Below are 100,469 nucleotides of genomic sequence, written 5' to 3' on the forward strand. Positions count from 1 at the left end.
CACCGCCCGGATGCCCGGCCGCATCGTCCCGGATCCGAACGCCCACGGCGACGTCGAGTCCAGTCTGGTCGGGCGCATCGAACCGCCCAAAAACGGCATGCCAGTGCTGGGCGAGACGGTGAAGCGCGGCCAGATCCTGGGCTATGTCACGCCCGCGGTCGGCGTCGTCGACCGCACGCAGGTGCGGCGCGAGGTCGCCCGCCTGACCAACGAGATCCGCATCACCGCCGAAAGCCTGGAAATCCTCAAGCAGTTCTGGTTCGTGCCGTTCCGCGACGGCAAGGTCATGCAGGCGGAATTGCGCCTGGACGGCCTGCGGCGGGAGCGGGCGGCCCTGCTGCCGCTGCTGCAGACGCAGGAGGCGCTGCGATCGGGCATCGACGGCGTCATCAGCGTTTCCAACGCGATCAACGGCCGGGTCGTGCATCCGGGCGAGAAAATCTTCGAGATCGTCAACCCCGACCGGCTGTGGATCGAGGCCATCGCCGCCGACCCCGAGGTGGCGCGCAGCGCGGCGCTCGGCGATCCCGCCATCGCCTCCACGCCGGAGGGTGAGACGCTCGACCTCACCTTCATCGGCAGCGGGCTGGCGTTGCAGCAGCAGTCGGTGCCGTTGATGTTCCGCATCGACAACCCGATCGCCGGCCTGCGCGTCGGACGCCCGGTGACCGTCACGGTGCGCAACAGCGCCAAGGTGCGCCAGGGCATTTCGATCACCCGCGACGCGCTGATCTCGGATTCCAGCGGCGTCGAGCAGGTGTGGGAGATGCTGGCACCCGAAATCTTCATCCCCCATCCGGTCAAGACCGAATCGCTGGATGGACCGAACGTGCTGATCGTCGCCGGCGTCGATCCGGGCGCCCGGATCGTCACCCGCGGCTCCCGCCTGCTGTCGCAGCTCCAATGATCGCGGTGAACGCCGCCGGTACAAAAACGTCCCAACACAGGGAGGACGACATGAACACGCACGCGATGCCCAGCCGGTTCCATCGTGGCTGTCGACGTCTGACGACGGGCTTGGCTCTGGGTCTGGCCCTGGCGGCGGTCCTGTGGATGCCGGCCCCGGCCGGCGCCGCCGATCCGGGCGCCGCGCCGCGGGTCGCCCTGGTGATGGACGGCACCAGCGTGGTGGTGATCGCCAGCCGCCAGGCGCTGTACGCCTTCGTCGACGGCTCCGACGACAACGCTCCCATCGCCGGGGCCGAGGTGACGGTCGAAACCGGGACCGGGACCGGCGCCATGCGCCTGCAGGAGATCACCCCGGGGCTCTACATGTCGGGGCCCTACACGCCGCCGTCCGTGCGCACCCCCCTGACGGTCAGCGTGGCGACCGCGACGGCGACCCTGCGCGGTTCCGCCGAACTGGTCCTGCCGGCAATGCCGGACGTGCCCGCCAGCGGGGGTGCCCGCTGGCTCGGCTGGCTCGGGCTGGTGGTCGCGCTCGGTCTGGCCCTGCTCTGGCACCGGCAGCACGCGATCGCCGCGTGGTGGCGCCCGACCACCCCTGCCACCTGACGGCGGAAGGAACCAGTCGCCGCGATGTTCCAGCTTCTCGTCTCCTTCAGCCTCCGCCAGCGCCCCCTGGTCCTCATCGCCACGCTGCTGATGTCGATCTGGGGGGTGTTCGTCGCGCGCGACCTGCCGATCGACCTGCTGCCCGACCTCCACCCGCCGGTGGTGACCATCGTCACCGAAGCCGAGGGCTACGCGCCGGAGGAGGTCGAACAGCTCATCACCTACCCGATGGAAATGGTGCTGAACGGCATGCCCGGCGTGACCCGGGTGCGCAGTTCGTCCAGCCCCGGCTTTTCGCTGATCTATGTCGAGTTCGAATGGGGCACCGATCCCTACCGCAACCGGCAGTTGGTGACCGAGCGCATCGGCATGGTGCGCGAACGCCTGCCGCAGCGGGCGGTCCCGCATCTGGCGCCGCTGTCGTCGGTGATGGGACTGGCGATGCAGGTCGTGGTGGCCGCCCCCGGTGTCGACCCGATGGACCTGCGCGAGGCGGTCGACTGGATGATCCGGCCGCGCCTGATGGCGGTCGAAGGCGTGTCGCAGGTCTATGTGGTCGGCGGCGAGGTGCGGCAGTTCCGCTTCACCCCGAGCCCCGGCGCCATGCGCACCCTCGACATCACGCTGGCCCAGGTCGAACAGGCGCTGACCGCCTTCGGCGCCAACAGCAGCGGCGGCTTCAACGACCTGAACAACACCGAGTTCATCATCCGCAACGTGGCGCGCAGCCGCAGCCTCGACGACATGCGCAATCTGGTGGTCTCCTTCCGCGAGGGGCGGCCGGTCCTGTTGGGCCAGATCGGCGAGGTCGGCTTCGCCGCGAAGGTCAAGCGCGGCGACGGCAGCTACAACGGCAGCCCCGCGGTGCTGATGGCCGTGCTGAAACACCCGAGCGCCAACAGCGTCCGCCTGTCCGCCGCCGTCGAGGAGATGCTGAAGACGATCGAGCCGTCCCTGCCGAAGGGGATGAGCGCCAGCCAGGTGTCCTACAACCAGGCCGACCTGATCAGCGCGTCGATCGACAATGTGGAGCATGTGCTGCGCGACGCCATCATCATCGTCGCCATCGTGCTGGCGGCCTTCCTGTGGAGCGTGCGGACGACCGCGATCTCGCTGCTGGCCATCCCGATCTCGCTGATCGTGACGCTGATCATCCTCCATCTGCTGGGCACGACCATCAACACGATGACGCTGGGCGGCATCGCCATCGGCATCGGCCAGCTGGTCGATGATTCGGTCGTCTATGTCGAAAACACGCTGCGGCGCCTGGGTGAGAACCGACACCGGCATCGCCCGCTGGAGGTGATCGACGTCATCCTGCGTGCCTCGCAGGAGGTGCGGTCGGGCATCCTCTACGCCACGGCGATCATCCTCCTGGTGTTCCTGCCGCTGTTCGCCATGCCGGGCGAGCAGGGCCGGCTGTTCGGGCCGCTCGGCGTCGCCTACATCGTCTCGATCTTCGCCAGCCTGCTGGTGTCGGTGACGGTGACGCCGGCGCTGTGCGCCTACCTGCTGCCCAACATGAAGCACATCGAGGAGTCGCATGACGGCCGGCTGATCCGCTGGCTGAAGCGGATCAACGGCCGCGGGCTGAACTGGGCGCTGGACAACCCGCGCACCCTGCTGGCCGCCGCCGGGGCGCTGGTGGTGGGCGCGGCGCTGGCCCTGCCGCTGCTGCCCCGCTCCTTCCTGCCGCCCTTCAACGAGGGGACGCTGTACGTCCAGCTGCTGAACCGTCCGGGGATTTCGCTCGCCGAATCGTCCCGCGTCGGTTCGATGGCCGAAAGCATCATCATGCAGGTGCCGGAGGTGGTCAGCGTCGCCCGCCGCACCGGCCGCAACGAGGACGACGAGGACGCCGATCCGGTCAGCAGCAGCGAATTCCCGATTCGCGTGCGGCTGGACGGCCGCAGCCGGGCCGAGGTGATCGACGATCTGCGGACCCGCCTGTCGGTGCTGCCGGTCGACCTGACCGTCACGCAGTTCCTGACCTCGCGCATGGAGGTGGCGCAGAACGGTGTGCGCGGCGCCATCGTCCTGAAGATCTTCGGCGAGGATCTGGGCACGTTGCGCATGCTGGCGAACGGCTTCCGCGACCGCTTCAGCACCATTTCCGGCCTGACCGACCTGCTGGTCGAACAGCAGGTGCAGGTGCCGCAGATCCGCATCAAGATGGATTACGAGCGGGCCAAGCTGTTCGGCGTCACCCCGGCGCAGCTCGCGCAGGCGCTGGAAAGCCTGTCCAACGGCCACACCGTGTCGCAGGTCATCGACGGCGGCAAACGCTTCGACGTGGTCCTGAAGCTGTCCGACGCCGACCGCACCGCCGAGACGCTGGCCCAGATGCGGATGGAAACCCCGGCGGGCTACGTGCCCCTGTCGTCGGTGGCGACCGTGGTCAACGGCTATGGCCCGAACCAGATCATGCGCGAGAGCGGCATGCGCCGCATCGTCGTGACCGCCAACACCGACGGGTCGGACATGGCCGGCATCGTCGCCCAGATGCGCGCCGGCATGGCGGCGACCCCGCTGCCGACCGGCTACACCACCTCGCTGGAGGGCAGCTTCCGCCAGGAGGAGGACAGTCGCATGATCATGGCCGGGCTCAGCGCGATCTCCATGGCGCTGGTGTTCCTGGTGCTGTACCAGCGCTACCGTTCGGCGGTGCTCAGCCTCATCGTCATGGCCAACATCCCGCTGGCGCTGATCGGCTGCGTCGGCGCGCTGCTGCTGTTCGGGCAGGATCTCAGCCTCGCCGCGATGATCGGCTTCATCGCCGTCACCGGCGTCGCCGTCCGCAACGGCGTCTTGAAGATCAGCCACTTCATCAACCTGACTTTGCACGAAAGCGTGCCGCCCGGCCGCGGCCTGATCCTGCGCGGCTGCGAGGAGCGGCTGACGCCGGTCCTGATGACCGCGCTGTCGGCCGGTCTGGCGCTGATCCCGCTGCTGTTCACCTCGGACACGCCCGGCACCGAAATCCTGCACCCGGTCGCCGTGGCGATCTTCGGCGGGCTGATCAGCTCGACGTTGCTCGACACCCTCACCACGCCGGTGCTCTTCCAATGCTTCGGACAGAAGGCGCTGGAACAGCTGCGCGTCGTGGCGGAAGGTGCGCTGGCGACCGAAACCTTCTGACCACAGGCACCACCAGGGCTTGTCCGGCCACGGCCGGACAGCCGATCCAGGGCATCAGGGAGCATCGACGTTCATCATGGAACCGACGTCACTGACCGCGTTGATCGTCGCCGCCTCCATCCTCGGCGGTGTGGCGATGGATATCGGCGTCAACACGCTCCAGAACTGGTACGACACCTTCTATCAGGACGCCTTCTGGAGCAACCGGCAGATCAGCCCGGAGCTGAAGGCACAACTCGCCAAGGAAGAGGCCGAGATCGACCAGTTGATCCGGCAGAGCGATTTCGTAACCGAAGAGAATCCCCCGCAATGAGCTCCCTGCCGAACCACCGGCTGCTTTCCCGCCTGCGGGCCCCGGTTCCCATGGCGGCGTCGGCGGCGCTGGCGGTGGCCCTGCTTGCGGCCACGGTGGCGGTGGCCCAGACCGGCGCGCCGGCGCGCATCGAACCGCTGGACGCGGATTTCGTTGCCGCCAGCCGCACCAACATCCGCCAGCAGCCGTCGCTGAAAGGCGCGCGCGTTGCCCAGATCGACGCCGGCGCCAAGGTGCATGTCACCGGCAAGGTCGCCGACGCGCCGTGGTATCTGGTCGTCCGCGAGGACGGCAAAACCGGCTTCGTCGCCGTCGAGCAACTGCGCGCCCTCCCCGCCCCTCCGCCCGCTCCTCCGGCGGTCGCGGCCGCGCCGTCCGCAGTGCCGGAGATCGACGGCGCGTTGCGCGAGCGGCTGGACCGGATCGAGGCGACCCTGAAGGCGCTGGAACAGCGTCTGCCCGCCGCCAAGGACGTGGAGGCGCTGTCGGCCACCACCAGGGCGTTGATTGAGCGGGAGGAGAAGCGGGCCGCGGCGCCCGCGCCGGCGATGCCCACGGAACCGGGGCTTCTCGACGCGATGGGCAAGCTTCAGGATCAGGTTGCCGCGCAGCTCCGCGAGCAGCGGGCCGAGTTCAGCCGGCTCAGCGACCAGATCGGCTCGGTCGAATCATCGGTGCAACCGCTGATCGACTGGAGCAAGCGCTGGACGAGCGCGGCGGAACCGGCGGCGGAGAACGCCCGCGGCTGGGTGTCGTCCACCTACAGCACCGTCCGCGACTGGACGCTGGGCTGGGTGCCATGGTGGAACGCGGCCCCGCAGCCCGCTCCCGCCCCCGCCGCGGCGCCGCCCAAGGACGGCCCACGGGTGTGAGGCCGGTGCGGCGCCATCCACGCCGTCCGATCACTGGCTTTTGAGTTGGGCGCAGCGGGCGCGCCGCTGCTTCAGGTAGGCAGCGCGCGCCGCTTCATAGTCGCGCAGCTTGATGGCCTTGGCCTCGATGTCGAACTGCCGGGTGGCGGTGATGTCGGCCACCACCTCCACCGACTCGGCGATCACGATGGTCTGGAAACTGGCCCCGGTCCCCGCCAGGGCCCCGGCGGTGGTCCAGAGGATGACGTTCATCAGCACGATGTCGGCCACCGCATCGCGCCCGGTGCGCGGCCCGACGAACGGAAGCACCACATAGCCGTATTCGCCGACGCCGGCCCGACACAGGCTGAGGCCGATGTCGGTGTGGGTCGGGGTGTAGCCCCACTGCGACGCCGTGTCGTAATAGCCCAGCACGCCCACCGTGCTGTTGATGCTGAAACGCTGGGCGGAGCGCAAGGCGTTGCCGAACTCGCCGATCGCCACGCTGCTGACCGCGGTCAACGGCTCGTTGACGACGTTGGCGATGACGTTCTGCAGGCTGCCGGCGGTCGGATCGGGCGGCGCGGGCGGTCCATTCCCGCGAAACCACGCGCCGACGCTGTCCAGCCCGTCATAGACGCGCTGGTTGAACCCGAACATGAAGCGGCTGTAGCCGTCGATGATGCCGCCCGCCTCCGGCGCCGCGGACGCATCGGCTGTCGGCGGCGTCTGGGCGGGAGGCATTTGGGCAGGCGGCGCCTCGGCCGCCGCCGCATCGGCCATGACAGCGGCGGTCAGGACAGCGGCCAGAACGGCGGACCAGCGTGTTCGGGTCATCCGCGAACCCGCATCAGGTCCGCGGTGCCAAGCGGTTCAAGGCGGAGGCGACGGACTCGGCGATCCGGTCGACGGCCTCGTTGGCCGCGACGCGGGCCCGGGCCTCCCCGAGCCAGGCCCGGGCGACGGCCGCAGCCGGCGCGTCGAGGGCCGCCAACTCGCCGATGGCGCCGCGCAAATCGTCATCGGCCAGCCGTGCGCGCACCCGCCCGACGATGGCGTCCGACTGGCTGGGCGGCGTGTCGGCCGAATCGGTGGACCAGCCGGTCAGGTTGACCAGCCAGCCGACCACCGTGTTCCGCTGCTCGACACGGGCGATCCCGTCGACCACGCCGGCGAACTCGCGCCGCAACTGCGATTCCACCAGGATGCCGTTGACCGCGTACGGTTCGATCACCGCCAGCAGCGGTTCGAGTTCGGGCTGCTTCCCGCTCACCGCGCGGACCACCTTCAGCTCCGAATCGAACGGCACCGGGCGGCGAAGCGCCGTCTTCAGCTCCAGCAGCGCCAGCACCCGGGCCTGGGTTTCCAGCGCCGCGAAGGACGCGCCGGTCAGTGCCGCCTTCTCGCCGGCCTTGGCCTGCGTGTCCGCCAGCGTGCTCAGCCGGCGGTCGAGTTCGGCCACCGCCTGCCCCAGCCGTCCGGTCTCGACCTCCTGCCGGGCCTGCCACTCCAGGCCGGCCGGGCGCAGATGCAGGAAGCGGTACAGCGGCGCCGACCAGTAGGGCGCGGTCAGCGACGCGACGAGCGCCGCCACCGACAGGGCGAGCACGGTGCGGTGACCCGTCGGGCGCGCCTGGGCGGTCGGACGGCCACTGTCGACATCGGAATCCGAACCGAGCGGTCCGGAAGACGGCCCCGACTCCACATTGGTTGTCGTCATCGATCACCTCGGCTTTTGCGGTACCACGTTGGTCCCTTTTATACCTCATATGCGCGCCGGCCGCATTGCCGAATGCGCGAGGATTGCGACCTCGCGGCGCCGAATTCTACAGCGTCAGCACCGAAATGACGGCGTGGACCAGCAGGGTCAGCGTGACGCCGATGATGATCGACCGGGCGATCGACGCGTTGATCTCCAGCACCGAATCCTTGCGCCCGCCGCCGATGACGATGGCCGCCGCACCGGCCAGCAGGGCGCTCAGCCCGACCTTCAGCGCGACCCACAGCATGCTCGACGCCGGGTGGTAGCCGTCGGGCAGAAGCTTGCGGAAGAACTGCCCGCGCCACAGCTCGAAATCCTGCTGCGGAAACTGGGCGTGCCAGGTCTGCATCGAGGCCCAGCTCGCCATTCCCAGCGACAGCACCAGCAGCAGCAGCGATCCGATCACCATGTTGACGAGAATGGCGGAGTAGATGTAGCCGCGCGCGGCGATGCGCAGGTTGTCCATCGCCTTGAACTGCGACGACAGCGCCCGGTTGCCGATGTCGGCCGCGATGATGGCGTTGTTGCGGGCGACGAACAGGATGCTGCTGATCAGCGGCACCGCCACCGTTCCCTGGACCAGACCCAGCCCGACCAGCGTTTCGTCGTGCAGCAGGGACTTCAGATAGCCGCCGAACGAGTTGTAATGGAAGCCGAACCACATGGAGACGAAGCCCATGATCAGGGCGCCGGCCCCCATGTAGATCAGCATCAGCGGCGAGACGCACAGCTCCCAGAAATATTCGGCCATGTAGCGGCCGAGCCAGTGAAGGCGGCTGCGCCGGCCGATCGCCTCGGGCCAGGCGTTGCGGCGCGGCGGGCGCGCCGGCTGGTCCGCCGCCCCCGCCGCGGCCGGGCCGCCCGCAGCGCGGTCGAGCTTCAGCAGTTCGGCTTCGATGATGTCGGCGTCGCGCGGCACCTCGACCAGCCGGCGGGCACGGGTGTCGAACAGCAGCACCCGGTCGGCGACCGGCAGCAGATCCTTGACGTGATGCGCCACCACCAGCGCCGGCTTGCCCATGCTGCGCGACAGGTCGCGGATCAGCTCGCCCAGCCGGCGCGCCATCGGCACGTCCAGGCCGGAGTTCGGCTCGTCGAACAGCAGCACCGGGCGGTCGGCCAGCAGCGTGCGGGCGATGGCCAGCCGCTGGCGCTGCCCGCCGCTGCAGGACGCGACGGTCTTGCGCGGATCGATGTCGCCCAGCAGGGCGGTCGCGGCGGCGACCAGGTCGGGTTCAAGCCCGTGCCCGGCATGGTCGGCGGCGATGCGGAGGTTCTCCAGCGCGCTGAGGTCGCTGAACAGCGCGTGGTCCTGGAAGACGATCCCGCCAACCAGGCTGCGTTCGGTGGCAAGGTCGATCGAACGGCCGCCGCAGCCGAGCCGCCCGGTGACCCGCCAGCCGCCGTCCCCGGTGTCGAGCAGCCCGCCCAGCAGCTGCACGATGGTGGATTTGCCGCTGCCGCTCGGCCCCACCAGCAGCACCACCTCGCCGGGGCCGATGCTGAAGCTGGCGTCGCTCACCAGCAGCCCGCCGCTGGGCCGCAGGATGGTCATGCCGGCAATGTCGAGCTGGTACGGCGTCCTGGTCATTGCGGCACGCTGTGCAGGAGGGGGCGCGGAGCGAACTGGTCCAGGCGCAACATGGCTTCGCGCTGCTGCGCGCTCATCAGGATGATCAACTGGCCGCCCTCGCCGGTGAGAAGGCCGCGGAAGGTGTAGGCGGCGATGGCGTTGAGATCGGCGTGCGGATGCACGCCGAACAGCACGTTGGGCGCCAGCCGGCCCAGTTCGCCCACCGGCTTCGCCAGCGGGGTCAGCGAGGCGCTGAGGCGCGGGTCGGTGACTAGACGGCCCAGCACGTCGCGGACCCGCGTGTCGCGCGCCACCGCGTCCATCACGGCGCCGGCGAAGGTCTGCAGGAACGCCTTGGCCTGCCAGCTTTCAAAAAGCCGCTGCGCCGTCTTCTCGAGCACGCCGCGGTCGCGCACCTCGCGCTGGATGGATTCGATGGTCTGGTCGATCGGGCTCAGATCCCAGGGTTTGGAGCGGAACACGTCGACCATCGCGCCCATGTTCGCCCCGATCAGGTCCCAGATCATCGGCTCGACCCGTTTCAGCACGATCCCCTTCAGGTCGCGCCCGATCAGGTCGTGCAGCATGGGTTCGGCACTGCGCAGGAACTCGTCGTAGGCGGCGCGGGTTTCCGGCGCCCGCCAGGCGTCCTCGATCGCCTGACGGCCGATGTCGGTCAGGTCGTTGCGGTAATCGTTGACGAACTCCGGCGACGCCAGCACCGTGTCGATCGCCTCGCGCAGGCCACGGCCGACGGCCTGGACACCCCGCCAAAGCTCCGCCCGCTCCTCGTCCGACGCCAGCAGCCACAGGACGCGGATGTCCGCGTTCAGCAGCACCGCCTCGCTGCTCTGGATCAGCCGGGGGTCGGCGGGATCGAACAGCGTCACGCCGATTTTCCCGTCGGGCCGGCCATGCGCCGTCCCGGCACGCAGGGTCGAGCGGTCGGACCGCATCAGGAAGACCGGCACCGGTTCACCGCCCGGCGCGATGTCGCCCGGATCGCGGACCTGAAAGGTGATGGTCGGCGACGCTCCCCGCGTCGGCACGGTGGCCCAGCCCGCGGCGAGGAACAGGCCGCCCAGCGCAAGGCTTGCGATGACCGACGCCGTCCGGCTGAACAACGCTTTCCCGAAATGCACGAAAGCCGACCCACCGTCTGTTTCTGCCGACGCGGCCGCCCGTTCCGGGCCCGCGCCACGCGTGATATCACCGTGGCAAGCGACACATTGCAAAGACATTCGTCGCCCTGGCCGTCGCCTTGGCCGTCGCCTTGGCCGTCGCCTTGGCCGTCGCCTTGGCCGCAGCAATGGCCGTCACAGTGGCATCGGTGGCCACGAACGCGTAAACTGCGCGGCGGTCGCATCCTCAACCGCCGTTCGGACCTCAGCCATGATGACAACCGCAGGCTTCGTCGTACGGCTGCTGTTTGCGCTGATGCTCGTGTTCGGCATCTACAACCCGTTCGGCTATTCCTACTATCACTGGCTGATGAGCGACTCCGGAGACTGGACGGTGAAGCTGTTCGCCGGGGTGACCATCGCCTTTCTTCTGTTCATCCACATCCAGGCGACGTGGCGGTCGATGAAGCTGATCGGCGTCACGCTGATCGTTCTGCTGGCCGGCAGCCTGGTCTGGGTTCTGGCCGATTACGACGTGATCGACCTTGGTGATCCCACCGTGCGCTCGATGGTGGCGCTGTCCTGCGTCGCGGCCGTGCTGGGCGCCGGCCAGTCCTGGTCGCTGATCCGCTACCGGCTGAGCGGTCAGGTCGATTCGCAGAGCCTCACCTGATGGCACGGAGGTCGACAGCCGGGGCGACCGTCGGGCGTGAACGCCGGGAGGCACCGTGAAGAGCTTCGGGTTTTTCATCCGCGCCCTCAGCTGCTTCCTGCTGCTGTTCGCCACCTGGAATCCGTCGGGCTATTCCTACCTGTCCTGGCTCGACACCGACGACGGCAGCCGGCTGTCGCTGAAACTGGCGGTTGGCGTCCTGCTGCTGGCGACCTACGCCGCCTACGCGCGAATCGCGTGGGTGGCGCTGCGGTGGATCGGCACCCTGACCTGTCTGGCCCTGCTGATCAGCGGCTATCTGGCGATCCGCCATTTCGGCCTGCTCGACCCGAACGCGCCGTTCTGGAACAGCGCGGTGGTGCTGATCTTCTCGTCGGTGGTGCTGTCCGTCGGGGTCTGCTGGTCGCACATCAAACGCCGGATTTCCGGCCAGTCCCACGTGTTGAGTCCCCCGCCCTGAAACGCCGCCGGCTGGTGCCCTGGCGACTGGTGACGACCGGCGCCCCCATCGGGACGAGCGCCTTCGGAATGCGGAAATGGCGCTGGCGATGGAACAGGCCCAGCACGTTGTAGCGGTATTCCTGGATCGCCAGGATCGCCACGGCCAGGACCCAGAAATTGAGCCGGTTGAGCATCCAGAGCAGCAGCAGGGCGGTGTACAGCGTCGTCACCGCCGTCAGCGAGGCGATGATCAGGTCGATGGCGACCGACACCACCGCCGGGCGCCAGTGAAGCGACGCGAATCCGGCCGCCTGCCGGCCGAGGAGCAACGCCAGCGCGATCCCAAGCCCCAGCGTCAGGTTGAGCCGCTGGTCGTCGCGGGCAATGCGGTCGGCCAGAGAGTCCGGCGCCTCCCACAGCCGTTCCACGACGATGGTCCGGAACGTCACGGCGTCGATGTCCCACGGCCCGCCGGACGCGAACAGGCCGTCCAGGCTCAAGGCGCCGCCCGGCAGGGGGGTGGTCGCGATGAAGCAGACGCCGATCAGCACGCCGGCCATCTCGACGACGGCGACGCGCCGGCGGCCATAGACCTCCCAATGCCCCGCGGCATCGACGACCCAGCGGTAGAACAGCAGCGGCGCGATGACGAGCAGCGGCACCAGGGCAAGCGGTCCGCTGGTCGTCAGAAACTCCAGGACGTCCATCGCGCACCGCCCAGCCGGTCATCGGCGGTCCGCAAGGATCGGACCGCCGCGTTCATACGCCACGCAGGCTCCGCGCCGTTCGGCGCGCGCCTGCCGCCGCGGGCGATACCGCCCGGGATCAGACCTCGACCTTCTTGTACCAGCCCTTCGTCGGCAGCAGGCCGGCGCGGCGTGGCTTCCAGCCGTTCTCGATCATGATGCGCTTGACGTGACGACGGGCTTCCTCCTCGCCGATCGCCTCGTTGGAGAAGTCGCGCAGGATCGACGCAGTCTGTTCGAACTGCTTCTTGCTGATCTTGCCCTTCTTGCCGGCATGCTTGTCGAGCACCTGGCGGATCCGCCGGCCGGCCTCGCTCTGGAACACGTAGTCGTTGTCTTCGGCCACCGCGCGAAGCACGCCGCGCGCCTCGTCCAGCGACAGGCCGCAACGCACGACACCGTCCTCCAGGACCCGGCGTTCGGTGTCGCGGTCGATGTATTTGCTTGCCAGTCCGTTGAGCTTCACCAAATCGGCAAACTTGCGACGCGGGTCGTCGAGCGTATCGGCCATTGCAGCTCCGGACAAAAGGACCAAGAAGGCGCACTCCGGGGCGGAGGCGCCGAGACGGGCATAGTCTGCGCATTAAGCGTAAGCACTTAGTAAAAAGTCAAGAATGCACCTGCCCGAATGGGTAGCCTGAATGATGGGGGACGGCCCCGGCGCGGCACCCCCCTATGGACAGGCCACCGCCTCCCGGCCCGCGGACGGCCGTGGCGCCGATTGTATGACCTTCGGTGCCATCGCCTTGTGCCAAACCTACGCCTATGGAATAGTTCGTGTCCTCCGCCGGGCGAGACGCAGGCGCACCACCGCACCACACCGCCGCAACAGGGCGCCACACCCAAGGGTCGACCCAACCGATGCGCTTCATCGCCGTGATCCTGTTTTCGGTGGCGCTTCTGGCGGGGGCGCTGCACCTGGTGCATGTCGAACCCACGGCGGAGGCGCCGACCTTCGCCGGAACCCTGCGGCTGGCCTTCGCCGGCGACCTGACGGGCAGCGGGCGGGAGTCGCTGCGGACGCTGGGCATCCTCGCCTCGGACATCAACGCCACCGGCGGCATCGACGGCCTTCAGCTCGACATCGTGCCGTTCGACGATCACGGCGGCCCGGTGGGCGCCCGCCGTGTCGCCAACCTGATCGCCGAGGACGACAGCATCCTGGCGGTGATCGGCCACACCGCGTCCGCCACCTCGACGGCCGCGGCGCCCATCTACGCCTCCGCCGGCATTCCGGCGGTCAGCCCGTCCGCCACCCATGACGAGTTGACGCGCACCAACCCCTGGTATTTCCGCACCGTCCATTCGGATGGTCTGCAGGCGACCTTCCTCGGCGATTACGCCCTCAAGGCGCTGGCCGCCAGCGGTGTCGCGGTGGTGCGCACGCCGCTGGCGCAGACCACCCCCCTTCCCGGCCTGTTTCGCGCCGCCCTGGCCAAGGACGGGCCGCCGCTGCGGTACGAAACGATGGCCAACCCGGCCGCCCCCAGCTTCACGCGCGAGATCGCGGAACTGACCGAGGCCATCCGGGCCCTGCCCCCCGATCTGGTGATCGTGCTGCTGGCGCGCGAGGAACAGGGGGTGGCGCTGGTCCAGGCGATCCGCGACGCCGGCCTGACCAACCGCATCCTCGGCCCGGACTGGCTGGGGTCCGAACGGTTCGGGCAGGCCCTGGCCCAGCTCCCGCGGGAGCAGCACCATCCCGGTCTCTACACCGGCCGGCTGATGGTGGTGGCGCCCTTCCTGCCGGACATCGCCAGCCGGGAGGCGAACCAGCTCCTCGCCCGCTACGACGAACAGTACGGCCCGCTGCGGAACTGGTCGGCTCTGTACGCGTACGACGCCGGGAGGGTGATCGTCGCCGCCATCCAGCGCGCCGGCCTGTCCAAACGCTGGAGCACGCGGGTGTCGGCGCGGCGCCTGGTGCGCGACCAGCTCGACGCGGTGCGCTCCGCGCTGCACGCCGTCCCGGGGGTCACCGGACCCTTGTATTTCAACGACGACGGCACCCCGGACCGCGCGATGGCCGTCGGGCAGTTCCACAACGGGCTGGTCGCGGCGCTGACCCAGATCCGCTATGGCGGGCCGACGGCCACGGACGGCGGGGATGGCCGGCGCGACGTCCGGACCACCGCCGTCGCCCAGGTCGGCCTGGCCGCCGGGCGCATCAGCGACATCGATCCGGCGCAGCGCACCGCCCGGGTCGAGTTCGACCTGTGGTTCCGTCAGCGCAGCCAGCCCGGCCCGGCCGCCGGCGCGCCGGGTCCGGACGCGTTGACCGACATCGTCTTCATCAACGCCGCCGAACCGGTCGGCCTGGGCGCGCCGGTGGAACAGGGCACCCGCGACGGCGAGGAATACCGGCTGTTCCACGTCTCCGCCCGCTTCCACATGGACGAGCCGGAGGGCCAGTCCCGGCGGACCATCGGCGGCCATCACATCAGCGTGCGTTTCCACCACCGCAACCTTCCCTACGAACGGCTGGTCTATGCGCCCGAACGCGACGGCGGCAGCGACCAGGATCTGGCCAACGCGCTGACCACCCGCAAGATCGCCGGCAGCGACTGGGTGGTGACCGACGCCTCGCTGCGCGCCGACGTCGCCGCCAGCCTGCCGGGCAGCAGCCTGCGCAGCGGGGAACGCCGGGACGGCCGCGAGATGTCGACGATCCGCTTCGACCTCGACATGGCGCCACGCGACCAGGGGCTGCGCCGGCAACTCCACGGCGCGCCGGCGCTGGCCGCCGCGCTGCTGCTGAGCCTGCTGCTGCTCGCCCTGCGCGCCGGCGAACGCTGGACCGAAAGCCGCCACTGGCCGCGGATGATGCTGCTGACCGACACGGTGCTGACCGGCCTCGCCATGCTGGCCGCCGAATCGGCCCTGCTCGATTCGATCGCCCGCTTCGGCACCGACCAGCCGATGGCCATGGTGGTGACGCTGTTCGACGTCCTGTGGTGGCTGGTCCCGGCGATCGTCGTCAACCAGGCGCTTCACCGCTTCATCTGGGACCCCCTGGAGGAATCCAGCGAGCGCGCCATCCCGCAGGTGGTCAAGAGCACCGCCACCCTGCTGATCATGCTGCTGGCGGTGCTGGGCATCATCGCCCACGTCTTCCAGAAGGACCTGACCAGCCTGCTCGCCACCTCCGGCGTGCTGGCGATGATCATCGGCCTGTCGCTGCAAAGCAACCTGTCCAACATCTTCTCCGGCATGGTGCTGAACCTGGAGCGGCCGTTCCGCCGCGGTGACTGGATCAAGGTCGGCGACGCGCCGATGGGGCAGGTCATCGACATCTCCTGGCGCTCGACCAAGATCCAGAGCTTCAACAACTCGGTCATCAGCATCCCCAACGCGCTGGCCGCCGGGGCGCGAATCGAGAACTGCTCCCACCCGAACGGCACCTTCTTCGCGCAGATGCTGCTGCATGTGACGCCGGGCCACGAGCCGGAGCGCATCGTCAACCTGCTGAGCGACGCGATGCGCCTGGTGCGCAGCGTCGACGGGCGCAAGCATCTCGGGCTGGTGTGGGTGAAGTTCAACGGCATCGACGAGTTCGGGATGCGGTTTTTCATCGCGTTCGACCTGACCGACCGCGGCCTGCTGCAATCGCAGGAGCACGCGGTGCTGCTCAGCATTCACGCGGTGCTGAAGCGGGCCGGCATCACGCTGTCGCAGCGTCAGGCCAACATCCGTCTGGTCGACGGCACGACCGACCTGGTCGACCAGCGGCCCGACGCCGCCGTCCTGATCGCGGCGGCCCCGCTGTTCCAGCCGCTGACGCCGGCCGCCCGCGACCGCCTCGCCGCGAACGCCAGACCCCGGCGCTGCCTGCCGGGAGACACGATCTTCGCCCAGGGGCAGCCGGGACGCTCGCTGTTCCTGGTGGCCGAGGGCATCGTCCTGCTCAACACCCCCGGTCCGGAGGGCAAGGACGTCGAGTTGTCGCGCCTCGGCCCGGGGGCGCTGTTCGGCGAGGTGGCGCTGTTGACCGGCGATGTCCGGACGACGACAGCGCGCGCCTGGGGGCCGGTGCTGCTGTATGAGGTGGACGAGGTCCATCTGGCCCAGGTGCTGGGCGAGGACCCCGCCCTGCTCGAGGTGCTGGGCCGGATCGCCAGCGCGCAGTCGCCGGAGATCCGCGGGCAGGAGCTGAACGGCGAGGACGACACCCAGCGCCGCCGCGCCGGCAGCGTGATGTCGCGCATCCGCGGCGCCTTCGGCTTCAACGATGCGGCGGTCGGGCCCTGATCCGGCCGGCGACGCTGTCCGGCGACAGGCGCGCGAACCGCAGGCGGGCGGTGGACGGGTCGAAGGCGCAGCCGACGAACCCCTCGCCCAGCCAGCGCGCCTGCGTCTCGACGTCGGTCGCGTCGACCCAGCGGCATCCCTCCGCCTCGGGCGGCGCATCGGCGGGGGTGATGCGGAACAGGGTGTAGCGCAACCAGCCGTCGAACTTCGGCGCGATCTTGCTGATGGCGAAGCCGGCGGCCAGCATGCTGCGCAGGCTGGCCCAATTGTCGGTGCGCACGGTGACGAAGCCGAACTCCACGGGCGCCTGCGGAAACAGCCGCTCCACCGCCATCACCATCCGCGTCTGCAGGCCATGGCCGCGAAAGGACGGATGGACGATGACCGCGGTCCAATGGGCCACGGCGTCGAGTTCGGCGTCGCGCAGGCCGAAATCATACCCCATCGACTCGGGATCCCGTCCCGGAAACAGCAGGGCAAAGAAGCCGATCAGCCGCTCCCCGGCCCCCTCCCCAGCCAGCACCCCGACGGTGCATCCGCGCGGGCCGAGCATCTCGACGATCTGGGACGGCGTGATCGGGTACATCATGGTGCCGATCGCCGCCGCCTGCAGCGCCGCGATCGCACCGGCGTGGGACGGGTCGAGAAACACGAGGCGGATGTCCTGGGCCGGCCCGCCGTCGTGTCCCGGCAGCCGCGCCCGGCCGATCTCGATCACGCCGCACCGCCGGGGGCGGCCGCCTCGGACGCGGCGCCGCGGCGGTTCAACCACAGCGACATCAGCAGGTGCAGCAGCAGCCCGATCGCCAGCCCGGCGCTGATCAGGGTCGCGCCGGCGGTTCCGGCGACCGCGGCGGCGCTGAACAGCAACGGACCGATGACCTGCCCGAGCTTGCGGGCGTTGAGGTGATAGGACTGGGGAACCGCCAGCCCATGGGTCCCGACCACCGGCAGATGCTCCAGATAGCGCTGCTGCGCCGACAGGCCGAAGCTGTCGCTCAGCCCCAGCAGCAGGATCGCGACGAACGCGCCGGCCAGACTGCCGGTCAGCGCGAAGGCGACCAGCCCGGCGGCCATGACGAGGCCGGAGACCAGAACCGGCCAGGCCGGCGCGATCCGGCTGTTGCGCAAGGCCCGCGACAGGTGCGGCCCCAGATAGACGATGCACAGCCCATACAGCAGGAAGGCCTGCCCGACCGTCGAGGTCGGCTGCCCCAACCCCGACGCGAACAGCGGGAAGTAATAGATCAGGAACATGCTGCAGGCCGAGGTCGGGATCGACACCAGCAGCAGAAAGGCGACGAAGGAGCCGTCCAGCCAGACCGGCCGTCGGGTCGCCGGTCTTCCGGCATTCTCCACCATCGCCACCACCGGATCCTCGGCCTTGCCCGCCGCCTCGGCGGCGCGCGGCAGCAGCAGGAACACCTGCGCCAGCGCCAGCGCCAGCACCGCGCCGGCGATCAGGAACACCATCCGGGTGCCGATCTCGCCGGCCAGCAGGCTGCCGGCGACGGCCCCGCAATTCACCCCGACATACATGCCGGAGAACATTTCGGAATAGGCGCCGGTGTCCGGATCCTGGCGCCGCAGCCAGTCGATCAGCCGGTAGATGCCCATCAGCGCCAGCATCGCCCCGGCACCCGTGGCGCCGCGGGCGACGACGAAGAGCACCGGATGGTCCGCCAGCCCGGAGCCGACCGCGCCCGCCACCGCCAGCAGCAATCCACCCGCCGTCATCATCCGCCAGCCGGCCCGCCGCCCCAGCCAGCCGGCGGCCATGATGGCGAAGGCGCCGCACATCATCTCCGCCGACACCGGTGCCGCCGCCGCCTGCGGAACGGTCAGGCCGAAGAAGCCCTGGTCGAAGCCCTGCATGATGACCGGCACGAAGGACGCCGACAGGAACACCCCGAAATAGAGCGAGAAGGTGAGGAAGCGCATGCCGGCCGTCGTCCGGGTGGTCACCGCCGCGACGTCGGTTCCGGACCGCGTCCGCCGGCTGGCGAACACATGCAGTTCGTACAGGAACATCAGCGAGATGATCAGGATCGTCACGTTGTTGACGACGATGCTCAGGACGTTCTTCTCGATGAAGCTGTTGTCGATGACGATCTTCAGGGACGGCGCCATGTACTCGCGGTCGTTCGCCAGGGGCTTGCCGACCACGACGTCCCCGTCGGCCGCAGCGCCGCCGTAGCCGATCCGGACGGCGTTGCCGGCCTCGTCCGGCAGATCCAGTTCGATCCGCTTGATGTGCGGCACGAACGCGGTGATCTCCTTGAAATAGCCGTCGATGTCGGAGAAGGAGCGGTAGGTCACGCCGCGGCCGACCACCGACGCGAAGTCGGTCGCGATGATGTTCTGGACGATCTCGGTGGTGTTCTCGGCGGTGCGCAGGTAGGCCTCGTTGAAGAAGGCGTAGCCCTTGATGCCGACCGCGACCTGCACCAGCGCCGCGATCACCAGCACCGCGCGGCCGCCACCGCCCTCGGCGTTCCGACGCACCAGGGCGAGCCCGGCGAGCAGCACCAGCGCGACGCCGCCCAGCACCGCGACGAAGATCAGGCTCTGGCGTTCGAAGGACCGCACATAGTCGTCGATGATCGCGTCGGACGCGGCGATGACCAGCGTGCCGATCCAGGCGCCGTCCTCCGCCCCCCGGATGGGCAGGAACAGCTTGTGGGAGCCGCGGTCGGTGTCGTGATAGTGGAAGGAGGGGGCGTGGCTGAATTCCGTCGCCGTCTTGCGCCGCTCGAACCCCGTCAGCGTCGAGCCGATCTGGTCGAGGAAGGCGTAGGTGCCGATGGAGTGAACGACCTGCCCGTCCGGAAGCGCCACGGCGACGCCATTGACCTGCGGCAGATAGCTTTTGAGCTGCCCGAGCGTGCGCTCCATCCCATGGAAGTTGTCGATCGATTTCCCGTACTTGACCGCATACTCGATGCTGCTGACGACCTTGCGTCCGGCGACGCTGAAGGTGGAGAACAGCGCGTCGCTGAAGTCACGCCGGAAGGAGCCGATGTTCACGCCGGTGCTGAACCCGAGCGCGATCACGATCAGGAGGACTGACGGAACGACGGTTGCGAGAAATCTCCCGGCCCTGCTCTTCACGGACGCATTCCTCGATCTGTACCGGCTACTGTTCCGTGCCGATGGTGGTGTAGATGTTGTCGGCGGCCAGCAGCGCGGACATGGCCGGCCGATAGTTCATCTTTGCCGCCACCGCCAGATTCCACGCGATGGTCGGGGTGTCGAAGTAGGTCTGGGGCATGCGGCGCAAGGGCTCGCCGTTGATCAGGCGGGCGATCACCGAGGCACCGAAATGGCCGATGCCTTCGAAATCGGCGCGCGCCACGCTCATCAGGGCACCGCGCTCGACCTCCTCCGGTCCGAGCTGCGAGAAGGTGGGGATGCCGCGATCCTGGAAGATGCGCACCAGCGTGGCGAAGCGATCGAGCGACCAGCGGCCATAGGTGATGTACATGGCGTCGACGCGGGTCGCCAGATCGCTCCACGCGTCGGCCAGATCGGTGTAGTAGCGCTCCACGTCGTCGGGGCCGGCCGGCGCCCGGACATGGTTCGCCACCACCTCGTAGCCCAGCGGCCGCGCCATCGCCTCGACGTCGGTGACCGACGCGATGGCCCGTCCGGCGGACGAATCCTCGAACGCGACGCCCAGGCGCCGGAACCGGAAGGTCTCGTGGAAAATGCGCAACTGGCGCTGAAAGCGCTGCGGATCGACATGCGCCCAGATGTGGTCGTGGCCGGTGTCCTCCACCGAGGCGATGATGCCGGCGGCGACCGCGTTCGTCGTCGAGAAGACCAGGGTCGGAACCTTGTGGCGCTCCACCCCGATCCGCTGACCGGCCAGCGTTCCCATGACGATCATCAGGTCGATGTCGCGGCTGGATTCGAGCCGCTGGAGAATCGGTTCCGCCGGATTGTGGTCGAGGCCACCGTACCACGCGTCGGGCACGAAGCGGATGCGCGCGCCAAGGTCATGATCGGACAGCCAGCGCCACAGAGCCTGGCTGTCGGTCTGCCCGGCCTCGTAGGGCATGCGGGCACCGCCGCGCAGCCAGGTCAGAGCCTCCAGCCCCTGGACGAGGCTGGCGAGCGTCCCGGTGTAGTTGCCGTAGGGCATCGATTCGGCATAGCCGATGCGCCAGACGCGGTCGTCGCCCAGCCGTGGAAGCAGCGCGTTGTCGGAGGACGGCCGCGCCAGCGCCGGCGTCGCCCCCCCTGCCCCGGCCAGGGTCAGCGTCGCTGTCCCGACCAGCATGCTGCGCCGTGTCAACGACATGACGGACGGGGGCATGGTGGACGACGGCATGACGGACAAATCTCCCAGACGCTGCGACGCTCACGTTCAGGCATGACGATAGGGCCGTCCGGGATCGCTGTCACGATCGGCGTACCCCAACCGGTCAAGCTCCTCCCCCTGTCCCACCGGCGGGTCGCCGCCGACATACACGCGCCGGGCGCGCGGCCCCAGCATCAGCACCGCCGAGGGGCGGATGCCGTTCCAGCGGCCGATGTCCTCGACCCGGATGGCATCGGCACCCTGGGCGCCGACCACCACCACCTCGTCGCTCAGCGCGGCCTCGGGAATCGCGGAGATGTCGGCCAGCACCATGCCCATGAAGGCCTCGCCGACCAGCGGGGCACGCTGGCCGCGGATCAGCACGGCGGTGTCCTTGAACCGCAGCAGGAAGGGGGCGTCCGCATAGCCGAGGGAGATCGTCGCCAGCCGCCCGCCGGTCGCCAGCCGCGCGTCGCCGCCATAGCCGACGTCGCCGCCCGGAACCATGTCGGCGATGAAGGCGATGCGCGACACCACCTCCATCACCGGGCGGAAGGGAAAGCGCCGGCCATCCGGCGGGTTCATGCGAATGCCGTACAGCACCGCGCCCAGCCGCACCATGTCGAACGCCGCGTCGCTGGTGTTCAGCAGCCCCGGGCTGGTGATGGCGTGCACCAGCGGCGGCCGCAGGCCGCGCCCCTCGACCCTGGCCAGCAAGGCGCGGAAGTCCGACAGCTCCTGGTCGATCTGCCGGGGATCGTCGCGGTAGGTGCCGATCATCTGCATGAACAGGCCTTCGGCGTGCAGATGCTCGAGCCGGCCGAGGCGCTGCAGCAACCCTTCCGCAAGGTCGTGATCCGCGCCCAGTCCGCCGGCCCGGTCGGCCCTGACCCGGACATGCACCGGCAGACGGCGGCCGGCGGTACCGGCGGCGGCGTCCAAGGCGTGCACCGCGTCGAACGAGGCGACGGCGGCGGTCAGGCCATGCGCGGCGACCAGCGTCGCCTCTTCGGGCAACAGCGGGTTCAGCACCAGGATCGGGATGCGCACGCCGCCGTCCCGCAGCGCCACGCCTTCATCGACGCTGTCGACCGCCAGACCGCAGACACCGAAACGCTCCAACGCCCGTGCGACCGGCAGCGCCCCATGCCCATAGCCGTTGGCCTTCACCACGCCATAGATTTTCGTGCGCTGCGGCAGCAACTTGCGGGCGGCGGCCAAATTCTCCGCGAGCCGATCCAGACGGACCACGGCCCGGCAGGCGCCCTTCACGACAGGTTGAGCACTCAATCCATTGTCCAACGCTGCAATCCACCCCCGCCTCGTGCCAAACGGTACCCGTTCCCCAGGACTTGTCAAATGCTGCTTTAATGTTCGCGATCCCGGTGTCCCGCCGATTGGGTAATCATGGTAAATATATTGTTAATATTCACGCGCCCGCATCCTGTTGCCCTTTGAGACCGCGAGCGGAGCATTGCGTCGGCCAGGCGTCGTCTTGACAGGGGGGCGGTCGGCATTCTCATAATCCGCACGCCGCGCGCAACCGACCACGCGGTCGTCCCTGGGAGCCTCGTCATGACCATCCGTCGGTACGCACCGTTCCTGGCCGCCGCCCTGCTGGCCGTCACCGCACCGTCCTTCGCCGCGACCGACGGCGACATCATCCGCAACGGCGTCGACGTGGACGGCACGCTGGTGCCGCTGCCGGAGGGGGAGTGGAGGCTGGTGTCGCAGACCGTCTCACGGTCGGGCGCGTTGAACAGCCTGACGATGCTGCGGCTGTCCGGGGACACCGTCACGGCCGCCGCGCTGATCCAGACGGCGGGCGCCGGGTCCAGCACCGCGTGGGGCAAGGCACCGGCCTGCGAGCGCCACGACCTGCCGCTGGCGCGCGTGCGCTACGCCTCCGACCATGACGGCTCCTGCGCCTGGACCGCGCTCGTCCGTACGGTGGTCACGAAACACGCACCGGCGGCGGACGGCGCGTTCGACCCGTCATGGCTGGCCGCCGTAGCGACGGCCGAGCGCAACCGATGGCGGATGCCGCCGGCCTGGAGCCTGGTTGGCCTGCGGGTGAGCGACCCGCGCGGCGCCGTCCAGATCCGCTATGCCTTTCCCATCCAGGACGGCCCGGCGCAACCGCCGGACCGGGCCTGGGTCGACGCCGCCTGGGATCGGGTGGAACTCGGCTTCCGCCGCCGCATCGACCGGTCGACCCCGTTGCCGGACTGGCGGGGACCACATCCGGCTTCTGCCGCCACCACCCCGCCGCCCGCGGACACCGACGCCGATTCGCTGCTCGGCCGGGCGGTGTGGAAGACCGTCACCTTCCGGGCGATCGTGACGACGCTCGACTTCTCATCGAACTACATGGCGCTCGGCAACGCCGCATCGGCGGCGGCGCTGTCGGCGTTCGGCTTCGTGATCGGCCCCTTCGTGTATCTCGGCCATGAGATGGCCTGGAGCTATTTCAGCGAAGCGCCGCCTGTCGAGCTGCCGGGATTGGGCATCGAGGTGGCCGGCTGAGACGGCGTCCGGTGCCCGGAGCCCCCCGCGACCCACACCCGGAAGCGGGAGTATTCCGGAACGAAGGAACAGGATCGGCAAGACAAATCCGGGAAACCGCCAGGGCGACCGCCTTTCAAAGGAGAAGCCCTTAAGGGGATTCTCCCATTGTGCGGCCTCCGCGAGTCAGGCATCTTTATGAAAAATGTCCCAGAATGGTTGGGCACATGGGCACCAGATGTCCGGGGGTGACGATGAAGCTGTTTGTCCGTTGCATTGCCAGTGCGGTCGCACTCTTCGCAGGAACCCTTGCCTTAAGCCCCGCATCGGCGGAGACGGTTCTCAACCGTGGAAACGGGGGCGAGCCGGTCACGCTGGATCCGCATTTGACCGACGGACGCGTCGAATCGAACATCTTCCGCGACCTGTTCGAAGGGCTGCTGGTCTATGGACCGGACGGCCGGCTTCTGCCCGGCGTCGCCGAGAGCTGGGACGTGTCGGAGGATGGGCTGACCTACAGCTTCCATCTGCGCGCGAACGCGAAATGGTCGAACGGCGATCCGATCACGGCCGACGACTTCATCTACAGCCTGCGCCGCGCGGTGGCGCCGCACGGCGGTCCGGCGGCGGCCAATCTGCGGTTGATCGAGAAGGCCGACGCCGTCATGGCCGGCACGGCGCCGCCGACCCAGCTGGGGGTGACGGCGACCGATCCGGCCACGCTGCGCATCCGGCTCAGCACTCCGGCCCCCTATTTCCTGGCGCTCCTGAGTTCCGACAACATGGCGCTGCCGGTGCACCGCGCCAGCGTCGAGGCGAACGGCGACCGCTGGACGGAACCCGGCAAGCTGGTGTCCAACGGCGCCTACACGCTGGCCGAATGGCAGCGGGGCAAGCCCCTGGTCGTGACGCGCAACCCGAACTACTACGCCAAGGACAGCGTGTCGATCGACCGTGTCGTCTTCCATCCGGTCGCCGATCCCGATGAGGAGATGAAGCTCTATCGCGCCGGCCTGCTGCACGTCACCAACGAGGTTCCGCAGGAACAGGTGAAGTGGATCTCGCTCAGCCAGCCCAAGGAATTCTGGAACAAGCCGTATCTCGCCACCTACTACTACGCGCTGAACCTGACGGCCGAACCGTTCAAGGGCAACCCCACCCTGCGCAAGGCGCTGTCGCTGGCGATCAACCGGCAGACGATCGTCGAGAAGGTGACGCGGGCGGGGGAAATGCCGGCCTACGGCCTGGTGCCTCCGGTGGTCCCGAACTACCGGCGCCCGCTGCCCGCCTATGTCGCCGAACCGATGGAACGGCGGCTGGAGGACGCCCGGCGGCTGTTCGCCGACGCCGGTTACGGGCCGTCGCAGCCGCTGAAGCTGGAGATCCTGTACAACACCTCGGACAACAACGACGCGATCGCGACGGCGGTCCGGTCCCAATGGGAAACCGCCTTCGGCAAGGGCCTGATCGTCACGACGGTGAGCGTCGACCGGACCGAGTATCTGAAGCGCCGCGCCCGACGCGATTTCCAGGTGGTCCGCGCCGCGTGGATCGGCGACATCGCCGACCCCACGGCCTTCCTCAACCTGATGCTGTCCACCGCGCAGCCGCCGCGCAACGATCCGGGCTATCACAACGCCAAATACGACGCTCTGCTGGCGAAGGCCGCCGCCACCATCGACACGCCGGAGCGCGCGAAGCTGCTGGTCGAGGCCGAGCGCATGATGGTGGACGACGTGCCCGTCCTCCCGATCTACCATTTCGCCACCAAGTCGCTGGTGAGCACGCAGGTGAAGGGCTGGACCTTCAACATCCGTGACGTCCACCCCAGCCGCTTCCTCTCCATCGGGGATCCCACGCCCCCACCATCAACCGCGAACAAAACCGCGGCCGCATTCTGAGGAAGGGAGCGCATCCATGGATTTCGGTTTCCTCACCATTCCGATCTATATGGCGGTCGTCGCGTTCGGATTCGCCGTCTTCACCGACACCCACACGGTGAACATCGAGTATGTCGACGTGCCCGACGCCATCGCGGGCGAAACCGGCTACACCTCGCCGGTCGTGGTGGCGCGGATCGCCGACGAGATGCAGAGCATCGCCCGGCAGGCCAACACCAAGGCCGAGGTCCGCAAGGTGGAACTGCACGAGGACAAGAAGCCGGTCGCCGTGCTCAGCGAGTTCGTCGGCCTGACGCCGCTGGTCCGCGTGGTGCAGGAATCGGCCTCGCTGATTCCGTTCTCCTTCTCCGGCGAGATCGTCATCCACGGCGACGACCTGCAGATGCGGCTGCGCGGGTACGACAGCCATCACCATCAGGTGCAGATCCAGCAGGAGGCGCACCACGACGAGCTGCCGAAACTGATCCGCGCCACGAGCTATGAGGCGATGCGGATCGTCAATCCCTACATCCTCGCCGCCTACCAGTTCCGGCGTGACCGTCTGACCCGCGACTTCACGCCGACGCTGGAGATCATCCATCGCGAGATGGAGAATCACGAAACCGAATACGCGAAGTGGATGCTGAACCTGTGGGGCATGGTGCTGTACCAGCAGGCCGACCGGCAGGGCGCCATCGAAAAGTTCCGCGAGGCCTACGCCATCGACCGCGAGTTCCTCTCGCCGCTGCTGAACTGGGGGGTGGCCGAGGCGCGGATCGGCAACCACACGCACGCCATCGAGCTGTTCAAGGCGGTGACCACCAACCGCGCCGCAGCGTACAACCCGTCCGCCGCGGCGGCGGCCTACAGCGAATGGGGCTTCTCGCTGGCCCTGACCGGGCGCTTCGACGAAGCCTACGAGAAGTTCCAGACCTCGGCCAACACCGACGCGTCCTTCGCCGACGTCTATTCGAGCTGGGCCGAGGTGCTGAGCGTGCAAGGCCACAAGGACGAGGCCGCCAAGATGACGGCCCGCGCCCTGACCCTTGCGCCGACCGAGGTCGTCTACACGGAAAACCTCATCGGCACCGTGCAGAACCTGCCGGCAACCGCTTCCGTTCACTAACCTTGCCGACCGGGAAAGGAGCGTCCAGCGATGCAGCGATCGTCAAGGCTGAGTGCGGCGATTGGCGCGGCCGTCATCGGCCTGACGCTCCTGTTGCCGCCCGCCTCCGAAGCCCTGGCCGCCGGGGGAGGTGCCGGGGGACGTGATCGCTCGCACGCCTCGTCGCACAGCGACCATGGCGCGGAGCGTGTGCTCGCCGCGCGGAAACGCCACACGACGGGCCACGGCGATCAGGGCGGCGATGATCACGGCGGCGGCCACAGCACCACCATTCTTGCCCTGCTGGGCCTCGGTTTCCTGGCTCACCCCGACCTGGCGTCCCTGCTGGGAGGCGGTCATGGCGGGGCCGACGGGCACGGCGCGCCGGCCGCCGGCGCCCACTGAGCAGCGCCACGGCCCCAACACGGCACCGGGGTGGTGTCCGTGTTGGGGCCGTGGCGGGTACGACCTGACGGTTGGGACGCCGACGGTTAGGGCGCGTCGCCGACCGGTCCACCACAGCCGCGCCACAGGGCGGCGGCGCGGACGGCGGACCGCAACGCCATAACCCCGATCAGCGCGCCGGCCACGAACTGGCCGGGCTGCAGTTCACCCTGGACCAGCAGCGCCGCAGCCAGCCCGACGACCAACACCCGGTAGACCGTCTCGCAAAAGCGCATCCCCGCGTCGAACGCGTCGGGATGGCCGAACACGCCACCGCCGAGCCGCCGCTCGCCCTGCCAGGGGCCGGACGCGGCCTCCCGCGGCACCGTCGGGCCGGCCGCGCACAGCGCGATGATCGCCGCCACCGCCGCCACGCCGGCCAGGGCCAACGCGCCGAGCACCGGATGCAGGACTCCAAGCACCAGCAGATGGACCGGAACCCAGCCGGCGTCGATCAGCCACACCCGGTCCAGCCCGGCCACGCGGTGCCCACAAGCCCCCAACCCCGCCGGCAGCAGCCGCGCAAGCGAGCGCGCGCGTTCGAAATCCAGCAGCGCATGGACGGCGAACAGCGCCAGCGCGATCCCCACCAGCAGCAGCAGACGCCCGTCGTCGCCCCTCTGCCACAGGGCGTCCTGCAACGGCCGGACGTAGAGCGGGCTGCCGGCCACCAGCGCGTTGGCAAGCGCCCCGAACAGACCGCCGCGGATCAGGGCGGTGCGGTCGATGGCGGCGGGACGGAGGGGAGACGACACCATGACGGACGCTCGCGATCGGAAAGGGAGGACCGAGGAGGTGGGGCGGGTTCCCGGCTGGGAAACGGTGTCCCGGCCGGCTGGCTGGCCAATGGTCGACAGGCTCATGCGGGCTACGGCCGGCGGGCCGCTCCTTCCTAGGGACCGGCCGGGTCCGGGCGGGCGACATGCGACGCGCGATCGGACGGCCAGAGGTGCCATGGGACGGTCGAGCGCCGCCCCTTGCCCCGCATCATGCGTGGGAAATTTTCCCACATCAAGCGAAAAGGCCATGCCCTTTCGGTGCGCACGCGCTATTGTGATGCCGTCATCACGGCACCGGTTTGCCGTGACCCCAGGCCTGGAGAGCATGGCGCGTGCCGACCCGCAGCCCCGATCCTGACCGTCCATCCGGGACCGGCGCCCCGGCCTCCGCCCCATCCGTCGTACCGCCGCCGATGGTGGTGACGGCGGTGCGCCGGGTGCTGGTGCCGCTGGTGCGGACGCTGATCGGCTTCGGCATCTCGTGGCCGATGCTGGCGAACCTGGTGAAGGCGGTGTATGTCGAGGTGGCGGAGCGCGCGTTCGCGCTCCCCAGGAAGCCGATGACCGACAGCCGCATCACCCTGCTGACCGGCGTCCACCGCAAGGATGTCAGCCAGATCCGCAGCGCACCGGCAGCGGCGCCGGACGTCGTTGCCGCCGCGTCCCCGTCGCTGGGCTCCCAGGTGCTGAGCCGCTGGCTGGCCGACGACGGGTATCGCGACGAGGCCGGCCGCCCGCGGCCGTTGCCCCGCGTCGGCCGGACCGAGGGCGAGGTCAGCTTCGAGACGCTGGTCACCGGGATCAGCCGGGACATCCGGCCCCGCGCGCTGCTCGACGAGCTGCTGCACGCCGGGCTGGTGGCGGAACGGCCGGACGGACGCCTGGAACTGGTCGAGGGCGCCCATGTGCCGCGCGGCGACCTCGACAAGCTGGCCTATTATTACGGCCGCAATCTGGCCGACCATATGGCGGCGGCCGGACACAACCTGACCGGCGCCGAACCGCCCTATCTCGAACGCGCCCTGGCCTATGACGGGCTGAGCGCCGAGTCCGTCCTGGCGCTGCGCCGCGAGGCGGAGCGGGTCGGCATGGACATGCTGCTCCACCTGAACCGCATGGCGATGGAACTGGCGGACCGGGACGAGGAGCGCGACGACGCGCACCACCGCTTCACCGCCGGCCTCTACCTGTACGACGCCGCCGATCCGCCGGCGGCGGCGGGCGGACCGGGCCTCCCGGCCGGGCAGGCTGGCACCGCGCCCGCCCCCGGAGACGCCAACGCCGGAAATGCCAACGCCGGAAGTGATGGAGCGGCCCCACCGTGACCCTCCTCTTCCGCGCCCTGACCCTGTCGTTGGTGCTGGTGGCCGCCGGTTGCGGAGGCACGCCAGAGCCGGGCCTTGCCGACCGCGGCATCGGCGGCACCGGCATCGCGGTCACCGACCGTGGCATCGGCGGCACCGGCATCGTCGGCACCGTCACCGCCTTCGGCAGCGTGTGGGTGAACGGGCTCCGGGTCGCCCTGCCGCCGGCCACGGCGGTGCGGATCGAGGGCCGGACGGCCGACGCCGACGCCGTCCGGATCGGGCACATGGTCGCCATGACCGCCGCACCCACCGGGCCGACCGGGCTGACCGCGCAGACGATCGACGTCCGCTTCGCGGTGGCCGGTCCGGTCGAGGAGGCCGACGGCAACGGCGGAATCGTCCTGGGCCAGCGGGTCGACACCGCCACGGCCGAACAGCGGCACATCCTCCACCCCGGCGCCTGGGTTGCCGTGTCGGGCCTGCGCCGACCGGACGGACGGATCGACGCCAGCCGCGTCGACCCCTGGGAGCCGGCGCAGGGCTGGCTGCTGCGCGGCCGCGTCGACGCCGTCACCCCCACCACCCTGGTCGTGGCGGGGCGGACGCTGTGGCGCAGCCGCAGCCTCGACCGGCCCCTGCCGGCGGTCGGCACCACGGTCCGGGTGGCCGGTTCGGCCGCGGGGGAACCGTCGGCGCTGTCGGTGGCACCGGACCCCTTCAACCCCTTCGGGACGACCGTCGGCGCCCTGTCGGTCGAAACCTACGTCGACGGCGGCGGTCAGACGCAGGCGCTGGGCCCCACCGTCGAAACGTCGGGCGACAGCGCCGCCTCCACCCGCGTGGTGATCGACAGCGTCGTCACGCCGGGGGGCGGGCTGGGCCACAGCCGGGCCTACAGCGCCCCCGGCCTCGGCGGCCGAGCGGTCCCCGGCGCCGATCCGTCGGCGCGGGCCGCCAGTCTGGCCCGCCAGGGCAATCCGGCCGGCGGGCCGCCGGGACCGGACGCGCCCGGACAAGGGATGCGCGGCCCGCCCGGTGGCGAGGGGCCGGCAATCGATGGGCACACCTGGGACGCCCCCGGCAACGCCCCGGCCAATGGTGAGCGGCGCGAGGGCGCCGCCGCCACGCCGCCTGCCGCGCCGTCCCCGCCCGGCGCCGCGTCGGCCGACAGCTCCGCCCGCGCCGCGGAGAGCAACCCGGCCGCCACCCCCCAGGGCGGCCCCCAGGGCAGCCCACCGGGCGGCTCGTTCGGCCGCGACAGCGGCGCCCGGGACACACGCGGGGGACCGGCGGGAGGGCCGCCGGGCGGCCGACCCGGTGGTGGCCCGGGTGGCGGTGGTGGTCCGGGCGGTGGTCCGGGCGGCCCGGGTGGTCCGCCGGGCGGTGGGCGCCCGGGGCGCGACGGCTGAACGCGCGCCGGGTTGCCGCCCTCCGGGCCAAAGGTTTGCACAGGGCCTCTTAAGGCTTTGGAGACGCTTGGAGACGGAGAGTCCGGCCGTCTTTCATTTGCGCACGAATCGTCATGAGCCACCGACCCCCGACCCTGAAGCGGCGGCTGACCATCGGCCTGTTCGGCCTGTGCGTCGCCCCGATCCTGGCGCTGTGCCTGTACGCCAACGGCGTCGTCAGCCGGTACGCGCATGACAACGCCGGCATCGATCTGCAGAATTCGAGCGGCCGGATCGCGCGGCAACTCGATCTCGGCCTGTACGAGCGCTGGCGCAGCATCGCCCTGGTCGCCACGCTGATCAACGCGCAGGGCGCGCTGACGCAGGCCGACGCGTTCCGACTCCAGATCGAGGCGTTGCAGCGCGACTTCCCGATCTACGCCTGGATCGGCATCGCCGACACCGGCGGGCGCGTGCTGGTCAGCACCAAGCGCATCCTGGAGCAGGCCGACGTGTCGGCCCGGCCGTGGTTCCGCGCCGGCATCCAGGCCCCCTTTGCCGGCGACGTGCACGAGGCGGTGATGCTGGCGCAGAAGCTTCCCCCCAACGCGAACGGCGAGCCGTTGCGCTTCGTCGACATCGCCATGCCCCTGGTCCGCGGCGACGGCGTGCCGATGGGAACGCTCGGCGCGCATCTGAGCTGGTCCTGGGTCGAAGAGGTCACCCGCTCGGTCCTTGATCAGAACGGCCGCCCGTCTGCCGGCACCGACGCGATGGTCCTCAGCCGCGACGGCCTCGTCCTGATGGGGCCGGCGGGGCTTCAGGGCACGGTGGTCGACCTCGCCAGCGTGCGCGCCGGGCGGCAGGGCGTCGCCGCAAGTCAGGTGGAGGCGTGGCCGGACGGCGGGGAGTACGTCACCGCGGTCGTGCCGACCCGCGGCGAGGGCGACTATCACGGCATCGGCTGGCTGGTGCTGGTCCGCCAGCCGGCCGACCTCGCGCTGTCGGCGGTGTCGGACCTGCGCCACCGCATCCTCCTGGCCGGGCTGGCGGCGGCGCTGCTGGCTTGCGCCGTGGGCTGGACGCTGGCGGGGCGGATCACCCGGCCGCTGGACGCCATCACCCGCGCCGCCGAACGCCTGGGTCACGGCGACCTCTCCGCACCAGTGCCGCCGACGCGCGCCTTCGCCGAGGCGGTGACGCTGTCGGCCGGGCTGGTCCGCATCGCCGCGGCCCTCGCCGCCCACCGTGAGACCGCGGAGCGCGACACGGTCGACGAGCCGGTGCGCTGAACGGGCGGGCCGCCGCCCACCCCGGCCGGGGCCTCAGCGCGCCATGCGGGCGCGCAGCCCGTTCAGGATCTTCTCGACGCTGACCGACGGCGCTGCCGCGCTGTAGCGGCCGGAATGGAGCTTGCGGGTCAGCCGCTCGCGCGTCGCCTCGTCCTCGACGAAGCGCAGGGACATCGTCCCCTCGCCCTGGCCGACCAGGGTTGCCGGCATCTCCCCGACCCCGTCCACCTCGACGACGAGGTCGCCGCCGATGGAAAGCCCGTCGAGCGAGCCCCAGACGCGCAGGCCGCCGGCGGAGATGTCGAGCGCGCGCATCCGCTGGCTCCGCCCGGTGGCGCCGACCCGCACCTCCTCGTCCGTCCAGAACCGTTCGTCCTGGCGGAAGCGCGGCAACTCCACGCAGACCATCATCGCCAGCCCGAGCGTGACGAGGTTGTAGAAGCTCCAGAACAGCACGATCAGCTTGCCGTCGCCGGCCCCGCCATCCGCCGCGTAGTCGGACAGCATGGCGTGGATCATCCCACCGGCGGTCAGGGCGGCCAGCACGCCGAAACGGCGCATCATGCTCCACTGGACGGTGACACGGTCGCGCTGCCCGCCCTTCGCCGTGACCTTGAAGGCGTGACCCTTGGGCTTGAGCAGGCCGACGGTGACGGCGCGCAGGATCTCGAACATCGTCAGCATCTGGCTGACATCCTGCAGCAGCGGCACCATCTGGCCGCGGGTGGTCCAGTTGAAGGCGATCAGCACCGCGGCGTAGTAGGGCACGAAATAGGCGATCACGTCGGGCGCGGTGGCGTTCACGACGCTGATGCCGAACCACCAGTACAGGATCGGCGCCAGGAAGCAGCCCAGGCGGAACGGGAAGGTCGTCGCCCAATAGAGGAAGGAGTCGAGCAGGCCCACCCGGTCCATGACACTGAGGGAACTGCGCGAGAACGGCCCGGTCGGCCCCCGGACGATCTGGACCAGGCCAAGGCACCAGCGGCCGCGCTGGGTCACATACTCCTTGAGCCCCTCCGGCGCCAGCCCGTCGCTCAGATGTTCGTTGAGGTAGACGGTGCGCCAGCCCTTCTCCTTCAGCCGGACGGTGACCAGGAAATCCTCCGTCACGCTGTCGGTGGGAAAACCGCCGATCGCCCGCAGGCCCTCCCACCGCATCATCGAGGAGGTGCCGCAGCAGAAGGCGATCCCCCAGGCGTCGCGCGACGCCATCAAATGGTCGAAGAAGAAACGCTGCTCGTCGGGATAGGCGTGGCCGATCCGCAGATTGGCCTGGATCGGGTCGGGGTTGAAGAAATGCTGCGGGGTCTGGACCAGCCCGACCGAACGGTCGTGGAACAGCGCCAGGGCGCGGGTGACGAAATCGGGGTGCGGCACGAAATCGGCGTCGAGCACCATGACGAAGTCCGGCTGGCGGTCGAGGTCGCCCAGCCGCGCCAGGGCGTGGTTGATGTTGCCGGCCTTGGCGTGGCTGTTGTCGGGCCGGCGCAGGTACCGGCAGCCCTTGCGCCCGCACAGCGCCGCCAGCCAGTCGCGCTTGCCGTCGTCGAGCACCCAGACGCGCAGGCGCGGGTGATCCATGCCGAGCGCGCCGACGATGGTGCGGGCGAGGATCGCCTCCTCCTCGTTGTAGGTGGCGATCAGCACGTCGACCTGCGGCGGTTCCCCCTCCCGCCACCAGCCGGCGTGGGCGTCGGCCTCCGGACTGCGGTCGACGGTCCGCGACAGCATGATGAAGGCGAGCGTGGCGCTGATCGTGGTGCCGGCCTCCAGAAGCCCGAAGGCCCAGGCGCTGAGCACCTCGGCGTCGAGCGCCAGCGGCGGGATCGACACGGCGAAGCGCCACGCCATGTAGCGCCAGCCGAGCAGGATGCACAGCCCGAACAGGACCGAGCGCACCCGGACGTCGCCACGGTCGAGGAACGGCAGGAGGGCGAGCGCCGCGCCGCACAGCAGCAGGGCGGGCGCAAAGCTGGCCTCGAAGGGGGAAAAGACCATCACGACAGCCCAAGCCAGGAGCCGAGGCCTTGCAGCAGCTGGCGCGGCGTGCCGGAGAACACCATCTTGCCGGTGCGGCCGACGGAGCAGCCGACCTCGGCGTCCTTCAGCAGGTCGGGCACGGCCACCGCCACGTCGAAGCGCTTCAGATGGTCCGGTCCCGGCGCGATGGCGAGGTTCTGGTAGACGGTCGCCGCCCCCGACCCGGCAAGGCGGATGACCTGCCCGTCGAAGGACCGGCTGGTGCCGGACAGGCGGAAGCGCGCCGGGTCGCCGACCTTCAGGCGGTTGTAGTCGCTTTCGCTGACGCTGGCCGTGACGACGACGGTGGAGCAGTCGAGAAGGCGCAGCAGATCCTGCCCCTTGCGGGCGTATTCGCCACTGCCGGCCGGCGCCTCCCAGATCGGCCCGTCGACCGGCGAGGTCAGGAAGGCGTCGCGCAGCCGCGCGACACGCTGCTGCTCGACGGCGATCTGCTCCCGGATCCGGGTCAGGCGCTGGGCGTGCCCGTCCAGTTCCGTCCTCATCTCGGCCAGGCGCAGGTCCAGTTCCTGCGCCCGCTGGCTGGAATAGGGCGTGTCGTTGTAGGAATCGCCGAGGAACATGCCGGCCGCCGCGGCCTCCAGTTCGATCCGCAGGGCCTCCAGCCGGGCGTTGGCGCCGCGGATGGTCTGGGCGTTGACCTCCTGCGCCGCCTGCGCCCGGTCGAGCACGGCGATCGACTGGACGCCCCGGTCGCGCAGTTCCTCCGCCCGCCTGAGTTCCGCCGCCGACATCACCATCTGCGCCTTGGCGCCGGAGAGCAGGGACTGCTGCTCCTCGATGCGGGACCGCAGTTGGCGGACCCGGGCCTCGCGGTAGCCGTCGGTCCGCTTCGCCAGCGCCTCGCGGCTGGCGGCGAGGCTGACCATCTGGCCGCGCACGCGCTGGATGTCGGTTTCCAGGGCCGACGCGGTGTGACCGAGGTCGAGCAGCCGCGCCTCGTCCGCCCGCTCGTCCCTCAGGGCGCCGAGCGGCTGGCCGGCAAGGACGCGCTCGCCGATGGAGCGCGGCTGCAGCGAGAGCAGGCCGTCGATCGGGGCACGCACGATGGCGACCCTGGCGTTGACCACGGCGTCGGAGCTGACCACGGCCACGCCCTCGTTCAGGACGATGGCGCCGGCGAGCCCAGCAAGCGAGAGCCCGACAGCCAATTTTATGATTTTGCGCACAGTAATACAGCCCCGACAGACCCAGTGTCGCCGGCCATTTTTGTTCGGAAACGTCAACAAAGCGTTTCCAGAATAACCACACGCCCGATCTTGACTTCGGCAGCCCCGCCAATCGGCAAGTATTGTCGCCGAGACATTTTCCGGCTGGATCAGCGCGCCTTCGTCGGATCGCCATATTGGGGCGCCTGCCCGGTGGTCGGCGCGGGGATGCCGAACCGCCCGGCCAGTTGGCGGAGCGCGTCGCGGTCCTTCTGGATGCTCAGGAGGCTGATGATGGCGTAGGTGGCGAGTTCGCGATCCGGCGTGTTGGAGGCTTCGGTCTGGTAGAGGTCGACCATGCGGTCGTGCAGGCGCAACTGCGCCTCGACATACGCCTTGGCGAAGGCCTCGCCGCTCGCCCCCGACAGCGAGGCGACCAGTTCCCGCGCCGAACCGTCCCGGCTGTTCGCCGGGTTGGTCACCGCCCCGGCGGCGCCCGACGCGTCGGTCCGCTCGGCCTTCAGCCGATCGTCGGGCGGCAGGTCGCGCCGCTCGGCCAAGCCCTTCAGATGTTGGGCGAGCGCCGCGTGCGTGCCCGCGATCCCGGTCATCACCGCCTTCGTCGCGTCGTCGGGCGCCTTGTCGGCGAGGCGTCCAAGGGCGATCTGGTCCTGGCTGGCCGCCAGCGCGTCCTTAAGGAACAGCGCGTCCTCCACCGGGATGGACTGGCCCGGCTGCGGCGGAACCCGCGGCGTCGGGTCGGGCCGCAGGTTGGCCTGCGACCATGCCGGTGCGGACAGCGTGGCGAGGCCCAGCAGGGCGAGGGCGGCGATCTTGCGCATGATGGCTCCTGTTCCTTGAGCGTTCAGCCGGTCAATTGGCGGTAGATGGCGGGAAGCGCCATCGGCAGGCGTGCGACATGCGGGAAGATGGCGTAGGCGCCGGGGCCGAAGATGTAGGGCAGGTAATCGCGCCCCTTCTCGTCGACCGTGACGCCGAACAGCTTCAATCCCGCCCGGCGCGCCTCCTGGACCGCCACCCGCGTGTCCTCGATGGCGTAGCGGCCTTCATAATGGTCGGTGTCGTTCGGCTTGCCGTCGGTGAGGACGAGCAGCAGCCGATGGCTGTGCGGACGGTCCTGCAGGCAGGCCGTCGCGTGGCGCAGGGCGGCCCCCATCCGCGTGTAGCTGCCGGGCTTGAGCGCCCGGATGCGGCGCACGGTCCGGGCGTCCAGACGCTCCTCGAAGCCCTTCACGGTGCGCAGATCCACCCGGTGGCGCCGATGCGAGGTGAAGGTGAGGATGGCGTGCTCGTCACCGCAGGCGGCCAGCCCATGGGTCAGCGCCAGCAGCGCCTCCTTCTCGACGTCGAGCACGCGCCGCTCCTCGATGAAGCTGTCGGTGGACAGCGACACGTCGACCAGCACGCACACCGACAGGTCGCGGGCGACGGTGCGCACCGCGGTGAAGACCCGCTCCGAGCCGACGCCGCCGGCACGCCGGTCGGCGATCGAGCGGACCAGGGCGGACAGGTCGAGGTCGTCGCCGTCGGGCTGGCCGGTCATCACCTGCCGGCGTGGCCGCATCGCCTCGAACTGGCGGCGCACCAGACGGATGCGGCGCATCGCGTCGTCGTCCGGCCGCCAGTCCTCGCCCTCCAGCGCGGCGGGCGCGACGATGACCCGGCAGTGGTTGGGCAAATAGCGGCGGCGCTTCCAATCCCACTCCGGGTAGGTGAGGTCGGCGCGGAGCGGTTCGGCATCGGCCTCGCCGGCCGGCAGGTCGAGATCGAGCTTGAGCCGGGTCGACGCCTTGCGGTCATGCTGGCCGAGCGTGATCTCGTCCAGGTCCTCGGCGGCCTTCTTCGCGCTCTCCTCGTCGTCGTCCTCGACCTTGCGGCTGAGATTGACCATCTCGGCCAGCCCGAGGATCTTCTCGAAGCGGTTCAGCATCAGCGGGTCTTCGCGACGGGTCTGGTCGCTGTCGCGGCGCGACGCCTTGCGGCGCTTGCCGTCGGCCTCGGCCGCGCCGCCACCCGGTTCGGCGCTGTCGGCGGGCGCCACCCCCGGCCGCGGCCGGGACAACTCGCCCCACAGGGGAACCGGCAGGAAGGTCCGGTAGCCCTGCGCCGCGTGGAAGCGGTCGAGCGGGGCCGCCGCGTCGCCGACGGCGGTCCACAGGGCGGGATCGGCGACGGCGTCGGCCCCGAGCAGCGCGCCGATGAGCGTCTCGACCGCCGCCTCCTGCCCGGTCAGGCGGCGCTTCGGCCGGACCAGGCGCAACGCGTCGCAGAGCCTGCGGTGCAGCGGCCGCAGGCCGGGCCACGCCGCCAGGGCGCGGTCGGTCGCCAGCCGGGCGGCGCGCAGGCGGGCCAGATCGGCTTGAAACGGGTCGGGCGGCACCGGTGCGGGTTCCGCGACGGGCGACGCCGCGAAGAAGGCGGCCAGCCATTCATAGAGCGCCGCGTTGAGGAGCGGGTCGGGGAACAGGTCGATGCGGTCCGGCAGTTGGAGGACGACGCCGTCGTAGCGGGCGCTCTCCAGCGTCTCGGTGCCGAGCCCGAGCCGTTGCTTCAGCCCAAGGCGGTGCTCCGAGGCCTCCGCCGCGGCCCCGGCGATGCGGACGGCACCCGGGCCGCCGAGCGCCCGGAACAGGACGCCCAGGCGGGTGCGCACGCCGTCCAGCCGGACCGCGGCGGCGGGGTGGCGCGGGTAGGACGCGGCGTTGCCGACAAGGCGGTGCCACAACGCGCCGACCAGTTCCTCGGGTTCCCAGACCGACGCCATGGCTCCCTCAGCCCAACGTGAAGTCGGCGGTCCTGAGCAGAGCCGCCTTCACCTCCGGGTCGTCGGTCAGCGGCTCGATCATGGACGCCAGGATGGCCTCGTCGCGCGACAGGCCGGAGCGGATCAATGCGGCGCAGTAGACCAGCAGGCGGGTCGACACGCCCTCCTCCAGATCCTGCCCCTTCAGCGCGCGCAACGCGTTGCCGAGCCGCACCAGGGGAGCGACGCGGTCGTGGTCCAGCCCGCTCTCCTGCGCGACGATCGCCGTCTCGACCTCCGGCTCCGGGAAGCCGAACTCGATGGCGACGAAGCGTTGGCGCGTGCTGGGTTTCAGCGACTTGAGGATGTTCTGGTAGCCGGGGTTGTAGGAGACGACCAGCATGAAGTCCGGCGGCGCTTCCAGCGTCTCGCCGGTGCGCTCCAGCGGCAGGATGCGGCGGTCGTCGGTCAGCGGGTGCAGCACGACGGTGACGTCCTTGCGCGCCTCCACCACCTCGTCGAGGTAGCAGATGGCGCCCTCGCGCACCGCGCGGGTCAGCGGGCCGTCGGTCCACACCGTGTCGCCGCCCTTCAGCAGATAACGCCCGGTCAGGTCGGCGGCGGTCAGGTCGTCGTGGCAGGACACGGTGTAGAGCGGCCGCCCGAGCTTGGCCGCCATATGGGCGACGAAGCGGGTCTTGCCGCAGCCGGTCGGCCCCTTCAGCAGCAGCGGCAGGCGATGGTCGTACGCGTGCTCGAACAGCGCGCACTCGTCACCGATCGGCTGGTAGAAGGGCAGCGACGCAACGTCGCTGTCGGCGGTACGGTCGATGTCGGCGGGCACGGCAGCCAGGGTGGCGGCGCTGCGGATCATGGCGGTTCTCCGGAAAGACGGACGGCCCCCCGCCCAAGGGACAGGGCGGGGGGCCGCAGGGGGAGCTTACTCGGCGGCCTGGAGGCCACCGGCGATGGCGACCGGACGTTCCTCGCGGGCCGGACCGAACACGGCGTAGAGGAAGACCAGCATGCCGACCACCACGGCGGCACCGCCGCCCAGGCGCAGCCAGTAGAACATGGCGATCTGCTCCTGCACCTCCATGTAGCCCATGCCCATCACGCGCTGCAGGTGGGTCTGCACGATGCCGGCGGCGGTGAGCGCGAAGGTCATGAAGGCCATGCCGCCGCTCATCAGCCAGAAGCTCCAGATGTTGAGGGTCTGGTTGTAGGGCTGCCGACCGCGCAGGTAGGGCATCGCGTAGGTGATGATGGCCAGGTTGATCATCGCATAGGCGCCGTAGAAGGCGAGGTGCCCGTGCGCCGCCGTCACCTGGGTGCCGTGGGTGTAGTAGTTGATCGGGGCCAGCGTGTGCAGGAAGCCCCACAGCCCGGCGCCGAAGAAGGCGAACACCGCGCAGCCCAGCGACCACAGCATCGCCGCCCGGTTCGGATGGCGCCGGCCGCTCCGCCACACCATCATGAAGGCGAAGACGACCATGGTGAAGAAGGGAGCGACTTCCAGCGTCGAGAACAGCGAACCGATCCACTGCCAGTAGCCGGGCGTGCCGATCCAGTAATAATGGTGGCCGGTGCCGAGGATGCCGCTGAACAGCGCCAGACCGACGATGGCGTACAGCCACTTCTCGACGACCTCACGATCGACGCCGGTCATCTTGATCATCAGGAAGGCAAGGATCGAGGCCAGCACCAGTTCCCACACGCCTTCGACCCACAGATGGACGACGTACCACCAGTACATCTTGTCCAGAGACAGGTTGGCCGGGTTGTAGAAGGAGAACAGGAAGAAGACCGCGATGCCCCACATGCCCACCAGCAGGATGTTGGTGATGACCGTGCGGCGGCCCTTCAGCACCGTCAGCGTGATGTTGTAGAGGAACATCAGCGCGACGACAACGATGGCGGCCTTGATCCACAGCGGCTGTTCCAGGAACTCCCGCCCTTCATGGATGCGGAAGACGTAGCCGACGACCGCGGCCAGCGCGCCGAAGACGAACAGGCCAAGCTGGACCAGCGCCAGTTTCGGACTGTGCAGCTCGGTTTCCGCCTCTTCCGGGATCAGGTAATAGGCGGCGCCGAAGAAGCCGATCAACAGCCAGACGATCAGGGCGTTGGTGTGGATCATGCGGATGATGTTGAACGGCAACAGCTCCGACAGGGTGTTGGGCAGCACGTAGACGACGCCGGCCAGCAACCCGACCAGCAACTGCACCCCGAACAGCCCCATGGCCGCCGCGAAGTAATAGAGAGCAACTTTTTGCGATTCGTACTTCATGACGAAATTCTCCTCAGCCCGACAGCTTGGGCGGCCAGTTCTGGGTGTTGATCCGGCTGGTCCATTCCAGGAAGGCGGCGAGATCCTCGACCTCCTTCTCGGAGAGATTGAACTGCGGCATCTGGCGCCGCCCCTCGATCCCCGACGGCTGCGCCGCCATCCAGGACTTCAGCGCCAGGACAGCGCCTTCCTTGTCCTTGTCACCGCCGTAGCGCAGCCACACATTGCCGAGTTCGGGGGCGAAATAGGCGCCCTCGCCCAGCAGCGTGTGGCAGTTGATGCAGGAATTCTTCTCCCACACATGCTTGCCGCGGGCGACGGCGTCGGTGAGCGTCGATTTGTCGGTGCTGGTGTTGACGATGTAATTGTGGCTGAGCGCCGTCAACGCGACGAATGTCGCGAAGAAGAACAGCGATCCGCCGTAGAAGATGTTGCGCGCGGCCGCCTTGGTGAAGCGTTCGGTCATCGCTCGGGATCCCTGGAAATCTCGAAGGTCGTTTCGAGGGGGGGTCGGTTCAGGAGGCGTTGGGGGCGCGGCGTCGGAGCCGGGCCTGAAGGCCGGACGCCGGGTGCCGCGGCGTCGTCCGCCATGGGTCGGACGAATAATTGACCGTGGAAGGAGGGCATTCCTTGACCACGGTCAAGCCGCCCCGACCGCCCCCGTCCTATCCTGCGGCCTTGGCGATGATGCGTCTGCAACGATGAGGAACGGACCGTGACGACCATGGACGTGACCACCCGGGAGATCGGGCCCGCCGTCGGGGAGCCGCCGAGCGGCCTCGACGCGCTGCCCGGCAACCTGATGATGTGGATCCTGATCTTCAGCGAGATGGCGGTGTTCGGCGCCGCCTTCGTGGGGCTGGCGATCGCGCGGGCGCTCGACCCGGTGACCTTCGCCGCCGGTCAGGCCCACCTGAATGGGACGCTGGGCGCCGTCAACACGATGGTGCTGGTGACCAGCGGCTATCTGGCCGCGCGCGGCGTCGCCGCCGGACGGCGCGGCGCGGTGCGGCAGGCGCGCTGGACCATGGTGGCGGCCGCCGGCATCGGGTCGATCTTCCTGGCGGTCAAGGCGACGGAATACGCCGCGACGCTGGGCGCCGGTTTGACGATCGACAGCAACAGCTTCTTCGCGCTCTATTTCCTGCTGACCGGCTTCCACGCCCTGCATGTGGTGCTGGGGATCGTCATCCTGCTGCTGGTCAGCCGGTCCGGCCGCGACACGCTGGTGGAGAATCTGGAGACCGGGGCCGCTTTCTGGCACATGGTCGATCTGGTCTGGGTCATCCTCTACCCGCTCATCTATCTGATCCGGTGAGGAGGCATCCGATGAAGACCCTGATCACGAGGACCTTGGGCAAGGGGATCGACCGGCTCACCCTGTCGTGGCTCCTGCTGCTGGCGCTGACGACCCTCACGCTGCTGTTCGCCCGCCATGGTGCCGCGGGGGCCGGTCCGGGGATCGCCGGGACCGCGCTGCTGCTGGCCCTGGCGGTGGCGAAGGGGCGGGAAATCCTGCTGCATTACCTGGAGCTGAGCCACGCCGGCCCCGGCTGGCGGGTGTTGCTGACCGGCTATCTGGTGGTGCTGTGCGGCGCCATCCTGCTGATCACCGCCGCCGGAACGCTGGGCTGGGTCGGGCCGGCGGGAAGCCTGCCGGGTGTTGCGCCATGACCGAGGCGAAGCTGGGGCTGATCATGACCGCGGTCGCGGTGGTTGGCGTCGCCGTGGCGCTGCACCGCCAGCGGGCGCTGAGCCGTGGCGGGCTGATGGCCGTCATCGGCGCCACCGCCGCCGTGTTCGCCGCGATGTTCTTCACGCAATAGCCTGCGGCGTGCGGGAGGTGCGACCGTCGCGCCTCCCATATCTTCGGTATTGTGGCGCAAGCTCCACCGTCGGTATCCTCAGCCGGTTTACCGACCAGCAGCATCGCAGCAGAGCCGAGGGCGCCCGACCGTGCCAACGCACACCGCAAAGACGCCGGCCGCACCCGTCCAGGCCGGACCATCAACGACGACCACGGCGACGACCATGGCGCCGGACCGCCGGATCCGGGTCATGCTGGTGGAGGACGACGCGCCGATCCGCGAGCGGATGGCGGCGATCCTGCGCGGCGCCGACGCGCTGGACCTGGTCGCCATCGCCGCGACGCTGGAACAGGCGCGCGAGCTGTGCGCGGTCCATGTCCCGACGGTGCTGGTCACCGACCTGAAGCTGCCCGACGGCAGCGGCCTCGACCTGATCCGCGACGTCCGCCGGCTGTTCCCGGCGATGGAGATCATGGTCGTCTCGGTGCTGGGGGACGAGCGCAGCGTGCTGGCCGCCATCGAGGCCGGGGCCGCCGGCTACATCCTGAAGGACTCGACCTCGGTCGATCTGGTCGGCTCGGTGCTCGACCTCGTCGCCGGGCTGTCGCCGATCTCGACCTCGATCGCCCGGACCATCGTCCGCCGGGTCCAGGGCACCCCGCCCGCCGCCAACGAACCGCCGCCGCCCGCCCTGACCGAGCGCGAGATCGACATCCTCTGGGGCATCGCCAAGGGCTTCACCTACGGCGACATCGCCGAACGGCTGGGCATCTCGCGCAACACGGTGATGACCCACATCAAGAACATCTACCGCAAGCTGGAGGTCAATTCGCGCGGCGAGGCGGTGTTCGCCGCCATCAACCACAAGATCATCAGCATAGGCGGCTGATTGGCCGCCATCCTGTCCTCCGCCGGCCAGCCGGCCGCGGCGCCGGCCAAAAAACATCCAGCCGACCGGCTGTGGTACGCGGTGCTGGCGGTGTCGCTCAGCGTGCCGGTGCTGGTCGCGCTGCTGATCTTCCGCCCGGTCCACCTGCCGCCGGCCGTGGTCCCGCTGTTCCTGCAGCAGGCGCTGCTGGCGGTGCCGGCGGCGGACGGCGCGGCGCCGGGCGACACGCCGGGGTGGCGTCCGGTGCTGCTGCCCTACCGTTGCCAGCCCGCCGACACGCCGAAGGACGACAGCCTGAACCGCTGCGCCGCAACCTTCCGGATCATCCATCGCCACGAGGTGGGTGATGAACAGGCCGGCGGCGGCCAGCTCCACTCGCTCTACATCCCGGCCTTCCAGGGCAGCCTGGCGGTGACGCTGAACGGCGTCGCGCTCGCCAGCAGCCTGTGGCATCAGTCGGCGGTGCAGATCTACTCCGTCGTGCCGATGCTGCTGCCCCTGCCGAGCCCGCTGCTGCACCCGGGCGACAACGTCATCGAGATTTCCCTGGCCCGGCGGCAGGGGATCGTCAACGGCTTCCTCGACCGCATCGCCATCGGCCCCGACACGCTGTTGAGGCCGGAGTATGACCGCCGTTTCTTCCTGGCCTCCACCCTGCCGCGGATGCTCGACGGCTGGCAGATCGCCATGGGCCTGTCGATGCTGGTGATCTGGCTGGCCCGCCCGAAGGAGCAGATCTTCCTGGCCTTCGGCGGCGTGCTGCTCTGCCACGCGCTGTCGTCGGCGCCGGCGATCCTGGGGGCTTCGGCGAACGAGACGCTTCTGCGCAGCGCCATCATGGCGCGGCTGATGGCCGGCAGCTTCATTCTGCCGATCTCCTGGCTGCTGGTGGGACAGCGGCCGTGGGTTCCGCTGTGGGTGTTCGTGCTGTTGCCGCTGGGACTGGTGTCCAGCTACCTCACCCTGCCCTTCGACCTGCACAACCGGCTTCTGTCGTTCGTGATCGTCCCGCTGATCCTGGGGATGATGATGACGGCGCTGGTCGTGGTGGTGCGCGCGGCGCTGACCCGACGCGATCTTGCGGCAACGCTGCTGGCTGGATCGGCGGCGGCGGCGGCGCTGCTGGCGGTTCACGACGCCCTGGTCGTGAACGACCTGCTGGGGGAGAACAGCCGGCTGCTGAGCGTCTACGCCAGCGTCTGCATCATGGCGACCGCCAGCGCGGTGCTGATCTGGCGGTTCGCCCGCACCATGAACGCGCTGGACCGCTTCGGCCTGCGGATGAAGGCGGAGGTCGCGGCGGCGGAGGAGGCGTTGCGCCTCAGCTTCGCCCGCGAGCAGGCGCAGACCCGCAACGCCATCCTGCAGGTGGAGCGCGTGCGGCTGATGAGCGACCTGCACGACGGCATCGCCGGACAACTGGTGTCCATCCTCGCCCTGTGCGAGTTGCGCGACAGCGGGTCCGACCCGGTGGCGCTGGCGGTGCGCGGCGCGCTGGCCGACCTGCGGCTGGTCGTCGCCTCGCTGGAGGATTCGGGCGACGACCTCGGCGTCATGCTGGCGATGTTCCGCGAGCGGATCGAACCGCAACTGGCGGCGCTGGGCATGCGGCTGACCTGGAGCATGGCGCCCCTGCCCGAGATCGCCGGGCTGCATCCGGGGGCGACGTTGAACATCTTCCGCATCCTGCAGGAGGCGGCGATCAACGCCGCCCGCCACAGCGGGTCGCCGGTGCTGGCGGTGAAGGCCGGGCCGTCGCCGCTGCCGGGTGGCGGCGCAAGGCTGACCGTGCAGGATCAGGGACACGGTGGGGTTGCACCCCGGCCCGGCAGCTACGGGCTGGCCAACATGCGGCGGCGGGCCGAAACGCTGGGCGCGACGCTGACCATCGACTCCGGCCCCGGCGGGACCACGGTCACCCTGGACCTGCCGACGCACCTGCCCTGAGACGGCGGGGCTCCCCCGGCCGGTGGGCGTGGAACCGTCTATTCCTCACACATTCGTGGGATGCCGCCGGCGAGCGGTCGCGGGTAGGTTCGTTTCGTACGGCGTGCTGGAACGCTGCGCGCCGCGAGACCGATTCGTTCCATCGGCCACCTGGAGGGCATCCATGGGAGCCTACAGCCACAGCCGGGACATCGCCCCGGCGCGGGCGCTCGACAGCAGCCATCGCCATTTGCAGTTGCGGGTTCCGGTGGCGCTGCATGGCACGCCGGACCGACGGCCCCGCGGCTGGCCCCTGCCCTACGCCGCGGTGCCGCCCACCGATCACCCGAACCGGCCCGATCCGGAACGGCGCCTGCGCGTCGGCTATGTCTGCGCCGATTTCCGCGCGCATCCGCTCGCCTGCTTCGCCGAACCGGTGCTGGCGGCGCACGACCGCGGCCGCTTCGAGGTCTACGGCTACGCCACCGGCCCTTTCACCGACGCGGTGACGCAGCGGCTGGCCGGCTTGGCCGACCATTGGCGCGAGGTCCATGGCATGACCCACGACGCGGTGGAGCGGCGCATCCGCCAGGACGGCATCGACATCCTGGTCGACATCGGTGGCCATGCGCTGGAAAGCGGGCGGCCGGTGTTCGCCCGCCGGCCGGCGCCGATCCAGGTGTCGTGGCTGGGGGCGCCGGACTCGGCGACGCCGTCGGCCATGGACCTGACCATCACCGATGGCGTGCTTTGCCCGGCCGGCGGCGACGGGCACGCCGGGACCGGGACCCTGCGGCTGCCGCGCGGTTTCCACTGCTACCACCCCCCGGAGGATGCCCCGGCGCTGACACCGCCGCCATGCGCGGCCAACGGCGCCGTCACCTTCGGCGCCTTCCTCCCCGCGGCGGCGATCGGACCTGCCGTGGTGGCGGCCTGGGCCGAGATCCTGCACCGGGTGCCGGGATCGCGGCTGCGGCTGCTGGCGGACGACATGGTCGGCCGGGGTGACAGCGACCGCTTCCGGAGCATGTTCGCCGGTGCCGGCATCGGCGCCGGACGGATCGACCGGCTGCCGCGCGGCGCGACGGTGGCGGACCGCCTGCGGGACTTCAACACGGTGGACATCGCGCTGGACAGCTTCCCCTACAACGGCACCGCGACCTGCGAGGCGCTGTGGATGGGGGTGCCGGTGGTGACGCTGGCCGGCGACCGGCCGGCCGGCCGGCTGTCCGCCAGCATCCTGCGTCAGGTCGGGTTGGACGAGTTCGTCGCCCGCGACATCGGCGACTATGTCGACCTCGCCTGCATCGTCGCCGCCGACCGCGACCTGGGCTGCCTGCGCGCCGACCTGCGCCGCCGCATCGCCGCCTCGACCCTGGGCGACGCCGCCGCCTTCACCCATGACCTGGAGGACGGCCTGCGCAGGGCGTGGCGGGACTGGTGCGCGGCGGCCTGATGCGTCAGCCCCCGGCTGTCCCGCCGCGCTGGACCAGGCTGTCCATCTCCTTCGCCCAGCCGCTGTAGTTGCGGTGGTAGTCGGCGAGCGCCGGGTCGTCGCGGGTGCGTTCGGCCAGCGCGTGGAACAGCGGTGCCTGCCCGGCGGCGATGGCGGCCGCGTCCGGGCGGCGGGTGGCGGTCAGGAAGGACGACAGGCTGGTGACCAGATTGCCGCCGGTCGGCTTCGCCGCCAGCTTCGCCAGCTCATCGGCGATCCAGGGCCGGTATTTCAGCAGGTAATCGGCATAGGTCCGCATCGTCGGCGCCTGTTCCAGCAGGGCGGCGCGCTCGGCGTTGAAGTCGGCCGGATCGAGGATGGCGTGGTCGCGGTAGACCTCCGGTGCGGCGGCCGAGCTGTCGCACAGCCAGCCCTTGCGCGGAATCAGCAGGTCGGCCTGATCGCGTTCCTCGCGGTAGGGGTAGAACGGCATGCTGCGGCAGCGCGACGGCTTGTCGGCGTGGATGCCGCAGAGCTGGTCGGGCTGCAATTCCGGGCAGGGATAGGACGGCGGCAGATAGGCGGTCGGCACGATCAGCACCGCCACCGTCTTGCGGGTGGGCAGCCGCAGGGTCGCCCCCAGCCGGGTGGCCAGCTCGTAGGAGCGGGCGTTGGTGCGCACCGGCGTCCACACCATCGCCAGCGGAAAGCGCCCGGCGTGGGCGACCGCATCGGCCAGGGTCAGCGGCAGCCAACCGTGGCAGCATTTGCCGCAGGCCGTGCAGGCGAAGCGGGCGGCCATGGCGATCCTCCGGAGGCTGTCGGGCGCCGCTGCGGGTCAGCGCCCGCAGCAGGCCTTGTGTTTGCGCCCCGATCCGCAGGGGCAAGGGTCGTTGCGGCCGATCTTCACCACCCGGCGCGGCGGATCCTTAGGGTTCACCACGCCGTCGACATAGAGCCACCACCCATCGTCCCGGCGGAAATTCGCGCGCTCGTGATGGCGCAGGTCCTCGCCGTCACGGCGGAACAGCAGGGAGAATTCCACGCTGCCGACGTCGCCGTCCTCCTGCGCCCTGATGACGGTCAGGCCCTTCCATTCGCACTCCTCGGCGACCCGCTCGGCCTCGGCCCGGTTGAAGTCGGCGCGGAGTTCCGGGGCGTGGCTGCGCTCGATGTGGTCGAGGTCGCGGCGCACGAAGGCGGTGTAGCGCGACCGCATCAGCGCCTCGGCGGTCGGCGCTGGCTCCCCGGCCAGGATGGGGCCGCAGCACTGGTCGAACGGACGGGTTGAGCCGCAGGGGCAAGCGGACATCGAAGACATTCCTTCCGGCACGAGACCGGTGGGACGGGTTGGACGCCCCACCGCAACGCCCCACCGTGGGGCCGGCCGCACTGTGCGGCGGCAAATCTTAACGCCGCCTGAACGGAACGGTTCCGGCGCCGGTCGTGGGCCGCCCCGCCGTGCCGCCTGCGGCGATCCGCCGATGCCCGGCCTCCCGCCCCGGTTGACCATTGCCGGCCGCGGCTGTCAAATGCGCGCGGACGGCCGGGCTTGAGGAGGATGGCATGGATCGGAATGGTGCGGGGATGACCGATCGGCCGCCGGAGCGCCCGGATCGCGCGTCGATCGCGTCGCATGTGTTCGGCCGCCTGTTCCTCGGCCGCGCATCCCTCGGCCGCCGCGGCGGCGGCCCGACGGCGACGCTGCCGACCGTCCGCTCCATCCTGCTGCGTCTGGCCGGCGTCGCGCTGTTCCTCGCCCTGCTGATCGGCGGCGTCGCCTTCCTGATCGAGGTCGAGATCGCCGACGAACGGGTGTCGGACCTGGCGAAGCGCGAATCCGCCGCCTTCCTGACCGACACGCGGGCGGCCCTATCGGCCGGGGCCGCGAACACCCAGCTGGACGATCTGCTGCACCGCTTCATGAGCAGCCGCGACGACGCCCGCACCGCCGGCCGCGACGGGCGGTTCATCGTCACCGAACTCTACGACGCCGGCCGTGCCAAGACGGCGGAGTATGTGGCGCCCGACGCCGAATGGGCCGAACAGCGGCTGTCGGCCAACCGCCACGGCTTCCCGCCGGTGGGGGATTTCCAGTACGACCGCTTCACGCTCGACGGCCGCATCTTCATCCAGACGATGGAACCGCTGGTGGATGGCGACGGCACGCTGCTCGGCTATTTCGAGAGCGTCTTCCAACTGTCGACCGAGCGGTCGCGCGAGATCCTGCTCGACACCATGACGGTGGTCGGCGTGTCCTCCCTGTCGGTGCTGGGAACGGCGCTGGTGCTGCTGCCGATCTTCGGCGCCTTCAACCGCGGTGTTCTGCGGCTGTCGCGCGGCCTGCTGGACGCCAACATCGACACGCTGACGGTGCTGGGCAGCGCCATCGCCAAGCGCGACAGCGACACCAACGCCCACAATTACCGGGTGACCATCCTGGCCATCCGGCTGGCCGAGGCGATGGAGCTGGAAGAGGACGCCATCCGCCGGCTGGTCAAGGGCGCCTTCCTGCACGACGTCGGCAAGATCGCCATCCCCGACCGCATCCTGCTGAAGCCCGGCAAGCTGGACGCCGACGAATTCTCCGTGATGAAGACCCACGTCGCCCATGGGCTGGACATCGTCGCGTCCTCGGTCTGGCTGACCGACGCGGCCGATGTGGTCGGCGGTCATCACGAGAAGTTCGACGGCTCCGGCTATCCGGTCGGGCTGGCCGGCGAGACGATTCCGGTCACCGCCCGCATCTTCGCCGTCGCCGACGTGTTCGACGCCCTGACCTCCCGCCGCCCCTACAAGGAGCCGATGTCCTTCGCCGTCGCCATGGACATTCTGCGTGCCGGTTCGGGCGGCCATTTCGACCCGGTGGTGCTGGCCCGCTTCACCGCCATCGCCGAAGGCCTGCACGCCCGACTGACCGCGCTGGGCGACGACGGCGTCGAGACCGAATTGCGCGGGCTGGTCGGCCGCTATTTCCAGTTGGCCTGACGGTGCGCCGTCACTGCCCGGCCGGCTGGATCCCGCGCAGGAACAGGTCGACCGCCTTGGCCACGAAGGCGTCGCGCTCCGCCTCCGTCGGCACCGGGCACAGGCCCAACTCCCGGGCGCAGTGGGCGCCGCCCTTCATCGTGGCCAGGAACTGGTTGGCGGCAAAGGCCGGGTCGTCGGTCACGATCAGGCCATGCTGCGCCATCCGCTCGAACAGCGCGGCGAGGGCGGCGATCGCCTTTTCCGGACCGGCCTGGAAGAACAGGCGGGCCACCTCCGGCATCCGCGCCGCCTCGCCGACCACCGACTGGTGGACGCGGATCGCCGGCTCCGACCAGATCAGGTCGATGAAGCGCGTTCCGATCCCGACCAGGACGTCGCGCACCGGAACACCGTCGAACATCTCCGGCCGGAACCGCATGCCGTACCGGTCGCATTCGGCCGAGATCACCGCGGTGTAGAGTTCTTCCTTGGACGGAAAGCGGGTGTAGAGCGTGGTCTTGGAAACCCGCGCCCGCTGCGCCACGAGGTCCATCGAGGCCGCGGCGTAGCCCAGTTCCAGAAAGACGTCGCGCGCGGCGAACAGGATCTGCTCGGCCTTGGCGTCGGGGGGAAGGGCCGGGTTGGAAAACTCGTGGTCCGTTGACTGCACTGAACTGTACCGTTCACTCTTGACGTGGTCCGATCGACGGAGTAGGACGGTAGCAGTACGATACAGTCCAGTCCAGTGGGGAGACGTGGTATGATCCGGCGTGGGACGGGGCGGTCGGCGCCCTCCATCATGGCAACGGCCGGCGCGTTGGCGCTGGCCGGCCTGCTCACCGGAACGCTCAGCGGCTGCAAGGAAACCCACTCCGCCGCCGCGGCGCTGGAGCCGGACGCCCGGCCGGTCCGCGTCGCCACGGTGGCGCTGGAACCCTTGGCCGACAGCGTGCGCTACCCGGCGGTGATCCGCCCGAAGGTGGAGGCCGACGTCGGCTTCCGCGTCGGCGGCAAGGTCACCGCCCGGCTGGTGGAGGTCGGGACCCGCATCGAACCCGGCATGCCGCTGGCCCGGCTCGACCCCACCGACCTGCAGCTGCAGATCCGGGCGTCGCAGGCGCAGCTCGCCTCCGCCCAGGCTGACGCGACCAACGCCCGCAGCGATTTCCAGCGCTACGCCACGCTGCGCCAGGGCGAGTGGACGACCCGCCAGGAATACGACCGCCGCAAGACCGCGCTCGACAAGGCCGACTCCAAGGTGCACGAGGTCGAGGCGCAGTTGCGCGTGCTGAACAACTCGGCGCAATACGCCACGCTGGTGGCCGACGAGGCCGGCATCGTCACCGCGACGCTGATCGAGCCGGGCCAGGTGGTGGCGCAGGGCCAGACGGCGCTGCGCGTCGCCCGGCTGGGCGCGGTGGACGCCGTCGCCAACATCCCCGAACAGCAGGTGGCCGCCCTGCCCCGCCACCGCCTGTCGGTGGAGCTGTGGTCGCACCCCGGCCAGAGCATCGCCGGCACCCTGCGCGAGCTGTCGCCGAGCGCCGATCCCAACACCCGCACCTTCCAGGCCAAGATCGAGCTGGTCGACCCGCCGCCGTCGGTGCAGCTCGGCATGACCGCCACCGTGACCGCCGCCTCGGCCAAGGCCGGCGCGGTCGCCCGCCTGCCGCTGTCGGCGCTGACGCAGCGCGACGCGGCGCCGGCGGTCTGGGTGCTGTCGGCGCCGGACGACCGGCTGGAGTTGCGGCCGGTCACCATCGCCGCCTACGCCGGGGATCTGGCGCTGGTCGGCGGCGGGCTGAAGGACGGCGAGCGCGTCGTCACCGCCGGGGTCCACAAGCTCGACGCCGGCCAGAAGGTCCGCGTCTGGACGGAGCCGCAGCGATGAACCACTCCCGCGTCAACCTGTCGGCCTGGGCGTTGTCGCATCGCACGCTCGTGCTGTTCATGATGCTCGCCAGCGTGCTGGCCGGCGCGCTGGCCTACAAGAACCTGGGCCGGGCGGAGGATCCGTCCTTCACCTTCAAGGTGATGGTGGTCCGCACCCAATGGCCGGGCGCCACCGCGCGCGAGGTCGAGCAGTTCGTCACCGACCGCATCGAAAAGACGCTGGAGGCGGTGCCCTATTACGACGTCGCCCGCAGCTATTCCAAGCCCGGTGAGTCGGTCGTCTTTGTCCAGTTGAAGGACTACACCCCGCCGAAGATGGTGCCGGATCTGTGGTACCAGGTCCGCAAGAAGATCGGCGACGTCAAGGGCACCCTGCCCGACGGCGTGAACGGCCCCTATTTCAACGACGAGTTCGGCGACGTCTATTCCGGCATCTACGCCTTCATGGGCGAGGATTTCACCCCGGCCCAGTTGAAGAAGGTGGCTGAGCAGACCCGCGCCCGCCTGCTGAAGCTGCCCGGCGTCGAGAAGATCGACCTGATCGCGCCGCAGGAAGAGCGCGTCTATGTCGAGATCAACAGCCAGCGGCTCGCCAGCTTCGGGCTGCCGGTGGACAGCGTCATCCAGGCCCTGCAGCGCGAGAACGCCGTCGCCGCCGCCGGCGACGTCGACACCGGGTCGCAGCGCGTCTATGTCCGCGTCGATCTCGGGGTGGACACCGCCGCCGCCGTCCGCGCCATCCCGGTTGAAAGCGGCGGCCGGCTGCTGACCATCGGCGACGTGGCGGAGATCAAGCGCGGCTACGTCGAGCCGCGGCGCTACACCCTGCGCTACAACGGCCGCGACGCCATCGGGCTGGGCGTCGTCATGGCCAAGGGCGGCAACGTGCTGAAACTGGGCGGGCAACTCGACGCCGCCATGGAGAAGGTCAAGGCCGAACTGCCGGCCGGGCTGGAGGTGGCGCAGATCGCCGACCAGCCCAAGGTGGTCGAGCATTCGGTCGGCGAGTTCACCGAATCGCTGGTGGAGGCGCTGGGCATCGTCATCCTGGTCAGCCTGATCAGCCTGGGCTGGCGCACCGGCATCGTGGTGGCGCTGGCGGTGCCGCTGGTGCTGGCGATGACGCTGGTGGCGATGCAGATCCTGCACATCGATTTGCAGCGCATCTCGCTGGGCGCCCTGATCATCGCGCTGGGCCTGCTGGTCGACGACGCCATCATCGCGGTGGAGATGATGGTGGTGAAGATGGAACAGGGCTGGGACCGGCTGAAGGCCGGCGCCTTCGCCTACACCTCCACCGCCTTTCCGATGCTGAGCGGCACCATTGTGACCGCCGCCGGCTTCGTGCCGGTCGGCTTCGCCGCGTCGGCCGCCGGCGAATACACCAACTCGATCTTCTGGGTGGTGGCGCTGTCGCTGCTGCTGTCCTGGATCGTCGCGGTGGTCTTCACCCCCTATCTCGGCTGGCTGCTGCTGCCCAAGCCCAAGCATGTGGTGCCTGACGGGCACGAGCTGGACATCTACGACACCCGCGCCTACCGCATCCTGCGCGGCATGATCGAGGCCTGCGTGCGGGCGCGCTGGGCCACCATCGCCGTGACGCTGGCGGCCTTCGTCACCGCGCTGGTCGGCTTCGGCCATGTCCAGCAGCAGTTCTTCCCCTCCGCCAGCCGGCCGGAGCTGCTGATCGACGTCCGTCTGGCCGAAGGCTCCTCCTTCGCGGCGACCGCCGCCGAGGTCAAGCGGATGGAAGCGGTGCTGGCCAAGGACCCGGACGTCGATTACTGGGTCGCCTACACCGGCGGCGGCTCGCCCCGCTTCTACCTGCCGCTCGACCAGCAGTTGGAGACCGCCAACTTCGCCCAGTTCATGGTGATGACCAAGGGGCTGGAGGAGCGCGAACGCTTCATGCAGCGGCTGGAGCCGACGCTGGAATCCGACTTCCCCGCCGCCCGCGTCCGCATCAGCCGGCTGGAGAACGGCCCGCCGGTCGGCTACCCGGTGCAGTTCCGCATCACCGGCGAGGATCCGGCGACCATCCGCAAGATCGCCTACAAGGTGCGCGACTCCATGCGCGCCCACCCCAACACCGCCAACGTCCATCTCGACTGGGACGAGCTGGCCAAGCGCGTCCGGCTGGAGGTGGACAACGCCAAGGCCCGGGCGCTCGGCGTGTCGAAGCAGGATTTGTCCAACGCCCTGCAACTGCTGCTGAACGGCATGACCGTCACCCAGTACCGCGAGGGGACGGAGCTGATCGGCGTCACCCTGCGCACCACGCCGGACGAGCGGATGGACCTGTCGCGGCTGGGCGAGCTGAGCGTCCGCACCGGCCGCGGCACCGCCGTGCCGCTGAGCCAGGTCGCCACCGTCCGCTACGAGTTGGAGGAACCGGTGCTGTGGCGGCGGGCGCGCGAGACGACGATGACGGTCAAGGGCGACGTCACCGGCGGCCTGCAGGCCCCCGTGGTCAGCACCCAGCTGAACACCGAGCTGAACGCGCTGCGCGCCACCCTGCCCGACGGCTACGCCATCACCATGGGCGGCGCCATCGAGGAAAGCGCCAAGGGCCAGGACTCGATCAACGCCATGATGCCGGTGATGCTGCTGATCATGATCACCACGCTGATGCTGCAATTGCAGAGCTTCTCGCGGGTGTTCCTGGTGCTGCTGACCGCGCCCCTGGGGCTGATCGGCGTCACCGCCTCGCTGCTGCTGTTCAACCTGCCCTTCGGCTTCGTCGCCATGCTGGGCGTCATCGCGCTGGCCGGCATCATCATGCGCAACTCGGTCATCCTGGTCGACCAGATCGAGCAGGACATCCGCAGCGGCCGATCGCGCTGGGACAGCATCGTCGAGGCGACGGTCCGCCGTGCCCGCCCGATCGCGCTGACCGCCGCCGCCGCCATCCTCGCCATGATCCCGCTGACGCAGAGCGTCTTCTGGGGCCCGATGGCGGTCGCCATCATGGGCGGTCTGGCCGGCGCCACGGTGCTGACGATCTTCTTCCTGCCGGCGCTCTACGCCGCGTGGTTCCGCGTGCCGCGGCCCGAGGTGGAAACGGCGGACGAGGATGGGATGGACGGCGCCGTGCCCAAGCCGGCGATGGGGGACTGAGAGGGAAAAGCGTTTTTCTTGAGCTTGGCCGCGGCAGCTTGACCGCGGTCAAGGGTGGCGGGACCGGGTGATGCGACGGTGACACCACAATCGATCTCCCGATTGCATCACCATGGGGGTGATGATTTTTCTCCCGTTTTTGCCTCGACGCGCCCGGTCCCCCGCCGGGCGCTCTTTTTTTGCCGGAACCTGCGGGTGGCCCGCATGTTGGCCTCGCTGTGGAAGGCTCTCCGGGATCGGATCCGAGCCCACGGAGCCATGCCCGAGCACAAGGCTGCCCACCGACCACCGGCGGCAGCGGGAGGCGACCATGGCCAATGTCAATCAACAGCGCCAGCGCATGGTGGACACGCAGATCGCACGGCGCGGCATCCGCAACGAGGCGGTGCTGGCCGCCATGCGCGCCGTCCCGCGCGAACGGTTCGTCGCTGCCGACATGGCGGAGTTCGCCTATGCGGACTCGCCGCTGCCGATCCCCGAAGGGCAGACGATCTCCCAGCCCGCCATCGTCGCCGCCATGATCGACGCCGCCGAGGTCGGACCCGGCGACCGCGTCCTGGAGGTCGGCACCGGGTCCGGCTATGCCGCGGCGGTCATCGCCCAGATCGTCGGCCACGATGCCGGGCATGTGTTCACCATCGAGCGGCATTCCGCGCTCGCCCAATCGGCGACCAGCCGGCTGCGGGAACTCGGCTACGGCAACGTCACGGTCCGCGTCGGCGACGGCACCGTCGGCTGGGCGGAGGAGGCGCCGTTCGACGCGATCCTGGTGTCCGCCGGCGGCCCGGACGTGCCGCCGGCGCTGAAGGACCAGCTTGCCGTCGGCGGCCGGCTGGTGATCCCGGTCGGGGCGGAGCATGAACAGACGCTGCTGAAGATCGTCCGCCGCAGCGGGACCGCGTACGACCGCGAGGAGCGCGGCCGGGTCGCCTTCGTGCCGCTGATCGGCGCCCAGGGCTGGGCGGAGGACGGCACCCGTCCGTCCGGCAACCTCAATCCTGACCACACGCCTGGGCCCACCCGGCGGACGGTGCCGACGATGATCGCCGCCGCCGCGGAGCCGTTGCCCGACCCCGACGATCCGGCCTTCGGCCGGTTCTTCGACCGCTGGGGCGACCGCCGCGTGGTGCTGCTGGGCGAGGCGAGCCACGGCACGTCGGAGTTCTACCGCGCCCGCGCCGCCATCACGAAACGGCTGGTCGAGCGGCACGGCTTCACCATCGTCGCGGTGGAGGCCGACTGGCCGGACGCCGCGGCGGTGGACCGCCATGTCCGCGACCGCGGCGCCCGCAACGGCGTGGCGGACGAGCCGCCCTTCCAGCGCTTCCCCACCTGGATGTGGCGCAACACCGACGTCGCCGCCTTCGTGGACTGGCTGCACGACCACAACCGGGGCGTCGCCGCGCCGGACCGGCGGACCGGCTTCTACGGCCTCGACCTCTACAACATGGGCGGATCGATCGCCGCGGTGCTCGACTATCTCGACCGGGTCGATCCGGAGGCCGCGGCGGTGGCGCGCGAGCGCTACGGCTGCCTGACGCCCTGGCAGAAGGATCCCTCGACCTACGGCCGTGCCGCCCTGACGCAGGGCTTCCGGCGCTGCGAGGCGGCGGTGATCGACCAGTGCCGGGCGCTGCTGGAGAAACGGCTGGACTATGCGGGCAAGGACGGCGACCGCTTCCTGGACGCCACGCAGAACGCCCGCCTGATCGCCACGGCCGAGCGCTATTACCGGATCATGTATTACGGCGGCGCCGAAAGCTGGAACCTGCGCGACACCCACATGTTCGAAACGCTCACCGCCCTGCTGGATGCCAAGGGGCCGCAGGCCAGGGCGGTGGTCTGGGCGCACAACTCGCACATCGGCGACGCCCGCCAGACCGACATGGGCATCACCCGCGGCGAGCTGAACATCGGCCAGCTCTGCCGGGAGCGCTTCGGCGACGCGGCCGCGCTGATCGGCTTCGGCACCCACAGCGGCACGGTCGCGGCGGCGACCGACTGGGGCGAGGCGATGGAGGTGAAGCGGGTCCGGCCGTCGCGTCCCGACAGCTATGAACGGCTGTGCCACGAGTCCGGGGTGCCGCGCTTCCTGCTCGACCTGCGCGCCGAGCGCAACGAGGCGGTGCGGCGCTGCCTGCTGCCGTCCCGGCTCGAGCGCTTCATCGGCGTCATCTACCGGCCCGACACCGAGCTGCGGAGCCATTATTCCGAAGCCAGCCTGCCGCAGCAGTTCGACGCCTATGTCTGGTTCGACGAAACACGGGCGGTGACGCCGCTCGGTCCGGAGCACGCGCGCAGCGGCGTGCCCGACACCTACCCGTTCGGCGTCTGATCCCGCTGGTCCTGCTCCGGCCGGCTCGGCAGCGCCGCCACCGCCTGCGGCAGCGCGTTGCGCATGATGTCGATGAAGCGGCGCAGCCGTGCCGGGTAGAAGCGCGCCGGCGGGTAGACGATGTGGACCGGCAGCGGTGGCGCCCGCCACTGCGGCGCCAGATGCAGCAGCCGGCCGGCCTCCAACTCCTCGTTCATCGCCCAGGCGGAGGCGACGGCGACGCCCACCCCCAGCACCGCGGCGTTGCGCAGGGCGTAAAGCCCGTCGGTCGACAGCCGCGGCCGGATCGGCACGCGCACCATCTCCCCGGTGACGGCGTGGGTCAGCCGGATCTCGGTCCGGTAGAAGGTGTGCATCGCCAGCCAGGGGAGCCGTTGCAGCTCCGCCGGCTCGGTCGGCAGCGGCGCACCGTCGAGCAGCGACGGCGCCGCCACCACGATGCGCGGCACCTCCGCCAGGCGCAGCGCCACCACCGAGGGGTCGCTGACCTCGCCGACCTGGATGGCGCAGTCGATGCCTTCGGCGGTGAAGTCTGGCGTGCGGTCCTCCAGCCGCCATTCCACCGCCATGCGGGGGTAGCGTTTCAGATAGTCGACCAACGGCCCGACCAGTTGGTGCTGGCCCAGGGCGTGCGGCACCATCACCCGCAGCAGGCCGGCGGGCTCGTCGCTCGCCCCGCGCACCTCGCTTTCGAAGCTTTGCCAGCCGGCGATCAGCTCCTTGGCGCGCTCGTAGCAGCGGGCGCCATCGTCGGTCAGCGTCATCGCGTGGGTGGAGCGTTGCAGCAGCCGCACCCCCAGCGACCGCTCCAGCGCCTGGAGCCGGCGGCTGATCGTCGGCTGGGTGCTGCCGAGTTGCGCCGCGGCGGCCGAGAGGGTCCCCGCCTCGACGATGCGGACGAAGGTTTCCAGCAGGGCAACGCGGTCGGCGGTCGCGCTGCTGGTGTGCAGGTCGGTCTTCATACGCGTTACGTATAACACTAGTACGGGGCAGCCGGCTACCGATGCCCGAACCTTGTGGCCATACTCCGCCCCACGGTTCACACAGGGGCTTCCCACCATGTCCTGCATTGAAGAGTCCACCATTCAGCCGACGCATGACGCTCTGCGTATCGCCGCGCCGGCCGGCGTCAACCCTCCGGTCCTGCTGCTGGCCACCGGCGCCGGCATGGCTGCGGCGTCGCTCTATTACAGCCAGCCCATGCTTGCCATGCTGGGCGGCGACCTGCAGGCCACCGACCAGTCCGTCGGGCTGGTGCCGACGCTGACCCAGTTGGGCTACGCGCTGGGCCTGCTGCTGATGGCGCCGCTGGGCGACCGCTGGGACCGCCGCCGCATCATCGTGACGAAGGCGGTGGTGCTGAGCGCGGCGCTGCTACTGGCCGGGGTGGCGCCGTCGGTCGGGCTGCTGCTCGCCGCCAGCCTCCTGCTTGGGCTGGCCGCCACGCTGGCGCAGGACATCGTGCCGGCCGCCGCCACCCTGGCCCCGGCGGAACAGCGCGGCCGGATGGTGGGGACGGTGATGACGGGCCTGCTGCTCGGCATCCTGCTGTCGCGCGTGGTCAGCGGCGTGGTGGCCGAGCAATTCGGCTGGCGCGCGATGTTCATGGCCGCGTCCGCCGGCATCGCCCTGCTGGCCGCGGCGCTGTGGCGTGGCCTGCCGCGCTTCACACCGACGACGCAACTGTCCTATGGCGCGCTGATGGGCTCGCTGGTGTTGCTGACCGCGCGGCATCCGGCGCTGCGCCGCGCCGCGCTGGCGCAGGGGTTGCTGTCGATGGGGTTCAGCGCCTTCTGGTCGACGCTGGCCGTCATGCTGCACGGCGCGCCCTTCAACCTGGGGCCGGCCGCCGCCGGTGCCTTTGGTCTGGCCGGGGCCGCGGGTGCGCTCGCCGCGCCGCTGGCCGGCCGCATCGCCGACCGCCGCGGGCCGCAACTGGTGACACGCCTGGGCGCCGGCCTTGCCGTGATCTCCTTCGCGGCGATGGCGCTCTCCCCGCTGTTTCCGGCTCAGGGGCGGCTGTGGCTCCTGCTGGGCAGCGCGGTCGGGTTCGACCTGGGCATCCAGGCCGCGCTGATCGCCCACCAGACCATCATCTACAGCCTCGACCCCGAAGCCCGCGGCCGGCTGAACGCGGTGCTGATGACGACGATGTTCATCGGCATGGCCCTGGGCGCGGCGCTGGGCAGCCAAGCGCTGGGACTCTTCGGGTGGATGGGCGTCACCGTCTTAGCCACCGCCACGGCCGCCACCGCGCTGGTCGTCCGGCTGTGGCCGGGGGCACGGAAAGCCTGACGCCATCCACGCTCTCCACCGGGGCGCGATCATCGGGCTGTCGTGACCGGCGTCGCGACGGCCCGTCGGCGCATCGAAAAAGTGTCTCACTATATGGACAATTGAGAAACTATTTGACGTTATCGGCGTCGCGACCTAGCATTCTCCACAGGTTGACCGGCCATGCGCATGGTCGACCGGACGATTTCCAGGAATTGGCGATGAACAGCACCCGAGAGGCCCCGCACGCGGCTCCCGTTCTGATCGGGCTGGACTGGGGCACGTCGAGCCTGCGCGGCTTCCTGATGGACGGCCGCGCCAACATCCTGGCGGAGCGGGCAACCGCGCACGGGATTCAGAACCTGCCCCTGCCCGGCGCCGCCGGGTTCGAGCGCGCCTTCGCCGACCTGTGCGGCGACTGGCTGGCCACCAACCCCAGCCTGCCGGTGGTGGCCGGCGGCATGGTCGGCAGCGCCCAGGGCTGGGTGGAGGCACCGTATGTGACCACCCCGGCCGACGCGCTGACCCTCGCCAACCGCGCGGCGTCGGTGGACAGCGCCGACGGCCGGCGCATCCTGATCGCCCCCGGTGTGCTGCACGACCCGGCCGGCGGCACGCCCGACGTGATGCGCGGCGAGGAGATCCAGATCGCCGGCGCGCTGGCGGAAAACCCCACCTGGGCGGCGCGGGCCTGCGTGGCGATGCCCGGCACCCATTCCAAATGGGTGCGCATCGCCGACGGCCGCATCGCCGGCTTCTCCACCTACATGACCGGGGAGCTGTTCGCCGTGCTGCGGACCCACTCCATCCTCGGCCGGCTGATGCCGGAGGGGGCGGAGGCGACGCCCGACCAGGAGGCTGCGGCCTTCGAGGCCGGCGTCCGCGCAGCCTCCACCGCCGGGCCGGGCGACCTGCCCCACCAGCTGTTCGCCACCCGCACGCTGGGTCTGACCCGCCGCCTGCCCGCGGAAAGCCTGAAACATTATCTGTCCGGCCTGCTGATCGGGCACGAGCTGGTGTCCGGACTCGCCAGGTTGCGGGCGGAGCCGGCGGGCACGCCGCTGCTGCTGATCGGCGACAGCGGGCTGTGCGGACGCTACGCCCGCGCGCTGGCTGTGTTGGGGGTTGCGCCCACCGCACAGCTCGGCAACACCGCGCCGCGCGGGCTTTTCCAATTCGCCGCCGCGGCCGGCCTGCTGCCCGCGGCCTGACCGCCTTCGCTGGTTCCGCGCCTCCATTGCCCAGGCCCATTGTTCAGGCCCATTGTTCAGGCCCATTGTTCAGGATTGCCCCCGATGACCGTTCCGATGTCCGATTTGGCCACCCGCCTCGACGCCGCCTTCGCCGCGCTGCCGCTGGTCGCCATCCTGCGCGGCCTGACCCCGGCGGAAGCCGAACCGGCGGCCGATGCGCTCTATAACGCCGGGTTCCGGCTGATCGAGGTCCCGCTGAACTCGCCCGACCCGTTCGACAGCATCGCCGCGATCCGCCGGCGCCTGCCCGCGGACGCGCTGGTCGGCGCCGGGACCGTGCTGGCGGTGGCCGACGTCGAGCGGCTGGCGGGCATGGGCGCCGATCTGGTGGTGATGCCGCACGCAGACACCGCGGTGATCCGCGCCGCGAAAGCCGCCGGCATGGCCTGCGTGCCGGGCGTTGCCACCGCGACCGAGGCTTTCGCCGCCCTGGCCGCCGGCGCCGACGCGCTGAAGCTGTTCCCGGCGGAGCTGATCACCCCGACCATCCTGAAGGCGATGCGCGCGGTTGTGCCGCCGTCGGTGCGGCTGCTGCCGGTCGGCGGCATCACGCCGGACACCATGGCCCCCTACCGCGCGGCCGGCGCCGCCGGCTTCGGCCTCGGCTCCGCCCTCTACAGCCCAGGCCTCCCGGTGGCGGACCTGGCAACCCGCGCCGAACGTTTCCGTCAGGCCTGGGCCGCCTGACACCGCGGTGACGCTGTGGGTGAAGGGTCGCTGGAGCGGAACACCTTAGGAGGCGAGCACTTCTGCTCGGGGATACTGGATCGCTGCCTCACTGGCATCGAGATCAAGTCCGGGCTTCAATGAGGCCCGAGCACTTCTGCTCGGGAGTACCCGATCTGGCGGAGGCGGGGCGCATCACGGTGGAGATGGTGCTTCAATGAGGCCCGAGCACTTCTGCTCGGGAGTACGCGGGAAAGTCAAGGCGGAGCTTTCGGATGTCGGTGAGCTTCAATGAGGCCCGAGCACTTCTGCTCGGGAGTACCAGGGAGACAAGCCGTGAGCGCCACCCGTCAGCCTGGTACGCTTCAATGAGGCCCGAGCACTTCTGCTCGGGAGTACGAGGCTTTCGTCCTCGCCTACCTGTCGAACGGCCGGCTTCAATGAGGCCCGAGCACTTCTGCTCGGGAATACAGCACCATGGACGCGACGGTCACCGTGGATACCGCCGCGGCTTCAATGAGGCCCGAGCACTTCTGCTCGGGAATACAACCGGGCAGCTCGGAGCGCACGGTCTTGATGTCCTGGCTTCAATGAGGCCCGAGCACTTCTGCTCGGGAATACCGACGCCGCCGTGTGTTCGTTGTCGCGTGTCCTCTGGCTTCATTGAGGCCCGAGCACTTCTGCTCGGGAATACTCGGGGAAGGTCATATCGTGGTAACGGGTGAGCCATGTGCTTCAATGAGGCCCGAGCACTTCTGCTCGGGAATACTGTCGGCTACAGCAACCGCCTGACCTTCACGGACATGGCTTCAATGAGGCCCGAGCACTTCTGCTCGGGAATACCTGCAACGCATCTGACCCGCAGCAGGATGGAATATGCAGCCCGCTTCAATGAGGCCCGAGCACTTCTGCTCGGGAATACTGGAGGCGCCCAGGGCAATGTCGCGGGCTGCCTCCGCGCTTCAATGAGGCCTGAGCACTTCTGCTCGGGAATACAGCGCGGCGGGAGGGCTGAGACATGCCGTCGCTACGGCTTCAATGAGGCCTGAGCACTTCTGCTCGGGAATACTTCACCGTGCAGACGGCGGCGAGCTGCTCGCCTTCGCCGTCGCTTCAATGAGGCCTGAGCACTTCTGCTCGGGAATACCCAGGGTCATGCCGGAGTCCGACACCAGCCGGCGCTGGCTTCAATGAGGCCTGAGCACTTCTGCTCGGGAATACGCCGTGGTTCGTGCTGGCCGATGTTTGCGCAGTTCTCGGGCTTCAATGAGGCCTGAGCACTTCTGCTCGGGAATACAGTCTACCCCCTAACCATCTGAACCACGACAGAAAATCGCCCCGTTTGCGAGCGGTGCCCGGATCTGACGGGTTGGTCAGGAATCTTGATCCCTCTTCGTTCTGAACGATGTCAAAGATCCCAGAAAAATCAATGGCCTCGCTTTTGCGAGCGGTGCCGGGGTTTTTGTGTGCACAGGACCGCTCGCATCGGCGGGCGGTGGTGGGAGAATAGCATGGGCCAAGCCGATCGCGCCACCGCGCGGGAGCGGGGGGTGAGGTTCCCGATCGGTGGGGGCTTTTCGCGCGCCGACCGGAAAATTGGGCACGACAAGTGCGCGCCCGTCCTGTTGTCGAGGAATACAACGGGAGAGCGACATCATGGCCACGCAGATTCCCTTGTCGGAGGACAGCAGCGCGATCGATCTTGCGCTGGACGCGTTGCGCAACGACCACACGCACGAGATCGCGCCCGACCTCGCCTACCGCCGGCTCGGCATCGTCAATGTGGTGTTCCAGGGCGCTGCCGGTGCGGGGGACCGTGGCTGGGTGCTGATCGACACCGGGCTGATCGGCACCAAGGGCTTCATCAAAAGTGCGGCCGCCGAACGCTTCGGCCGCGACGCCCGTCCGGCCGCCATCGTCATGACCCACGGCCATTTCGACCATGTCGGCGCGCTGGAGGATCTGGCGGAGGAATGGGACGCCCCGGTCTACGCCCACCCACTGGAACACCCCTATCTGAACGGCCAAGCCGCCTACCCGCCCGGCGACCCGTCGGTCGGCGGCGGGGCGATGGCGGCGCTGGCCCGCTTCTACCCGCGCAAGCCGGTGGATGTCGGATCGCGGCTGCGCCGGTTGCCCGACGACGGCACCGTGCCGGAGATGCCCGGTTGGCGCTGGGTCCACACGCCGGGACACAGCGTCGGGCATGTGTCGTTCTGGCGGGAGCAGGACCGCGCGATGATCGTCGGCGACGCCTTCGTCACCACCGGTCAGGAATCGGCCTACGCCGTCGCCGTCCAGCGGGCGGAAATGCATGGCCCGCCGATGTACTTCACCGTCGAATGGGACAAGGCGCGGGACTCGGTCGCCCGGCTGGCGGCGCTGGAGCCGGAGCTGGTGGTGACCGGCCATGGCGAACCGATGCGCGGGGCGGAGATGCGGGCGGCGCTGCACCGGCTGGCCGACGAGTTCGACCGCATCGCGGTGCCGCGGCGCGGCATCTACCTGGAACACCCGGCGCGGGCGGAAGACCGCAGCGCCTATTGCCGGCCGGAGGGGTGAGACACAAAAGCCCCCGCCGGATCGCTCCGGCGGGGGCTTTGTCAGAGAACGATGCCCGTCAGGCTTACGCCGCGACGACGACCTTGTCCGCGACTTCCTGGAAGGTCGGGATCTGGTCGAAGTTCATGTAACGGTAGACCTCGCCGGCCTTCTCGTTCAAGACGCCGACCTGGGCCAGATACTCTTCCTTGGTCGGGATCTTGCCCAGCAGCGCCGCCACGGCGGCCAGCTCGGCCGAGGACAGGTAGACGCGGGTGTCGATGCCCAGACGGTTCGGGAAGTTGCGGGTCGAGGTCGACACCGCGGTCGAACCCTTGCGGACCTGCGCCTGGTTGCCCATGCACAAGCTGCAGCCGGGCATCTCCATGCGGGCGCCGGCCTTGCCGAGGGTGGCGTAATAGCCCTCCTCGCTCAGCATCATCGCGTCCATCTTGGTCGGCGGCGCGATCCACAGGCGGGTCGGGATGTCCGACTTGCCGTTCAGGATCTTACCGGCGGCGCGGAAATGGCCGATGTTGGTCATGCAGGAGCCGATGAAGACCTCGTCGATCTTGTCGCCGGCAACCTCCGACAGCGTCTTCACGTCGTCCGGGTCGTTCGGGCAGGCCAGGATCGGCTCGTGGATGTCGGCCAGGTCGATGTCGATCACTGCGGCGTACTCGGCGTCGGCGTCCGGCGTCAGCAGCTGCGGGTTGGCGAGCCACGCCTCCATCGCGTTGATGCGGCGCTCCAGCGTGCGGGCGTCGGCGTAGCCGTTGGCGATCATCCACTTCATCAGGGTGACGTTGGACGTCATGTACTCGATGATCGGCTCTTTGCTGAGCTGCACGGTGCAGCCCGCCGCCGACCGCTCGGCCGAGGCATCGGACAGCTCGAACGCCTGCTCCACCTTCAGGTCGGGCAGACCCTGGATTTCCAGGATGCGGCCGGAGAAGATGTTCTTCTTGCCCTTCTTCTCGACCGTCAGCAGGCCGGCCTTGATCGCGTAGAGCGGGATGGCGTTGACGAGGTCACGCAGGGTGACGCCCGGCTGCATCGTGCCCTTGAAGCGGACCAGCACCGATTCCGGCATGTCCAGCGGCATGACGCCGGTGGCGGCGGCGAAGGCGACCAGGCCGGAACCGGCCGGGAAGCTGATGCCGATCGGGAAGCGGGTGTGGCTGTCGCCGCCGGTGCCGACGGTGTCGGGCAGCAGCAGGCGGTTCAGCCAGGAGTGGATGACGCCGTCGCCCGGACGCAGGGCGACGCCGCCGCGGGTCGAGATGAAGTCCGGCAGCTCGTGGTGGGTCTTGACGTCGACCAGCTTCGGATAGGCCGCGGTGTGGCAGAAGGACTGCATCACCAGATCGGCCGAGAAGCCGAGGCAGGCCAGATCCTTCAGCTCGTCGCGGGTCATCGGGCCGGTGGTGTCCTGGCTGCCGACCGTGGTCATCTTCGGTTCGCAGTAGGTGCCCGGACGCACGCCCTTGCCTTCCGGCAGGCCACAGGCGCGGCCGACCATCTTCTGGGCGAGGCTGAAGCCCTTGCCGGTGTCGACCGGGGCCGCCGGCTGGCGGAACAGGGTCGAGGCCGGCAGGCCCAGCGCCTCGCGGGCACGGGCGGTCAGGCCGCGGCCGATGATCAGCGGGATGCGGCCGCCGGCGCGGACCTCGTCGAAGACCACGTCGGACTTGACCGTGAACTCCGAGATCACCTCGCCGTTCTTCAGCGCCTTGCCCTCATAGGGGCGCAGCTCGATCACGTCGCCCATGTCCATCTTGCCGACATCCAGCTCGATCGGCAGGGCGCCGGCGTCTTCCATGGTGTTGTAGAAGATCGGGGCGATCTTGGTGCCGAGGCAGACGCCGCCGAACCGCTTGTTCGGGACGAACGGGATGTCCTCGCCGGTGAACCACAGCACCGAGTTGGTGGCGGACTTGCGCGAGGAGCCGGTGCCGACCACGTCGCCGACATAGGCAATCAGGTTGCCCTTCTTCTTCAGCTCGTCGAGCTGGCGGGTCGGGCCGCGCTGGCCCGGCTCGTCCGCCTCGATGCCCGGACGCGGGTTCTTCAGCATGGCCAGCGCGTGCAGCGGGATGTCCGGGCGCGACCAGGCGTCCGGGGCCGGCGACAGGTCGTCGGTGTTGGTCTCGCCCGTCACCTTGAAGACGGTCAGCGTCATCGACGCCGGGACTTCCGGACGCGAGGTGAACCACTCCGCATCGGCCCAGGACTGGATCACCGCCTTGGCGTTGGCGTTGCCGTTGTCGGCCAGTTCCTTGACGTCGTGGAAGAAGTCGAAGACCAGCAGCGTCTTCTTCAGCCCTTCGGCCGCGGTGGCGCCGCACTCGGCGTCGCCCAGCAGGTCGATCAGCGGCTGGACGTTGAAGCCGCCGAGCATGGTGCCCAGCAGTTCGGTCGCCTTGACCTTGGAGATCAGCGGGCTGCTGTCGGTGCCCTTGGCGACGGCGGCCAGGAAGCCGGCCTTGACGCGGGCGGCGTCATCGACGCCGGCCGGAACGCGGTGGGTGATCAGATCGAGGAGGAACGCCTCTTCGCCCGCCGGCGGAGCCTTCAGCAGGTCGATCAGCTCCGCCGTCTGCTTGGCGGTCAGGGGCAGAGCCGGGATTCCGAGGGCGGCGCGTTCGGCCGCGTGCTGGCGGTAGGCTTCGAGCACGGCAGGGTTCCTCATAAATGAAAGGCCGGCCCTTGGATGGGAACCGTGAGACGGCCCGCTTGAACTCAGGACGGGTTTATATCCCCGCTCAAGTGAAAGAGCAAGGGGGCGCCCGGCTTTCCCGCATGGATCAGGATGAAGTGGCCACGGTTTCGATACTGGTATTACCTGTGCTTGGTATGACCACTTCGATGCCGGCGCTTTATTTCACTGAGGCGGCCTGTTCGGCGGTCAACAGGACGATGCCGTCCTCGTCGGCGAACAGAACGTCGCCGGGTTGGACCAGGGCGCCCGGCAACTCCACGGCGATGTCGACCAGCCCCTGGTCGCGGCGGGTGGAGGCGCGCGGCGTGGCGGCCAGCGCCTTGATGCCGAGCGGCAGCGTCGCCAGCTCCGCCACGTCGCGGACGCAGCCCCAGATGACCACGCCGGCCCAGCCGTTCTTGACCGCCGACGCCGCGATCATGTCACCCATCAGGGCGCAGCGCAGGCTGCCGGCGCCGTCCACCACCAGGACGCGGCCGGCGCCGGGGGTGGCCAGCAGTTCCTTGACGCGCGAGTTGTCCTCGACGCACTTGACGGTGACGACCGGCCCGGAAAAGCGGGTCACGGCGCCGAAATCCCGGAAACCGGGCAGCACGAAGCGGGCGGCGTCCTTGAACCGGTCGAACAGGTCGCAGGTGGGGACGAAATTGGTGTCAGCGGTCATCGGGGCGGCTCCGCAGCTTGGACGTCGCAAAGGATGGCGTGATGGCGACGTCTTGCGCCAAAGCCGTGCCCGAGGCAAGGGCCGCGGCGGCCCCGCATCCGGCGTCGGCGATCATGCCGCAGGGATGTGACAGGGGATTTGCACGAAAGCTCAGTCGGCGGGCGGGCCGGACACCCTATATTGAGGATCATATCAGGAACAGAGTGTGAGCAATGAGGGCTTATCCCATGAGGATGCGGAACTTGGCAACGCGGCCGTCGGCCGTGGACCTCGCCCGGACGGCCGGGGTGCGCGCGGCGGGCGCCGGGGTGCTGGCGGTGCTGCTGGCCGGATGCGGCGCGATCCCGACGCCGCAGGTCGCCCGGCCGGACCCGGCGGTCCTGTCGGCGCTGGAGCGGGCCAGTTCGAACGAGTGCAACCCGTCGGTGGCGTCGGTGCTGACCGGGTCGGGGGTGCAGGCCCCGCAGATTCGCAGCGTGGCCTACGGTCTCTACCGCGACGAGATCCGCGACCGCATCGTCCGCTACGACGCCTGGATCGGGCTGACGAACCAGCCGGGCGCCATCGTCGTCACCGTCGACGACGATTGCCGGCCGATCCAGATCTACGCGCGCGGCGGGGCCCGGTTGCCCGACGCCGCGCGGTAAGGCGCCGGCTTCTCAGGCGAGGCGGGGCGGTGGCGGGGCGGGACCGGCGGCGGCCGGCAGCGTGACCGTCACCGCCAAACCGCCATGGGGCGCCAGCGCCGCGCCGACCCGGCCGCCGTGCGATTCGATGGCGCGGCGGGCGATGGCGAGGCCGAGGCCGAAGCCGGCCACGGCGGTGGTGGCCGTCATCGCGCCGTCGAGCCGGAGGAACGGCTCGAAGATCTTGTCGAGCATCTCCTCCGGCACGCCGGGGCCATGGTCCACCACCGACACGCACAGCCGGTCGCCGACGCCGGCCGCGTCGGCAATCACGGCGGCGGTCACGTCGACCCCGGTGCCTTCGGCGGTGAACTTGACCGCGTTGCGGATGATGTTCTCGAAGGCGCGGCACAGCACCTCGGCGGCGACGGTGCAGACGAACTGCCCCTGGGCGGTGAAGCGCACGGCGCGGCCGCAGGCTTCCGCCTCGAAGGCGGCGTCCTCGGCGATGGCACCCAGCAGTTCGATCAGGTCGACCCGCTCACGGGCGATCACCCCGGCGCCGACCTCCAGCCGGGCGAGCGTCAGCAGTTCGCCCACCATGGAGTCCAGCCGCTCGGCCTCGCGGTCGATGCGGTCGACCATGGCGGCGGTCTTGGCCGGGCTCTGTCGCAGCAGCCCGATGGCCGCCTGCATCCGCGTCAGGGGGGAGCGCAGCTCGTGCGAGATGTCGTGCAGCAGGCGCTGCCGTCCCTCCACCAGCCGCTGGAGCCGGTCGGCCATGCGGTCGAAATCGGAGCCGAGATCGACGATCTCGTCGCGCCGGCTGCCCATGCGGTGGCGGACGCGGGTGGAGAAATCACCGCGCGCCACCGCGTGCAGCGCCCAGCTCAACTGCCGCAGCGGGCGCGACAGGTACCAGGCCAGCAGGCTGCTGAACAGCAACGCCACCAGCCCGCCCGACACCAGCGGCACGGCGAAGGGCGGCCCGGGATCCCCGGTATCGACAACGTCGACGCCGGTCGCCAGCGTGTAGAGGCGCCCATCGGCCGCCTCGACCCGGCGGCGCGTGCCGCCTTGCCCGAGCGCCGATGGCGGTCCGACGAGGCGTCGGCCGTCCTCCGCCACCAGGGCAACGGCGGGAGCGGACGGATCGGCGTTCCAGCCGGCGATGGCGACGACCGCGGCGTCGGTCCCCGACCGCGCCAGCAGCCCTTCCGCCGTCGCCAGCAGGGTGGCGGTGCGGGCCGCCGCCATGCTGGCCGGCAAGTCGCGGTCGCCGGTGAGATGCAGGTAGGACACGCCGCCGACGAAGGACAGCATCATCGCCAGCCACAGCCACGCGAACAGTTTCCAGAACAGCCGTCCCATCGACAGCCGGCGCAGGATCCGCCTGGACATGATTTGTGGGGACATGATCAGTCCGCCACCAGCTGATAGCCCATGCCACGCACCGTCTGGATCCAGGACCGCCCGTCGTCCCGCACGCCCAGCTTCTGCCGGATGCTGCTGATGTGGACGTCGATGCGACGGTCGAAGGGGCTCAGCGGCCGGCCGAGCGCGCGCTGCGACAGCTCCTGCTTGCTGATCAGGCGGCCGGCGTCGCGGGCCAGCGCCTCCAGCAGGTTGAACTCCGTCCCGGTCAGGTCGAGCGGCCGGCCGTCCAGCGTGGCGGAGCGGTTGCCCGGGCACAGCAGCAGCGGCCCGGCCTGCACCGTCGCGGTTGCGGACGACGCCGCCGGCTGCGGGTCGGTGCGGCGCAGGATGGCGCGCAGGCGGGCCACCAGTTCGCCCGGCGTGCAGGGCTTCGGCACGTAGTCGTCGGCGCCGAGGTCGAGGCCGGTGATGCGGTCGATGTTGTCGCCGCGCGCGGTCAGCATCAGCACCGGGATGCGGCTGGACTGGCGGATGCGGCGCAGCGTCTCGATCCCGCTCAGCCGCGGCATCATCACGTCCAGCACGACGATGGAGAAGGCGCCGCTCAGCGCGGCCACCACCCCCTCTTCACCGTTGTGGACGGCGTGGCCCGCGAAATTCTCCTGCGCCAGATACTCCACGAGCATGGCGGTGAGTTCGACGTCGTCGTCCACGAGCAAGACCTTGATCATGCCGCACAGTCGATCCGGCGCCGCCGGGCTGTCAACGGCGAAACACCCTGAAATGCCCCGATTTTGGCGGGTTTTACCCAACTTTACGCTCACTTAACCCCGGTTGACACGGCGGGGGGCTATACCGGGGCCGGTTGATCTCCTTCGATTGGACGCAGGCTCGGCATGGCCTCTGCTTTTCGTTTCGTGGTGGCGCTGGCGTCGGGGCTTGGCCTGACGGCCTGCGCGGTGGGGCCGGACTACCACCCGCCCTGGCCGGTGGCGCCGCCGTCCTGGTCGGCGCCCCTGCCGCACGGTGGCAGCACGGCGACGCTGGTCGGCTGGTGGGACCGCTTCCATGACCCGGTGCTGACCGACCTGCTGCGCGCCGCCGAAGCGGGCAGCCCGTCGCTGGCCCAGGCCTGGGCCAACATCCGCAAGGCGCGCGCCACGCTGGCGAGCGACCAGGCCGCCCGGCTGCCCAGCGTCACCGGCGGCGGATCGGCCCAGCGGAGCAGGCAGTCGGCGCTGGGCGGCGTCGCCACCGGCAACACGCTGTCGGGCAGCCTCGACGCCTCGTGGGAGGTCGACCTGTTCGGCAAGCTGCGGCGCACCTCCGAAGCGGCCGGGGCGCGGGTGGAGGCGCGGACCGACGACTGGCATGACGCCCGCGTCTCGCTGGCGGCGGAGGTCGCCGACGACTATGTCCAGTTCCGCGCCTGCCGCCTGCTGGCCCGCGCCTACGCCGACGAGGCGGCTTCGCAGGGCGGGACCGCGCGGGCGACCGCGACGTCGGTCCGCGCCGGCTTCACCTCCACCGTCAACGGCGCGCTGGCCGAGGCGAGCGCCGCCAGCCTGCGCGCCAGCGCGACCGCCCAGCAGGCGGAGTGCGACGTGCTGGTCAAGGCGTTGGTGGCGCTGACCGGCCTCGACGAACCGGCGCTGCGCGGCCGGCTGCAACAGGCGCCGGCCGAGCTGCCGCAGCCGGTCGGCTTCGCCGTCGACCATGTTCCGGCCGCCCTGCTGGCCCAGCGCCCCGATCTGGCCTCGCTGGAGCGCGAACTGGCGGCGGCCAGCGCCGAGATCGGCGTCGCCGAGGCCGACCGCTACCCCAGCCTGTCCTTCAGCGGCGAGATCGCGCGGTCCGGCGTGGCGCTGGGCAGCCTGATGACGACGTGGCTGGTCGGCTCGTCGCTGACGGCGCCGCTGTTCGACGCCGGCAAGCGCGCCGCCACCGCCGACAGCGCCAGGGCCAGTTACGACTATCGGCTGGCCGCCTACCGCGACGGCGTCCGCACCGCGATCAAGGAGGTCGAGCAGGCGCTGGTCCGGCTCGACGCCGCCGCCCGGCGGACCGACGACAGCCGGACCGCGGCGGAGGGCTATCGCAGCTATTTCGAAGCGATCGACCGCAACTGGCGGGCCGGCGGCGCCAGCCTGCTCGACCGCGAGGAGGCGCTGCGCAACGCGCTGAACGCCGAGATCACGCTGATCACCGTCCAGCGCGACCGGATCGAATACTGGATCGCCCTCTACAAGGCGCTGGGCGGCGGCTGGCAGGCCGGGACCCCGGCCACCCCGCCGGCGCACTCATCCGACACCAAGGCTGGAGACGCATCGTGACGTCCTTTTCCCGGGCCGGGATGGCCGTTGCCGGCCTCGGCGCCGTCTTTCTCGCCGCGACGGCCGGCCTGACCCTGCTGTCCGACACCTCGCCGTCCGACGCCTCGGCCACGCCGGCCGCGGCATCGCCGGTCGAGCGCGGCAGCGTGCTGACCGTCACCGTCACCACCCCGCAGACGCTCGACTGGCCGCAGAGCCTGCCGGCCAGCGGCGCGTTGGCGGCGTGGCAGGAGGCGGTGATCGGGGCCGAGACCGGCAATCTGCGCGTCACCGACCTGTTCGCCGACGTCGGGTCGGCCGTCACCCGCGGGCAGGAGCTGGCGCGGCTGGCGCAGGACAGCGTGCAGGCCGACATCCGCAAGCAGGAGGCCACGGTGGCCCAGGCCAGGGCGAGCCTCGCCCAGGCCCAGGCCAACGCCAAGCGCGCCCGGCTGGTCAAGGGCAGCGGCGCCCTGTCGGAGCAGCAGGTCACCGAATACCTGATCGCCGAGGACACGGCGAAGGCCAGCCTCGCCGCCGCCCAGGCCGATCTGGACAGCAGCCGGATCACACTGGCCCGCACCAGCATCCGCGCGGTCGACGACGGTGTGGTCACCGCCCGCTCCGCCACGCTGGGCAACGTGGTGTCGGCCGGGACTGAGCTGTTCCGCCTCCAGCGCCAGGGCCGGGTGGAGTGGCAGGCCGAGCTGGACGCCCGGCAGTTGCCGCAGATCCGCGCGGGCCAGAGCGCCCGTGTGACCCTGCCCGACGGCCGTCCGGTCGACGGCACGGTGCGCCAACCCGGCCCCAGCCTGAACGCCAACACCGGCCGCGGCATCGTCTATGTCGGCCTGAGCGCCGGCAGCGGCGCGCTGGCCGGCGGCTTCGCCAGCGGCGAGATCGAGCTGGGCGACCGGCCGGCGCTGACCGTGCCGCAGTCGGCGGTGGTGCTGCGCGACGGCCGCTCGCTGGTCTTCACCATCGGCGCCGACGACCGGGTGACCCGCCGCATCGTCGCCACCGGGCGGCGGCGCGACGACCGGGTGGAGATCCTGTCCGGCCTGCCGGCCGACGCGCGGGTGGTGGAGACCGGCGGCGCCTTCCTGTCCGACGGGGCCCCGGTCACGGTCGCCCCGATCCCATCATCCGCCCGGCCCCCCGCCCAGGCGGCGCAGGGGCCGACCGACACCGCCAGCCTGCCGCCGGAGATCCGCCGATGAACGTGTCCGCCTGGTCGATCCGCAACCCGGTTCCGGCGCTGCTGCTGTTCATCCTGCTGACCCTGCTCGGCCTGATCGGCTTCGACCGGCTGGGCATCCAGCAGTTCCCCGACATGGACCTGCCCACCGTCACCATCAGCGCCTCGCTGGAAGGCGCCGCCCCGGCCCAGCTTGAGACCGAGGTGGCGCGCAAGATCGAGGACAAGCTCGCCTCGCTCGGCCGGGTGGAGCACATCACCACCACCATCACCGACGGCGCCGTCTCCATCAACGTGTCCTTCGACATCGACAAGAACGGCGAGGAGGCGCTGAACGAGGTGCGCAACGCGGTGGACGGTGCCAAGGCCGACCTGCCCGCCAGCATGGCCTCGCCCAGCGTGTCGAAGGTGACGGCGGAAACCCGCGCGCTGCTGACCTACACCGTCCGCTCCGACCAGCTCGACGAACAGGACTTGTCCTGGTTCGTCGACAACGACGTCACCAAGGCGGCGCTGTCGGCCAAGGGCGTGGCCGGCGTCACCCGCATCGGCGGCATCGACCGCGAGGTGCATGTCGATCTCGACCCGACGCTGATGGCCGGGCTGGGGGTGAGCGCGTCGAACGTCTCGACCGCCGTGAAATCGGTGCAGGCCGACAGCTCCGGCGGCCAGGGCGAGGTCGGCGGCAAGCGCCAGTCGCTGCGCACGCTGGGCGCCGTCGGCACGGTGGAGGAGGTCGCCGCCATCACCGTGCCGCTGACCGACGGGCGCCGGGTCCGGCTCGACCAGGTGGCGCGGGTGACCGACACCCACGCCGACCGCAGCACGCGGGCCTTCCTGGACGGCCAACCGGTCATCGCCTTCCAGATCACCCGGACCAAGGGCTTCTCCGACGTCGGCGTCGCCGAGGCGGCGCGCAAGGCGCTGTCGGCCTTCGCCACCGCCCACCCGGAGGTGACGATGGACGAGGCCAGCACCACCGTCACCCCGATCGTCGAGAACTACCGGGGCTCCCTGCATCTGCTGCTGGAGGGGGCGGTGCTGGCGGTGGTGGTGGTCTGGTGGTTCCTGCGCGACTGGCGGGCCACGGTGATCTCCGCGGTGGCGCTGCCGCTGTCGATCATCCCGGCCTTCGGCGCCATGCAGCTGCTGGGCTTCAGCCTGAACACCATCTCGCTGCTGGCCTTGGCGCTGGTGGTCGGCATCCTGGTCGACGACGCCATCGTCGAGGTGGAGAACATCGCCCGCCACATGCGGCTGGGCAAATCCGCCCGCTCCGCCGCGATGGAGGCGGCGGACGAGATCGGGCTGGCGGTGATCGCCACCACCTTCACCCTGGTGGCGGTGTTCCTGCCCACCGCCTTCATGGGCGGAATCCCCGGCAAAATCTTCCGCCAGTTCGGCATCACCGCGGCGGTGGCGGTGCTGGCCTCGCTGCTGGTCGCCCGGCTGCTGACGCCGATGATGGCCGCGCAGTTCATGAGGACCAGCCCGGAGGAGGAGCGCGACGGCCGGCTGATGCTGGCCTATCTGGCGACGGTGCGCGCCTGCCTGCGCCACCCCTGGCGCACGGCGGCGGTGGCCGTGGCCTTCTTCGCGCTGTCGCTCGGTCTGGTGCCGCTGCTGCCCACCGGCTTCATGCCGGCGCAGGACGACGCCCAGAGCCAGGTGACGCTGACCCTGCCGCCGGACGCCACGCTGGACGACACCACGGCGCTGGCCGTACGCGCCGACGCCCTGCTGCGCCGGGTGCCGGAGGTGACGGGGGTGTTCACCGCGGTCGGCACCGCGACGATGGGCGGCGGCATGGACGCCACCACCACGACCAGCCCGCGCACCGCCTCCCTGACGGTGCAGCTGTCGCCGCGGTCGGAGCGCCACCGCGCCCAGTCGGCGGTGGAGGCGGAGATGCGCGGCCTGCTGCGGCAGCTGCCCGGCGCCCGCGTCGAGGTCGGACGCGGCGGCAACGGCGAGCAGTTGCCGATCACCCTGGCCAGCGACGATCCGGTGGCGCTGGAACAGGCGGCCGCCGCGGTGGAGGCCGACCTGCGCACCCTGAAGGGCATCGGCAACGTCACCTCCGGCGCGGCGCTGCAACGGCCGGAGATCCAGATCCGGCCGGATTTCGCCCGCGCCGCGGCGCTCGGCGTCACCTCGCAGGATCTGGCGGACGCGGTGCGGATGGCGACCTACGGCGACTATTCCACCGCGATCCCCAAGCTGAACCTGCCGCAGCGCCAGATCGCCGTCCGCGTGCGGATGGATCCGGCGGTGCGCGCGGACCTGGACTGGCTGGGCCAGTTGCGGGTGAAGGGCGGCGGCGGGATGGTGGCGCTCGGCTCCGTCGCCGGCATCGGCTTCGGCAGCGGTCCGTCGCAGGTCGACCGCATCGACCGCTCGCGCAACGTCTCGCTGACCGTCGAGCTGGGCGGCCGATCGCTCGGCGAGGTGATGCGCGAGGCCAAGCAACTGCCGGCGATGCGGGCGCTGCCCGCCTCGGTCCATCTGGTCGAACAGGGCGAACTGGAGCGGATGAGCGAGCTGTTCAACGGCTTCGGCACCGCCATGGGCATCGGCGTCTTCTGCATCTACGCCGTGCTGGTGCTGCTGTTCCATGAGTTCCTGCAGCCGGCGACCATCCTCGCCGCCCTGCCGCTGTCGGTCGGGGGTGCGCTGTTCGCGCTGCTGGCGGCGGGGATGAGCTTTTCCATGCCGACCGTCATCGGGCTGCTGATGCTGATGGGCATCGTCACCAAGAACTCGATCCTGCTGGTCGAATACGCGGTGATGGCGCGGCGCGACCAGGGGATGGACCGGGTTTCGGCGCTGATCGACGCCTGCCACAAGCGTGCCCGCCCGATCCTGATGACGACCATCGCCATGGGCGCCGGCATGATGCCGATCGCGCTGGGAATGGGCGCCGACCCCAGCTTCCGCCAGCCGATGGCGGTGGTGGTGATCGGCGGCCTGCTGACCTCCACCTTCCTCAGCCTGCTGGTGATCCCGGCGCTGTTCCTGCTGGTCGACGACCTGTCGCGCCGGGTCGCCGGCTGGTTCGTGGCGGACCGGGTGGTGGAAGGCTGACCCGGCCGGACCGACACCCGTCCGTCATGCTATCAAGCGTAAAGCCTGACGCATCAGGCTTTACGCTCGCCCTCAATCGGCGGGCGCGGCCGTCCGGCCGCTTGCCTTCGCAGGCATGGGCCTGCGGGGCCGCCGTCGCGGCCCTTACCGTCGAGCGTAAGTCAGAACTTACGCTCGACGGTATCACTTGGCGGACAGGCGGGTGTCGAGCGCCCGGTCCTGGCGCTTCATCCGTTCCTGCAGGGCGTCTCCTTTCCGCAGCGCCACCGCGATTGACAGGATGTCGCCGAGGACGAGGTGGGCGATGCGCACGGTCATCGGCGAGTGGATGTCGAAGTCGTCGGCGATGTCGGCCACCAGGCTGACGTTGGCAAGCTCGGCCAGCGGCGAGCCGGAGCGCGTCAGCGCCACCACGTCGGCCCCGGCGTTGCGGGCGTTGCGCACCGCGTCCAGGATATCGCGGGTGCGGCCGGTGCTGGACACCGCCACCACCGCGTCGCCCGGCGCCAGCATCAGGGCCGAGGCGAAATAGACATGGCTGTCGCTGTAGGCGACCGTCGGCATGCCCAGCCGGAAGAACTTGCGCTGGATGTCCTCCGCCACCGTGCCGGAGTTGCCAGAGCCGTAGAACTCGATCCGCCGCGCCGCCGCCAGCAGGTCGGCCGCACGGTCGACGGCGTCGGCCGGCAGGGTGTTGCGCACCTGCATCAGCGTGGCGATGGTGCGGTCGAACAGCTTGCCGGCCAGCACCGCGCCCGGCACCTCGTCGCCCGGTTCGCCGACCGACAGGTCCTGGTGCAGGAACGGCATGCCGCCGGCGATGTCCTGCGCCAGCTTGATCTTGAACTCGCGGAAGCCGCGGCAGCCGAGCGCCGAGCAGAAGCGCGCCACCGTCGGCTCGCTCACCCCGGCCCGGTCGGCCAGTTCGGCCATCGACAGGTTGATGACGTCGCCCGGATGGGCCATGGCATAGTCGGCCAGCTTGCGTTCCGACGGCCGGATCTGGTCGCGGACCGCCGCGATTCTCGCCAGCATGGGGGCTGTCTCCCTTCTGATTGTGCAGGACCCTAGCACATGTAGCAAAACTACATATAGAGCGCTACGAACGACCGAATCCGTCGCCCGTCCTTCGCCTCTCTTTCCGAGGCTTTCCAACCTTCTGCGGCTTGCCCTGCGACAAAATGGCAAGCCCGTCCGCCTTGTGGCCGGGCCCGTGCGAGAGTATGTAGTAAAACTACAGAGCGGGCGCAAACCCCGGCTTCGAACACGTCAAACACCGGCCGGCGCCTGCTCTGAGAATCTGATGTGTATCAACGAATTCGGGCGCCGATGCGCCTATGGTTCCAACAAATCCGCTCGTCGCGGACCCACACGACCGCCGACACGGCCACTGACCGCGCCGACGTCTATTCCCTGAGGAGACATCATGGACACCCTGCTGATGGACGGACTTGCCCAGGCCCCGGAGCAGCAGTCCGTCGCCGAACCCTGGCGCGCTTTCGCACCAGGCGTCTGGCGCCGCTCGGTCGACGTCCGCGATTTCATTCAGCGCAACCTGACCCCCTATGAAGGGGACGCCAGCTTCGTCGCCGGCCCCACCGCCCGCACCACCGCGCTGTTTGCCAAGGTCAGCGACCTGCTGAAGCAGGAACGTGCCGCCAAGGGCGGCGTGCTCGACGCCGACACCGAGCGTTTCGCGTCGATCACCGCGCACGCCCCGGGCTACATCGACCGGGAGCTGGAAGTGATCGTCGGTCTGCAGACCGACAAGCCGCTGAAGCGCGCCATCATGCCGTTCGGCGGCTGGCGCATGGTCAAGACCGGTCTGGAGGCCTACGGTTACACCCCCTCGCCCAAGCTGGAAGAGGTGTTCCCGAGCCTGCGCAAGACGCACAATGACGGCGTCTTCGACGTCTACACCCCGGAGATGCTGCGCTGCCGCAAGTCGGGCGTCATCACCGGTCTGCCCGACGCCTACGGCCGCGGCCGCATCATCGGCGATTACCGCCGGCTGGCGCTGTACGGCGCCGACTTCCTGATCAAGGACAAGAAGGCCCAGCTGACCTCGCTGGAAGTCAGCCGCATCGACGAGGACATCCTCCGCCTGCGCGAGGAGATCTCCGAGCAGATCCGCGCGCTGAAGGAGCTGGTCACGATGGCCGCCTCCTACGGCGCCGACGTCAAGCGCCCGGCCGCCACCGCCCGCGAAGCGGTGCAGTGGACCTACCTCGCCTATCTGGCGGCGGTGAAGGAGGCCAACGGCGCGGCGATGTCGATCGGCCGCGTGTCCAGCTTCCTCGACATCTACATCGAGCGCGACCTGCGCGCCGGCGTCCTGACCGAGGCCGAGGCGCAGGAGCTGATCGACCAGTTCGTCATCAAGCTGCGCCTGGTGCGTTTCCTGCGCACGCCGGAATACGACCAGCTGTTCTCGGGCGATCCGACCTGGGTGACCGAGTGCCTGGGCGGCATGGGGCTGGATGGCCGCACGCTGGTGACCAAGAACAACTTCCGCATGCTGCAGACCCTGCACAACCTGGGTCCGGCGCCGGAACCGAACCTGACCGTGCTGTGGTCGGAAAAGCTGCCGGAAGGCTTCAAGCGTTTCTGCGCCGCCACCTCGATCAAGACCTGCTCGGTCCAGTACGAGAACGACGACCTGATGCGCGCCTATTGGGGCGACGACTACGGCATCGCCTGCTGCGTGTCGGCGATGCGCATCGGCAAGCAGATGCAGTTCTTCGGCGCCCGCGCCAATCTGGCCAAGACGCTGATGTACGCCATCAACGGCGGCAAGGACGAAGTGTCGGGCGACCAGATCGGCCCGGCCTACGCCCCGATCACCGGCGACGTTCTGGACTATGACGAGGTCATGGCCCGCTTCGAGCCGATGATGGAGTGGCTGGCCAAGGTCTACATGAACGCCCTGAACGCCATTCACTACATGCACGACAAGTACATGTACGAGCGGCTGGAAATGGCGCTGCACGACCGCGACATCCTGCGCACCATGGCCTGCGGCATCGCCGGCCTGAGCGTGGTGGCCGACAGCCTGTCGGCGATCAAGCACGCCAAGGTGAAGGTGATCCGCGACGCAAAGGGCCTCGCCACCGACTTCGAGATCGAGGGCGACTATCCGGCCTTCGGCAACAACGATGCGCGGGTCGACGACATCGCGATCTGGGCGGTCGAGCGTTTCATGACGGCGCTGCGCAAGCAGAAGGCCTACCGCAACGCGATGCCGACCCAGTCGGTGCTGACCATCACGTCGAACGTGGTGTACGGCAAGAAGACCGGCAACACGCCGGACGGCCGCAAGGCCGGCCAGCCCTTCGCGCCGGGTGCCAACCCGATGCACGGGCGGGACAAGAAGGGTGCGGTCGCCTCGATGGCGAGCGTGGCGAAGCTGCCCTACGCGCACGCGCAGGACGGCATCAGCTACACCTTCACCATCGTCCCCGGCGCGCTCGGCCACACCGAGGACGAGCGGGTGGACAATCTGGTCGGCATGCTGGACGGCTATGCCGCGCAGGGTGGCCACCACATCAACGTCAACGTGTTCGACCGCGCGACGCTGCTCCACGCCATGGACCATCCGGAGCTGTACCCGCAGCTGACCATCCGGGTGTCGGGCTACGCCGTGAACTTCATCAAGCTGACGCGCGAGCAGCAGCTCGACGTCATCTCCCGCACCTTCCACGACAGACACTGAGCGATGAGCACCACACCCCTGACCCGTCCCGGCGCCGTTTCCGGCTGGGTCCATTCGGTCGAGACCGGCGGCACCGTCGACGGGCCAGGGGTGCGCTTCGTGCTGTTCCTGGCCGGCTGCCCACTGCGTTGCCTGTACTGCCACAACCCCGATACCCTTCACATGCATGACGGAACGCCGACGTTGTCGACGGCCGTCGTGGACGAGATCGGCGGTTATGCGGAGTTCCTGAAACGGGCGCGCGGCGGAATCACGATCAGCGGCGGTGAGCCGCTGGTCCAGCCGGAGTTCTGCGCGGCGGTGTTCCGCGGTGCCAAGGCGATGGGCCTGCACACCGCGCTGGACACCTCCGGTTTTCTCGGCAAGCACGCCGACGACCTTCTGCTGGAAGACGTCGACCTCGTGCTGCTGGACATCAAGGCGTTCAAGGAAAGCACCTACCGCCGGGTCACCGGCGTTCCGTTGCGCCCGACGCTGGAATTCGCCGAACGACTGTCCGTGATGAAGAAGCCGATCTGGCTGCGCTACGTTCTGGTGCCGGGACTGACCGACGATCTTGCGGAAATCCGCGACCTCGCCGGATTCGCCGCCGGGCTGGGCGTGGTGGAGCGGGTCGATGTCCTGCCCTTTCACAAGATGGGCGAACACAAATGGAAGGCGCTGGGCCGGCGCTACATGCTGTCGAACACGCCGGAGCCCTCGGCCGAACTGACCGGCCGGGTCCGCGACATCTTCCGCGCTGAGGGGCTGCGGACCGCCTGAGACAACGCGCGATCAGCCACCGGCGAAAAGCCGGGCCGGCAACGGCGCGAGCAAGGAATTACCCCGATGAACATGGACAGCAACGACGTGCCCGGCTGGAGCCAGCCGACGCCGCAGAGCCTCGACGCGCTGATGCCCGACGCCATTGCGCTCGCCGCCGAAAATCTGGGCGTCAAGAAGGCCCATTACGACACCCCCACCCTGTTCGCCCTGGCGGTTCTCGCCGGTGCCTTCATCGCCTTCGGCGGCCTGTTCGCGACCATCGCGATGTCGGGGGCCGAAGGCATGCTGCCCTACGGCCTGACCCGGCTGCTGGGCGGGCTGGTCTTCTCGCTCGGCCTGATCCTGGTGATCGTCGGCGGTGCGCAGCTGTTCACCGGCGACGCGCTGATGGTGATGGCCTGGGCCAGCGGCCGGCTGCACGCCCGCGAGATGCTGCGGGTGTGGACCACCGTGTGGCTCGGCAACTTCGTCGGCGCCGCCGGCACCGCGCTGCTGGTGTTCCTGTCCGGCCAATACACCTTCGGCCATGGCGCGGTCGGCGCCTCGGCGCTGTATTTCGCGGTGTCCAAGAGTTCACTGCCGACCGACCAGGCCTTCTTCCTGGGCATCCTGTGCAACGTGCTGGTCTGCCTGGCCGTGTGGCTGGCGCTGGGCGCGCGCAGCGTCGGTGACAAGATCCTGGCGATCACCTTCCCGGTCGCCGCCTTCGTCGCCGCCGGCTTCGAGCACTGCGTCGCCAACATGTACTTCGTCCCGCTCGGCCTGCTGATCGAATGGGGCGCGCCGGACAGCTTCTGGCACGACCTCGGCCGGTCGGCCCCGACGATCCCGGTCGGCCATTATCTGGTCAACCTCGGCGCCGTGACGATCGGCAACTGGATCGGCGGAGCGGTCATGGTCGGCGCCGTCTACTGGTTCATCTACCGGCGCCCCAAGCTCAAGCTGCACTGATCGGCTTTCGAGCGGCGCCCACACCGAACATTTCCCCGAAACATCCCAAAACACGGGACATCTCTTCCCATGAGCGCCATCACCGAAATCCATGCCCGCGAGATTCTCGACAGCCGCGGCAACCCGACCGTCGAGGTCGACGTGACCCTGGACAGCGGCGCCTTCGGCCGCGCCGCGGTGCCGTCGGGCGCGTCCACCGGCGCCCACGAGGCTGTCGAACTGCGCGACGGCGACAAGGCCCGCTTCGGCGGCAAGGGCGTGCTGAAGGCCGTCCAGTCGGTCAACGGCGAACTGTCCAAGGCCCTGGTCGGCATGGACGCCGCCGACCAGCGCGTCCTCGACATGACGATGATCGAGATCGACGGCACCGAGAACAAGGGCCGCCTGGGGGCGAACGCCATCCTGGGCGTGTCGCTGGCGGTGGCGCGCGCCGCCGCCGAGGACGCCGGCCTGCCGCTGTACCGCTATGTCGGCGGCGCCTTCGCCTCGCTGCTGCCGGTGCCGATGATGAACATCATCAACGGCGGCGCCCACGCCGACAACCCGATCGACATCCAGGAGTTCATGATCATGCCGGTCGGCGCCGAAACCGGCGCCGAGGCGATCCGCATGGGCTCCGAGATCTTCCAGTCGCTCAAGAAGAAGCTGAAGGACGCCGGCCACAACACCAACGTCGGCGACGAGGGCGGCTTCGCCCCCAACCTGGGCTCGACCGACGACGCGCTCGGCTTCGTCATGAAGGCGATCGAGGCCGCCGGCTACAAGCCGGGCGACGACGTCATGCTGGCGATCGACGCCGCCTCCACCGAGTTCTTCAAGAACGGCAAGTACGAGCTGGCCGGCGAAGGCAAGTCGCTGAGCCCCGAGCAGATGGTCGCCTACTGGACCGACCTGGTCGGCCGCTACCCGATCATCTCGGTCGAGGACGGCATGGCCGAGGACGATTGGGAGGGCTGGAAGGCGCTGACCGACGCCATCGGCTCCAAGGTGCAGCTGGTCGGCGACGACCTGTTCGTCACCAACCCCAAGCGCCTGTCCCAGGGCATCCAGAAGGGCATCGCCAACTCGATCCTGGTGAAGGTCAACCAGATCGGCACGCTGTCGGAGACGCTGGAAGCGGTCGACATGGCGCACAAGGCCGGCTACACCGCCGTTCTGTCGCACCGCTCGGGCGAGACCGAGGACAGCACGATCGCCGACCTGGCGGTCGCCACCAACTGCGGCCAGATCAAGACCGGCTCGCTGAGCCGTTCGGACCGCCTTGCCAAGTACAACCAGCTGATCCGCATCGAGGAACAGCTCGGCGTCGCCGCCCGCTTCGCCGGCCGCGGCATCCTGAAGGCCTGATCGTTTTCGGGTAAGAAAAAGCCCCTCTCCGGTCCGCCGGAGAGGGGCTTTTTTCTTTATGCGATCATTCGCCGGACAGCGCGCCGATCATCTTGCGGACGGCGGTCATCTGGAAGCCGCCCTTGCGGGCGAAGTCGTAGCCGGTGTAGCCGAACCAGTCCCAGCACGCCTTGGGGTTGGAGGTCGGCTTGGCTGCGCCATCGATCTGCGGGTACAGCACGACGATGTTGTTGACGTCGGCCCAGCGGTTGTAGCCGGCGTTCACCGCGAAATGATCGCCGATCAGGTTCGACGCCATCTGGCAGCCGTGGAAGGCGACGTGGATGCGGCAGGTCTGCCGCCCGCCCTCGCAGGCCTCCGGCACGTAGATGTAGCCGGTCTTGGCCATCCCGGTCCGGCTGGTGTCGCCGACGAACGGGCGCTGGTCGAACAGAACCGGCGAACGGGCGGCGGTGGGGGCATTCGGCTTTTTCGCGTCGGCGTAGAAGAACTGGACGATGGCGCCGGCCTGATCATACTGGCAGTTGTTGATGTATTCGCTCTTCTCCCCTTCCTGGGGGATGAAGTTGCAGGCGGCGCCATAGCCGTCGGTGATGTAGGCGTGGGCCGCCTGCGGGTTCTTCACATAGGCGAAGTTGGCGTCGGTCACCCCCAGCGCCTTGTAGAACAGCTCGGTGGCGTCGGTGACCGGGCGCTTGACCGTCACGTCGTTGTCGCCGCTGAACAGGTAGATGCGCGACTGCGCCAGATTGGCCAGCGGGTCGATGTCCTTGGACTTTTCGCGCGCCTTGGCGTTGGCGACCAGATCGCCGACGCTGGGAGCGCCCATCGATACGTCCATGCAGCGCTTCAGCGCCACCACCGCCGGGGCAAGGCCGCCGGGCGACACCTCCGCGCAGTCATAGGGGCCACCGGCGACGATGCCGGCGCCCTTGACGAGGCTGGAGTAAGCGATCTGGAACTGGCCGGCCATGTAGGCGCCGGACGAGATGCCGGACACCGTCGTCTGCGACGGGTCGATCTTCAGCCTCATCGTCGACAGCGACAGCTCGGCGGCGCCGGCCGCCGGGGCCCCCAGCGCCAGCAGGGCGGCCGCGGCCAGGGCCGGCAGCGCCGTTTTGGCCAGGGTCGTTGTGGCGAGCGTGGTTTCGATGGTGGTGTTCGTCATGGGGGTCACCTCTGCCCTGCCAGAATTATCAACATCGCGTGGACCGGCGCGCGGACAGCTGCGGGGACAGCACGACCAGAGTGCTGTTGCCAGAGCGCTGTTGGTCGCCCACCGGTTGTGGCCGTCTATGCTTCATCCCCGCCATACACAGCGGAACGTAGCAAGGCAATCGTCGATGTCGATAAAAAAGGGAAGAGAGGCGCCAAGGATCGCCCGGACAGACGAAAGGCCGGCGGAGCGGACGCCCCACCGGCCTTTCGTCGTCTCAATCGCCGGGGCGCCCGAGGACTCAGGCGCGCAGGTAGCCCAGCACGTTTTCCGGCGAGGATTCGCCGTAGGGGTCGCCGTTCTCGCCCGCGTCGTTGATGCCCGGCTCCTCGAACCACTTCTCGACCACGCCGTCCTTCACGACCATGGCGTAGCGCCAGGAGCGGTAGCCGAAGCCGACATGGTCCTTGTTGATCAGCATGCCCATGCGGCGGGTGAAATGGCCCGACCCGTCGGGGATCAGCTTGACCTTGTTCAGGTTCAGGCTCTTGCCCCACTGGAACATGACAAAGGCGTCGTTGACGCTGATGCAGTAGACCTCGTCGATGCCCAGCGCCTTGAACTCGTCGTGGAGACGTTCGAAGGCCGGGCACTGCTCGTTCGAGCAGGTCGGGGTGAAGGCGCCGGGCAGCGAGAACACCACCACGCGCTTGCCCTTGAACAGATCGTCGCTGGACACGTCCTGCCAGCGGAACGGATTGGGCCCGCCGACGCTCTCGTCACGCACGCGGGTCTTGAACACCACCGAGGGGACCTTGCGCCCTTCCATCGTCGTCTCCGAATGTCGTTTGCGCGAAACCGGGTACCGCCGCGTGGCGACGGCCCTTCACCGCAGTGCCGGGAACGATAGCGGTTCCGCCCCGCCGCTCCAACCGCCTATTGGTCATGCGCCGTTCCGCCCGGCTTTCCGCGGCGAACCACCGCAAAACCTGCGCAAGAGCTGCGCAAAAGTGGTGGCATCCGGTGGCATTCCTGTGACGTCACCCGATCTTAACACCGCGTTTACCAAGTTAGCGTCATCTGAACTCGCCTGCATCCAGTGGGCACTGCGCCAAACGGTGACAATTGGAGGGCTGTTCATGCCTGTTTCGAACAAGACCAAAAACATGCACAAGACCGGTGGTCTCAAGCCGGAATCATCCTTTAACCGCCGTTATTTTTCCAGGATACTTGTTAGTACATTTATTTTCAGCGCTACCATCAACGCGCTGATGCTGGCAATGCCGATCTATTCGCTTCAGGTGTTCAGCCGGGCCATCCCGTCCGGCAATTACGACACGCTGGCCATGCTGACCATCATCGTGGTGATGGCGCTGAGCCTGAGCGCGCTGCTGGAAATGCTGCGCTCCCGCCTGCTGGCCCGCGCCGGCAACGCGCTGGAGGTGAAGTGGCGCCGCCGGCTGACCGCCGACGCGCTGGACGCCGCCGGCCGCGGCCGTCCGGACAACGGCCCGCTCGCCGACCTGATGGAGCTGAAGGGCGCCTTCTCGCGTCCGTCGCTGCCGGCCCTGATGGATCTGCCCTGGGCGCCGCTGTACGTCGTCGGCATCTATGTGATCCACCCGATGCTGGCGCTGCTGCTGGTCGTGTCGATGGCGATCATGGCGGTGATGGGCTGGATCGGCCACGCCGCCGTCCGCGAGGTCAACGACGAGAGCAAGCTGCCGGCCAGCCGCGCCCAGAAGCTGTTCGAGGCGCTGGCGTCCAAGTCCGACACCGTGCGCGGCCTGCGCATGGGCGGCTCGGCCCTGGACAGCGTCAACCGCGACTTCCTGACCGCCAGCGCGCTGCAGGGCCAGGGCTATGAGCGCAGCGCCGCCATCGGCGCCGCCACCAAGTGGGTGCGCATGGTCCTGCAGATCGCCGTCACCGCCGTCGGCGCCTGGCTGGTGATCGAGCAGCACCTGTCCTTCGGCGGCATGATCGCCACCTCGATGCTGGTCGGCCGCGGCCTCGCCCCGATCGAGCAGACCGCCGGCGCCTGGGGTGCCCTGCAGCGCTCCGCCCAGGCCGTCCGCCGCCTGCTGCCGCTGCTGAAGCGCCTGTCGCGCGAGCCGGAGCGGCCCTCCGTCCCGGTGGAGAGCGAGCGCCTGACCGTCGAGAACCTGCTGTTCGTCTCCCCCCGCGACCAGAAGCCGATCCTGCGCAGCGTCACCTTCACGGTGGAGCCGGGCGAGACCATCTGCGTCGCCGGTCCCAACCGGTCCGGCAAGTCGGTGCTGGCGCGCCTGTTGGCCGGCGTCGCCATCCCGTCGGCCGGCACCGTGCGGCTGGGCGGCCTGTCGATCGCCACCCTGACGCCGGAAACCGCCGACCAGGGCATCGGCTACCTGCCGCAGCAGGTCGACCTGCTGCCGGGCAGCATCGCCGACAACATCGCCCGCTTCGCCTCCGCCACCCGCGAGCAGGTCGAGGCCGCCGCCAAGGCCGCCGGCATCCACGAGTGGATCGAAAGCCTGCCCGCCGGCTATGAGACCGAGGTCACCGACCCGCTGTGCCCGATCACCGGCGCCTCGGCCCGCCAGATCGGCCTTGCCCGCGCCGCCTTCGGCCAGCCGCCGCTGCTGGTGCTGGACGAACCGACCGCCGGCCTGGACGAGCTGGGGATGAAGGCGGTCCGCGCCTTCGTGATGGAATGCCGGAGCCGCGGCGCCACCGTCATCGTCCTGACCCACTCGCCCGTCTTCGTCGACCTGTCCGACCGCACCTACGTGCTGAAGAACGGCATGGCGATGGAACTGCCGCGCCAGGACCAGCAGTCCCAGCAGGGCGCCGCCAACCTCGCCCGTCTGCGCAACCTCGGCCCGTCCCAGACCGGCCATGCATCCGGTCCCTCCGCGGCGACGGCGGGGGCCGCCGGCTGAGGCCGGCCGCAAGCCCCCCGCCACGCGACGACGCCCGACCCGGACTGGACTGAGCCAAGGAACACCCCATGACCACGCTGACCACGACCTTCCCGACCCCGCTGCAAGCCGACCACGCGACCCACCCGCCGGAATCCAACCAGCACGGCAAGCCGACGCGGATGGCGGCGACGATCACCTCGATCCACGCGCTGCGGGCGACGATGCCGGAAACCGGCGTGCGCAACCTGCTGCTGAGCGGCTTCGTAGTCCTGGCGGTCGGGTTCGGCGGCATGACCGGCTGGGCGGCGCTGGCGCCGCTGCACAGCGCGATCAGCGCGTCGGGCTCGCTGGCCCCGGAAACCGGCCGCAAGGTGGTGAAGAACACCGAGGGCGGCGTCATCAGCGAAATCCTGGTCAATGAAGGCGACCGGGTCAGCGCCGGCCAGGTCATGATGCGGCTGGACAGCACCGAGGCGCAGACCCGGCTGGACATGCTGAACGCCTCGTGGCTCGACACGCTGGCGCTGGAGGCCCGCCTGTCGGCCGAGCTGTTCGAGAAGCCGGCGATCGAATGGCCGGCGCAGCTCGCCGACCGCCGCGCCTCCGAGCCGGCCGTCGACAACGCCATGCGCAACCAGGAAAAGCTGTTCCAGGTCCGCCACGCCCAGCTCGAAACCGAAGCCAAGCTGACCCAGGACCGCATCGCCACGCTGGGCGACGAGGTGCGCAGCATGGAACAGCAGCGCGCCTTCCTGGCCCGTGAGATCAAGCTGTCGGACGAGGACATCCAGATCACCCAGGGCCTGCTGGACCGCGGCAACTCCACCCGCACCAAGCTGGTCGCGGCGCAGAAGGAGAACGCCCAGCTCCACGCCCAGGACCATGAGCTGGAAGCCCGCATGTCCCAGTCGCGCCAGCAGGCGGTCGACGCCCAGGGCGATCTGGTGCGCCGCCGCAGCGACTTCCGCGAGAAGGTGCTGATGGAGTTCGAGAAGGCCCGCGGCGACATCCAGAAGCTGGTCGACCAGACCCGCGACGCCAAGAACCGGCTGGACAACCGCACCATCAAGGCTCCGGACGCCGGCAACGTCGTGATGTACGGCCACCCGGCGGTCGGCGGCTCGATCACCGCCAACGAGCCGGTGCTGGACATCGTCCCCGACGACAAGGCGCTGCTGGCCGAGGTCCGCATCCAGCCGAAGGACATCAAGTCGATGGCCGTCGACCTGCCGGTGAAGGTGCAGCTGACCGCCTACGACACCCGCGTCGTCGGCACCATCGACGGCACCGTGTCCTACGTGTCGGCCGACCGCCTGACCGACAACGCCACCCGCCAGGAGTATTACCTCGCCCGCATCCGTCTGAAGGACGGCGACGCCCACGAGGTCGGCAAGCTGAAGATCAAGGCCGGCATGCCGGTGGAGGCCCGCATCGTGCTGTCGCCCCGCACCCCGCTGGACTATCTGATCCAGCCGCTGCGCCAGTCCTACGTGAAGGCCTTCATCCAGGAGTGATGCCTAGCAGGAGCAATCGCGGCCGTGATGCCGTGACGTGAGAAAAAGCCCCTCCTCCAACCGGAGCGAGGGGCTTTTCTCTGGGGTCAGCTCCGGCCGGGCTGGAGGTTCGGCTTCGGCGGGACGGCCATCGGGGTCGGCAGCGGCTCCGGCATCGGGATCGCCTCGGTCTCCGTCTTGGTGCGTCGCGATGCCGCACGGTCCTGCGCCAGCCGGTCCATCGCCTGCTCGCGCTGCGCCTCGGTCGTGAGGTTGGTCGGGCGCGGCGGCACGGTGCCCAGATTCGGGTAGCCGGTGCGCTCGCCGGTCATGGCGCGGATGGGCGACGCCGCCTCGTTGACCGGCGAGTCCGCGCCGGTCACGGCGCCGTAGAGGCCGGTGTCCAGCACCCGGTCGCTGCACGCCGACAGCCCGACAACCAACGGCGCGAGAATCATCGGCACAAATACGATCGCGGCGCCGACCGTCCGCTTCCCCGCCGCGATGCCCTGTCCGGCCGCCGCCATGTTCCGTCCCCGTCGCTGGTCGCCACGCCGCACTTGTGCGACAATGCGCGAAATGAAATGTTCACACCCACGGTGTATGAGAGGTCCCGGGTTTTCCCGCACTGCACAAGAGGGCCGAACCGCTGCATGTTACCGACCGCATCGCCGGCAGCCACATGTCGGTTCCACCCTCTCGACCGTTCCACCGCATGCCTGTATAGCCGCCCGCCCGCACCGCCCAAAGCCTAAACTCGCGGACACCGCCAACCGGTGACGCGACACACGCCCAGAGAAGAAGGACCGTGCTCATGGCCGAGACCAAGGCCCCCCCTCAGGCTTCCACCCCGGCGTCTGCCGCGATCCCGGACGTCAAGCTCCCCGACCCCGTCGAAATGTCGCGGGCGATGACCCGCATCGCCGAACAGAGCCAGCGGCTGGTGTCGGAGTTCCTGGCGCGTCAGGCCGCCGACGGCGCCGGGCCGAAGAGCCCCGACCCGATGGGCGTCGGCCATGCCTTCCTGGAAATGACGACCCGCATGATGGCCGACCCGGCCAAGCTGATGCAGGCGCAGATGACGCTGTGGCAGGACTACCTGACCCTGTGGCAGCGCACCACCCAGCGCTTCTTCGGCCAGGAGTCGCAGCCGGTCATCGCTCCAGCGAAGGACGACCGCCGCTTCAAGGACTCGGCCTGGGACGAGAACACGCTGTTCGACTTCATCAAGCAGTCCTACCTGCTGAGCGCGCGGTGGATGCAGTCGACCGTGAACCAGGTCGACGGGCTGGACGACCACACCGCCAAGAAGGTCGATTTCTACACCCGCCAGTTCGTCGACGCGATGGCGCCCTCCAACTTCGTCATGACGAACCCGGAGGTGCTGCGCGCGACGATCGAGAGCGGCGGCGAGAACCTGGTCAAGGGGCTGGAGCATCTGCTGAAGGACCTGGAGCGCGGCAAGGGCGAGCTGCGCATCTCCATGACCGACTATGACGCCTTCCAGCTCGGCAAGAACATCGCGGTCACCCCGGGCAAGGTCGTCTACCAGACCAGCCTGATGCAGCTGATCCAGTACACGCCGACCACGCCGGACGTGAACAAGCGGCCGCTGATGATCGTGCCGCCGTGGATCAACAAGTTCTACATCCTCGACCTGCGCGAGAAGAACAGCTTCATCAAGTGGGCGGTCGACCAGGGCCACACCGTCTTCGTCCTGTCCTGGGTCAACCCGGACGAGACGCTGGCGGCCAAGGGCTTCGAGGACTACATGGTCGAAGGCCCGCTGGCCGCGCTCGACGCCATCGAGAAGGCGACCGGCGAGAAGGACGTCAACGCCATCGGCTACTGCCTGGGCGGCACGCTGCTGGCCTCGACGCTCGCCTACATGGCGGCCAAGAAGGACGACCGCATCAAGTCGGCGACCTTCTTCACCACCATGCTGGACTTCACCGAGGCCGGCGAGCTGTCGATCTTCATCGACGAGGAGCAGCTGACCTTCATCGAAGGGCAGATGGCCGAGCAGGGCTATCTCGACGGCGCCAAGATGGCGACCACCTTCAACATGCTGCGCGCCAACGACCTGATCTGGTCGTTCGTGGTCAACAACTACCTGCTGGGCAAGGATCCCTTCCCCTTCGACCTGCTGTACTGGAACAGCGACAGCACCCGCATGCCGGCGGCGATGCACAGCTTCTATCTGCGCAACATGTACCAGAAGAACATGCTGGCGCAGCCGGGCGCGGTGTCGCTGAAGGGCGTGCCGATCGACCTCGGCAAGGTGAAGGTCCCGTCGCTGTTCCTGTCGGCGCGCGAAGACCACATCGCCCCGTGGAAGAGCACCTTCAGCGGTGCCCAGCTGTTCAGCGGTCCGGTCAAGTTCGTGCTGGGGGCGTCGGGCCACATCGCCGGCGTCGTCAACCCGCCGGCGGCCAACAAGTACTGCTACTGGACCAGCGAGAAGCTGGCCAAGACCTCCGACGAGTGGCTGGAGAAGGCAACCCAGACCCCCGGCTCCTGGTGGCCGGAATGGAACAAGTGGGTCGGCCAGTTCGCCAACGGCAAGGTTCCCGCCCGCCAGCCGGGCGACGGCGCCCTGCCGGCGATCGAGGACGCGCCGGGCTCCTACGTCAAGGTCAAGAACGACTGATCCTCAGCCGCCCTGACAGCCCCTCTCCCCTGGTGGGAGGGGGGTGGGGGCCTATGGATCGGCCTTCGCTTTTTGACGAAATGCTGTGGTGATTGGCAAGATTTACACGGATGACACGGATTACACGGTTTTTTAAGCTTGGCGGCGCCCCAAGTCTTCTCAAAACTCGACGATTGGATGACGCCACATCCGTGAAATCCGTGTTTACATCCGTTCAATCCGTGTAAATCTTGCCCGCCCACCTCCGCCCCGGCCAAGGATCCGCCGCCCGGTGGGAGGGGTTTCTTTCTCCAATCCAATCCGATAGTGTTACGCACGCGCACGTTAAGGGTTTGTTTGCCCTTTTCACGCCACCTAAGGCTCGCGCACATTCGCACGCCTCGGGGATCCGCCGTCCATGCCATCCGACGCCCAGACCGCAACGATGGGAGCCGCCGCGGCACCGATGGCGAACGCCGAACCGGTCAAGCTCGCCGAACGCTACGAGATCCAGCCCGGCGCCCCGTTGCCGGCGCTGAACGCGGTTGGCGGCAACGCCTTCACCGCCAAGGCGCTGCGCGAGAAGCGGATCGAGCCCTTCGCCATCATCGCCCACGCCGCGGTGCTGCCGCGGATGGACATCTGCGCCACCGTCGGCAGCCTCGACAACGCCACGCACATGCGGCTGCTGGACTGGGGGCTGGTGGACTGGCCGCAGGACCGCGGCCGCCGTTTCTGCCTGGTGTTCGAAAAGCCGGGCGGCAAGCGGCTGATGGGGTCGCTGGCCGAGACGCTCGACCCGATGCCGGAGGACCAGCTCACCCGCCAGATCGTCCACCCGCTGGTGGCGGCGCTGAAGGAGCTGTCGAGCCGCGGCGTCGTCCATGGCGCCATCCGCCCGACCAACCTGTTCTACCGCGACCTCGCGTCGGGCGGGCTGATGCTGGGCGACTGCGTGTCGACCCAGCCCGGCTACGCCCAGCCGGTGCTGCTGGAGACGATCGAACGCGGCATGGCCAACCCGGCCGGGCGCGGCACCGGCACGGTCGCCGACGACCTCTATTCGCTGGGCGTCACCCTGCTGATCCTGGCGCTGGGCCGCAACCCGCTGTCGGGGCTGGACGACGACGCGGTGCTGCAGGCGAAGATGGATCGCGGCTCCTACCCCGCCCTGGTGCAGCAGAACCGCCTGCCGCTGGCGATCAACGAGGTGGTGCGCGGCCTGCTGGTCGACGACCCGAAGCAGCGCTGGACGCTGAACGACCTCGATCTGTGGGTGGCGGGCCGCCGGCTCAGCCCGAAGCAGCCGCAGATCTCGCGCCGGGCGGCGCGGCCGCTGGAGTTCCAGGGGTCGGAATACTGGCATTGCCGCACGCTGGCCCGCGCCTTCTCGCGCCACGCCCCGGCAGCGGCCTCGGTGATCGAGAGCGGCGAGTTGGACAAGTGGCTGCGCCGGTCGATGGGCGACGACGTCCGGGCCGAGGCGGTGAACAACGCCATCCAGACCGCCTCCAGCGGCAAGGGCGGCAGCCAGGGCGACCGGCTGGTCGCCCGCGTCTGCATCGCGCTCGACCCCAACGCGCCGATCCGCTACCGCGGCCGGGCGATGATGCCCGACGGCATCGCCACCATGCTGGCCGACGCCTTCATGCGCAGCGAATCGCCGCAAGCGGTGGCCGAGGTGGTCGCCAACCAGTTGCCGATGTTCTGGGTCAGCGTCCAGACCGACTTCAGGCCGGAGTTCGTGCCGCTGGTGCAGAGCTTCGACCAGCTGCGCGGTTTCCTCGACCGCGCCAGCCACGGGCTGGGGGTGGAGCGGGTGCTGTACGAGATGAACCCGACCATGCCCTGCATGAGCGCCCTGGTGGTCAAGCAGTTGCCGACCACCCCGGCGGAGCTGCTGCGCGCGCTCGACTGGCTGGCGGCGGGGGGCGAGCGGCACAAGGACCCGATCGACCGCCAGGTCGCCTCCTTCCTGGCCGCCCGCCACAAGCGCGGCGACGAGCTGCTGTACACCCAGCTCGGCAGCGGGGTGGAGCCGATGCGCCGCGTCGTCGCCATGCTGACCATCCTGTCGGACATCCAGGCCCGCACCGGGGTCGACGGGCTGACCCACCTCGCCGCCTGGGTGGTGGCGCTGCTCGACCCCGCCTTCCGCCGCTTCCACAACCGGCCGCAGCAGCAGGAGGTGCGCAAGATGGCCGACGCCGCCGCGCACAACGGCCGCCTGACCGAGCTGCTGAAGGTGGTCGACGACCCCGACGCCCTGCGCCGCGACCGGCTGGCGTTCGAGGCGGCGCAGATCGCCTACCGCGAGGCCGACGCGGAGATGGACAAGGTCCGCCACACCATCGCCGACCGCAACAGCATCATCGAGACGTCCGGACGGCAGGTCGCCGCCATCGTGTCCAGCCTGCTGTCGACCGTCCTGGTCGCCGGCATCATCCTGTTCTTCGCCTTCTGACCGGGCAGCGGGGGTATCGTCATGGCGCGTAGGAAGAAGAAAAAGGGCGGAACCCTGACGCTGGTCCTGCTGATCGTCCCGGCGGCGCTGATCGTGCTGCCGACGACGATCCTGTTCGGCGTCGGCATGATCCCGACCATCGTCGCCTACATCATCGACCGCGACCCCGACAAATCGGCGCCGATCACCGTCGGCGGCCTGAATTTCTGCGGCTGCATGCCCTTCGCCATCGATTTGTGGAAGCACCAGCACACGATCACCGCCGCGGCGAAGGTGTTCGCCGATCCGCTGTCGTGGCTGGTGATGTACAGCGCCGCCGCCGTCGGCTGGGGCATCTATTACGGCGTGCCGCCGCTGGTCGCCGGGCTGGAGGTGACCCGCGCCGAAAAGCGGGTCGAGGTGCTGAAGCAGAAGAAGGTCGCCCTGGTCCAGGAATGGGGCCCGGACGTCGCCGGCGACACCTTCGACCAGTCCGGCGGCTTCGAGCCGGGAGCGGAGCCGGACGCCATCTGATCCGGCTCCGGCAACGGCCGACGATGCCCGCATTCCGTCCACACCGCCGGTTCGGCATGGGCGGAATGGCCGGCGGTCAGGCCGGCCAGCGGTGGACGAAGCCGGCCTCGCGCTCCAGCCGGCGGCCGAGCCGGACCAGCCGGGCCTCCTCGCCCGGGCGGGCGATCAACTGCACGCCGAAGGGCGGATCGCCGGCGGTCCCGCCGCCGACCGGCAGGGTCAGCACCGGGAAGCCGATCAGCGTCACGATGGCGGTCACCCCGAGATAGTCGAGGATGGTCTCGACCGGGCGGCCGTCGATGGCCATGACCTCGCCGTCCGCGTTCGGCCAGGGCAGCACGCCGCAGGCCGGCGCGGCCAGCACGTCGATCTCCTCGAACAGCGCGACGAAGCGCCGGTACAGCGCGGTGCGCGCCGCCTGCGCCTCCAGATAGGCGTCGGCGGTGATGCCGGCCCCGGCCTCGATGTTCCAGCGCACGGTGTCGGTCAGCCGCGCGCCATGTTCGGCCAGCAGCGGGCCGTAGGCGTGGCGGGTCTGCGCGGCGCGCAGCGTGCGGAAGGTCGCCATGGCGTCGCCGCAGTCGGGATGGCGCCGCGCCACCGGGCCGGCGGCGCGCTCCAGCCGCTCCACCGCCGCGTCGAACCGGGCGCGCACCGCCTGCGACACGGTGGCCGCACCGAAATCCGCCGTGGCGCCGAGCCGGGACACCGAGCCGTCGTCGCGGTCGCCGAACAGCGAGGTCGGGTCACGCAAATCCGCCCCGGCCATTGCGCCCAGCAGCAGCGCGCAATCCGCCGTGTCGCGCGCCAGCACGCCGTGGGTGGCCAGCGTGTCCCAGCCGAGCCGGCGCCCCGGCGCCGGGATCAGCCCCGGCGTCGGCCGGATCGAGGCGACGCCGCAGAAGCTCGCCGGCACCCGCACCGAACCGCCGAAGTCGGTGCCGTGCGCCAGCGGCGCCATGCCCACCGCGACCGCCACCGCCGATCCACCGCTCGACCCGCCGGAGGTCAGCACCGGGTCGAACGGGTTGCGCGTCGGCCCGGCCAGCCGGTTCTGGCAGACCGCGCCCATGCCGAACTCCGGCGTGTTGGTCTTGCCGATGACGATGCCGCCCGCCGCCTCGATCCGCGCCACCGCGAGGTCGTTGGCCACCGGGACATGGTCGGCGTAGAGCGCCGATCCATAGGTGGTGCGCACCCCCGCGGTGTCGGTCAGATCCTTCACCGCCACCGGCACGCCGTGCAGCGGCCCCAGCGGGGCGGGCGCCGCGTCCAGCGCGTCGGCCCGGGCCAGCGCCGTGTCGGCGGCCACCGTGAGAAAAGCCGACAGCGCCGGGTCGGTCGCGGCGATGCGGTCAAGATGCGCCTGCACCGCCTCACGCGCCGACAGCTCCCGCCGCGCCAGCTTGGCGGCGAGCCCGGCGGCGCTGTCGCGCCACACGGCGCCCGTCTGCTCATTCATGCGTCAAACCCCTTCCGTGACGAGAAATGCGGCAAATGCCTCGATGCGGCGCCCAGAACGGCGCCACAACCCCACGCGCGCTGCGTCGCGGACATGCATGAAACACAGCTATCATACTGACAAACAACGGTGAACCATGAAACGGCATACCGTTTGCTAAACAGGAGGCACAGGACAGTAACCCGAAACGGACGGTGCAGCCATGACCAGCGCCTCGCCCACCACCGCAGCGGCCGCCCCCGCCGGACCATCCACCGGCCCATCCCAGGGGCGGACGCTGCTGCTCGACGGGATCACGCAACGCTACGGCGCCTCGGTCGCCGTGAACGACGTGACGCTCGACATCCGGGGTGGGGAGCTGGTGGCGCTGCTGGGGCCGTCCGGCTGCGGGAAGACGACGCTGCTGCGCATCATCGCCGGCTTCCTGGCCCAGACGAAGGGGCATGTGATCGTCGGCGGCGAGACGATGGACGGGCTGCCGCCCAACCGCCGCTCGGTCGGCATCGTCTTCCAGAACTACGCGCTGTTCCCGCACATGACGGTGGCGGAGAACGTCGCCTACGGGCTGGACGCGCGCGGCGTCGACCGCGCGACCCAGCGGCGCGAGGCGCAGCGCATGCTGGATCTGGTGAAGCTCGGCCACCTCGGCGACCGCACCCCGCGCCAGATGTCGGGCGGCCAGCAGCAGCGCGTCGCGCTGGCCCGCGCGCTGGCGGTCAACCCGTCGATCCTGCTGCTCGATGAGCCCTTCGCCGCGCTCGACAAGAATCTGCGGCTCGACATGCAGATCGAGGTCAAGCGCATCCAGCGCCTGTCCGGCATCACCACCATCCTGGTCACCCACGACCAGGAGGAGGCGCTGTCGATGGCCGACCGCGTCGCCGTGCTGAGCCAGGGCCGGCTGGAGCAGTTCTCGCCACCGACCGACGTCTACGACGCGCCCGAAAGCCTGTTCGTCAACAGCTTCGTCGGCTCCGCCAACCGGCTGGGCGGCGTGCTGGAGGCGGCCGACCGCAGCGGCGGACGGGTGCGGTTGGACGTCGGCGGCGTCATCGAAACCCGCGCGCCGCGGGGCGACGTCGGCCCCGGCGACCGCGTCACCGTCTGCCTGCGGCCCGAGCATCTGCGCGTCGATCCCGGCGCGGCCGCTGGCGATGGGGCCGGCGAGGCGCTGAACGGCGTGGTCGAGATGGGCCTGCCGCTGGGCGCCACCATCGTCCACGAAATCCGCGTCGGCGACGGGTCGGCCGTGAAGGTGGCCGAATCGCGTTTCGAGCGCGCGTCGGTCCTCGCCCCCGGCACGCCGGTGCGCCTCGCCCCGCTGGCGCCGCGCCTCGCCTCGGTCTTTGCCGCCGCCTGAGTTTTTCCAATTCCGCCAGCCCTCCCCCGACCCTGCAGGAGTGAACGATGCTGTTGACCCGCCGCAACCTGATGCAGACCGCGCTGACGCTGGGCGCCATGCACGCCTTCCCCGGCCTGACCTGGGCGCAGGCCCGCCCGCTGGTCTTCGCCACCTTCACCGGCAGTTGGGAGGAGGCGCACAAGGCCGTGCTGGTCCCCGCCTTCCGCAAGGCGACCGGCAACGCCGACATGGTGCTCGACCCGATGCTGTCGGTCGACCAGATCGCCAAGGTGACGGCGGCGAAGAACAACCCGCCGATCGACGTCATGCTGCATGATCCGGGGCCCGCCCTGCAGGCGGTGGCGCAGGGGCTGGTCGAGCCCTATCCGGTCGAAAAGAGCGCTTATTACAAGGACCTGATCCCGGCAGCGCAGGAACCGACCGGCCCGGCGCCCTTCTTCCAGGTGGTCGGTCTGACCTACAACCCGGAGACGGTGAAGACGCCGCCGACCAGCTGGGCCGATTTGTGGAAGCCGGAGTTCAAGGGCCGCGTCGGCATCACCAACCTGAACTCGACGCTCGGCACCGGCTTCATGGTCGAGCTTGCCAAGATGCATGGCGGGTCGGAGAGCAACATCGACCCGGCCTTCAAGGCGATCGAGGCACTGCGCCCCAGCCTCGCCGCCGTCGCCGCCAACCCGGGGCAGTTGGCGACGCTGTTCCAGCAGGGCCAGATCGACATTTCGCCCGGCAACTTCAACGCCATCCAGATCCTGAAGGCGCGCGGCGTGCCGGTGGAGTTCGTCGCCCCGAAGGAAGGCGCCATCGCCTTCAAGACGACGATCCACATCGTCAAGAACTCCCCCAACAAGGAGCTGGCCTTCAAGCTGATCGAAGCCGCCCTGTCGCCGGAGGTCCAGGCGACGCTGATGGAGGAGCCGTACCTGATCGTGCCGACCAACACCAAGGTCGCCATGAAGGGCGAGATCGCCAAGGCGCTGGCCAAGGACCACGCCGAGATCGCCAGCAAGTTCGTGTTCCAGGACTGGGCAAAGATCAACGAGCAGCGCGCCGCCTGGATCGAACGCTTCAACCGCGAAATCCGGGTGTGATGTTTCCCCTCTCCCGGGACGGGAGAGGGCTTTACGACAGGAGACGACCACGCCATGGCCGCGACGACGCTGCGTTCCGTCACCACCTACGATCTGAAGCTCGCGGCACCGTTGGCGCTGGGCTTCCTCGTCTTCTTCGTGACGCCGCTGGTCATCCTGCTGGCGCTCAGCTTCCAGGCCGATCCGCAGGGCAGCCGGTACGGCCTGACCCAGTACGTCCATTTCCTGGCCGACCGCTTCAGCCTGGGCGTGCTGGGGTCCACCCTGTGGCTGGGGGTCAAGGTCACCGCGCTGACGCTGCTGCTGGGTTATCCGGTGGCGTGGCTGCACCAGCGGGCGCCGGGCTGGGGCAAGGGCGTCATCATGCTGCTGGTGCTGCTGCCGCTGCTGACCAGCGTGGTGGTGCGCACCTTCGCCTGGGTCGTCATCCTCGGGCGGCAGGGCATCATCAACGCCGCGCTCGGCGGGTTGGGGCTGATCGACGCGCCGCTGAAGCTGCTCTACACCGACAGCGGCGTCGTCATGGCGCTGGCGCAGGTGCAGATGCCGCTGATGGTGCTGCCGCTGATCACCGCGCTCAGCCGGATCGACCCCAATCTGGCCGACGCCTCGTCGGTGCTGGGGGCCGGGCATTGGCGGACCTTCCGCAAGGTCACGCTGCCGCTGTCGCTGCCGGGGATCATCGCCGGCTGCCTGCTGACCTACGCCGCCGCCATCACCGCCTTCATCACCCAGAGCCTGATCGGCGGCGGGCAGATGCTGTTCATGCCGATGTACATCTACCAGCAGGCCTCGACCCTGCAGAACTGGCCGTTCGCCGCCGCGATCTCCATCATCTTCCTGGCCGCGGTGCTGGTGGTGGTGTCGGTCTTCACCGTGCTGGGCCGCCTGTCGCGCGGCTACACCAACGCCTGACCGGAAGGGAGCCGCCATCGTGAGCAACCGCCGCATCGACCTCGACGCGCTCAGCTTCCGCGTCGTCATGACCGGCATCGCCCTGCTGGCGCTGGTGCTGCTGGCGGCGCCGACCGTCGTCGTGGTCTGGGTGTCCTTCACCAACGGCTATTCGCTGAAATTCCCGCCGCCCGGCTATTCGACCCGCTGGTATGTCGAGCTGTGGAACGCTTGGCAGCTGCAGTTCGCCATGATGAACAGCCTGAAGGTCGCCGCCTGGGCGACCGGCCTGTCGGTGCTGCTGGGGGTCGCCGCCTCGCTCGGAATCGCGCGGTCGGAAAAGCTGACCGCCCGCGTGCTGGACAGCCTGTTCCTGTCGCCGCTGGTGCTGCCGGCGCTGGCCTTCGGGCTGTCGTCGCTGATGTTCTTCTCGCTGGTCGGCCTGCCGGTGTCGCCGCTGACGCTGATCATCGGCCACACCGTGGTGTCGGTGCCCTATGTGGTGCGCAACAGCGTGGCGTCGCTGGCGCAGTTGAACCCGTCGCTGCTGGAGGCGTCGGCCAGCCTGGGGGCCTCGCGGCTCTACAGCTTCCGCCGGGTGACGCTGCCGCTGATCCGGCCGGGCATCATGGCCGGCGGCTTCATCGCCTTCATGGCGTCCTTCGACAATGTGCCGGTGTCGCTGTTCCTGCGCGACGCCGCCACCGACATGCTGCCGATCCGGATGTGGCAGGACCTGGAAGGCAAGCTGGACGTCACCGTCGCCGCGCTGTCGGGCGTGCTGATCGTCGTCACCATCGCCCTGATGCTGGTGATGGAGCGGGTCGCCGGGCTGTCCAAACGCCTGACCTGAGAAGGTTGACCCGAGCGCCGTCAGACACCCAGAAACAGCGATACGCCGAAGGGCGTGAACTTCAGGGGCAGATGCAGATGCCGATCCAGATCGGTCACCACGAAGCGGAAGGGCAGGATGTCCAGGAAACCGGTCTGCGCCTCCGGGTATCCGGCAGCGCGCAGCCAGTCGCCGATGTGGAACAGCGCCTCGTGCGGGCCCGGCGCGATGCCCTCCCCGCGCACCGTCGGGTGGTCGAGCTGGCCGTTGGCGCCCAGCCGCCCCGACGCCAGCAGTCGCCGTTCGGGGGTCAACGCGTGAAGCTCCACCAGCAACCCTTCGGCGGCGACGCCGCGCGCCACGTCCACGCCGTGTATCGAAATGCCGCCCGCCATGCCCGTATCCCCGCCTTAAGGTGTCCGCCATGGTAGCCGAGGCGATCCACGCCCCGCCAGCCCTGCCTCCAGCCCTGCCGGCGCTGCGCCCGGCGCTGGTGGCGATGACCGGCCTGCAGGCGCTGGTGGCGCTCGGCCTGTTCGCGCCGGGGGTGCTGGCGCCGCGCATGGGGATCGACCCGGCCGGGCTGGGGCTGTTCTCCACCACCGGCTTCGTGGTGGGCACGGCGGCGTCGCTCTATGGCGGGGTGCTGGCCGGACGGCTGGGCGCCTTCCGCGTCGCCTCGCTGTGCGCGGCGGCGGTGGCGGTCGCCATGCTGTGCGCGATGATGGGCGGCGGGGCGGTGGCGCTGCTGGCCGCCGGGGTCGCCATCGGCGTCGCCTGCGGGCCGGAGACGCCGGCCAGCGCCGCCATCCTCGGCCGGCTGGCGCGCGAGGCCGACCGGCCGCTGGTCTTTTCGGTCCGCCAGACCGGCAACCAGTTCGGCGCCATGGCCGGGTCGCTCGCCTTGCCGGTGCTGGCGGCGGCGGTCGACCCGCGCGCCGGCTACGCCGTCATCGCCGCGCTGGCGCTGGCCGGCATCCTGGTCTTCGAGCGGATGCGCCGGGCCTACGACCCGCTGACCCGCTCCGCCGGCCGGGCGTTCGGGCTGGGCGCGGCGTGGCGGCTGGTGCGCGACGACGCGGCGCTGCGGCGGCTGGCGGTGGCGTCGGCGCCCTACGCCGCCAGCCAGTTGGCGCTGAACGGCTTCTTCGTGGTTTTTGCGGTGACCGAACTGGGCCTCGGCCATGTCGCCGCCGGGGTGGCGCTGGCGGTGGGCCAGGGCGGCGGGCTGGTCGGGCGGCTCGGCTGGGGCGTGGTCGCCAGCCGCTGGGTGGCGCCGCGCCGGCTGGTCGCGTGGCTCGGGCTCGGCATGGCGGCGGCGTCCGCCTTCGTCGCGCTGGCCGGGGCCGCCCTGCCCTTCCCCGCCCTGCTGGTCGCCACCTTCCTGATCGGCCTGACCGCCAGTGGCTGGAACGGCGTGTTCCTGGCCGAGGTCGCCCGGCTCGCCCCGCCCGACCGCATCGGCGAGGCGACCGGCGCGGTGATGGTCGGCGGCTATGTCGGGCTGATCGCCGGGCCGGTCCTGCTGATCGCCGCCAGTTGGGCGTTCGGTGGGCTGGCCGCCGGCTACCTGCTGTTCGCCGCGCTGGCGGCGCTGGCCGGCTTCGGCCTGTTGGGAGAGCGCGGATGAGCGCCGTCACCTCCGCCCGGGCCATCGCCCGCGCCGTGAACGCCGGCACCCGCAGCGCCCGCGCCGAGGCCGAAGCCTGCCTCGCCCGCATCGCCGCCGGAAACCCGGCGCTGAACGCCATCGTCGCCGTCCATCACGACGCGGCGCTGGCGCAGGCCGACGCCGTCGACCGCCGCGTCGCCGCCGGGGAGACGCTGCCGCTGGCCGGGATTCCGGTCGCCGTCAAGGACACCATCTGGGTCGCCGGTCGGCGCGTCACCCAGGGTTCCCGCCTGTTCGCCGATTTCGTCGCCCCCGCCGACGCCATCGCGGTGGAGCGCCTGCGCCAGGCCGGCGCGGTGCTGGTCGGCATGGCCAACAGCTCCGAATTCGCCTGCAAGGGGGTCACCACCAACCCGCTGTTCGGCCCCACCCGCCACCCGCTCGACCCGGCTCTGACACCGGGCGGCTCCAGCGGCGGCCCGGCGGTGGCGGTGGCCGGCGGGCTGGTGCCGCTGGCGCTCGGCACCGACGCCGGCGGGTCGAGCCGCCGCCCGCCGGCC

Annotated in this window: 80 protein-coding genes and 1 CRISPR repeat array (1 of these 81 running past the window's edge); of the genes, 48 read left to right on the forward strand and 32 right to left on the reverse strand. The window is 69.8% G+C overall.

Features of this window, described 5'->3' with window-relative positions; translation table 11 throughout:
- From TSO352_RS31620 to TSO352_RS31640, 5 genes are all read left to right on the forward strand, one after another.
- Positions 1 to 907, forward strand: the 3' portion of a protein-coding gene (locus TSO352_RS31620) for an efflux RND transporter periplasmic adaptor subunit (RefSeq protein ID WP_247872568.1). 662 nt of this gene lie to the left of the window's left edge; the window shows 907 of its 1,569 coding nt (coding positions 663-1,569); its start codon lies off the left edge, out of view; it ends in the stop codon at positions 905 to 907.
- A gap of 50 nt (positions 908 to 957) precedes the next feature.
- Positions 958 to 1,515: a hypothetical protein gene (locus TSO352_RS31625; protein WP_146210826.1), complete on the forward strand. Its 558-nt coding sequence runs from the start codon at positions 958 to 960 to the stop codon at positions 1,513 to 1,515.
- 24 nt (positions 1,516 to 1,539) lie between these two features.
- Complete coding sequence (locus TSO352_RS31630) at positions 1,540 to 4,653, forward strand: efflux RND transporter permease subunit (RefSeq protein ID WP_109111244.1); 3,114 nt, start codon at positions 1,540 to 1,542, stop codon at positions 4,651 to 4,653.
- 76 nt (positions 4,654 to 4,729) lie between these two features.
- Positions 4,730 to 4,966: a hypothetical protein gene (locus TSO352_RS31635; protein ID WP_109111245.1), complete on the forward strand. Its 237-nt coding sequence runs from the start codon at positions 4,730 to 4,732 to the stop codon at positions 4,964 to 4,966.
- Positions 4,963 to 5,838 (forward strand): SH3 domain-containing protein, encoded by an 876-nt coding sequence (locus TSO352_RS31640; RefSeq protein WP_109111246.1) that lies wholly within the window; start codon positions 4,963 to 4,965, stop codon positions 5,836 to 5,838. The genes TSO352_RS31635 and TSO352_RS31640 overlap by 4 nt, the downstream gene beginning before the upstream one ends.
- A 30-nt stretch (positions 5,839 to 5,868) precedes the next feature.
- On the opposite strand, the gene TSO352_RS31645 is transcribed toward TSO352_RS31640, so the two are convergent.
- The 4 genes from TSO352_RS31645 to TSO352_RS31660 all read right to left on the reverse strand — a co-directional run bounded on the left by TSO352_RS31645 (position 5,869) and on the right by TSO352_RS31660 (position 10,276).
- The gene (locus TSO352_RS31645) at positions 5,869 to 6,654 is read right to left on the reverse strand and encodes an MlaA family lipoprotein (protein ID WP_247872569.1); all 786 of its coding nucleotides are present in this window, start codon (positions 6,652 to 6,654) and stop codon (positions 5,869 to 5,871) included.
- A 13-nt stretch (positions 6,655 to 6,667) separates the two neighbouring features.
- A complete protein-coding gene (locus TSO352_RS31650) occupies positions 6,668 to 7,537 on the reverse strand; it encodes a hypothetical protein (RefSeq protein ID WP_247872570.1) in 870 nt (289 codons plus the stop codon).
- A gap of 106 nt (positions 7,538 to 7,643) precedes the next feature.
- The gene (locus TSO352_RS31655) at positions 7,644 to 9,170 is read right to left on the reverse strand and encodes an ATP-binding cassette domain-containing protein (protein ID WP_109111247.1); all 1,527 of its coding nucleotides are present in this window, start codon (positions 9,168 to 9,170) and stop codon (positions 7,644 to 7,646) included.
- The gene (locus tag TSO352_RS31660; protein WP_247872571.1) at positions 9,167 to 10,276 is read right to left on the reverse strand and encodes a hypothetical protein; all 1,110 of its coding nucleotides are present in this window, start codon (positions 10,274 to 10,276) and stop codon (positions 9,167 to 9,169) included. Before TSO352_RS31660 ends, TSO352_RS31655 begins: the two co-directional genes overlap by 4 nt.
- 268 nt (positions 10,277 to 10,544) lie before the next feature.
- Here TSO352_RS31660 and TSO352_RS31665 point away from each other — a divergent pair, with 268 nt between their 5' ends.
- Both TSO352_RS31665 and TSO352_RS31670 read left to right on the forward strand, forming a co-directional pair.
- Complete coding sequence (locus TSO352_RS31665) at positions 10,545 to 10,946, forward strand: DUF6524 family protein (RefSeq protein ID WP_109111249.1); 402 nt, start codon at positions 10,545 to 10,547, stop codon at positions 10,944 to 10,946.
- Positions 10,947 to 11,001: 55 nt separating this feature from the next.
- Complete coding sequence (locus tag TSO352_RS31670; RefSeq protein ID WP_109111250.1) at positions 11,002 to 11,406, forward strand: DUF6524 family protein; 405 nt, start codon at positions 11,002 to 11,004, stop codon at positions 11,404 to 11,406.
- On the opposite strand, the gene TSO352_RS31675 is transcribed toward TSO352_RS31670, so the two are convergent.
- Positions 11,357 to 12,094, reverse strand: coding sequence for a hypothetical protein (locus tag TSO352_RS31675; RefSeq protein ID WP_109111251.1), 738 nt, complete (start codon positions 12,092 to 12,094; stop codon positions 11,357 to 11,359). The genes TSO352_RS31670 and TSO352_RS31675 overlap by 50 nt on opposite strands.
- Positions 12,095 to 12,212: 118 nt before the next feature.
- Entirely contained in the window at positions 12,213 to 12,644 is a 432-nt protein-coding gene (locus TSO352_RS31680; protein ID WP_109111252.1) for a hypothetical protein, read from the reverse strand.
- Positions 12,645 to 12,994: 350 nt separating this feature from the next.
- Between TSO352_RS31680 and TSO352_RS31685 the strand changes: the two genes are divergently transcribed.
- The gene (locus tag TSO352_RS31685; protein ID WP_109111253.1) at positions 12,995 to 16,381 is read left to right on the forward strand and encodes an ABC transporter substrate-binding protein; all 3,387 of its coding nucleotides are present in this window, start codon (positions 12,995 to 12,997) and stop codon (positions 16,379 to 16,381) included.
- Here TSO352_RS31685 and TSO352_RS31690 read toward each other — a convergent pair.
- From TSO352_RS31690 to alr, 4 genes are read right to left on the reverse strand one after another with little or no spacing between them, the layout of a single operon-like run.
- Complete coding sequence (locus tag TSO352_RS31690) at positions 16,356 to 17,099, reverse strand: GNAT family N-acetyltransferase (RefSeq protein WP_146210827.1); 744 nt, start codon at positions 17,097 to 17,099, stop codon at positions 16,356 to 16,358. The two genes, TSO352_RS31685 and TSO352_RS31690, sit on opposite strands and share 26 nt — an antisense overlap.
- On the reverse strand, positions 17,096 to 19,492 hold the full coding sequence (locus TSO352_RS31695; protein ID WP_109111255.1) for an MFS transporter: 2,397 nt from the start codon (positions 19,490 to 19,492) through the stop codon (positions 17,096 to 17,098). Before TSO352_RS31695 ends, TSO352_RS31690 begins: the two co-directional genes overlap by 4 nt.
- A gap of 25 nt (positions 19,493 to 19,517) precedes the next feature.
- Positions 19,518 to 20,714 (reverse strand): ABC transporter substrate binding protein, encoded by a 1,197-nt coding sequence (locus TSO352_RS31700; protein WP_247872572.1) that lies wholly within the window; start codon positions 20,712 to 20,714, stop codon positions 19,518 to 19,520.
- Positions 20,715 to 20,750: 36 nt separating this feature from the next.
- A complete protein-coding gene (alr, locus tag TSO352_RS31705) occupies positions 20,751 to 21,974 on the reverse strand; it encodes an alanine racemase (protein ID WP_109111256.1) in 1,224 nt (407 codons plus the stop codon).
- A 285-nt stretch (positions 21,975 to 22,259) separates the two neighbouring features.
- Between alr and TSO352_RS31710 the strand changes: the two genes are divergently transcribed.
- The 4 genes from TSO352_RS31710 to TSO352_RS31725 all read left to right on the forward strand — a co-directional run bounded on the left by TSO352_RS31710 (position 22,260) and on the right by TSO352_RS31725 (position 26,579).
- The gene (locus tag TSO352_RS31710; RefSeq protein WP_109111257.1) at positions 22,260 to 23,210 is read left to right on the forward strand and encodes a DUF2061 domain-containing protein; all 951 of its coding nucleotides are present in this window, start codon (positions 22,260 to 22,262) and stop codon (positions 23,208 to 23,210) included.
- Positions 23,211 to 23,575: 365 nt separating this feature from the next.
- Positions 23,576 to 25,090, forward strand: coding sequence for a peptide ABC transporter substrate-binding protein (locus tag TSO352_RS31715; RefSeq protein WP_247872573.1), 1,515 nt, complete (start codon positions 23,576 to 23,578; stop codon positions 25,088 to 25,090).
- Between the two features lie 16 nt (positions 25,091 to 25,106).
- On the forward strand, positions 25,107 to 26,195 hold the full coding sequence (locus TSO352_RS31720; protein WP_109111258.1) for a tetratricopeptide repeat protein: 1,089 nt from the start codon (positions 25,107 to 25,109) through the stop codon (positions 26,193 to 26,195).
- Positions 26,196 to 26,225: 30 nt separating this feature from the next.
- Positions 26,226 to 26,579 (forward strand): hypothetical protein, encoded by a 354-nt coding sequence (locus TSO352_RS31725; RefSeq protein ID WP_109111259.1) that lies wholly within the window; start codon positions 26,226 to 26,228, stop codon positions 26,577 to 26,579.
- A gap of 86 nt (positions 26,580 to 26,665) precedes the next feature.
- On the opposite strand, the gene TSO352_RS31730 is transcribed toward TSO352_RS31725, so the two are convergent.
- Positions 26,666 to 27,376: a hypothetical protein gene (locus tag TSO352_RS31730; RefSeq protein WP_109111260.1), complete on the reverse strand. Its 711-nt coding sequence runs from the start codon at positions 27,374 to 27,376 to the stop codon at positions 26,666 to 26,668.
- A 353-nt stretch (positions 27,377 to 27,729) separates the two neighbouring features.
- On the opposite strand from TSO352_RS31730, the gene TSO352_RS31735 reads away from it, so the two are divergent.
- The 3 genes from TSO352_RS31735 (at position 27,730) to TSO352_RS31745 (ending at position 31,384) form a co-directional block, all read left to right on the forward strand.
- Positions 27,730 to 28,722 (forward strand): DUF6502 family protein, encoded by a 993-nt coding sequence (locus TSO352_RS31735; RefSeq protein ID WP_199231797.1) that lies wholly within the window; start codon positions 27,730 to 27,732, stop codon positions 28,720 to 28,722.
- Positions 28,719 to 30,113, forward strand: coding sequence for a DUF5666 domain-containing protein (locus tag TSO352_RS31740; protein WP_109111261.1), 1,395 nt, complete (start codon positions 28,719 to 28,721; stop codon positions 30,111 to 30,113). The genes TSO352_RS31735 and TSO352_RS31740 overlap by 4 nt, the downstream gene beginning before the upstream one ends.
- 113 nt (positions 30,114 to 30,226) lie before the next feature.
- Positions 30,227 to 31,384, forward strand: a complete 1,158-nt coding sequence (locus TSO352_RS31745) for a HAMP domain-containing protein (RefSeq protein WP_247872574.1) — start codon at positions 30,227 to 30,229, stop codon at positions 31,382 to 31,384.
- A gap of 33 nt (positions 31,385 to 31,417) precedes the next feature.
- Here TSO352_RS31745 and TSO352_RS31750 read toward each other — a convergent pair whose 3' ends face one another.
- The 7 genes from TSO352_RS31750 to TSO352_RS31780 form a co-directional block, all read right to left on the reverse strand.
- Positions 31,418 to 33,385 carry a glycosyltransferase gene (locus TSO352_RS31750; protein ID WP_109111262.1) on the reverse strand — a complete coding sequence of 656 codons (1,968 nt, stop codon included), beginning with the start codon at positions 33,383 to 33,385 and terminating at the stop codon, positions 31,418 to 31,420.
- Positions 33,385 to 34,578 carry an HlyD family efflux transporter periplasmic adaptor subunit gene (locus TSO352_RS31755; RefSeq protein WP_247872575.1) on the reverse strand — a complete coding sequence of 398 codons (1,194 nt, stop codon included), beginning with the start codon at positions 34,576 to 34,578 and terminating at the stop codon, positions 33,385 to 33,387. Before TSO352_RS31755 ends, TSO352_RS31750 begins: the two co-directional genes overlap by 1 nt.
- Positions 34,579 to 34,745: 167 nt before the next feature.
- The gene (locus tag TSO352_RS31760) at positions 34,746 to 35,417 is read right to left on the reverse strand and encodes a DUF4142 domain-containing protein (protein ID WP_109111264.1); all 672 of its coding nucleotides are present in this window, start codon (positions 35,415 to 35,417) and stop codon (positions 34,746 to 34,748) included.
- Positions 35,418 to 35,440: 23 nt separating this feature from the next.
- Complete coding sequence (locus TSO352_RS31765) at positions 35,441 to 37,360, reverse strand: VWA domain-containing protein (RefSeq protein WP_109111265.1); 1,920 nt, start codon at positions 37,358 to 37,360, stop codon at positions 35,441 to 35,443.
- A 7-nt stretch (positions 37,361 to 37,367) separates the two neighbouring features.
- On the reverse strand, positions 37,368 to 38,213 hold the full coding sequence (locus TSO352_RS31770; RefSeq protein ID WP_109111266.1) for an AAA family ATPase: 846 nt from the start codon (positions 38,211 to 38,213) through the stop codon (positions 37,368 to 37,370).
- Positions 38,214 to 38,279: 66 nt separating this feature from the next.
- Positions 38,280 to 39,629 (reverse strand): cbb3-type cytochrome c oxidase subunit I, encoded by a 1,350-nt coding sequence (locus TSO352_RS31775; protein WP_109111267.1) that lies wholly within the window; start codon positions 39,627 to 39,629, stop codon positions 38,280 to 38,282.
- A 13-nt stretch (positions 39,630 to 39,642) separates the two neighbouring features.
- Positions 39,643 to 40,095 carry a cytochrome c gene (locus TSO352_RS31780; protein ID WP_109111268.1) on the reverse strand — a complete coding sequence of 151 codons (453 nt, stop codon included), beginning with the start codon at positions 40,093 to 40,095 and terminating at the stop codon, positions 39,643 to 39,645.
- A gap of 258 nt (positions 40,096 to 40,353) precedes the next feature.
- Here TSO352_RS31780 and TSO352_RS31785 point away from each other — a divergent pair, with 258 nt between their 5' ends.
- From TSO352_RS31785 to TSO352_RS31805, 6 genes are all read left to right on the forward strand, one after another.
- Positions 40,354 to 40,947 (forward strand): cytochrome c oxidase subunit 3 family protein, encoded by a 594-nt coding sequence (locus TSO352_RS31785; protein WP_109111269.1) that lies wholly within the window; start codon positions 40,354 to 40,356, stop codon positions 40,945 to 40,947.
- Between the two features lie 11 nt (positions 40,948 to 40,958).
- On the forward strand, positions 40,959 to 41,303 hold the full coding sequence (locus TSO352_RS31790) for a cytochrome C oxidase subunit IV family protein (protein ID WP_109111270.1): 345 nt from the start codon (positions 40,959 to 40,961) through the stop codon (positions 41,301 to 41,303).
- Positions 41,300 to 41,455 carry a hypothetical protein gene (locus TSO352_RS33700; protein ID WP_199231798.1) on the forward strand — a complete coding sequence of 52 codons (156 nt, stop codon included), beginning with the start codon at positions 41,300 to 41,302 and terminating at the stop codon, positions 41,453 to 41,455. The genes TSO352_RS31790 and TSO352_RS33700 overlap by 4 nt, the downstream gene beginning before the upstream one ends.
- 205 nt (positions 41,456 to 41,660) lie before the next feature.
- The gene (locus tag TSO352_RS31795) at positions 41,661 to 42,326 is read left to right on the forward strand and encodes a response regulator transcription factor (RefSeq protein ID WP_247872576.1); all 666 of its coding nucleotides are present in this window, start codon (positions 41,661 to 41,663) and stop codon (positions 42,324 to 42,326) included.
- The gene (locus TSO352_RS31800) at positions 42,327 to 44,273 is read left to right on the forward strand and encodes an ATP-binding protein (protein ID WP_109111271.1); all 1,947 of its coding nucleotides are present in this window, start codon (positions 42,327 to 42,329) and stop codon (positions 44,271 to 44,273) included. It abuts the gene before it with no gap.
- A 163-nt stretch (positions 44,274 to 44,436) separates the two neighbouring features.
- On the forward strand, positions 44,437 to 45,708 hold the full coding sequence (locus TSO352_RS31805; RefSeq protein WP_109111272.1) for a hypothetical protein: 1,272 nt from the start codon (positions 44,437 to 44,439) through the stop codon (positions 45,706 to 45,708).
- 4 nt (positions 45,709 to 45,712) lie between these two features.
- On the opposite strand, the gene TSO352_RS31810 is transcribed toward TSO352_RS31805, so the two are convergent.
- Positions 45,713 to 46,489 (reverse strand): YkgJ family cysteine cluster protein, encoded by a 777-nt coding sequence (locus tag TSO352_RS31810; RefSeq protein ID WP_109111273.1) that lies wholly within the window; start codon positions 46,487 to 46,489, stop codon positions 45,713 to 45,715.
- 36 nt (positions 46,490 to 46,525) lie between these two features.
- On the reverse strand, positions 46,526 to 46,999 hold the full coding sequence (locus tag TSO352_RS31815; RefSeq protein ID WP_109111274.1) for a YchJ family metal-binding protein: 474 nt from the start codon (positions 46,997 to 46,999) through the stop codon (positions 46,526 to 46,528).
- A 254-nt stretch (positions 47,000 to 47,253) separates the two neighbouring features.
- Between TSO352_RS31815 and TSO352_RS31820 the strand changes: the two genes are divergently transcribed.
- Positions 47,254 to 48,675, forward strand: a complete 1,422-nt coding sequence (locus TSO352_RS31820; protein WP_247872577.1) for an HD-GYP domain-containing protein — start codon at positions 47,254 to 47,256, stop codon at positions 48,673 to 48,675.
- A 10-nt stretch (positions 48,676 to 48,685) separates the two neighbouring features.
- Here the strand turns inward: TSO352_RS31820 and TSO352_RS31825 are convergent, their stop codons facing one another.
- The gene (locus tag TSO352_RS31825) at positions 48,686 to 49,327 is read right to left on the reverse strand and encodes a TetR/AcrR family transcriptional regulator (protein WP_247872578.1); all 642 of its coding nucleotides are present in this window, start codon (positions 49,325 to 49,327) and stop codon (positions 48,686 to 48,688) included.
- 129 nt (positions 49,328 to 49,456) lie between these two features.
- On the opposite strand from TSO352_RS31825, the gene TSO352_RS31830 reads away from it, so the two are divergent.
- The 3 genes from TSO352_RS31830 (at position 49,457) to TSO352_RS31840 (ending at position 56,002) form a co-directional block, all read left to right on the forward strand.
- Positions 49,457 to 50,548, forward strand: a complete 1,092-nt coding sequence (locus TSO352_RS31830; RefSeq protein WP_247872579.1) for an efflux RND transporter periplasmic adaptor subunit — start codon at positions 49,457 to 49,459, stop codon at positions 50,546 to 50,548.
- Complete coding sequence (locus tag TSO352_RS31835; RefSeq protein WP_109111277.1) at positions 50,545 to 53,667, forward strand: efflux RND transporter permease subunit; 3,123 nt, start codon at positions 50,545 to 50,547, stop codon at positions 53,665 to 53,667. Before TSO352_RS31830 ends, TSO352_RS31835 begins: the two co-directional genes overlap by 4 nt.
- 310 nt (positions 53,668 to 53,977) lie before the next feature.
- Positions 53,978 to 56,002, forward strand: a complete 2,025-nt coding sequence (locus tag TSO352_RS31840) for a protein-L-isoaspartate(D-aspartate) O-methyltransferase (RefSeq protein ID WP_109111278.1) — start codon at positions 53,978 to 53,980, stop codon at positions 56,000 to 56,002.
- Here TSO352_RS31840 and TSO352_RS31845 read toward each other — a convergent pair.
- Positions 55,984 to 56,964, reverse strand: a complete 981-nt coding sequence (locus tag TSO352_RS31845; protein WP_247872580.1) for a LysR family transcriptional regulator — start codon at positions 56,962 to 56,964, stop codon at positions 55,984 to 55,986. The genes TSO352_RS31840 and TSO352_RS31845 overlap by 19 nt on opposite strands.
- 97 nt (positions 56,965 to 57,061) lie before the next feature.
- Between TSO352_RS31845 and TSO352_RS31850 the strand changes: the two genes are divergently transcribed.
- The 4 genes from TSO352_RS31850 to TSO352_RS31865 all read left to right on the forward strand — a co-directional run bounded on the left by TSO352_RS31850 (position 57,062) and on the right by TSO352_RS31865 (position 62,757).
- Positions 57,062 to 58,297 (forward strand): MFS transporter, encoded by a 1,236-nt coding sequence (locus tag TSO352_RS31850; RefSeq protein ID WP_109111279.1) that lies wholly within the window; start codon positions 57,062 to 57,064, stop codon positions 58,295 to 58,297.
- A 200-nt stretch (positions 58,298 to 58,497) separates the two neighbouring features.
- Positions 58,498 to 59,487 (forward strand): 2-dehydro-3-deoxygalactonokinase, encoded by a 990-nt coding sequence (locus TSO352_RS31855; RefSeq protein ID WP_109111280.1) that lies wholly within the window; start codon positions 58,498 to 58,500, stop codon positions 59,485 to 59,487.
- Positions 59,488 to 59,571: 84 nt separating this feature from the next.
- Positions 59,572 to 60,216 (forward strand): 2-dehydro-3-deoxy-6-phosphogalactonate aldolase, encoded by a 645-nt coding sequence (locus TSO352_RS31860; protein ID WP_247872581.1) that lies wholly within the window; start codon positions 59,572 to 59,574, stop codon positions 60,214 to 60,216.
- Positions 60,217 to 60,329: 113 nt separating this feature from the next.
- A CRISPR array of direct repeats spans positions 60,330 to 61,492; the repeat unit is 33 nt; unit sequence GCTTCAATGAGGCCCGAGCACTTCTGCTCGGGA.
- A 359-nt stretch (positions 61,493 to 61,851) separates the two neighbouring features.
- Complete coding sequence (locus TSO352_RS31865; RefSeq protein ID WP_109111281.1) at positions 61,852 to 62,757, forward strand: MBL fold metallo-hydrolase; 906 nt, start codon at positions 61,852 to 61,854, stop codon at positions 62,755 to 62,757.
- A 64-nt stretch (positions 62,758 to 62,821) separates the two neighbouring features.
- On the opposite strand, the gene acnB is transcribed toward TSO352_RS31865, so the two are convergent.
- Together acnB and rraA are read right to left on the reverse strand one after the other, a co-directional pair.
- On the reverse strand, positions 62,822 to 65,413 hold the full coding sequence (acnB, locus tag TSO352_RS31870; RefSeq protein ID WP_109111282.1) for a bifunctional aconitate hydratase 2/2-methylisocitrate dehydratase: 2,592 nt from the start codon (positions 65,411 to 65,413) through the stop codon (positions 62,822 to 62,824).
- Positions 65,414 to 65,615: 202 nt separating this feature from the next.
- The gene (gene rraA, locus TSO352_RS31875) at positions 65,616 to 66,122 is read right to left on the reverse strand and encodes a ribonuclease E activity regulator RraA (RefSeq protein WP_109111283.1); all 507 of its coding nucleotides are present in this window, start codon (positions 66,120 to 66,122) and stop codon (positions 65,616 to 65,618) included.
- 242 nt (positions 66,123 to 66,364) lie between these two features.
- Between rraA and TSO352_RS31880 the strand changes: the two genes are divergently transcribed.
- Complete coding sequence (locus tag TSO352_RS31880) at positions 66,365 to 66,769, forward strand: hypothetical protein (RefSeq protein WP_247872582.1); 405 nt, start codon at positions 66,365 to 66,367, stop codon at positions 66,767 to 66,769.
- A 12-nt stretch (positions 66,770 to 66,781) separates the two neighbouring features.
- On the opposite strand, the gene TSO352_RS31885 is transcribed toward TSO352_RS31880, so the two are convergent.
- Both TSO352_RS31885 and TSO352_RS31890 read right to left on the reverse strand, forming a co-directional pair.
- Complete coding sequence (locus tag TSO352_RS31885) at positions 66,782 to 68,164, reverse strand: ATP-binding protein (RefSeq protein WP_199231799.1); 1,383 nt, start codon at positions 68,162 to 68,164, stop codon at positions 66,782 to 66,784.
- 2 nt (positions 68,165 to 68,166) lie between these two features.
- Positions 68,167 to 68,856 (reverse strand): response regulator, encoded by a 690-nt coding sequence (locus TSO352_RS31890; RefSeq protein ID WP_109111285.1) that lies wholly within the window; start codon positions 68,854 to 68,856, stop codon positions 68,167 to 68,169.
- Positions 68,857 to 69,021: 165 nt separating this feature from the next.
- Here TSO352_RS31890 and TSO352_RS31895 point away from each other — a divergent pair, with 165 nt between their 5' ends.
- Genes TSO352_RS31895 through TSO352_RS31905 form a run of 3 tightly spaced genes read left to right on the forward strand, consistent with a single transcriptional unit; the run spans position 69,022 to position 74,719 of the window.
- A complete protein-coding gene (locus TSO352_RS31895) occupies positions 69,022 to 70,458 on the forward strand; it encodes an efflux transporter outer membrane subunit (protein ID WP_109111286.1) in 1,437 nt (478 codons plus the stop codon).
- Positions 70,455 to 71,657, forward strand: a complete 1,203-nt coding sequence (locus TSO352_RS34180) for an efflux RND transporter periplasmic adaptor subunit (protein WP_247872583.1) — start codon at positions 70,455 to 70,457, stop codon at positions 71,655 to 71,657. Before TSO352_RS31895 ends, TSO352_RS34180 begins: the two co-directional genes overlap by 4 nt.
- Positions 71,654 to 74,719, forward strand: a complete 3,066-nt coding sequence (locus TSO352_RS31905) for an efflux RND transporter permease subunit (RefSeq protein ID WP_109111288.1) — start codon at positions 71,654 to 71,656, stop codon at positions 74,717 to 74,719. Before TSO352_RS34180 ends, TSO352_RS31905 begins: the two co-directional genes overlap by 4 nt.
- 183 nt (positions 74,720 to 74,902) lie before the next feature.
- On the opposite strand, the gene TSO352_RS31910 is transcribed toward TSO352_RS31905, so the two are convergent.
- A complete protein-coding gene (locus tag TSO352_RS31910; RefSeq protein WP_109111289.1) occupies positions 74,903 to 75,754 on the reverse strand; it encodes a MurR/RpiR family transcriptional regulator in 852 nt (283 codons plus the stop codon).
- A gap of 391 nt (positions 75,755 to 76,145) precedes the next feature.
- Here TSO352_RS31910 and pflB point away from each other — a divergent pair, with 391 nt between their 5' ends.
- The 4 genes from pflB (at position 76,146) to eno (ending at position 81,494) form a co-directional block, all read left to right on the forward strand.
- Entirely contained in the window at positions 76,146 to 78,431 is a 2,286-nt protein-coding gene (gene pflB / locus TSO352_RS31915) for a formate C-acetyltransferase (RefSeq protein WP_109111290.1), read from the forward strand.
- 3 nt (positions 78,432 to 78,434) lie between these two features.
- Positions 78,435 to 79,193, forward strand: a complete 759-nt coding sequence (gene pflA, locus TSO352_RS31920) for a pyruvate formate-lyase-activating protein (protein WP_109111291.1) — start codon at positions 78,435 to 78,437, stop codon at positions 79,191 to 79,193.
- A gap of 66 nt (positions 79,194 to 79,259) precedes the next feature.
- Positions 79,260 to 80,147: a formate/nitrite transporter family protein gene (locus TSO352_RS31925; RefSeq protein WP_109111292.1), complete on the forward strand. Its 888-nt coding sequence runs from the start codon at positions 79,260 to 79,262 to the stop codon at positions 80,145 to 80,147.
- 69 nt (positions 80,148 to 80,216) lie between these two features.
- Complete coding sequence (gene eno / locus TSO352_RS31930) at positions 80,217 to 81,494, forward strand: phosphopyruvate hydratase (RefSeq protein ID WP_109111293.1); 1,278 nt, start codon at positions 80,217 to 80,219, stop codon at positions 81,492 to 81,494.
- A 64-nt stretch (positions 81,495 to 81,558) separates the two neighbouring features.
- Here eno and TSO352_RS31935 read toward each other — a convergent pair whose 3' ends face one another.
- The gene (locus TSO352_RS31935) at positions 81,559 to 82,662 is read right to left on the reverse strand and encodes a plasmid partitioning protein (protein ID WP_109111294.1); all 1,104 of its coding nucleotides are present in this window, start codon (positions 82,660 to 82,662) and stop codon (positions 81,559 to 81,561) included.
- A 289-nt stretch (positions 82,663 to 82,951) separates the two neighbouring features.
- Positions 82,952 to 83,479 (reverse strand): peroxiredoxin, encoded by a 528-nt coding sequence (locus TSO352_RS31940; RefSeq protein WP_109111295.1) that lies wholly within the window; start codon positions 83,477 to 83,479, stop codon positions 82,952 to 82,954.
- Between the two features lie 451 nt (positions 83,480 to 83,930).
- On the opposite strand from TSO352_RS31940, the gene TSO352_RS31945 reads away from it, so the two are divergent.
- Complete coding sequence (locus tag TSO352_RS31945) at positions 83,931 to 85,574, forward strand: ATP-binding cassette domain-containing protein (RefSeq protein ID WP_247872584.1); 1,644 nt, start codon at positions 83,931 to 83,933, stop codon at positions 85,572 to 85,574.
- 68 nt (positions 85,575 to 85,642) lie between these two features.
- Positions 85,643 to 87,070 (forward strand): HlyD family type I secretion periplasmic adaptor subunit, encoded by a 1,428-nt coding sequence (locus TSO352_RS31950; RefSeq protein WP_109111297.1) that lies wholly within the window; start codon positions 85,643 to 85,645, stop codon positions 87,068 to 87,070.
- An 86-nt stretch (positions 87,071 to 87,156) separates the two neighbouring features.
- On the opposite strand, the gene TSO352_RS31955 is transcribed toward TSO352_RS31950, so the two are convergent.
- The gene (locus TSO352_RS31955; RefSeq protein ID WP_109111298.1) at positions 87,157 to 87,576 is read right to left on the reverse strand and encodes a hypothetical protein; all 420 of its coding nucleotides are present in this window, start codon (positions 87,574 to 87,576) and stop codon (positions 87,157 to 87,159) included.
- Positions 87,577 to 87,863: 287 nt separating this feature from the next.
- Here TSO352_RS31955 and phaC point away from each other — a divergent pair, with 287 nt between their 5' ends.
- The 3 genes from phaC (at position 87,864) to TSO352_RS31970 (ending at position 92,655) form a co-directional block, all read left to right on the forward strand.
- Complete coding sequence (gene phaC, locus TSO352_RS31960) at positions 87,864 to 89,699, forward strand: class I poly(R)-hydroxyalkanoic acid synthase (RefSeq protein ID WP_109111299.1); 1,836 nt, start codon at positions 87,864 to 87,866, stop codon at positions 89,697 to 89,699.
- Positions 89,700 to 90,096: 397 nt separating this feature from the next.
- Positions 90,097 to 92,142 carry a serine/threonine protein kinase gene (locus tag TSO352_RS31965; RefSeq protein ID WP_247872585.1) on the forward strand — a complete coding sequence of 682 codons (2,046 nt, stop codon included), beginning with the start codon at positions 90,097 to 90,099 and terminating at the stop codon, positions 92,140 to 92,142.
- A gap of 21 nt (positions 92,143 to 92,163) precedes the next feature.
- Entirely contained in the window at positions 92,164 to 92,655 is a 492-nt protein-coding gene (locus tag TSO352_RS31970; RefSeq protein ID WP_109111300.1) for a hypothetical protein, read from the forward strand.
- A 76-nt stretch (positions 92,656 to 92,731) separates the two neighbouring features.
- Here TSO352_RS31970 and TSO352_RS31975 read toward each other — a convergent pair whose 3' ends face one another.
- Positions 92,732 to 94,117 (reverse strand): amidase, encoded by a 1,386-nt coding sequence (locus tag TSO352_RS31975; protein WP_109111301.1) that lies wholly within the window; start codon positions 94,115 to 94,117, stop codon positions 92,732 to 92,734.
- Between the two features lie 202 nt (positions 94,118 to 94,319).
- Between TSO352_RS31975 and TSO352_RS31980 the strand changes: the two genes are divergently transcribed.
- From TSO352_RS31980 to TSO352_RS31995, 4 genes are read left to right on the forward strand one after another with little or no spacing between them, the layout of a single operon-like run.
- Positions 94,320 to 95,477 (forward strand): ABC transporter ATP-binding protein, encoded by a 1,158-nt coding sequence (locus TSO352_RS31980; protein ID WP_109111302.1) that lies wholly within the window; start codon positions 94,320 to 94,322, stop codon positions 95,475 to 95,477.
- Between the two features lie 47 nt (positions 95,478 to 95,524).
- Positions 95,525 to 96,571, forward strand: a complete 1,047-nt coding sequence (locus tag TSO352_RS31985; protein ID WP_109111303.1) for an ABC transporter substrate-binding protein — start codon at positions 95,525 to 95,527, stop codon at positions 96,569 to 96,571.
- Positions 96,572 to 96,625: 54 nt separating this feature from the next.
- Entirely contained in the window at positions 96,626 to 97,486 is an 861-nt protein-coding gene (locus tag TSO352_RS31990; protein ID WP_109111304.1) for an ABC transporter permease, read from the forward strand.
- A gap of 19 nt (positions 97,487 to 97,505) precedes the next feature.
- The gene (locus TSO352_RS31995; protein WP_199231801.1) at positions 97,506 to 98,318 is read left to right on the forward strand and encodes an ABC transporter permease; all 813 of its coding nucleotides are present in this window, start codon (positions 97,506 to 97,508) and stop codon (positions 98,316 to 98,318) included.
- A gap of 20 nt (positions 98,319 to 98,338) precedes the next feature.
- On the opposite strand, the gene TSO352_RS32000 is transcribed toward TSO352_RS31995, so the two are convergent.
- The gene (locus TSO352_RS32000) at positions 98,339 to 98,692 is read right to left on the reverse strand and encodes a hydroxyisourate hydrolase (protein WP_109111306.1); all 354 of its coding nucleotides are present in this window, start codon (positions 98,690 to 98,692) and stop codon (positions 98,339 to 98,341) included.
- A 29-nt stretch (positions 98,693 to 98,721) separates the two neighbouring features.
- On the opposite strand from TSO352_RS32000, the gene TSO352_RS32005 reads away from it, so the two are divergent.
- Positions 98,722 to 99,927, forward strand: coding sequence for an MFS transporter (locus tag TSO352_RS32005; RefSeq protein ID WP_109111481.1), 1,206 nt, complete (start codon positions 98,722 to 98,724; stop codon positions 99,925 to 99,927).
- Positions 99,924 to 100,469 (forward strand): amidase (locus TSO352_RS32010; protein WP_247872586.1); only part of this gene is annotated, 546 nt, incomplete at its 3' end. The genes TSO352_RS32005 and TSO352_RS32010, both read left to right, overlap by 4 nt.

This window comes from Azospirillum sp. TSO35-2 (assembly GCF_003116095.1).
Taxonomy (GTDB): Bacteria; Pseudomonadota; Alphaproteobacteria; order Azospirillales; family Azospirillaceae; genus Azospirillum.

Bases quoted from the DNA above. Each gene is read 5' to 3' on its own strand.
- TSO352_RS31625 (WP_146210826.1), top strand. From the start codon at position 958: ATGAACACGCACGCGATGCCCAGCCGGTTCCATCGTGGCTGTCGACGT.
- TSO352_RS31630 (WP_109111244.1), top strand. From the start codon at position 1,540: ATGTTCCAGCTTCTCGTCTCCTTCAGCCTCCGCCAGCGCCCCCTGGTC.
- TSO352_RS31635 (WP_109111245.1), top strand. From the start codon at position 4,730: ATGGAACCGACGTCACTGACCGCGTTGATCGTCGCCGCCTCCATCCTC.
- TSO352_RS31640 (WP_109111246.1), top strand. From the start codon at position 4,963: ATGAGCTCCCTGCCGAACCACCGGCTGCTTTCCCGCCTGCGGGCCCCG.
- TSO352_RS31645 (WP_247872569.1), bottom strand. From the start codon at position 6,654: ATGACCCGAACACGCTGGTCCGCCGTTCTGGCCGCTGTCCTGACCGCC.
- TSO352_RS31650 (WP_247872570.1), bottom strand. From the start codon at position 7,537: ATGACGACAACCAATGTGGAGTCGGGGCCGTCTTCCGGACCGCTCGGT.
- TSO352_RS31655 (WP_109111247.1), bottom strand. From the start codon at position 9,170: ATGACCAGGACGCCGTACCAGCTCGACATTGCCGGCATGACCATCCTG.
- TSO352_RS31665 (WP_109111249.1), top strand. From the start codon at position 10,545: ATGATGACAACCGCAGGCTTCGTCGTACGGCTGCTGTTTGCGCTGATG.
- TSO352_RS31675 (WP_109111251.1), bottom strand. From the start codon at position 12,094: ATGGACGTCCTGGAGTTTCTGACGACCAGCGGACCGCTTGCCCTGGTG.
- TSO352_RS31680 (WP_109111252.1), bottom strand. From the start codon at position 12,644: ATGGCCGATACGCTCGACGACCCGCGTCGCAAGTTTGCCGATTTGGTG.
- TSO352_RS31685 (WP_109111253.1), top strand. From the start codon at position 12,995: ATGCGCTTCATCGCCGTGATCCTGTTTTCGGTGGCGCTTCTGGCGGGG.
- TSO352_RS31700 (WP_247872572.1), bottom strand. From the start codon at position 20,714: ATGCCGTCGTCCACCATGCCCCCGTCCGTCATGTCGTTGACACGGCGC.
- TSO352_RS31710 (WP_109111257.1), top strand. From the start codon at position 22,260: ATGACCATCCGTCGGTACGCACCGTTCCTGGCCGCCGCCCTGCTGGCC.
- TSO352_RS31720 (WP_109111258.1), top strand. From the start codon at position 25,107: ATGGATTTCGGTTTCCTCACCATTCCGATCTATATGGCGGTCGTCGCG.
- TSO352_RS31725 (WP_109111259.1), top strand. From the start codon at position 26,226: ATGCAGCGATCGTCAAGGCTGAGTGCGGCGATTGGCGCGGCCGTCATC.
- TSO352_RS31730 (WP_109111260.1), bottom strand. From the start codon at position 27,376: ATGGTGTCGTCTCCCCTCCGTCCCGCCGCCATCGACCGCACCGCCCTG.
- TSO352_RS31745 (WP_247872574.1), top strand. From the start codon at position 30,227: ATGAGCCACCGACCCCCGACCCTGAAGCGGCGGCTGACCATCGGCCTG.
- TSO352_RS31750 (WP_109111262.1), bottom strand. From the start codon at position 33,385: ATGGTCTTTTCCCCCTTCGAGGCCAGCTTTGCGCCCGCCCTGCTGCTG.
- TSO352_RS31760 (WP_109111264.1), bottom strand. From the start codon at position 35,417: ATGCGCAAGATCGCCGCCCTCGCCCTGCTGGGCCTCGCCACGCTGTCC.
- TSO352_RS31765 (WP_109111265.1), bottom strand. From the start codon at position 37,360: ATGGCGTCGGTCTGGGAACCCGAGGAACTGGTCGGCGCGTTGTGGCAC.
- TSO352_RS31770 (WP_109111266.1), bottom strand. From the start codon at position 38,213: ATGATCCGCAGCGCCGCCACCCTGGCTGCCGTGCCCGCCGACATCGAC.
- TSO352_RS31775 (WP_109111267.1), bottom strand. From the start codon at position 39,629: ATGAAGTACGAATCGCAAAAAGTTGCTCTCTATTACTTCGCGGCGGCC.
- TSO352_RS31780 (WP_109111268.1), bottom strand. From the start codon at position 40,095: ATGACCGAACGCTTCACCAAGGCGGCCGCGCGCAACATCTTCTACGGC.
- TSO352_RS31785 (WP_109111269.1), top strand. From the start codon at position 40,354: ATGGACGTGACCACCCGGGAGATCGGGCCCGCCGTCGGGGAGCCGCCG.
- TSO352_RS31790 (WP_109111270.1), top strand. From the start codon at position 40,959: ATGAAGACCCTGATCACGAGGACCTTGGGCAAGGGGATCGACCGGCTC.
- TSO352_RS33700 (WP_199231798.1), top strand. From the start codon at position 41,300: ATGACCGAGGCGAAGCTGGGGCTGATCATGACCGCGGTCGCGGTGGTT.
- TSO352_RS31795 (WP_247872576.1), top strand. From the start codon at position 41,661: ATGGCGCCGGACCGCCGGATCCGGGTCATGCTGGTGGAGGACGACGCG.
- TSO352_RS31805 (WP_109111272.1), top strand. From the start codon at position 44,437: ATGGGAGCCTACAGCCACAGCCGGGACATCGCCCCGGCGCGGGCGCTC.
- TSO352_RS31810 (WP_109111273.1), bottom strand. From the start codon at position 46,489: ATGGCCGCCCGCTTCGCCTGCACGGCCTGCGGCAAATGCTGCCACGGT.
- TSO352_RS31815 (WP_109111274.1), bottom strand. From the start codon at position 46,999: ATGTCCGCTTGCCCCTGCGGCTCAACCCGTCCGTTCGACCAGTGCTGC.
- TSO352_RS31820 (WP_247872577.1), top strand. From the start codon at position 47,254: ATGGATCGGAATGGTGCGGGGATGACCGATCGGCCGCCGGAGCGCCCG.
- TSO352_RS31830 (WP_247872579.1), top strand. From the start codon at position 49,457: ATGGCAACGGCCGGCGCGTTGGCGCTGGCCGGCCTGCTCACCGGAACG.
- TSO352_RS31835 (WP_109111277.1), top strand. From the start codon at position 50,545: ATGAACCACTCCCGCGTCAACCTGTCGGCCTGGGCGTTGTCGCATCGC.
- TSO352_RS31840 (WP_109111278.1), top strand. From the start codon at position 53,978: ATGGCCAATGTCAATCAACAGCGCCAGCGCATGGTGGACACGCAGATC.
- TSO352_RS31845 (WP_247872580.1), bottom strand. From the start codon at position 56,964: ATGAAGACCGACCTGCACACCAGCAGCGCGACCGCCGACCGCGTTGCC.
- TSO352_RS31850 (WP_109111279.1), top strand. From the start codon at position 57,062: ATGTCCTGCATTGAAGAGTCCACCATTCAGCCGACGCATGACGCTCTG.
- TSO352_RS31855 (WP_109111280.1), top strand. From the start codon at position 58,498: ATGAACAGCACCCGAGAGGCCCCGCACGCGGCTCCCGTTCTGATCGGG.
- TSO352_RS31860 (WP_247872581.1), top strand. From the start codon at position 59,572: ATGACCGTTCCGATGTCCGATTTGGCCACCCGCCTCGACGCCGCCTTC.
- TSO352_RS31865 (WP_109111281.1), top strand. From the start codon at position 61,852: ATGGCCACGCAGATTCCCTTGTCGGAGGACAGCAGCGCGATCGATCTT.
- rraA (WP_109111283.1), bottom strand. From the start codon at position 66,122: ATGACCGCTGACACCAATTTCGTCCCCACCTGCGACCTGTTCGACCGG.
- TSO352_RS31885 (WP_199231799.1), bottom strand. From the start codon at position 68,164: ATGTCCCCACAAATCATGTCCAGGCGGATCCTGCGCCGGCTGTCGATG.
- TSO352_RS31890 (WP_109111285.1), bottom strand. From the start codon at position 68,856: ATGATCAAGGTCTTGCTCGTGGACGACGACGTCGAACTCACCGCCATG.
- TSO352_RS31895 (WP_109111286.1), top strand. From the start codon at position 69,022: ATGGCCTCTGCTTTTCGTTTCGTGGTGGCGCTGGCGTCGGGGCTTGGC.
- TSO352_RS31905 (WP_109111288.1), top strand. From the start codon at position 71,654: ATGAACGTGTCCGCCTGGTCGATCCGCAACCCGGTTCCGGCGCTGCTG.
- TSO352_RS31910 (WP_109111289.1), bottom strand. From the start codon at position 75,754: ATGCTGGCGAGAATCGCGGCGGTCCGCGACCAGATCCGGCCGTCGGAA.
- pflB (WP_109111290.1), top strand. From the start codon at position 76,146: ATGGACACCCTGCTGATGGACGGACTTGCCCAGGCCCCGGAGCAGCAG.
- pflA (WP_109111291.1), top strand. From the start codon at position 78,435: ATGAGCACCACACCCCTGACCCGTCCCGGCGCCGTTTCCGGCTGGGTC.
- TSO352_RS31925 (WP_109111292.1), top strand. From the start codon at position 79,260: ATGAACATGGACAGCAACGACGTGCCCGGCTGGAGCCAGCCGACGCCG.
- eno (WP_109111293.1), top strand. From the start codon at position 80,217: ATGAGCGCCATCACCGAAATCCATGCCCGCGAGATTCTCGACAGCCGC.
- TSO352_RS31935 (WP_109111294.1), bottom strand. From the start codon at position 82,662: ATGACGAACACCACCATCGAAACCACGCTCGCCACAACGACCCTGGCC.
- TSO352_RS31940 (WP_109111295.1), bottom strand. From the start codon at position 83,479: ATGGAAGGGCGCAAGGTCCCCTCGGTGGTGTTCAAGACCCGCGTGCGT.
- TSO352_RS31945 (WP_247872584.1), top strand. From the start codon at position 83,931: ATGCCGATCTATTCGCTTCAGGTGTTCAGCCGGGCCATCCCGTCCGGC.
- TSO352_RS31950 (WP_109111297.1), top strand. From the start codon at position 85,643: ATGACCACGCTGACCACGACCTTCCCGACCCCGCTGCAAGCCGACCAC.
- TSO352_RS31955 (WP_109111298.1), bottom strand. From the start codon at position 87,576: ATGGCGGCGGCCGGACAGGGCATCGCGGCGGGGAAGCGGACGGTCGGC.
- phaC (WP_109111299.1), top strand. From the start codon at position 87,864: ATGGCCGAGACCAAGGCCCCCCCTCAGGCTTCCACCCCGGCGTCTGCC.
- TSO352_RS31965 (WP_247872585.1), top strand. From the start codon at position 90,097: ATGCCATCCGACGCCCAGACCGCAACGATGGGAGCCGCCGCGGCACCG.
- TSO352_RS31970 (WP_109111300.1), top strand. From the start codon at position 92,164: ATGGCGCGTAGGAAGAAGAAAAAGGGCGGAACCCTGACGCTGGTCCTG.
- TSO352_RS31975 (WP_109111301.1), bottom strand. From the start codon at position 94,117: ATGAATGAGCAGACGGGCGCCGTGTGGCGCGACAGCGCCGCCGGGCTC.
- TSO352_RS31980 (WP_109111302.1), top strand. From the start codon at position 94,320: ATGACCAGCGCCTCGCCCACCACCGCAGCGGCCGCCCCCGCCGGACCA.
- TSO352_RS31985 (WP_109111303.1), top strand. From the start codon at position 95,525: ATGCTGTTGACCCGCCGCAACCTGATGCAGACCGCGCTGACGCTGGGC.
- TSO352_RS31990 (WP_109111304.1), top strand. From the start codon at position 96,626: ATGGCCGCGACGACGCTGCGTTCCGTCACCACCTACGATCTGAAGCTC.
- TSO352_RS32000 (WP_109111306.1), bottom strand. From the start codon at position 98,692: ATGGCGGGCGGCATTTCGATACACGGCGTGGACGTGGCGCGCGGCGTC.
- TSO352_RS32005 (WP_109111481.1), top strand. From the start codon at position 98,722: ATGGTAGCCGAGGCGATCCACGCCCCGCCAGCCCTGCCTCCAGCCCTG.